Source organism: Streptomyces sp. NPDC048606, from assembly GCF_040650855.1.
Classification (GTDB): Bacteria; Actinomycetota; Actinomycetes; order Streptomycetales; family Streptomycetaceae; genus Streptomyces.
The window spans coordinates 1-111981 of sequence record NZ_JBEZIB010000018.1 but is presented as its reverse complement, the minus strand read 5'-3'; the positions used below and the strand labels follow the sequence as shown (position 1 = coordinate 111981).

111 protein-coding genes and 2 tRNA genes (1 of these 113 only partly in view) are annotated in these 111981 nt (G+C 72.7%); 62 read left to right on the top strand and 51 right to left on the bottom strand.

Annotated features, from left to right (window positions below; translation table 11 throughout):
• The 5 genes from AB0D01_RS20720 to AB0D01_RS20700 all read left to right on the top strand — a co-directional run.
• Positions 1-614 carry the 3' portion of a hypothetical protein gene (locus tag AB0D01_RS20720; RefSeq protein ID WP_363057258.1) on the top strand. Its footprint begins 265 nt before the window's first position, so 614 of the gene's 879 nt are visible here — the last part of the coding sequence; its start codon lies beyond the left edge, outside the window; it ends in the stop codon at positions 612-614.
• Positions 615-773: 159 nt separating this feature from the next.
• Positions 774-2420: a hypothetical protein gene (locus AB0D01_RS20715; protein WP_363057256.1), complete on the top strand. Its 1647-nt coding sequence runs from the start codon at positions 774-776 to the stop codon at positions 2418-2420.
• A 70-nt stretch (positions 2421-2490) separates the two neighbouring features.
• The gene (locus AB0D01_RS20710; RefSeq protein ID WP_363057254.1) at positions 2491-3282 is read left to right on the top strand and encodes a peptidoglycan-binding protein; all 792 of its coding nucleotides are present in this window, start codon (positions 2491-2493) and stop codon (positions 3280-3282) included.
• A 71-nt stretch (positions 3283-3353) separates the two neighbouring features.
• Positions 3354-3611 (top strand): hypothetical protein, encoded by a 258-nt coding sequence (locus AB0D01_RS20705; protein ID WP_363057252.1) that lies wholly within the window; start codon positions 3354-3356, stop codon positions 3609-3611.
• The gene (locus AB0D01_RS20700) at positions 3608-3862 is read left to right on the top strand and encodes a hypothetical protein (protein ID WP_363057250.1); all 255 of its coding nucleotides are present in this window, start codon (positions 3608-3610) and stop codon (positions 3860-3862) included. The genes AB0D01_RS20705 and AB0D01_RS20700 overlap by 4 nt, the downstream gene beginning before the upstream one ends.
• A gap of 57 nt (positions 3863-3919) precedes the next feature.
• Here the strand turns inward: AB0D01_RS20700 and AB0D01_RS20695 are convergent, their stop codons facing one another.
• The gene (locus AB0D01_RS20695; RefSeq protein WP_363057248.1) at positions 3920-5272 is read right to left on the bottom strand and encodes a transcriptional regulator; all 1353 of its coding nucleotides are present in this window, start codon (positions 5270-5272) and stop codon (positions 3920-3922) included.
• A gap of 264 nt (positions 5273-5536) precedes the next feature.
• On the opposite strand from AB0D01_RS20695, the gene AB0D01_RS20690 reads away from it, so the two are divergent.
• From AB0D01_RS20690 to tgmC, 5 genes are all read left to right on the top strand, one after another.
• The gene (locus AB0D01_RS20690; RefSeq protein ID WP_363057246.1) at positions 5537-5962 is read left to right on the top strand and encodes an ATP-binding protein; all 426 of its coding nucleotides are present in this window, start codon (positions 5537-5539) and stop codon (positions 5960-5962) included.
• On the top strand, positions 5959-6477 hold the full coding sequence (locus AB0D01_RS20685; protein ID WP_363057244.1) for a hypothetical protein: 519 nt from the start codon (positions 5959-5961) through the stop codon (positions 6475-6477). Before AB0D01_RS20690 ends, AB0D01_RS20685 begins: the two co-directional genes overlap by 4 nt.
• Before the next feature lie 390 nt (positions 6478-6867).
• Positions 6868-7164: a putative ATP-grasp-modified RiPP gene (gene tgmA / locus AB0D01_RS20680; RefSeq protein ID WP_363057243.1), complete on the top strand. Its 297-nt coding sequence runs from the start codon at positions 6868-6870 to the stop codon at positions 7162-7164.
• A 20-nt stretch (positions 7165-7184) separates the two neighbouring features.
• Positions 7185-8126 (top strand): ATP-grasp ribosomal peptide maturase, encoded by a 942-nt coding sequence (gene tgmB, locus AB0D01_RS20675; protein WP_363057241.1) that lies wholly within the window; start codon positions 7185-7187, stop codon positions 8124-8126.
• On the top strand, positions 8113-9303 hold the full coding sequence (tgmC, locus tag AB0D01_RS20670) for an ATP-grasp peptide maturase system methyltransferase (protein WP_363057239.1): 1191 nt from the start codon (positions 8113-8115) through the stop codon (positions 9301-9303). Before tgmB ends, tgmC begins: the two co-directional genes overlap by 14 nt.
• Positions 9304-9349: 46 nt before the next feature.
• On the opposite strand, the gene AB0D01_RS20665 is transcribed toward tgmC, so the two are convergent.
• Positions 9350-9619 (bottom strand): winged helix-turn-helix domain-containing protein, encoded by a 270-nt coding sequence (locus tag AB0D01_RS20665; protein ID WP_363057237.1) that lies wholly within the window; start codon positions 9617-9619, stop codon positions 9350-9352.
• Between the two features lie 169 nt (positions 9620-9788).
• On the opposite strand from AB0D01_RS20665, the gene AB0D01_RS20660 reads away from it, so the two are divergent.
• A complete protein-coding gene (locus AB0D01_RS20660; protein WP_363057235.1) occupies positions 9789-10172 on the top strand; it encodes a hypothetical protein in 384 nt (127 codons plus the stop codon).
• A gap of 215 nt (positions 10173-10387) precedes the next feature.
• Here AB0D01_RS20660 and AB0D01_RS20655 read toward each other — a convergent pair whose 3' ends face one another.
• Complete coding sequence (locus tag AB0D01_RS20655; protein WP_363057233.1) at positions 10388-10636, bottom strand: integrase; 249 nt, start codon at positions 10634-10636, stop codon at positions 10388-10390.
• A gap of 116 nt (positions 10637-10752) precedes the next feature.
• Between AB0D01_RS20655 and AB0D01_RS20650 the strand changes: the two genes are divergently transcribed.
• The gene (locus tag AB0D01_RS20650; RefSeq protein WP_363057231.1) at positions 10753-11454 is read left to right on the top strand and encodes a hypothetical protein; all 702 of its coding nucleotides are present in this window, start codon (positions 10753-10755) and stop codon (positions 11452-11454) included.
• Complete coding sequence (locus AB0D01_RS20645) at positions 11451-13121, top strand: tyrosine-type recombinase/integrase (RefSeq protein WP_363057229.1); 1671 nt, start codon at positions 11451-11453, stop codon at positions 13119-13121. Before AB0D01_RS20650 ends, AB0D01_RS20645 begins: the two co-directional genes overlap by 4 nt.
• Positions 13122-13161: 40 nt before the next feature.
• Here the strand turns inward: AB0D01_RS20645 and AB0D01_RS20640 are convergent.
• From AB0D01_RS20640 to bldG, 11 genes are all read right to left on the bottom strand, one after another.
• Positions 13162-13238, bottom strand: a tRNA-Thr gene (locus tag AB0D01_RS20640).
• A gap of 100 nt (positions 13239-13338) precedes the next feature.
• A complete protein-coding gene (locus tag AB0D01_RS20635; RefSeq protein WP_363057227.1) occupies positions 13339-14868 on the bottom strand; it encodes an alpha/beta hydrolase in 1530 nt (509 codons plus the stop codon).
• Between the two features lie 178 nt (positions 14869-15046).
• A complete protein-coding gene (locus AB0D01_RS20630) occupies positions 15047-16258 on the bottom strand; it encodes a DNA polymerase III subunit delta' (protein ID WP_363057225.1) in 1212 nt (403 codons plus the stop codon).
• Between the two features lie 114 nt (positions 16259-16372).
• A complete protein-coding gene (gene tmk, locus AB0D01_RS20625; RefSeq protein ID WP_363057223.1) occupies positions 16373-19684 on the bottom strand; it encodes a dTMP kinase in 3312 nt (1103 codons plus the stop codon).
• Positions 19685-19849: 165 nt separating this feature from the next.
• A complete protein-coding gene (topA, locus tag AB0D01_RS20620) occupies positions 19850-22678 on the bottom strand; it encodes a type I DNA topoisomerase (protein WP_363057221.1) in 2829 nt (942 codons plus the stop codon).
• 266 nt (positions 22679-22944) lie between these two features.
• The gene (locus tag AB0D01_RS20615) at positions 22945-23142 is read right to left on the bottom strand and encodes a hypothetical protein (RefSeq protein WP_363057219.1); all 198 of its coding nucleotides are present in this window, start codon (positions 23140-23142) and stop codon (positions 22945-22947) included.
• Between the two features lie 166 nt (positions 23143-23308).
• Positions 23309-24823, bottom strand: coding sequence for a class I SAM-dependent methyltransferase (locus AB0D01_RS20610; RefSeq protein ID WP_363057217.1), 1515 nt, complete (start codon positions 24821-24823; stop codon positions 23309-23311).
• A 148-nt stretch (positions 24824-24971) separates the two neighbouring features.
• Entirely contained in the window at positions 24972-25529 is a 558-nt protein-coding gene (locus tag AB0D01_RS20605) for a small secreted protein (protein WP_363057215.1), read from the bottom strand.
• Positions 25530-25714: 185 nt separating this feature from the next.
• Positions 25715-28117 carry a sodium-translocating pyrophosphatase gene (locus AB0D01_RS20600; protein WP_363057213.1) on the bottom strand — a complete coding sequence of 801 codons (2403 nt, stop codon included), beginning with the start codon at positions 28115-28117 and terminating at the stop codon, positions 25715-25717.
• Between the two features lie 353 nt (positions 28118-28470).
• Positions 28471-28911 (bottom strand): ATP-binding protein, encoded by a 441-nt coding sequence (locus AB0D01_RS20595; RefSeq protein ID WP_363057211.1) that lies wholly within the window; start codon positions 28909-28911, stop codon positions 28471-28473.
• Between the two features lie 116 nt (positions 28912-29027).
• The gene (gene bldG, locus AB0D01_RS20590) at positions 29028-29369 is read right to left on the bottom strand and encodes an anti-sigma factor antagonist BldG (RefSeq protein ID WP_042812494.1); all 342 of its coding nucleotides are present in this window, start codon (positions 29367-29369) and stop codon (positions 29028-29030) included.
• A gap of 82 nt (positions 29370-29451) precedes the next feature.
• On the opposite strand from bldG, the gene AB0D01_RS20585 reads away from it, so the two are divergent.
• Positions 29452-31920 (top strand): DEAD/DEAH box helicase, encoded by a 2469-nt coding sequence (locus AB0D01_RS20585; protein WP_363057209.1) that lies wholly within the window; start codon positions 29452-29454, stop codon positions 31918-31920.
• Positions 31921-31938: 18 nt separating this feature from the next.
• Here the strand turns inward: AB0D01_RS20585 and AB0D01_RS20580 are convergent, their stop codons facing one another.
• From AB0D01_RS20580 to ssd, 7 genes are all read right to left on the bottom strand, one after another.
• Entirely contained in the window at positions 31939-32496 is a 558-nt protein-coding gene (locus AB0D01_RS20580; RefSeq protein WP_363057207.1) for an Rv3654c family TadE-like protein, read from the bottom strand.
• Positions 32493-32885 (bottom strand): TadE family type IV pilus minor pilin, encoded by a 393-nt coding sequence (locus tag AB0D01_RS20575; RefSeq protein ID WP_363057205.1) that lies wholly within the window; start codon positions 32883-32885, stop codon positions 32493-32495. Before AB0D01_RS20575 ends, AB0D01_RS20580 begins: the two co-directional genes overlap by 4 nt.
• A complete protein-coding gene (locus tag AB0D01_RS20570; protein WP_363057203.1) occupies positions 32872-33069 on the bottom strand; it encodes a DUF4244 domain-containing protein in 198 nt (65 codons plus the stop codon). Before AB0D01_RS20570 ends, AB0D01_RS20575 begins: the two co-directional genes overlap by 14 nt.
• 190 nt (positions 33070-33259) lie before the next feature.
• Positions 33260-34027 carry a type II secretion system F family protein gene (locus tag AB0D01_RS20565; RefSeq protein ID WP_363057201.1) on the bottom strand — a complete coding sequence of 256 codons (768 nt, stop codon included), beginning with the start codon at positions 34025-34027 and terminating at the stop codon, positions 33260-33262.
• A 5-nt stretch (positions 34028-34032) separates the two neighbouring features.
• Complete coding sequence (locus AB0D01_RS20560) at positions 34033-34917, bottom strand: type II secretion system F family protein (RefSeq protein WP_363057199.1); 885 nt, start codon at positions 34915-34917, stop codon at positions 34033-34035.
• A complete protein-coding gene (locus AB0D01_RS20555) occupies positions 34914-36062 on the bottom strand; it encodes a TadA family conjugal transfer-associated ATPase (RefSeq protein WP_363057197.1) in 1149 nt (382 codons plus the stop codon). The genes AB0D01_RS20560 and AB0D01_RS20555 overlap by 4 nt, the downstream gene beginning before the upstream one ends.
• Complete coding sequence (ssd, locus tag AB0D01_RS20550; protein WP_363057372.1) at positions 36059-37204, bottom strand: septum site-determining protein Ssd; 1146 nt, start codon at positions 37202-37204, stop codon at positions 36059-36061. Before ssd ends, AB0D01_RS20555 begins: the two co-directional genes overlap by 4 nt.
• Before the next feature lie 491 nt (positions 37205-37695).
• Between ssd and AB0D01_RS20545 the strand changes: the two genes are divergently transcribed.
• Positions 37696-38565 (top strand): HAD-IB family hydrolase, encoded by an 870-nt coding sequence (locus AB0D01_RS20545; protein WP_363057195.1) that lies wholly within the window; start codon positions 37696-37698, stop codon positions 38563-38565.
• Positions 38566-39067: 502 nt separating this feature from the next.
• Here the strand turns inward: AB0D01_RS20545 and AB0D01_RS20540 are convergent.
• Positions 39068-39889: an oxidoreductase gene (locus AB0D01_RS20540; protein ID WP_363057193.1), complete on the bottom strand. Its 822-nt coding sequence runs from the start codon at positions 39887-39889 to the stop codon at positions 39068-39070.
• Between the two features lie 109 nt (positions 39890-39998).
• On the opposite strand from AB0D01_RS20540, the gene AB0D01_RS20535 reads away from it, so the two are divergent.
• Positions 39999-41009: an ATP-binding protein gene (locus tag AB0D01_RS20535; RefSeq protein ID WP_363057191.1), complete on the top strand. Its 1011-nt coding sequence runs from the start codon at positions 39999-40001 to the stop codon at positions 41007-41009.
• On the opposite strand, the gene AB0D01_RS20530 is transcribed toward AB0D01_RS20535, so the two are convergent.
• Complete coding sequence (locus AB0D01_RS20530; protein WP_363057189.1) at positions 40966-42261, bottom strand: hypothetical protein; 1296 nt, start codon at positions 42259-42261, stop codon at positions 40966-40968. The two genes, AB0D01_RS20535 and AB0D01_RS20530, sit on opposite strands and share 44 nt — an antisense overlap.
• Positions 42262-42493: 232 nt before the next feature.
• Here AB0D01_RS20530 and AB0D01_RS20525 point away from each other — a divergent pair, with 232 nt between their 5' ends.
• The 6 genes from AB0D01_RS20525 (at position 42494) to AB0D01_RS20500 (ending at position 50858) form a co-directional block, all read left to right on the top strand.
• Positions 42494-45124, top strand: coding sequence for a SulP family inorganic anion transporter (locus AB0D01_RS20525; protein ID WP_363057187.1), 2631 nt, complete (start codon positions 42494-42496; stop codon positions 45122-45124).
• 280 nt (positions 45125-45404) lie between these two features.
• Complete coding sequence (gene acs, locus AB0D01_RS20520; protein WP_363057185.1) at positions 45405-47360, top strand: acetate--CoA ligase; 1956 nt, start codon at positions 45405-45407, stop codon at positions 47358-47360.
• A gap of 254 nt (positions 47361-47614) precedes the next feature.
• Positions 47615-49042: a Na+/H+ antiporter NhaA gene (nhaA, locus tag AB0D01_RS20515; RefSeq protein WP_363057183.1), complete on the top strand. Its 1428-nt coding sequence runs from the start codon at positions 47615-47617 to the stop codon at positions 49040-49042.
• A 54-nt stretch (positions 49043-49096) separates the two neighbouring features.
• Complete coding sequence (locus tag AB0D01_RS20510) at positions 49097-49555, top strand: phage holin family protein (protein WP_363057181.1); 459 nt, start codon at positions 49097-49099, stop codon at positions 49553-49555.
• Complete coding sequence (locus tag AB0D01_RS20505) at positions 49552-50523, top strand: alpha/beta hydrolase (protein WP_363057179.1); 972 nt, start codon at positions 49552-49554, stop codon at positions 50521-50523. The genes AB0D01_RS20510 and AB0D01_RS20505 overlap by 4 nt, the downstream gene beginning before the upstream one ends.
• Positions 50524-50684: 161 nt before the next feature.
• The gene (locus tag AB0D01_RS20500; protein ID WP_363057177.1) at positions 50685-50858 is read left to right on the top strand and encodes a hypothetical protein; all 174 of its coding nucleotides are present in this window, start codon (positions 50685-50687) and stop codon (positions 50856-50858) included.
• A gap of 69 nt (positions 50859-50927) precedes the next feature.
• On the opposite strand, the gene AB0D01_RS20495 is transcribed toward AB0D01_RS20500, so the two are convergent.
• The 3 genes from AB0D01_RS20495 to nth form a co-directional block, all read right to left on the bottom strand.
• On the bottom strand, positions 50928-52130 hold the full coding sequence (locus AB0D01_RS20495; protein WP_363057175.1) for a MarP family serine protease: 1203 nt from the start codon (positions 52128-52130) through the stop codon (positions 50928-50930).
• A gap of 13 nt (positions 52131-52143) precedes the next feature.
• Positions 52144-52860, bottom strand: coding sequence for a CoA pyrophosphatase (locus AB0D01_RS20490; RefSeq protein WP_363057173.1), 717 nt, complete (start codon positions 52858-52860; stop codon positions 52144-52146).
• A gap of 126 nt (positions 52861-52986) precedes the next feature.
• Positions 52987-53826, bottom strand: coding sequence for an endonuclease III (gene nth / locus AB0D01_RS20485; protein WP_363057370.1), 840 nt, complete (start codon positions 53824-53826; stop codon positions 52987-52989).
• 406 nt (positions 53827-54232) lie between these two features.
• Here nth and AB0D01_RS20480 point away from each other — a divergent pair, with 406 nt between their 5' ends.
• Together AB0D01_RS20480 and AB0D01_RS20475 are read left to right on the top strand one after the other, a co-directional pair.
• Positions 54233-54907 (top strand): Crp/Fnr family transcriptional regulator, encoded by a 675-nt coding sequence (locus tag AB0D01_RS20480; RefSeq protein ID WP_003981529.1) that lies wholly within the window; start codon positions 54233-54235, stop codon positions 54905-54907.
• 115 nt (positions 54908-55022) lie between these two features.
• The gene (locus AB0D01_RS20475) at positions 55023-55841 is read left to right on the top strand and encodes a nucleotidyltransferase domain-containing protein (protein WP_363057171.1); all 819 of its coding nucleotides are present in this window, start codon (positions 55023-55025) and stop codon (positions 55839-55841) included.
• 67 nt (positions 55842-55908) lie between these two features.
• Here the strand turns inward: AB0D01_RS20475 and AB0D01_RS20470 are convergent, their stop codons facing one another.
• The 5 genes from AB0D01_RS20470 to AB0D01_RS20450 all read right to left on the bottom strand — a co-directional run bounded on the left by AB0D01_RS20470 (position 55909) and on the right by AB0D01_RS20450 (position 58752).
• Positions 55909-56217, bottom strand: a complete 309-nt coding sequence (locus AB0D01_RS20470; RefSeq protein ID WP_363057169.1) for a ribosomal protein L7/L12 — start codon at positions 56215-56217, stop codon at positions 55909-55911.
• Entirely contained in the window at positions 56214-57059 is an 846-nt protein-coding gene (locus tag AB0D01_RS20465; protein WP_363057167.1) for an MBL fold metallo-hydrolase, read from the bottom strand. Before AB0D01_RS20465 ends, AB0D01_RS20470 begins: the two co-directional genes overlap by 4 nt.
• A complete protein-coding gene (locus AB0D01_RS20460) occupies positions 57056-57964 on the bottom strand; it encodes an NUDIX hydrolase (RefSeq protein ID WP_363057165.1) in 909 nt (302 codons plus the stop codon). Before AB0D01_RS20460 ends, AB0D01_RS20465 begins: the two co-directional genes overlap by 4 nt.
• A 156-nt stretch (positions 57965-58120) precedes the next feature.
• Positions 58121-58594 (bottom strand): RidA family protein, encoded by a 474-nt coding sequence (locus tag AB0D01_RS20455; RefSeq protein ID WP_363057163.1) that lies wholly within the window; start codon positions 58592-58594, stop codon positions 58121-58123.
• Positions 58591-58752, bottom strand: coding sequence for a DUF4177 domain-containing protein (locus AB0D01_RS20450; RefSeq protein WP_007264966.1), 162 nt, complete (start codon positions 58750-58752; stop codon positions 58591-58593). The genes AB0D01_RS20455 and AB0D01_RS20450 overlap by 4 nt, the downstream gene beginning before the upstream one ends.
• A 118-nt stretch (positions 58753-58870) precedes the next feature.
• Here AB0D01_RS20450 and AB0D01_RS20445 point away from each other — a divergent pair, with 118 nt between their 5' ends.
• Positions 58871-59860, top strand: coding sequence for an ArsA-related P-loop ATPase (locus AB0D01_RS20445; RefSeq protein WP_363057161.1), 990 nt, complete (start codon positions 58871-58873; stop codon positions 59858-59860).
• Entirely contained in the window at positions 59853-61139 is a 1287-nt protein-coding gene (locus tag AB0D01_RS20440) for an ArsA family ATPase (RefSeq protein WP_363057159.1), read from the top strand. The genes AB0D01_RS20445 and AB0D01_RS20440 overlap by 8 nt, the downstream gene beginning before the upstream one ends.
• A 65-nt stretch (positions 61140-61204) precedes the next feature.
• On the opposite strand, the gene AB0D01_RS20435 is transcribed toward AB0D01_RS20440, so the two are convergent.
• Complete coding sequence (locus AB0D01_RS20435) at positions 61205-61555, bottom strand: WhiB family transcriptional regulator (protein WP_030299276.1); 351 nt, start codon at positions 61553-61555, stop codon at positions 61205-61207.
• A gap of 398 nt (positions 61556-61953) precedes the next feature.
• On the opposite strand from AB0D01_RS20435, the gene AB0D01_RS20430 reads away from it, so the two are divergent.
• Positions 61954-64332, top strand: a complete 2379-nt coding sequence (locus AB0D01_RS20430; RefSeq protein ID WP_363057157.1) for a transglycosylase domain-containing protein — start codon at positions 61954-61956, stop codon at positions 64330-64332.
• Between the two features lie 91 nt (positions 64333-64423).
• On the opposite strand, the gene AB0D01_RS20425 is transcribed toward AB0D01_RS20430, so the two are convergent.
• Positions 64424-64885, bottom strand: coding sequence for a GatB/YqeY domain-containing protein (locus AB0D01_RS20425; protein WP_363057155.1), 462 nt, complete (start codon positions 64883-64885; stop codon positions 64424-64426).
• Between the two features lie 68 nt (positions 64886-64953).
• Between AB0D01_RS20425 and AB0D01_RS20420 the strand changes: the two genes are divergently transcribed.
• From AB0D01_RS20420 to AB0D01_RS20405, 4 genes are all read left to right on the top strand, one after another.
• The gene (locus AB0D01_RS20420; RefSeq protein WP_363057153.1) at positions 64954-65892 is read left to right on the top strand and encodes a metallophosphoesterase; all 939 of its coding nucleotides are present in this window, start codon (positions 64954-64956) and stop codon (positions 65890-65892) included.
• Between the two features lie 111 nt (positions 65893-66003).
• Positions 66004-66077 (top strand) — tRNA-Pro (locus AB0D01_RS20415).
• A gap of 178 nt (positions 66078-66255) precedes the next feature.
• Positions 66256-66819: a potassium channel family protein gene (locus tag AB0D01_RS20410; protein WP_363057151.1), complete on the top strand. Its 564-nt coding sequence runs from the start codon at positions 66256-66258 to the stop codon at positions 66817-66819.
• A complete protein-coding gene (locus AB0D01_RS20405) occupies positions 66816-68207 on the top strand; it encodes a chloride channel protein (RefSeq protein ID WP_363057149.1) in 1392 nt (463 codons plus the stop codon). Before AB0D01_RS20410 ends, AB0D01_RS20405 begins: the two co-directional genes overlap by 4 nt.
• Here AB0D01_RS20405 and AB0D01_RS20400 read toward each other — a convergent pair.
• On the bottom strand, positions 68194-68733 hold the full coding sequence (locus AB0D01_RS20400; protein WP_363057147.1) for a DM13 domain-containing protein: 540 nt from the start codon (positions 68731-68733) through the stop codon (positions 68194-68196). The two genes, AB0D01_RS20405 and AB0D01_RS20400, sit on opposite strands and share 14 nt — an antisense overlap.
• Before the next feature lie 256 nt (positions 68734-68989).
• Between AB0D01_RS20400 and AB0D01_RS20395 the strand changes: the two genes are divergently transcribed.
• Both AB0D01_RS20395 and AB0D01_RS20390 read left to right on the top strand, forming a co-directional pair.
• The gene (locus AB0D01_RS20395; protein ID WP_363057145.1) at positions 68990-69235 is read left to right on the top strand and encodes a hypothetical protein; all 246 of its coding nucleotides are present in this window, start codon (positions 68990-68992) and stop codon (positions 69233-69235) included.
• Positions 69236-69243: 8 nt separating this feature from the next.
• Positions 69244-69507 carry a hypothetical protein gene (locus AB0D01_RS20390; protein ID WP_363057143.1) on the top strand — a complete coding sequence of 88 codons (264 nt, stop codon included), beginning with the start codon at positions 69244-69246 and terminating at the stop codon, positions 69505-69507.
• A 25-nt stretch (positions 69508-69532) separates the two neighbouring features.
• Here AB0D01_RS20390 and AB0D01_RS20385 read toward each other — a convergent pair whose 3' ends face one another.
• On the bottom strand, positions 69533-70522 hold the full coding sequence (locus AB0D01_RS20385; RefSeq protein WP_363057141.1) for a helix-turn-helix transcriptional regulator: 990 nt from the start codon (positions 70520-70522) through the stop codon (positions 69533-69535).
• A gap of 161 nt (positions 70523-70683) precedes the next feature.
• On the opposite strand from AB0D01_RS20385, the gene AB0D01_RS20380 reads away from it, so the two are divergent.
• Complete coding sequence (locus AB0D01_RS20380; protein WP_363057139.1) at positions 70684-70965, top strand: LuxR C-terminal-related transcriptional regulator; 282 nt, start codon at positions 70684-70686, stop codon at positions 70963-70965.
• A 142-nt stretch (positions 70966-71107) separates the two neighbouring features.
• Here the strand turns inward: AB0D01_RS20380 and AB0D01_RS20375 are convergent, their stop codons facing one another.
• Complete coding sequence (locus AB0D01_RS20375; protein ID WP_363057137.1) at positions 71108-71626, bottom strand: hypothetical protein; 519 nt, start codon at positions 71624-71626, stop codon at positions 71108-71110.
• 151 nt (positions 71627-71777) lie between these two features.
• The gene (locus AB0D01_RS20370; RefSeq protein ID WP_363057135.1) at positions 71778-73541 is read right to left on the bottom strand and encodes an ABC transporter ATP-binding protein; all 1764 of its coding nucleotides are present in this window, start codon (positions 73539-73541) and stop codon (positions 71778-71780) included.
• A gap of 297 nt (positions 73542-73838) precedes the next feature.
• Here AB0D01_RS20370 and lxmA (AB0D01_RS20365) point away from each other — a divergent pair, with 297 nt between their 5' ends.
• From lxmA (AB0D01_RS20365) to AB0D01_RS20310, 12 genes are all read left to right on the top strand, one after another.
• Entirely contained in the window at positions 73839-74054 is a 216-nt protein-coding gene (lxmA, locus tag AB0D01_RS20365; protein WP_363057133.1) for a lexapeptide family class V lantibiotic, read from the top strand.
• A 124-nt stretch (positions 74055-74178) separates the two neighbouring features.
• A complete protein-coding gene (gene lxmA, locus AB0D01_RS20360; protein WP_363057133.1) occupies positions 74179-74394 on the top strand; it encodes a lexapeptide family class V lantibiotic in 216 nt (71 codons plus the stop codon).
• 126 nt (positions 74395-74520) lie between these two features.
• Positions 74521-75150: a peptide terminal cysteine decarboxylase LxmD gene (lxmD, locus tag AB0D01_RS20355; RefSeq protein WP_363057131.1), complete on the top strand. Its 630-nt coding sequence runs from the start codon at positions 74521-74523 to the stop codon at positions 75148-75150.
• A complete protein-coding gene (locus AB0D01_RS20350) occupies positions 75147-76109 on the top strand; it encodes a hypothetical protein (protein WP_363057129.1) in 963 nt (320 codons plus the stop codon). The genes lxmD and AB0D01_RS20350 overlap by 4 nt, the downstream gene beginning before the upstream one ends.
• Positions 76106-77290 (top strand): class V lanthionine synthetase subunit LxmK, encoded by a 1185-nt coding sequence (gene lxmK, locus AB0D01_RS20345; RefSeq protein WP_363057127.1) that lies wholly within the window; start codon positions 76106-76108, stop codon positions 77288-77290. The genes AB0D01_RS20350 and lxmK overlap by 4 nt, the downstream gene beginning before the upstream one ends.
• A complete protein-coding gene (locus AB0D01_RS20340; RefSeq protein ID WP_363057125.1) occupies positions 77287-78321 on the top strand; it encodes a T3SS effector HopA1 family protein in 1035 nt (344 codons plus the stop codon). Before lxmK ends, AB0D01_RS20340 begins: the two co-directional genes overlap by 4 nt.
• A gap of 2 nt (positions 78322-78323) precedes the next feature.
• A complete protein-coding gene (locus tag AB0D01_RS20335; protein ID WP_363057123.1) occupies positions 78324-79250 on the top strand; it encodes a class I SAM-dependent methyltransferase in 927 nt (308 codons plus the stop codon).
• Positions 79247-80572, top strand: a complete 1326-nt coding sequence (locus AB0D01_RS20330) for an insulinase family protein (RefSeq protein ID WP_363057121.1) — start codon at positions 79247-79249, stop codon at positions 80570-80572. The genes AB0D01_RS20335 and AB0D01_RS20330 overlap by 4 nt, the downstream gene beginning before the upstream one ends.
• Positions 80569-81936, top strand: a complete 1368-nt coding sequence (locus AB0D01_RS20325) for an insulinase family protein (protein WP_363057119.1) — start codon at positions 80569-80571, stop codon at positions 81934-81936. Before AB0D01_RS20330 ends, AB0D01_RS20325 begins: the two co-directional genes overlap by 4 nt.
• Positions 81933-82955, top strand: coding sequence for a F420-dependent peptide dehydroalanine reductase LxmJ (gene lxmJ, locus AB0D01_RS20320; RefSeq protein WP_363057117.1), 1023 nt, complete (start codon positions 81933-81935; stop codon positions 82953-82955). The genes AB0D01_RS20325 and lxmJ overlap by 4 nt, the downstream gene beginning before the upstream one ends.
• Positions 82956-83055: 100 nt before the next feature.
• The gene (locus tag AB0D01_RS20315; protein WP_363057115.1) at positions 83056-83832 is read left to right on the top strand and encodes an ATP-binding cassette domain-containing protein; all 777 of its coding nucleotides are present in this window, start codon (positions 83056-83058) and stop codon (positions 83830-83832) included.
• Complete coding sequence (locus tag AB0D01_RS20310; RefSeq protein ID WP_363057113.1) at positions 83825-84589, top strand: ABC transporter permease; 765 nt, start codon at positions 83825-83827, stop codon at positions 84587-84589. Before AB0D01_RS20315 ends, AB0D01_RS20310 begins: the two co-directional genes overlap by 8 nt.
• Here the strand turns inward: AB0D01_RS20310 and codA are convergent.
• Both codA and AB0D01_RS20300 read right to left on the bottom strand, forming a co-directional pair.
• Complete coding sequence (gene codA / locus AB0D01_RS20305) at positions 84570-85877, bottom strand: cytosine deaminase (RefSeq protein ID WP_363057111.1); 1308 nt, start codon at positions 85875-85877, stop codon at positions 84570-84572. The two genes, AB0D01_RS20310 and codA, sit on opposite strands and share 20 nt — an antisense overlap.
• A gap of 95 nt (positions 85878-85972) precedes the next feature.
• Positions 85973-86140, bottom strand: a complete 168-nt coding sequence (locus AB0D01_RS20300; protein WP_363057109.1) for a hypothetical protein — start codon at positions 86138-86140, stop codon at positions 85973-85975.
• Positions 86141-86241: 101 nt separating this feature from the next.
• Here AB0D01_RS20300 and AB0D01_RS20295 point away from each other — a divergent pair, with 101 nt between their 5' ends.
• Together AB0D01_RS20295 and AB0D01_RS20290 are read left to right on the top strand one after the other, a co-directional pair.
• The gene (locus AB0D01_RS20295; RefSeq protein WP_363057107.1) at positions 86242-88095 is read left to right on the top strand and encodes a prolyl oligopeptidase family serine peptidase; all 1854 of its coding nucleotides are present in this window, start codon (positions 86242-86244) and stop codon (positions 88093-88095) included.
• Between the two features lie 99 nt (positions 88096-88194).
• Positions 88195-89037 carry an SURF1 family protein gene (locus tag AB0D01_RS20290; RefSeq protein WP_363057105.1) on the top strand — a complete coding sequence of 281 codons (843 nt, stop codon included), beginning with the start codon at positions 88195-88197 and terminating at the stop codon, positions 89035-89037.
• On the opposite strand, the gene AB0D01_RS20285 is transcribed toward AB0D01_RS20290, so the two are convergent.
• The 7 genes from AB0D01_RS20285 to AB0D01_RS20255 all read right to left on the bottom strand — a co-directional run bounded on the left by AB0D01_RS20285 (position 89015) and on the right by AB0D01_RS20255 (position 95292).
• Entirely contained in the window at positions 89015-90187 is a 1173-nt protein-coding gene (locus AB0D01_RS20285) for a hypothetical protein (RefSeq protein WP_363057103.1), read from the bottom strand. The genes AB0D01_RS20290 and AB0D01_RS20285 overlap by 23 nt on opposite strands.
• Positions 90184-90885 (bottom strand): SigE family RNA polymerase sigma factor, encoded by a 702-nt coding sequence (locus tag AB0D01_RS20280; RefSeq protein ID WP_363057368.1) that lies wholly within the window; start codon positions 90883-90885, stop codon positions 90184-90186. Before AB0D01_RS20280 ends, AB0D01_RS20285 begins: the two co-directional genes overlap by 4 nt.
• 244 nt (positions 90886-91129) lie before the next feature.
• Positions 91130-92206, bottom strand: a complete 1077-nt coding sequence (locus AB0D01_RS20275) for an aspartate-semialdehyde dehydrogenase (RefSeq protein ID WP_363057101.1) — start codon at positions 92204-92206, stop codon at positions 91130-91132.
• The gene (locus tag AB0D01_RS20270; RefSeq protein WP_363057099.1) at positions 92203-93477 is read right to left on the bottom strand and encodes an aspartate kinase; all 1275 of its coding nucleotides are present in this window, start codon (positions 93475-93477) and stop codon (positions 92203-92205) included. The genes AB0D01_RS20275 and AB0D01_RS20270 overlap by 4 nt, the downstream gene beginning before the upstream one ends.
• A 146-nt stretch (positions 93478-93623) precedes the next feature.
• On the bottom strand, positions 93624-94271 hold the full coding sequence (locus tag AB0D01_RS20265; protein ID WP_363057097.1) for a DUF5063 domain-containing protein: 648 nt from the start codon (positions 94269-94271) through the stop codon (positions 93624-93626).
• Entirely contained in the window at positions 94264-94863 is a 600-nt protein-coding gene (recR, locus tag AB0D01_RS20260; RefSeq protein WP_363057095.1) for a recombination mediator RecR, read from the bottom strand. The genes AB0D01_RS20265 and recR overlap by 8 nt, the downstream gene beginning before the upstream one ends.
• An 84-nt stretch (positions 94864-94947) precedes the next feature.
• Positions 94948-95292 (bottom strand): YbaB/EbfC family nucleoid-associated protein, encoded by a 345-nt coding sequence (locus AB0D01_RS20255; protein ID WP_363057093.1) that lies wholly within the window; start codon positions 95290-95292, stop codon positions 94948-94950.
• Between the two features lie 267 nt (positions 95293-95559).
• Between AB0D01_RS20255 and AB0D01_RS20250 the strand changes: the two genes are divergently transcribed.
• The gene (locus AB0D01_RS20250; protein WP_363057091.1) at positions 95560-96291 is read left to right on the top strand and encodes an SLATT domain-containing protein; all 732 of its coding nucleotides are present in this window, start codon (positions 95560-95562) and stop codon (positions 96289-96291) included.
• 75 nt (positions 96292-96366) lie between these two features.
• On the opposite strand, the gene AB0D01_RS20245 is transcribed toward AB0D01_RS20250, so the two are convergent.
• The 3 genes from AB0D01_RS20245 to AB0D01_RS20235 all read right to left on the bottom strand — a co-directional run bounded on the left by AB0D01_RS20245 (position 96367) and on the right by AB0D01_RS20235 (position 99291).
• The gene (locus tag AB0D01_RS20245; RefSeq protein ID WP_363057089.1) at positions 96367-97017 is read right to left on the bottom strand and encodes a hypothetical protein; all 651 of its coding nucleotides are present in this window, start codon (positions 97015-97017) and stop codon (positions 96367-96369) included.
• A gap of 145 nt (positions 97018-97162) precedes the next feature.
• On the bottom strand, positions 97163-97828 hold the full coding sequence (locus AB0D01_RS20240) for a GntR family transcriptional regulator (protein ID WP_363057087.1): 666 nt from the start codon (positions 97826-97828) through the stop codon (positions 97163-97165).
• 110 nt (positions 97829-97938) lie between these two features.
• Positions 97939-99291 carry an aspartate aminotransferase family protein gene (locus AB0D01_RS20235; protein WP_363057085.1) on the bottom strand — a complete coding sequence of 451 codons (1353 nt, stop codon included), beginning with the start codon at positions 99289-99291 and terminating at the stop codon, positions 97939-97941.
• Positions 99292-99569: 278 nt separating this feature from the next.
• Here AB0D01_RS20235 and AB0D01_RS20230 point away from each other — a divergent pair, with 278 nt between their 5' ends.
• From AB0D01_RS20230 to AB0D01_RS20215, 4 genes are all read left to right on the top strand, one after another.
• Positions 99570-100199 (top strand): DJ-1/PfpI family protein, encoded by a 630-nt coding sequence (locus AB0D01_RS20230; RefSeq protein ID WP_363057083.1) that lies wholly within the window; start codon positions 99570-99572, stop codon positions 100197-100199.
• Complete coding sequence (locus tag AB0D01_RS20225; RefSeq protein WP_363057081.1) at positions 100192-100719, top strand: MarR family transcriptional regulator; 528 nt, start codon at positions 100192-100194, stop codon at positions 100717-100719. The genes AB0D01_RS20230 and AB0D01_RS20225 overlap by 8 nt, the downstream gene beginning before the upstream one ends.
• Positions 100720-100795: 76 nt before the next feature.
• Positions 100796-101314 (top strand): nuclear transport factor 2 family protein, encoded by a 519-nt coding sequence (locus AB0D01_RS20220; RefSeq protein WP_363057079.1) that lies wholly within the window; start codon positions 100796-100798, stop codon positions 101312-101314.
• A gap of 5 nt (positions 101315-101319) precedes the next feature.
• Positions 101320-101949 carry a LysE family translocator gene (locus AB0D01_RS20215; protein WP_363057077.1) on the top strand — a complete coding sequence of 210 codons (630 nt, stop codon included), beginning with the start codon at positions 101320-101322 and terminating at the stop codon, positions 101947-101949.
• On the opposite strand, the gene AB0D01_RS20210 is transcribed toward AB0D01_RS20215, so the two are convergent.
• On the bottom strand, positions 101950-102438 hold the full coding sequence (locus tag AB0D01_RS20210) for a diadenosine tetraphosphate hydrolase (RefSeq protein WP_363057075.1): 489 nt from the start codon (positions 102436-102438) through the stop codon (positions 101950-101952).
• Positions 102439-102635: 197 nt separating this feature from the next.
• Between AB0D01_RS20210 and AB0D01_RS20205 the strand changes: the two genes are divergently transcribed.
• From AB0D01_RS20205 to AB0D01_RS20175, 7 genes are all read left to right on the top strand, one after another.
• A complete protein-coding gene (locus AB0D01_RS20205; RefSeq protein ID WP_363057073.1) occupies positions 102636-103694 on the top strand; it encodes an alpha/beta hydrolase in 1059 nt (352 codons plus the stop codon).
• Positions 103687-104919, top strand: a complete 1233-nt coding sequence (locus AB0D01_RS20200; RefSeq protein WP_363057071.1) for an acyltransferase — start codon at positions 103687-103689, stop codon at positions 104917-104919. The genes AB0D01_RS20205 and AB0D01_RS20200 overlap by 8 nt, the downstream gene beginning before the upstream one ends.
• 10 nt (positions 104920-104929) lie before the next feature.
• Positions 104930-106258 carry a sensor histidine kinase gene (locus AB0D01_RS20195; protein ID WP_363057069.1) on the top strand — a complete coding sequence of 443 codons (1329 nt, stop codon included), beginning with the start codon at positions 104930-104932 and terminating at the stop codon, positions 106256-106258.
• Positions 106255-106926, top strand: coding sequence for a response regulator transcription factor (locus AB0D01_RS20190; protein WP_363057067.1), 672 nt, complete (start codon positions 106255-106257; stop codon positions 106924-106926). The genes AB0D01_RS20195 and AB0D01_RS20190 overlap by 4 nt, the downstream gene beginning before the upstream one ends.
• 86 nt (positions 106927-107012) lie before the next feature.
• The gene (locus AB0D01_RS20185) at positions 107013-108335 is read left to right on the top strand and encodes a histidine kinase (protein WP_363057065.1); all 1323 of its coding nucleotides are present in this window, start codon (positions 107013-107015) and stop codon (positions 108333-108335) included.
• Positions 108332-108991: a response regulator transcription factor gene (locus AB0D01_RS20180; RefSeq protein WP_363057063.1), complete on the top strand. Its 660-nt coding sequence runs from the start codon at positions 108332-108334 to the stop codon at positions 108989-108991. Before AB0D01_RS20185 ends, AB0D01_RS20180 begins: the two co-directional genes overlap by 4 nt.
• A 79-nt stretch (positions 108992-109070) precedes the next feature.
• Positions 109071-110288 (top strand): cytochrome P450, encoded by a 1218-nt coding sequence (locus AB0D01_RS20175; protein ID WP_363057061.1) that lies wholly within the window; start codon positions 109071-109073, stop codon positions 110286-110288.
• Between the two features lie 37 nt (positions 110289-110325).
• Here AB0D01_RS20175 and AB0D01_RS20170 read toward each other — a convergent pair whose 3' ends face one another.
• On the bottom strand, positions 110326-110781 hold the full coding sequence (locus AB0D01_RS20170) for an Mth938-like domain-containing protein (RefSeq protein ID WP_363057059.1): 456 nt from the start codon (positions 110779-110781) through the stop codon (positions 110326-110328).
• Between the two features lie 116 nt (positions 110782-110897).
• Here AB0D01_RS20170 and AB0D01_RS20165 point away from each other — a divergent pair, with 116 nt between their 5' ends.
• Both AB0D01_RS20165 and AB0D01_RS20160 read left to right on the top strand, forming a co-directional pair.
• Complete coding sequence (locus AB0D01_RS20165; protein WP_363057057.1) at positions 110898-111275, top strand: VOC family protein; 378 nt, start codon at positions 110898-110900, stop codon at positions 111273-111275.
• A 149-nt stretch (positions 111276-111424) separates the two neighbouring features.
• Positions 111425-111981 (top strand): alpha/beta hydrolase (locus AB0D01_RS20160; RefSeq protein ID WP_363057055.1); only part of this gene is annotated, 557 nt, incomplete at its 3' end.

Here is a 111981-nt window from a genome sequence, read left to right as displayed (position 1 = left end):
TCGAAGAGGATCAGATGATCCGCATATGGAGCCGCGACAAGGAGCGCCCGACTCCCATCCTGATGGATGACGCGTTCTCCGACCGGTTCCTCGGCCGGCCCATGCTGCCGATTCAGCTTCACCCCACGGAGCGGCAGAACACGGCGCTCACCGCCTATCAGCCGGCGTGGTGGGGCTCGGGGCCGGCGACGCACGCGGTCGCCGAGATCGAGCTGTTCACCTACGCCAACACCGGCGGCGGGCAGGTCAAAGTCAGCATGAAGCCCGAGGGCGGAACCTCGATCACAGTCGCCGAGTACGACTGTCCGGCCGGCCAGTGGACCAACAAGTTCATCCAGCAGCCCATGCACGACATCGAGTTCATGCAGTGGGTCGAGTGGACGGTCGAGCACCGCAACAAGGAAGCCGGCCGCGACGTCGAGACCCGCCTCTACTCGGCGCTTTACCGCCACACCTACACCCCCGATGAGGCGCCCCGCGTGCCGAGCCGAACCCCGACGGCCGCAGCCACCGCGCAGCAGGGAACGGGCCCTGCGGCAAGCGAGACGCCGGCCAAAGACCAGCAGCCCACACCCGCGCGCGCTCCGTCAGGGCTGCGCACCCTCGACGACTAAGGAGGGCGCCCCCTGCTGCCCGCATCCATCCCCACTGTGACCGTCCGGGCGAGGTTCCTCGCTCCCAACGGCACCCCGTTGTCGGGCTCGCTCGTCTTTCGCGCGCCGGCGACGCTCACATTCCCCGCGGCCGACGTCATCCTCGGCGGGCCGGTAACCGTGCAGCTCGACGCGCAGGGCGCGATCGAGGTCACGCTGCCCGCCACCGATGCCCCCGACATGGAACCGTCGGGGTGGGCGTACATCGTGACCGAGCAGCTCTCGGGAATCCCCGTGGGACGCTCGTACAACATCCTGTTGCCCCGGGCGCAGCCCGAGGTCGACCTCGCCGACATCGCCCCCACCGACCCAAGCAAGCCGAACTATGTCGGCGTACCGGGCCCCCGAGGCGAGCAGGGCGAGACCGGTCCCCCGGGATCGCGGATCTACAGCGGCAGCGCCGCCGCGGGCGCCGGCCTCGGCGTCGACGGCGACCTCTACGTGCGGTACGAGACAACCGTGTTCCTCGGCGTCACCTCGACGACCGTCTCGACGTGGCAGCGGACCGCCGGCGCGTGGACGCAGATCGGCGGCGACGTCCGCGGCGCAGCCTGGTACTTGAACAACACGACCACGCCGAGCACCTCGACCCGCCCGGGCGACCTGCTGCTGCGCACCGATACCGGCGACGTCTGGCAGCGGAACGCTAGCGGCTGGGGAACGGCGGTCGGCAACCTGAAGGGACCGAAGGGCGACCGGGGCGACGTCGGACCGACCGGCCCGGGCGGCGTCGTCCAGTCCGTCAACGGCAAGAGCGCCGCCTCGATCACCCTCACCGCCGGCGACGTCGGCGCCCTCGCCACCACCGCGGCCGGCGCCGCGAACGGCGTCGCCACCCTCGGCGCCGACGGAAAGGTGCCCGCCGCGCAGCTCCCGACGAGCTCGGGCGGCGCGGTCGCCTCGGTCAACGGAAAGACCGGCGCGGTCGTCCTCACCGCGGCCGACGTCGGCGCGCTCGATCAGGCCGCCGGCGACGCTCGGTACGTCCAGCCGGCCGGCATCCCCGTGACCTCGGTCGCGGGCAAGACCGGAGCGGTCGCGCTCGTCGCCGCAGACGTCGGCGCCGAGGCCGCCGGTACCGCCGTCCTGCTCACCGGCGCGCAGACTGTCGCCGGCGCCAAGACGTTCAGCAGCGTGCCGTCGAGCTCGGCCGCGCCGACCACCGACAACCACCTCGCACGAAAGTCCTACGTTGACGCCCTCGGCGGGGGCGAATGGCGCGCGTCCGACCTCGGTCTGCTGACGTGGGCGTTCGACCCTGCCCTCGGGCACTCCGCCCCGCTCTACCCGGGATCGGGCCCAATCCGAGTCACCGCGGTATATCTGCGCTCGGCGGCGTCCGTGACCCGCATCGTGTGGCACTTCGGCGGATACGCCGGCGGTCTCACCACGGGATCGTGGGCCGCGCTCTACAACTCGGCCGGAACGCGCGTCGCGCAGACCGCGGACCTGTCAACCGCGGGCGCCGAGCCCGCCGAGGTCCACAACTCCGGCGGAGCGACAGTCTCAAGCCCACTCACCGCCGCCTACTCCGCCGCAGCCGGCCTGTACTACGTCGCGTGGCGATTCCAGTACAACACCAGCACCGGCGACGGCCCGATGATGCTCGTCGCCGAGTCGAGTTTCGGCTCGCCCCCCAACGTGTTCGGGCTGAACAACGTCCGCCGCTTCGGGTCCTACGCGACCGGCGCCGCGACCGCGCCCGCCTCGCTCACCCTCGGCTCGATGGAGAACGGCAGTAACCGCTTCTGGACGGGGCTCGCGTAGATCGCCGCCCCTCTACACCGACGCCCCGCGCCCTTGTGGCCCGGGGCTTTTTCTATGCCCGGAGGGCCCTTTGCAGTTCATCACCCGCGCCCAGTGGGGCGCCCGCCCGTCCCGATACCCGCTCGCCTACATAGGCAGCACCCGGGGCGTGAAGATCCACTATGAGGGCACGTACGTGCCCGAGTCCCTCGGCCGGCCGGACGCGCACGGGCAGTGTGCCGCCCGAGTCCGCTCGATTCAGGCGAGCCACCTCGCCAACAGGGAAGAGGACTATTCCGACGTCGCGTACAACGCGCTCGTCTGCCCGCACGGCTACGTGTTCGAGGGCCGCGGCGCGCACCGCAAGACCGGTGCGAACGGCACGGCCGCGCTGAACGTCGGGCACTACGCGGTGTGTGCGCTGCTCGGCAGCTCGGGACTGACCGAGCCGACCGCCGCGCAGCTCGCCGGCCTCCGCGACGCGATCGAGTGGCTGCGCGAGGACGGCGACGCCGGCGACGAGATCCGCGGACACCGCGACGGGTACGCGACCGCGTGCCCCGGCGGCCCGCTGTACGCATGGGTGCAGCGCGGCGCCCCCCGTCCCGGCGGCGGCACCGGCACGCCGGCGCAAAAGTACGAGCCGTTCCCGGGCGCCGATTGGTTCAAGCGCAACCCGCGCTCGCCGATCGTGACCGCCATGGGTCGCCGGCTCGTCGCCGAGGGCTGCTCGGCGTACCGCGAGGGCCCCGGCCCGCAGTGGACCGAGTCCGACCGGCAGAGCTACGCCCGGTGGCAGCGCCGCCTCGGCTTCTCCGGCGACGACGCCGACGGGTGGCCCGGCCGCACGAGCTGGGACGCGCTCAAGGTCCCGAACGTCTGATCACACCGCCCTCGCCCCGCCCGCACCGACCGCGGGCGGGGCGCCCCCGTTTTTCAAGAGAGGAACCGCTCATGACTGATGCATCCCGCCGTACCCTCCGCACCATCGTGCAGACCGCTCTCGCGCTCGCCGTCCTGCTGCCCGCCATCGTTGACGCGTCCGGGATTCCTGCCACTCTGCCGTGGGTCGCCGCGGCGCTCGCCGTCGCCGGCGGTACCGCGCGGGTCATGGCGCTGCCCGGTGTGCAGGCCCTGCTGCCGTCGTGGCTGCGTACCACGCCGCACCGTGACGACGAGCTGCTCGCCCTCGACCGGGACGGGCGCCAGTGACCGACCCCTCTCCGTCCGACGTCGCCCTCGAACTTGAGCGGCTGCGCGGCGTCGTCGAGGCGGGATTCGCCCGCCTCGACGGGCAGCTCGCCCTCGTAGTGCAGCGCGGCGATCAGGTCGACCGGCAGCTCGCCGATCACGAGCAGCGCCTCGACGCGCTCGAAAAGACACGGTGGCCGCTCCCGAGCGTGCTCGCCCTAGTCGCCGTGATCGGCCTCGCCCTCACTCTCTGGCAGGGCACCGCCCGCTGAACGCAACGCGCCCCCCGCAGACCGGCTTCGGCCGGCCCGCGGGGGGCGCCTTTGTCGTTACGCCGCGGCGACGAGTTCGCGGGCGCGTTCGTTGAAGTCCGCGACGAGCCGATGCGTGCCGAACGGCTGCATACGCCGCTGCAAGTCCTGAACAGCTTCGATGCAGCGCGAGCTCTTGACCTGTCCCGACAGCGACAGCGTTCGCAGGCCGGCCGCGTGCGCTGCTTCCAAGTCGCGCCGCTGCAAGTGCGTGACTGCGAGCGCTGCCTGTGACATCGCGCCGCGCCGGGCACGCCGCTGCTTACGCGCATGGTCGATGGACCTGCGTGCGTGTTCCTCGGCGCTCGCCGGATCGTCGATGTCTCGGAACGTGTTTGCGTGCTCGCCGTGCAGGTATGCGGCGTCGATGAACGTCGCCCACTCCTGTTCAGCCTCCGGTCGTACACGACTGAATGCGGTCTCGGACTGGGTCACGGCGTGCGCGGCCGACGTCTTGTCGCCGAGCTTGGCGAGGGCCCGCGCCTCCAATGCCCAGAGGTCTGCCAGACACGCCGGAGAGGTTCCGTTACCGAGACCGGCGCGGCCCGCCTGAGCCAGACGACGCCCCTCGGCCGGATTGCCGAGCAGGGTCGCTTGATCGGCCATGCCCGCAAGGACGTGGGCCCCGAGCGCAGCGTTCTTCGATTCCTCAGCGAGGCGCAGCGACTGAATCAAGTAGCGCTGCGCCGTGCCGTGCTCGCCGTTGTCGTAGGCCATCCACCCAAGCAAATACGTCTGCTCGGCCGCCGCCTCACACAGAGCCCGCCGCACATCCTCAGTGTTGGTGCGGCGCAGCAACGGATAGACATGCTGGTTCATGTACTCGGCCAGGATGAGGCGGCCGGACCCTCCGCCTTGAAGAACGTCCATCTTCTGGAACTCGCCGAACATGTTCCGCACAGCGCTGACGTCTTCCAGACGCACCCGCGGCCCCGCCTCGGGCTGCTGGTCAAGGGTGTTGAGTAGCCAGTCGCGGGACGGTCCAACAGCCGCCACCGCGGCGAACGGTGCTGCGGCCAAGAAGTTACGACGGTCCACGTCCGCCCTCCCCAAGTCGGTCACTGCTTCCACGGTAACCGCGAAGGACGAGCTGTAAATGAGCGAACGCTCGGCTGTCTGCCCTTCCCCGAGGCCGAGATCGTACGTAGTGACCCGGTATCCGAAGTGCGCCGAGAGGACGTCCGCGAGGATCTCGGGCACTGGGGGGCGCGGCTGATCACCAGCCAACCAGCGCCGTACGGTCGTCGCGTCTGGCGTGATGTGCGGCTGCCCCCACGCTTGAGCTGCGGTTTTCACGCGACGGGCGAGTTCCTTACGGCTCATGCCGGACCGCGCGACCCAACGTTCGAGATCCTCGTTCGGATTCTTCATGGTGAGCCCTTACCCCTCGGACATGGGCGGTAGCGAAGTGACACCTTCCGCCACCCCTGACGACGGTACCGCTCGGCACGCTACCGCGGTTGCCTGGACGACGAACCGAGCAGCAAGCGGCGGGAGTTCAGCAATGGCGCACAACGTCGACGTTGGTACCGCGCAGGACGGCGGCGAGTCTCGCCCCACTCCGCGGGACGCGAGCGGCTTACCCCTGCTGACTGCCGGCAGCACGACGCGTCTACCGGTCCGAGGGGGTGCCGAATGTCTGAGGTGACACGCTGGTTTCCGCGCCATGCCGTCGCCGTACCGGAGACCCGTACGTTCGTGCAGACGTCGCTAATGGCGGGTGGTATCACTGCCCCGGATCGGGTCGACGACGTAGTGCTCTGCGTCTCCGAGCTCGCCACCAATGCTCTGCGGCACGGCACCGTCGGACATGAGCAGTTCCTCATCAAGCTCACCGAGGATGAGACGCGGTTACGTGTTGAGGTGCACGACCCGTCCCGTCGCCGCCCCCGCCTCCAGCAGTCCGCGACGGACGACGTCACCGGTCGTGGCCTGTTTCTGGTGAACGCGCTCGCCGACGGATGGGGAGTCGAGCCGCGGGGGCACGGCAAGCTCGTATGGTGCGAGTTCAGGATCGCGGCGCCGGCGATGCCGACAACTGGCGCGGGGGAGCCGTGTTGACCGCCGCCGAGCCGGCGCTGCCGGCACCCGCCCCCGGACTGCTGGCCTCGGTCATTGTGATGACGTCGCTCGACGACACCCCATTAGGGCACGTGGCATTTCTGCTCATCGCCCACCCGCCGGCTCGACGTGGGGGCGAGACGCCCCTCACCATCGAGACGCAAATGCGGGGGCTCGGCGCCGCACTTGGTCTCGCCACAACCTCCGAGCCGCTGCCAGACATCGGCCGCCGACTTCAGATGCAAGGGCACCAAGCCGCAATTCTCGACGTCGGCCAGTGCGACTACATGCTGCGCGTCCCCGCGGGCTCCGGGGAGTGGGCGCGATTCGTTGCCAAGGGCGGTCCCGTCGTAGTCGCCCTCGGTCTGGACGAGTTATCCCCAGGATCAGACCGCGCCAAGGTCGAGGAGTACCTCGCCGCCTCGGCTGTCGCTGATCGGCTGCTCTTGGGCAAGACCTACGTAGGGGCGCCGTCCGGAAGATGGGTGCGCGACCGGCAGGGCGGCACGGCATGAACGTGAGCACCCTCCGCCCGCGGGATTTCGAGCTTGACGCAGTGTTCCGGCCGTCCCGCCGCGACATCGACCCGGAAACGGGACAGCCAGAGTCGCGCGCCCTATGGGACCGCCACGACTGGCAGCTCGGCACCTGTTGGCTCTGGTGCGGGTTCCTTGAGACCGAGGTGACGTGGCTCGGCCCCGTCCAATCCAGCGGCATACACGCCAACCTGTACGCCTGCCGAGGCTGCCTGTATCGCCTCGATCAACTCGTGCTGCTCACCAACCTTCGAAAGGACAGCACGAGTTCTCAGACTCCCGCCCCCGTCGGGGACGCGTTTAATCCGCCGGCGGGGGCGGGGCGCCATCGCAAGACACAACCCACTCACTGAGCGGAAGGACCGCGCGATGTTCAACTATGCCGACCGATTCCCGACCGGTAGCCCGTTGCCGCAGGGGCACCTCACGCCGGCCCCTTGGGGACTGCGCCGCCTTGCTGCCTACCCGACCGCCGGCACGCCCGAGCACGCCCGCGTCGAGCTCGACCCGGTCACCCAGACCGGCCGCTACTTCGACGCCGCCGGCGTCGTCGTCATGTCCCCCGGGCACGGCACCAGCAGCGGAACCAACCCGTCGACCGGCACCTCGCCCGACGGCACGGCCAGCGGCACCGACCAGGACACCGGGAACGACACCGACCAGTGACACAAGATGTTCGCCCGGTCATGGTCGTCACCAACCTTGAGGACCCGACCGCGGATCTCGTGATCGCCGAGCTGCACGACCGGGATGTCCCGGTCGTGCGGCTCGACTCTGGAGACTTCCCCGCAACCCTGTCGTGCTCCGCCCACATCGGTGGAGAGCTGACACGGTGGGGCGGAAGCGTCGCGACGCAGACACGGGTCGCCGAGCTCGGCGCCGTTCGGTCCCTCTACTACCGGAGACCGTCCGGGTTCGCGTTCCCGCACCTCGACGAGCAAGACGCGCGGTTCGCCGTCGCACAGGCCCGCTACGGGCTCGGCGGAGTGCTCGCGTCCCTGCCCGACTGTCTGTACGTCAACCACCCGAACCGCATCGGCGACGCCGAGTACAAGCCCGCCGGCCTCGCCGCCGCCGCGGCGGCCGGCTTCAAAGTGCCGCCTACCCTGATCACGAACACGCCCGATGAAGCCCGCGCGTTCGTCAAGGAGCACGGGCCTGCCATCTTCAAGCCGCTGTCTGTGCCTCTCTACCTTCGCGAGGGTGTCTCGCAGACAGTGACGGTGGCCGAGGTCAGCGCGGACGAGATCGACGACTCTGTCGCGGGCACCATGCACCTGTTTCAGGCCCGCATCGACAAGACCGCCGACGTTCGGGTGACGGTGGTCGGTGAACGCATCTTCGCTGTCCGCATCGACTGCGATCTGCTCGACTGGCGCACGGACTACAGCACCCACACCTACAGCGTCATCCCGACGCCGCCCGAGGTCGAGCGCGCGATCTTCGCGTACCTTCGGCACTTCGGGCTCGTCTTCGGCGCCTTCGACTTCGCCCTCACGCACGACGAGTGGACTTTCATCGAGTGCAACCCGTCGGGTCAATGGGCGTGGATGGAACCGCCAACGGGCCTGCCCATGACTGCGGCCCTGGCTGATCTTCTGGAACGAGGAACCCATGCCACCCGATGACTCCAACAACACCGCCGCAAAGCTGCGGCAGCAGCTCGCCGGCCAACTCGCCGCCGGCGGATGGTTGCGCACGGCCGAGTGGCGAGCAGCCGTTGAGCACGTGCCGCGGCACGAGTTCCTGCCCCGGTTCTACACCGAGGCACTGAGCCCGGGGGTCACCACCTGGACGCCGATCAGCGCCGATCTTGTCGGGGGTGACGAGTGGTTGACGATCGCCTACAGCGACCAGACGCTCGTTACGCAGTTCGACGAGCACCCCATCGACTGGAGCGAGCCGAGGCCCGTAAGCAACGCGAGCCCGACGTCGTCCTCGACGCTGCCCTCGCTCGTCGTGCGCATGTTGGAAGACCTCGACGTGCACGACGACATGACGGTGCTCGAACTCGGCACGGGCACCGGGTACTCGACCGGCCTCCTGTGCGAGCGCCTCGACGATAAGAACGTGACCTCGGTCGAAACGGATCACGACGTTGCCGATCGGGCCCGTATCGCGCTCGCCGAGTGCGGGTACTACCCGCGACTCGTGACCGGCGACGGACAGCTCGGCCACCCGGGGCCCGCGCCGTACGACCGGACGATCGCAACCTACGGCGTCCGCCACATTCCTTCGGCATGGGTCGAGCAGACTCGGCCCGGCGGTCTGATCGTCACCACGCTGCGCGGGTGGATGCGGTCCCTCGGGCTCGTCCGGCTCACGACAGAGGGGAACGGGAAGGCAGAGGGCCCGTTCATCGCCGCGGACCCGAGCTTCATGATCGCGAGGCAGCAGAGCGCGCCGGCGAGCATGGGAATGATCCCCGCGCCGGACCAGGGCGAGACCCGCGAGACGCCGTTCGGCCGCGAACTGCTGTCCATGCCCGACAGCGGATTCGTGGCACAACTCGCCATGCCGAACGCGCGGTACTTCACCATGCCCGACGAGAGCGGCGTCGAGCACACATACGTGCTCGACGCCGAGAACGACTCGTACGCCGTTCTCACTGAGCGAGGGCCCGGCGAGTGGTCGGTACGACAGGGTGGCCCCTCAGCCCTGTGGGACAACCTCGAACAATCGCTGCACCTGTGGCACGCGGCCGACTCTCCGCCCGCGACAGGGTTCGGCGTGACAGTGACCCCGCGCGAACAGCGGGTGTGGCTCGGTTCCTCCGACGGGCCGAGTTGGAGTCTGCCCGGGTGAGACCCCGCCCGCCCGCTACCTACCCGTGAGGGTGGCGGGCGGGCGGCTACTCGCCGGCGCTGCGATCAAGAACGAATGTGCCGCGCTGCGGCACGGTGTGCACGTACCCCTTGTCGCGCAGGTACTCGACGGCGTGACGCGCGGTATCGCGGGCGACGCCGAACTCAGCCTTCATGGCTGACTCGGACGGGATGCGCCGTCCAACCGGCAGTTTCCCGCTCTCGATGTCCTCGATCACGAATTGCGCAATCTGCACATAGACCGGAGTTGCCGACTCGTGGTCGACCTCGCGCACTGGTCCCTCGCTCACTGCCATGGCTTGAGGGTAGACAACCGGCCACATCCCCAAGCGTCAGCAGTCGTTGCCATACGTAGGTAGACGAGGGTAGACAAGTTGGCTACGGTCAAGAACGAAAGAGCCCCGGCGACCGCGTAGGACCGGTCACCGGGGCGTAGGCGTCACCAGCTATTGAGGAGCTGACGACATGCGCGACCTTATCGCCCACCTGCACCCGCTGCTATGGCTGCTGTGGGCCACCCCCTTACTCTTGCTCGCCTTCCACACCAGGAAGCCGGGCCGGCACTCCGCCGCCCACTTCACGGCGCAACCCACCCCCGTGGAGCTCTCCCCCACGATCTGGCTCAAGCCGTGGACGACTCCGCCCTCGCCGCACATCGCCGAGCGCAACGAACCGTTCGAGGACGAGCTGCCCGACGTGATCCGCCCCTACGTCGCAGGCTTCCCCCCGCCTCGAACCGAGCAGGAATGGCAGCGTGAGCGCTGCCGTGCGGCAGCCTTTGCAGCAGCGGGCAAGGAATACCCGTACAGCTACCCCGGAGCGCCGATCCCCGCGGGCGCCGCCCTGTGACCGCCGTCTGCTGCGACTGCCACCGCGACACTGCCGCCCCGATCCCGGTGAGGTCGATCGAGCGCCAGAGCGGCGCGCCCATCACGGTCTCGGCGTGCCCCGACTGCGCCCCTCGCTACACGCCCGCACCGGTCGCGGGCGAACACGTCAGACGCCAAGGGCTCTGAAACACGAGCAGGCCCCACCGGATCGCTCCGGGCGGGGCCTCGCGCTTGTTACGCCTCTCCCTCAGCACCCGGCGACTCGGGAGCCGCGGCGACGCCGAGGTGCCGGTGCAGGTCATACCGCGACACCTTGTACGCGCGACCATGGCGCAGGACCCGCACCGGATACCGGTTCGTCCGCGCGAGGTGATACCCGGTCGTTCGGCCGAGGTGCAGCGCCCGATTGGCGGTCTCCAGGGGGACCGCGACGGGAAGGGTCATCAGCTCGTCGTGTGTCATTCCCTGCTCTGTACTGCTCATGATCTGCCCCCTGTGACATCAATGCGCACGTCGGCCCGATGGTGCCGAGCAGTGCCTAGATCAGCAACGTACGATCAAGACTGGCGCTTTGCAACCAACAAAGCTAGCTTTGCAATATGCACAATCACCAGACAGCGGGCGACGTCGTCGCCTCGCAGATCCGCCGGCACCGCGAGCGCCTCGGCATGAACAGGCACGAGCTCGCCGCCGAGTGCGCCCGCCTCGGGCGCCCCGACATCACGTACGCCGTGATCGTCAGCATCGAGACCGGCCGATCCGGCGGCGAGGGCAAACAGCGCCGCCGTCCGGTGGACGTCGACGACCTGTTCGTGCTCGGCCTCGCCCTCGCCACTCCTCCACTGCTCCTGATGCTCCCTCTCGGGAGCGAGGACACAGTGCCCACCGTTCCGGCCGCCGACCCGCGCGACCCCTACACGGTGTGGCAGTGGATGACCGGCGAGGCGACGCCGACGCTCGACGGGCCCCTCGACGGGCGGTACGTCCCCGACTCCCGGCAGATCGCCGGCACCGGCCAGACATGGGCCGCCGCATGGGCCACAGCCGCCTATCCGGCCTCGCTGTACCCCGAACTCGCACGGCGCCGCGAAACGGCCCACAAGGCCCGACTACGCGCCGCGCTCGACCCATCCGCACAGACCGAGTACGTCGACCGCCTCGACGAGCTCGCGCAGATCGTCAACGACATGCACCGCGCGAGCCTCACCGTTCCCGCCCTATCCGCCGAGTTGGGCGGGGACTTGAAGCGGCTCGGCCTGCTCGACCATCCCGACCAGATCAACCCGAGAGGTACTGAGTGACCGCGAAAGGCACAACGACGAAACGCTGCTACTGCCGCGACAAGGCCAGTAAGCCGCTGGGCAGTTCCTGCCCCAAGCTCAAGCAGCGCGCACACGGCGTGTGGTCGATCCGGCAGGAACTGCCCCCGACCAAGGACGGCGACCGCCGACTCTTCCGCCGCGCCGGATACGACACGCAGACCGAGGCGCAGGCAGACCTCGACAAGGTTCGCGCCCTGCTGAACATCGCCGACAAGGACGACAAGGACGGCCGCGCCCGCATCGGCGACCTGCTCGAATCCGTCGGCGCGACCAAGGAAGCGATCCCCGACTACGACGAGACCAAGCGCAAGTTCGGCACCGGCCAGTCGCTCACGCAGCACATGACCGTCGCCGAGTGGCTCGACCTGTGGCTCGCCGGCAAAAAGGCGCTGCGCAAGAGCGGACACGACCGGTACGAGCTCGACATCCGGTGCCACTTGCGCCCCCGGATCGGGCACATCCGCCTCGACCGCCTCACCGTGCCGCACCTCGACGCCATGTTCGAGGGCATCGCCGAGACGAACATCGAGATCACCGAGGCGAACACCACGCGTCGCGCCGCGGTCGCCGAGCTCAAGACGATCCCTTGGAAGGGAGGAGAGAACCGCGCCCGCCGTAAGGCCATGCGCGAGGCCATCGACGCCATGCCGCCGTTTCGACGGCTCACCGGGCCCTCGACGCAGCAGCACATCAGGGCAACGCTGCGGGCGGCGCTGAACACGGCGATAGCCCGAGGCTCGATCACGTTCAACGCCGCGCAGCACGTCGAACTCGTCGCGGCCAAGCGCCCGAAAGCGATGGTGTGGACCGACGAGCGCATCGCCGAGTGGCTGCGGACGGGCGAGAAGCCGAGCGCTGTCATGGTGTGGACGCCCGAGCAGGCGGGCGCGTTCCTCGACTTCCTCGCCGACTTCCGGCACCGGCTGCTGCCGTTGTTCCATCTGATCACGTTCCGAGGTCTGCGCCGCGGCGAGGCGTGCGGCGTCCGATGGTCCGACTACAACACCGGTACGGGCGAACTCACGGTCGCGACGCAGCTCGTGCAGGACGGTTGGGAAGTTGTCGAGTCGGCGCCCAAGACGGACAGCGGCGAGCGGATCATCTCGCTCGACGAGTACACCGTCGAGGTGCTCGAAGCGCATCGGACCAAGCAGGGCGCCGAGCGCGTCGAATGGGGCGAGGCATGGCAGGACACGGGCCGGATGTTCACTCAGGAGAACGGCGAGTGGATTCACCCCGGTTGGTTGACCGACCAGTTCGAGCGGCTCGTCGAGCTGTCCGGTCTGCCGCCGATCCGGCTGCACGATCTGCGGCACGTCGCCGCCTCGCTCATGCTCGCGGCCGGCGTCGACGTCAAGATCGTGTCCGAGACGCTCGGCCACAGTGACAGCCGGATCACGCGGGACATCTATCAGTCGGTCATGCCCAAAGCTGCGCGCGACGCCGCCGAGGCTACGGCCGCCATGGTTCCGAGGGGGGCCGTACGACGTCCCGTTGCAGTCGGCGCCGAGGCCGAGGTCGAGGTCGAGTCCGGGCCGGCGAACGTCGAGGTCGCACCGGTTCCTGCTCAGCAGAATGAGCACGCAATGGGCACGCACGAGGGTGCGAAGATCATCGCGTTCCGCCCCCGACTGGTCCGGGCATAAGAAAAAGCCCAGGTCAGCGGGTATCTGACCTGGACTTCTCTGGAGCCGCCTTCGGGATTCGAACCCGAGACCTACGCATTACGAGTGCGTTGCTCTGGCCAACTGAGCTAAGGCGGCACCGCGGAAGATGGGAACTCCCTGGTGGGAGACTCTCATCAGCAGCGGCGCCAAGTCTACAGGGTTAAACCGGGTGCCCCGAACCAAGGTCCGTTCGGGGTCAGCAGCGGGTGCCGTTCGCGGGGGCGCGGCCCTCCAGGAGGTAGCGGTTGACGGCGGTGTCGACGCAGTCGCTGCCCCGCCCGTACGCCGTGTGGCCGTCGCCGTCGTAGGTCAGCAGGGTGCCCGAGTCGAGCTGGCCGGCCAGGGCCTCGGCCCACTTGTACGGGGTCGCCGGGTCGCGGGTCGTGCCGACCACCACGATGGGCGCCGCGCCCTTCGCCGTCAGCGGCTTCGCCGCGCCCGTGGCCTTCACGGGCCAGTAGGCGCAGTTCAGGGAGGCCCACGCCAGCCCGGCCCCGAAGACCGGGGAGGCCTTCCGGAAGGACGGCAGGGCGGCGTCCACCGCGTCGGGGCCGTCGAAGGCCGCCGGCTGGTCAAGGCAGTTCACGGCGGCGTTGGCGTACATGAGGTTCGCGTACGAGCCGTCGCCCTCGCGTTCGTAGTAGCTGTCGGCCAGGGCCAGCATCGGGGCGCCGTCGCCGTCCATGGCCTCCTTGAGGGCCTCGCGCAGCTGCGGCCACGCGCTCTCGTCGTACAGGGCCGCGATCACGCCCGTCGTCGCGAGGGCCTCGCCCAGCGGGCGCGCGGGGTCACCGGACGGCACGGGCTGCTCGTCGACCTTGCGGAAGAACTCCTTCAGCCGCTGCCCCACCGCGTCGGGGTCCCCCTGGCCCAGGGGACAGTCGGGCTGCTTGGCGCAGTCCTTGGCGAAGGAGCGGAAGGCCGTCTCGAAGCCCTCCGTCTGGTCGCGGTTGAGTTCGAGCGCCGGCCGTGAGGGGTCCATCGCCCCGTCCAGCACCAGCCGCCCCACCCGCTTCGGGAAGAGGTCCGCGTACGTCGCCCCGAGCAGGGTGCCGTACGAGGCGCCGACGTAGTTCAGCTTCGGGTCGCCCAGCACCTCCCGGAGCATGTCCATGTCGCGGGCCGCGTCGACGGTGGACACGTGCGGCAGGACCCGCCGGGAGCGCTCCTCGCAGCCCGCCGCGAACTCCTTGAACGCCGCCACCAGCCGGGCCCGCTCCTCCTGGTCGTCCGGGGTCTGGTCGACCTGGGTGAAGCGGTCCATCTGCGGCCCGGTCAGGCACTCGACGGGGCTGCTGCGCGCCACCCCGCGCGGGTCGAAGGACACCATGTCGTAGCGGGCCCGGACGGCGGCCGGATAGCCGATGCCCGCGTACGCCTGGAGGTAGCCGATCCCGGAGCCGCCCGGCCCGCCGGGGTTGACCAGGAGCGACCCGAGGCGCTTGCCCGGCCCGGTCGCCGCCTTGCGGGCCACCGCCAGCTCGACGTCCTGCCCGGAACCGGGGTTCGCGTAGTCCAGCGGCGCCTTCATCGTGGCGCACTGGAACCCGGGGACGCCGCAGTCGCGCCAGTTCAGCTTCTGGTCGTAGTACGTGCGCAGCCCGGCCGGTACGGCGGCCGTCTCCGCCGAGGCCAGGTCCGTACCGCCGGAGGTGCATCCGGAGAGCAGCAGCCCGGCGGCTGCGATCACGGTCCCGGTGGTACGCAGCAGGCTCCTGGTGTCCATGCGGCGAGCCTACGTGCTGCCCGGCGGACCCGTCGGGCGGGCGACGGCCGGGCGGCCCTCCCGCGGGCGGGCGCGGATCGGGGGTCTGCCCGGCCGGACCCCGCGCGGCACACCGCGACCCGGACCGCGGGCGACCCCGGCCACGCGCGGCGCCGCGTCGCTCGGACGGGTGAGGCCGTCAGCCCGCGCGCAGGGCCATCGTCATCGCCTCGACCGCGAGCAGGGGGGCGACGTTGCGGTCGAGGGCGTCGCGGCAGGCGATGATCGCCTCGATGCGGCGCAGGGTCCGCTCGGGGCCGCAGGCACGGGCGACCCGGTCGAGGTCGTGGCGGACCTCCTCGTTGGCGATGGCCACCCGCGAGCCGAGCTGGATGGCCAGCACGTCCCGGTAGAAGCCGGTGAGGTCGGTGAGGGCCAGGTCGAGGGTGTCGCGCTGGGTGCGGGTCCGGCGGCGCTTCTGCCGGTCCTCCAGCTCCTTCATGACGCCGGCCGTGCCGCGCGGCATGCGGCTGCCCGCGCCCGCTCCGGCGCCGAGCGCGGCCCTGAGGTCCTCGGTCTCCTTCGCGTCCACCTCTTCGGCGACCTGCTTGGCGTCCTCGGCGGCGGCGTCCACCAGTTCCTGCGCCGCCTTGAGGCAGGCGCCCACGTCGTCCACGCGCAGCGGCAGCTTCAGCACGGAGGCGCGGCGGGCGCGCGCGGACCCGTCGGTGGCGAGCCGGCGGGCGCGGTCGATGTGGCCCTGGGTGGCCCGCGAGGCGGCGTACGCGGCTTCGGGTTCGACGCCGTCGCGCCGCACCAGCAGGTCGGCGACGGCCTCCACGGACGGGGTGCCGAGGGTCAGGTGCCGGCAGCGGGAGCGGATGGTGGGCAGCACGTCCTCCAGGGAGGGCGCGCACAGCAGCCACACGGTGCGCGGGGCGGGCTCCTCCACGGCCTTCAGGAGGACGTTGCCGGCGCCTTCGGTGAGGCGGTCGGCGTCCTCCAGGACGATGACCTGCCAGCGCCCGACGGCCGGCGACAGCTGGGCGCGGCGGACCAGGTCGCGGGTCTCCTTGACGCCGATCGACAGCAGGTCGGTCCGGACGACCTCCACGTCGGCGTGGGTGCCGACGAGGGTGGTGTGGCAGCCGTCGCAGAACCCGCAGCCGGGTTCCCCGCCGAGCGCCCGGTCGGGGCTGACGCACTGGAGGGCGGCCGCGAAGGCCCGCGCGGCGGTGGCCCTGCCGGAGCCGGGCGGGCCGGTGAACAGCCAGGCGTGGGTCATCTTGGACGCGGCGGGCGGCGGGGCGCCCTCGGCGGCGGCCGTGACGAAGGCGTCGGCGTCACGGGCGGCGGCGGCCAGTTGTGCCTGGACCCGCTCCTGTCCCACCAGGTCGTCCCATACGGGCATCCCGCCCACCGCCTCTCGCTGTCCGTGTCCGTGCCGTGCCGTGCCGTGGCCCGGCTCCCATTGTGGCGCCCGCCACCGACAACCCCCGCCGGTCCGGGCGGGGGTCGGGCCGCGTCAGCGGCGCCCGCGCCGTCCTTCGGTGTCGTCGTCGCCGTCGTGGTCCGGGCGGGGGCCCAGCAGTTCGTCCGCCAGCGTCGGCAGGTCGTCCATCGGGGTGGCCTCCGCCCAGTCGGACGGGGTCCGGCGCGGGTGGCCGTCGTCGCCGAGGACCGGCAGCTCGCGGGTCACGTCGTTGCCGGTGTCGCGGAAGATCCCCGGCGGCACCCGGTCGGTCGGGTTCTCCTCGGGGCGCCGGGCGGTCGGACGGGAGGCGGAGCCGGTCCGTGCGGAGCCGGTCGGACGCGTACGGCGCGCCGACGGCGCCGCGGGGGCCTCGCCGGAGCCTTCGCCGGCGTCCGGGCCGTCGGGCCGGTAGGGCGGCAGCACGGCCGTCTCGTCGACGGCGCGCGCGTCGGGGTCGATGACGGGGACCGGCACGGTCTGCGTCACGTCGTCGGGCCGCACGACCCGCTTGACCACCGGGGTCTCGACGGTGACGGCCTCGTCCGGGTGCGGTTCCTCCCGCGCGGGCACCCTGGGCGCCCGCTCCGTCGGCGACGGCTCCTTGCGCATCTCCACCCTGGGCGCGGGTTCCCGCTCCGGAGCGGCGGCCGGGGCGGCCTGAGCGGCCGGGGACACTGGGGGCGCCGGGGGCGCCGGAGGGGCCGGGGGCACCGCGGGCTTCGAAGCCGCCGCCGCGGCGGCAGCGGCGGCGGCCGAGGCCTCCGCCAGTCGGCGTGCCTCCTCGGCGCGCAGCAGGGCCTCTTCCGCCCGGCGCTGCTTCTCCAGCCGGCGGGCCTCCGCCTCGGCGCGCAGCCGGGCCTCCTCCGCCTCCTGGAGCCGGATCCGCTCGGCCTCGGCGGCGCGGGCCCGCTCCTCGGCCTCGACGCGCAGCCGCTCGGCCTCGGCCTTGACGCGGGCCTCCTCCGCCAGGCGCAGGCGCTCCTCCTCGGCCCTGCGGGCGGCTTCCGCCTCCGCGACGCGGCGGGCCTCGGCGGCCTCCGCCTCGGCCTTGATCCGCGCCTCCTCGGCCTCCCGGGCCAGGCGGGCCTCCTCCTCGGCCTTCAGTCGGGCTTCCTCGGCCTTGCGGGCGGCCTCTTCCTCGGCCCTGCGCCGGGCCTCCTCCTCGGCGAGCCGGCGCGCTTCGAGCTGCGCGGCGACCTCGGCCTCGGAGAGCGGCAGCATCCGGTCCAGGCGGTGGCGTACGACGGTGGTCACCGAGCCGGGGTCCTGGCCCGCGTCGACCACGAGGTAGCGGCCGGGGTCGGCGGCGGCGAGCGTCAGGAAGCCGGCGCGGACCCTCCGGTGGAACTCCGCGGGCTCCGATTCCAGCCGGTCCGGGGCCTCGGTGAAGCGCTCGCGGGCGGTCTCGGGCGACACGTCGAGCAGCACGGTCAGGTTCGGTACGAGGCCGTCGGTGGCCCAGCGGGAGATCCGGGCGATCTCCGTCGGGGACAGGTCGCGGCCGGCGCCCTGGTAGGCGACCGAGGAGTCGATGTAGCGGTCGGAGATGACGACGGCGCCCCGCTCCAGGGCGGGCCGGACCACGGTGTCGACGTGTTCGGCGCGGTCGGCGGCGTACAGCAGCGCCTCGGCGCGGTTCGACAGTCCGGCGGAGGAGACGTCGAGCAGGATGGAGCGCAGCCGCTTGCCGACGGGGGTGGCTCCCGGCTCGCGGGTGACGACGACCTCGTGGCCCTTGCCCCGTATCCAGTCCGCGAGGGCTTCCACCTGGGTGGACTTGCCGGCCCCGTCGCCGCCTTCGAGGGCGATGAAGAAACCGGTGGTGGAGGGGGCCTGTACGGGTTCCCCGCCGCGCAGCGCGTCGCGCAGGTCGCGGCGCAGCGGTACGCCGCCGCGGTCGTCGGCCCGGGCGAGCACGATCCCGGCTGCGGGCAGCAGCAGGAGGCCGACCAGTACGAGGGTGAAGGCGGCTCCGCCGTGCGTGGGGAGGCCGTCCCCGCCGCCGAGCCGGTGCGGGCCGATGCCGGCCGCCACGAGCGGTGCGGCGACGGCGCCGAGGGCCACGGCGACCCGGACCACGGCCTGGAGGTGTTCGGTGACCCGGGCCCGGCGGAACTCCTCGGTCTCCTGGTCGATCAGGGTGTGTCCGGTGTTGGCGGCGACACCGGCGGCGAATCCGGCGAGCAGGGCCAGGAAGACCACGGTCGCGGTGTCCGGGACCAGTCCGGTCAGCAGCAGCGCGAGCCCGGCCACGGCGGTGGCCAGGGCCAGCAGTCGGCGCCGCGAGAGCGCGGGCAGCACCTTGCCGGCCTGGTTGGCGCGGATGCCGAGGGCGGTGCCGCCGACGAGGCCGAGCAGCAGCAGGGCGTACGTGGACGGGCCGCCGCCGAGGTCGAAGGCGTGCAGGACCGAGACGGAGGCGGCGGAGGCGATGGCCCCGGCGACGGCGGCGCAGGTCAGCACCAGCAGCGGGATCGCGCCCGTACGCCCCTTCTCGGGCCGGTCGCCCGTCTTGGGGGCCCGCAGCCCCTCCAGCGGGGAACGCGGCCTCGGGGTCTTCGTCGCCGGCAGGGTCAGCGGGACCAGCAGCGAGACGGAGGCGGCGAAGAGGCCGGCGGCGACGTACGAGCCCAGCGCGGCCTGGTTCGCGGCGAACCAGTCCACCCCGAGCCCGAGCGCGCGCCCGACCAGGGTGGCCACGAGCAGCGAGGCGGCGGCGACGGGCAGCGCCGCGAAGGCGGTGCGCAGGGTCAACCGGCGCAGGGCGTCGAGGTGGTCGGGGAGCGGCCGTACGGTCGCCCCCTCCGGCGGCACGGCCGGCAGCAGCGCGGGCGCGGCGCTCTCCTTGGCCAGGGTCCACACCCGCTCGGCGGCGCCGGAGACGAACACGGTGGCCAGCAGCACGGTCGTCGCGTGGGCCGGGATCCAGTCGAGCCAGAGCGGGGCGACGACGAACAGGGCGATGCGCAGCCCGTCGGCGCCCACCATGGTCCAGCGGCGGTCGAGCGCCCCGCCGGGGGCGGTGAGCCGGGCGAGGGGTCCCAGCAGGACGGCGCCGAAGAGCACGGTGGCGAAGACCCGCACGGCGAAGACCGCGGCGACGGCGAGGGCCGCTCCCCGGTATCCGCCGCCGAACAGGTCGGGACCTGCGGTGACGGCCGCCTGGAGGGTCAACAGCACCAGGACCAGCAGGGCGAGGGCATCACCGATGCCGGTCACCAGCTGGGCGCTCCACAGTCGACGCAGCCCGGGGGTGCGCAGCAGGGCGCGCACCGCCCGCTCGCGGGAGTCCGCGGCGAGGGCTTCGTCGTAGGTGGGGTTCTCGGGGGCGGTCACGACCGTTGGCTGCTCGGCTCGCGTCATCCGCCCAGCCTATCCGCTGCGCAAGGCCGCTGCCGTGGCCTGTGGACAAAGCCGGATGTGACCCGGCACCCACCTTCGCCGGACACGCGCGAGGGCCCCGCGCGATCCGCGCGGGGCCCTCCTGCGTCGGCCGGGCGGCGGTGGTCCGCCGGTCCGCGCCGGTGCCTACTCGTCCGCGGCCGCCGCGGCCTTCGTGGTCGTCTTCTTCGCCGCCGCGGTCTTGGTCGTCGTCTTCTTGGCGGTCGTGGTCTTCTTCGCCGCCGTCTTCTTCGCCGCGGCGGTCGTCTTCTTGGCCGCCGTCGCCTTCTTCGCCGGGGCCTTCTTCGCGGGCGCCTTCTTCGCGGTCTTCTTGGCCGGGCCCTTCGCGCGCTTCTCCGCGAGGAGCTCGTAGCCGCGCTCCGGCGTGATGGTCTCGACGTCGTCGTCGCGGCGCAGGGTCGCGTTCGTCTCGCCGTCCGTCACGTACGGACCGAAGCGGCCGTCCTTGACCACCACCGGCTTCTCGCTGACCGGGTCGGTGCCCAGTTCCTTCAGCGGGGGCTTGGCGGCGGCGCGTCCGCGCTGCTTGGGCTGGGCGTAGATGGCCAGCGCCTCGTCGAGGGTGATCGAGAAGAGCTGGTCCTCGGTCTCCAGCGACCGCGAGTCCGTCCCCTTCTTCAGGTACGGGCCGTAGCGGCCGTTCTGGGCGGTGATCTCGACGCCCTCGGCGTCGAGACCGACCACGCGCGGCAGCGACATGAGGCGCATGGCGTCGTCGAGGGTGACCGTGTCCAGGGACATCGACTTGAAGAGCGAGGCCGTGCGCGCCTTGACGGCGTTCTTGCCGGTCTTGGGCGTGCCCTCGGGGAGGATCTCCGTCACGTACGGGCCGTAGCGGCCGTCCTTGGCGACGATCTGGTTCCCGCTGATCGGGTCGGTGCCCAGCTCGAACTCACCGCTCGGCTTCGCGAACAGTTCCTGTGCGAACTCGACCGTCAGCTCGTCCGGAGCGAGGTCGTCGGGCACGTCGGCCCGCTGGTGGCCCTCCGCGTCCTTCTCGCCGCGCTCCACGTAGGGCCCGTAGCGGCCGACGCGCAGGACGATGCCGTCGCCGACGGGGAAGGAGGAGATCTCCCGGGCGTCGATGGCGCCCAGGTCCGTGACCAGCTCCTTCAGGCCTCCGAGGTGGTCGCCGTCGGCCGGTACGACCTCGGAGGCGTCCTCGGAGCCGAAGTAGAAGCGCTTCAGCCACGGCACGGACTGGGCCTCGCCCCGCGCGATGCGGTCGAGGTCGTCCTCCATCTTCGCGGTGAAGTCGTAGTCGACGAGCCGCCCGAAGTGCGTCTCCAGGAGGTTCACCACGGCGAACGACAGGAAGGACGGGACGAGCGCCGTGCCCTTCTTGAAGACGTAGCCGCGGTCGAGGATCGTGCCGATGATCGACGCGTACGTCGACGGGCGGCCGATCTCCCGCTCCTCCAGCTCCTTGACCAGCGAGGCCTCGGTGTAGCGGGCCGGCGGCTTGGTCGAGTGGCCGTCGGCGGTGATCTCCTCGGCGCTCAGCGCGTCGCCCTCGGCGACCTGCGGCAGCCGCTTCTCGCGGTCGTCGAGCTCGGCGTTCGGGTCGTCGGCGCCTTCGACGTAGGCCTTCATGAAGCCGTGGAAGGTGATCGTCTTGCCGGAGGCGCTGAACTCGGCGTCGCGGCCGTCGCTCGCCCGGCCGCCGATCTTGACGGTCACCGAGTTGCCGGTCGCGTCCTTCATCTGGGAGGCGACGGTCCGCTTCCAGATCAGCTCGTACAGGCGGAACTGGTCGCCGGTGAGACCGGTCTCGGCCGGAGTGCGGAAACGATCACCCGAAGGCCGGATCGCCTCGTGCGCCTCCTGCGCGTTCTTGACCTTGCCCGCGTAGACGCGCGGCTTCTCCGGCAGGTAGTCGGCCCCGTAGAGCTGGGTGACCTGCGCCCGCGCCGCCGAGACGGCGGTGTCCGACAGCGTGGTGGAGTCGGTACGCATGTAGGTGATGAAGCCGTTCTCGTACAGCTTCTGGGCCACCTGCATGGTCGCCTTCGCACCGAAGCCCAGCTTGCGCGAGGCCTCCTGCTGGAGCGTCGTCGTGCGGAAGGGGGCGTACGGGGAGCGGCGGTACGGCTTGGACTCGACCGACCGGACCGCGAAGGAGGCGCCCTCCAGCGCGGCGGCGAGGGCGCGGGCGTTCGCCTCGTCGAGGTGCAGCACCTCGCTCTTGAGCTGCCCGTTCGGGCCGAAGTCACGGCCCTGCGCGACGCGCTTGCCGTCCACCGTGTTCAGGCGGGCGACCAGCGACGACGGGTCGGAGGGGTCACCGGCGCGGCCGGTGGAGAAGGTCCCGGTGAGGTCCCAGTACTCGGCGGAGCGGAAGGCGATGCGCTCGCGCTCGCGCTCGACGACGAGGCGGGTGGCCACCGACTGGACGCGGCCGGCCGACAGGCGCGGCATGACCTTCTTCCACAGGACCGGCGAGACCTCGTAGCCGTAGAGGCGGTCGAGGATGCGGCGGGTCTCCTGGGCGTCGACCATGCGCTGGTTGAGCTCGCGCGGGTTGGCGACGGCGTCGCGGATCGCGTCCTTGGTGATCTCGTGGAAGACCATCCGGTGGACGGGGACCTTGGGCTTGAGGACTTCCTGCAGGTGCCACGCGATGGCTTCGCCCTCGCGGTCCTCATCGGTGGCGAGGAAGAGTTCGTCGGACTCGGCCAGCAGCTCCTTGAGCTTCCTGACCTGGGCCTTCTTGTCGGCGTTGACGACGTAGATCGGCTGGAAGTCGTGCTCGACGTCCACGCCGAGGCGACGGACCTCGCCGGTGTACTTGTCGGGGACCTCGGCCGCGCCGTTGGGGAGGTCGCGGATGTGCCCGACGCTCGCCTCGACGACGTATCCCGGGCCGAGGTAGCCCTTGATCGTCTTCGCCTTGGCAGGGGACTCGACGATGACGAGTCGGCGGCCGCCCTTTGCGGTCTCGCTAGTCGGGGACAACTTGGCTCTTCTCTCCGGTCGGCACTCGGTCGCGGTACGGCGACGCTGCGGAGTGTGACGGTACAACCCGCCCCCGTGTCAAACGGCACAAGCCCGCAACGGCCACTCGAACGGTAACCCGACAAGTGCCATTTCTGCCGCCCGGATGCCGCGCCGGGCCCCTCCCGGTCACCGGGCCGAGTGGCCAAAGGGCCGTCTGGCCCCGCCCCGCACCCGCCTCGACGTCGGGTTTCACACCCCTCGGAGGATCATCGCGGGTACGCGCCTCAGAACCGCTGGAGGCACCAGACCCCGAGGGCCAGCGAGCCCGCGCCGGCCAGCAGCGCCAGCGGTACGGCCACGACGGGGCGCACGCCCTCGGCCACCGGCGCGCGGTGCAGGGCGCGCGCTCCCGTCCAGACCAGCAGCGCAGCTCCGAACAGCAGGAAGACGGTTGCCGCGAAGATCGCCGGACCGCGTTCCATGCCGTTCCCCTTTACCCCTGGGCCGCGCCGGATCCCCCCGGATCCCGCTGTGTCCAGGAGCCTGCCGGCCGCGGGGATACGGCGGACGAACCCCGGGTTACGTCACGGCGAAGGGCCGCCCCCGAACGGGCCGGCGCGGCCCGTCGCGGCGTACGGTCCGACCGGGCTACACCTGCCGGACCGGCTCCAGGAAGCCCTGTTCCACCAGCATCCGGATCGCCTCCGGGGTCCGGTCCCGCAGGGTGACCGGATCCTCCTCCATCAGTTGTGCGATGGCGTCCAGGATCCGCCCCGCGCTCAGTGACCCGTCACACACTCCGGCGAAGCCCGCGCCGACCGTGTCGACCTTGGTCGCCCTGCGCATCCCCCGGTTCTGCCGCAGCACCACGTGTTCCGGATCCTCCGCCCCGGGGGCGCCGACCTGCTCCTGGACGACCTCCGCGGTCAGCCGGAAGTACCCGGCCAGCAGCGCCGCGTCGTCGTTCTCGCGCAGGTAGTCCTGGCGGGCGAAGTGCGCCAGGACCGTTTCGCCGAGCGGCTGTTCGACCGAGTGCGGCCACTCCTCGACGACGATCGAGGGTTCGGCGGCGTCGCTGCGGCGCAGCGTGATCCAGCCGAAACCGACGGCCTTGGTCTTGCGGGCCTCGAACTCGTCCAGCCAGTCCTCGTAGCGCCGCGCGTACTCGGCGGGGTCGGTGCGGTGGTCGCCCGCGTCGCGCAGCCACAGCTCCGCGTACTGCGTCACGTCCTGCACGTCGCGCTGCACGATCCAGGCGTCGCAGCCGCGCGGCACCCAGGAGCGGACCCGCTCGTGCCAGTCCTCCCCCTCGACGTGCTGCCAGTTGCCGAGGAACTGCGCGTAGCCGCCCGGGTTGAGGTGGGCGCCCGCCTCCTGGACGAGGGTCCGGCACAGGTCGTCGCCGCCCATGCCGCCGTCCCGGTACGTGAGCCGCGCGCCGGGCGAGATCACGAAGGGCGGGTTGGACACGATCAGGTCGAACGTCGCCTCGCCGACGGGCTCGAACAGGGATCCGGCCAACAGTTCGGCCTCCGGCGCCCCGGAGAGCGCCAGCGTCAGACGGGTGAATTCCAGGGCGCGGGGGTTGACGTCGGTGGCGGTGACCCGGGTGGCGTGCTGTGCGGCGTGCAGCGCCTGGATGCCGGAGCCGGTGCCGAGGTCGAGAGCCGTCGCGACGGGGATCCGGACGGTGATCCCGGCCAGGGTCGTGGAGGCTCCGCCGACGCCGAGGACCACGCCCTCCTCGCGGCTGCCGATGCCGCCGGCCCCGCCGACGGCGCAGCCGAGGTCCGAGACGATGAACCAGTCCTCGCCGTCCGGGCCGCCGTACGGGCGCACGTCCACGGTGGCGTGCACCTCGTCGCCCTCGCGCCGCAGCCAGCCGTCGGCGAGCGCGTCCTCGACGGGCAGGGCCTGCGCGGCGTGGACGTAGGGCACGGGGTTCTGGAGGAGGAACAGCCGCACCAGGCTCGCGAGCGGGCCGTCCCCGTGGGCGCGCGTGGCGCGCAGGGCGGGCACCGTCTCGCTGCGGGCGAGCGCGGCGTAGGCGGGGGCGCCGAGGAGGTCGAGCAGTCCGTCGGCGGTGAAGCCGGCGGCGAGCAGGGCGGCGCGGAGCGCGGCGGCGCGTTCGGGCTGCGGCTGGGGGAGGCTGGTGGTACTCACGCGTCCATTGTGGCCGCCCGTACCGGCATTGCGTACGACCCCGCGACGCGCGCCAGGGCTGTCGGACCGCCGGGGGGCCGGGGGTCCCCGCGTGGCCGGGGCCCCGGGACCCGCCCGCGCCCCCGGGCGGGGCGCGGGCGCCGAGCGGCTACTGGGGCGTGCTGACCTGGCAGCCCTTCTGGGTGTTGAGCACCTTCAGCCCGGACGACTTGAGCTTCTCCTTGCTCGCCGTCTCGTTGGCCGCGACCGCGTTGAGTCCGCCGGCGACCTGCTGGAGGCCCTCCGCGAACTTCGCCTGGTCCTTGGCGTCCAGGGCGTCGATCTTCGTCTTCAGATCGGTGTAGCCCTTGGAGATCTCGTCGTAGCTCTTGACGACGGCGTCGGCGGCGGACTTGCCGTCCTTGACCGGCGGTTCGCCCTCGGCCGTCAGCGCCCCGCCCATGGTCTTGTAGGCGTCGGACAGCGTCTGGAAGGCGGCCGAGTCGGTCTTCTGGACCTCCTCGGGCTTGCTGCTCTGCGTCGCGACGCGCTTCAGCTCGTCGTTGGTGTCCTTGATCTTGGTGAGCTCTGGCTCCCACTTGTCGCAGACCTTCTTGGCCCAGGCCTCGGCCTTCTTGTCGCCGTTGTCGTCGCCACCACCGCAGCCGGACAGGACGAGCATCAGTACCGCACCGCCGGACACCGCGGCCGCAAGCTTCTTGTTCACCGGATTGGTCCCTTCGAAGGCTCTCGGCCCGGAAGATACACGCCCGCCATCCGGGCACGCACAAAGGCGGACGGACGGCGCGTCGGTCCGCGCCGCCCGTCCGCCGTTCGGGCGCATCCCCGGGCCGACGGGCCCGGTGCGCCCGTCGTCCGGGCTGTCGGGGCCCCGCGATCGGGGCCCCGGTGTCAGGAGACCACGGCCGGACCGGCCGATTGGGCCACCCGCTCCGCGTTCCCGCCGGCGCTCTCGTCCCCGACGGCGATGCCGCGGCGCTTGGAGACGTAGACGGCCCCGACGATGACGAGGATCGCGATGGCCGCGACGATGCCCCGTACGGTCGCGCTCGTGTCCTCGCCGTAGCTGAACTGCACGACGGCGGGGGCGATCAGCAGCGCCACCAGGTTCATCACCTTCAGCAGCGGGTTGATGGCCGGGCCCGCGGTGTCCTTGAACGGGTCGCCGACCGTGTCGCCGATGACGACCGCGGCGTGCGACTCGCTGCCCTTGCCGCCGTGGTGGCCGTCCTCGACGAGCTTCTTCGCGTTGTCCCACGCGCCACCGGAGTTGGCGAGGAAGACGGCCATCAGGGTGCCGGTGCCGATGGCGCCCGCGAGGAAGGAGCCGAGCGCGCCGACGCCGAGCGAGAAGCCGACCGCGATCGGCGTGAGGACGGCGAGCAGGCCGGGCGTGGCGAGTTCGCGCAGCGCGTCCTTGGTGCAGATGTCCACGACGCGCCCGTACTCGGGCTTCTCGGTGTAGTCCATGATCCCGGGGTGCTCGCGGAACTGCCGGCGCACCTCGTAGACGACGGCGCCCGCGGAGCGGGACACGGCGTTGATGGCCAGGCCCGAGAAGAGGAACACGACCGCCGCGCCCAGGATCAGGCCCACGAGGTTGTTGGGCTGGGCGATGTCGAGGCTGAGGTTCATCTCCCCGGCCTTGGCGCCGACTTCCTTCACCGCGCCGACGATGGCGTCGTTGTAGGAGCCGAAGAGCGCCGCGGCGGCCAGGACGGCGGTGGCGATGGCGATGCCCTTGGTGATGGCCTTGGTGGTGTTGCCGACGGCGTCGAGGTCGGTCAGGACCTGCGCGCCGGCGCCCTCGACGTCGCCGGACATCTCGGCGATGCCCTGGGCGTTGTCGGAGACCGGGCCGAAGGTGTCCATGGCGACGATGACGCCGACGGTGGTCAGCAGGCCGGTGCCGGCGAGGGCGACCGCGAACAGCGCGAGCATGATCGAGGTGCCGCCGAGGAGGAACGCCCCGTAGACGCCGAGGCCGATGAGGAGCGCCGTGTAGACGGCGGACTCCAGGCCGACGGAGATGCCGGCGAGCACCACGGTGGCGGGTCCGGTCAGCGAGGACTTGCCGATGTCCTTGACGGGGCGCCGGTTGGTCTCGGTGAAGTAGCCGGTGAGCTGCTGGATCAGGGCGGCGAGCACGATGCCGATGGCGACGGCGACGAGGGCCAGCAGGCGCGGGTCCCCGGAGTGGTTGGCGATCGCGGCGTCCTCGACGCCGACCAGCTCCTTGTAGGTGGCCGGCAGGTAGGCGTAGACGGCGATGGCCACGAGGACGAGCGAGATCACGGCGGAGATGAAGAACCCGCGGTTGATCGCGGTCATCCCGGAGCGGTCGGAGCGGCGGGGCGCGACCGCGAAGATCCCGATCATGGCGGTGATGACGCCGATGGCGGGGACGATCAGCGGGAAGGCCAGGCCGAGGTCGCCGAACGCGGCCTTGCCGAGGATGAGCGCGGCCACGAGGGTGACGGCGTAGGACTCGAAGAGGTCGGCGGCCATTCCCGCGCAGTCGCCGACGTTGTCGCCCACGTTGTCGGCGATGGTCGCGGCATTGCGCGGATCGTCCTCCGGAATGCCCTGTTCGACCTTGCCGACCAGGTCGGCGCCGACGTCGGCGGCCTTGGTGAAGATGCCGCCGCCGACGCGCATGAACATCGCGATCAGCGCGGCGCCGAGGCCGAAGCCCTCCAGGACCTTGGGCGCGTCGGCGGCGTAGACCAGGACGACGCAGGAGGCGCCGAGCAGGCCGAGTCCGACGGTGAACATGCCGACCACGCCACCCGTCCGGAAGGCGATCTTCATGGCCTTGTGGGCCACGTCGGTCAGGTCCTTGGCGGGTTCGCCCTCGGCCGGGGTGGCCTCACGGGCGGCGGCGGCGACGCGGACGTTGGCCCGCACCGCGAGGCGCATGCCGATGTAGCCGGTGGTGGCCGAGAACAGCGCGCCGACGAGGAAGAAGGCGGAACGCCCCGCCCGCTGCGTCCAGTCGTCGGCCGGGAGCAGGAAGAGCAGGAAGAAGACCACGACGGCGAAGATGCCGAGCGTGCGCAACTGGCGTCCGAGATAGGCGTTGGCGCCTTCCTGAACGGCTGCCGCGATCTTCTTCATGCTGTCGGTTCCCTCGTCGGCGGCGAGTACCTGGCGCACCAGGATCTGCGCGACGACGAGGGCGGCGAGAGCGACTCCCGCGATCACGAAAACGATCAGCCGATTGTCTTCGGTGAGCACTGCGGCTGCCAGATCACCGACATGATCGGGCGCGATAGGGGTGAAGAGCCCCGTCATTCGTCCTCCTTGACGTGATGAGCTCAAGATGTGGACGGATTGTAGGGAGCGCGACCTGATCAAAACAGTGGGCGGGAAACGGAATTGGCCCGGTCTCGCTCCTCAGCAATGGCTCACGTCACTCCATTACCCTCAAAAGAAGTAATGGGGCAAAGGCATTGACGATCGATCAGGCTCCGGAGGTTTATCCGGGGAAATGAAAAAGGCCCTGCTCAGCAGGGCCTTGAAAAAGATCGGAAGATACGACGCACCCGTGCGCGGCGGCCCCGGGGGCGGCTCGCTCCGGGCGGGGCGCTCGCCGTCCGTCGCGCGGGGGCGGAGCGACGGCGCGCCGGCCCGTGGGGCCGGAGCGGCTAGGAAAGGTCCACGTGGCCGGAGATCGGCCAGCTCATGCGGATCGTCCCGCCCGCTTCCCCGGTGGTGACGGCGACGTCGTCGACGAGGCCGCTGATGACGGCGAGACCCATCTCGTCCTCGCCGTCGATGTCCGGGTCGAGGACGGCCGCGATGCCGGGCACGGTGGCGGACGCACCGCCGGCCGGTCCGGGCACCTCGTCGCCGACCTCGATGGAGAACGACTTCTCCTCCTCGGTCAGCACGACCCGGACGGGCGCGGTCAGCCCGTTGCTGCGGTGCAGTCCGACGGCACGCGAGCAGGCCTCACCGACGGCGAGGCGGACCTCGTCGAGGACGGCCTCCTCCACACCCGCCCTGCGCGCCACGGCGGCCGCGACGAGGCGGGCCGTCCTGACGTGTTCGGGCTGGGCGCTGAAGCGCAGTTCAACGGTGGCCATGTGCGTCCCCCTCGGACTACGGGCGTGCCTTGACAGGGGTCCGGACCGAACACGGCCCGCGACCCCCGTTCCTCGTCGGCGCCGGCGACCGCCGGGGAGGCGGCCGCCGGAAGCCGTCAGTCGGTGGCGTTGACGGCGTCGTCCACACTCGTGTGGATCGGGAACACCTTGGTCAGACCGGTGATGCGGAAGATCTTCAGGATGCGCTCCTGGTTGCAGACCAGACGCAGCGAGCCCTCGTGCGCGCGAACGCGCTTGAGGCCTCCCACGAGCACACCGAGGCCGGTGGAGTCGAGGAAGTCCACTCGCTCCATGTCGACAACCAGGTGGTAGCTGCCGTCGTTCACCAACTCCACCAACTGCTCGCGCAGCTTGGGCGCGGTATACACATCAATCTCGCCACCGACCTCTACGACCGTGCGGTCGCCGACAGTGCGAGTCGACAGGGACAGGTCCACGGATCCTCCAGCACCTTGCTATCGAGCGGCGCCCCCCAGGGGCCTCCCCACCCGAAGGTAAGGGGAGGGATCGGCTGCCGCGATGGCATTCAATCACTTACCGGCAGGCGCGCACGACGCCTTGGGCCCATTGTCCCGCACGCCGGTGACACACTCGGTTCCAATGGCCAACACTCACGGCCCCGGTCCGGCCACGGCACCGGAGCACCCTCGACCCACCCCCGGCACGGTTCTGGACCGTCTGTCACGGGGGCCTTCCCGGGCTGCGCGCATCACCCATACGGAGCACTTGCCCCCTCGGGCGGGTCGTCATGCAGTGTGGCCGGACCGCATTCGAACGGATGTCGTGGTGGCGATCCAGGCCGCCGGCATCGAACATCCGTGGGAGCACCAGGTCACGGCCGCCGAGCACGCCCTCGACCGCGAATCCGTGGTGATCGCCACGGGAACCGCCTCCGGGAAGTCCCTGGCCTACCTCGCGCCCGTGCTCTCCGCCCTCGTGGACGGGGCGGGGGCGCCCAACGGGCGCGGGGCGACCGCCCTCTACCTGGCCCCCACCAAGGCTCTGGCCGCCGACCAGCGGCGGGCCGTGCGGGAACTGGCCGAGCCCCTGGGGAACGCCGTACGCCCGGCCGTGTACGACGGCGACACCCCCTTCGAGGAGCGGGAATGGGTGCGCCAGTACGCCAACCTGGTGCTGACCAACCCCGACATGCTGCACCGGGGGATCCTGCCCTCCCACCCGCGCTGGGCCTCCTTCCTGAAGGCATTGCGGTACGTCGTCGTGGACGAGTGCCACACCTACCGGGGGGTCTTCGGCTCGCACGTCGCCCAGGTCCTGCGCCGGCTGCGGCGCCTGTGCGCCCGCTACGGCTCCGAACCGGTCTTCCTGCTGGCCTCCGCCACCGCCAGTGACCCGGCGGCCGCCGCGTCCCGGCTGACGGGCGTGCCGGTCGTGGAGGTCGCCGACGACGCCTCCCCGCGCGGCGAGGTGGTCTTCGCCCTCTGGGAGCCGCCGCTGACCGACCTGAAGGGCGAGAAGGGCGCCCCCGTACGCCGCACGGCCACCGCGGAGACCGCCGACCTGCTGACCGACCTGGTCGTCCAGGGCGTCCGCACCGTGGCCTTCGTACGGTCGCGGCGCGGCGCGGAACTGATCGCCGTGATCGCGCAGGAGCGGCTCGCGGAGGTCGACCGGTCCCTGCCCCGGCGGGTCGCCGCCTACCGGGGCGGATACCTGCCCGAGGAGCGGCGCGCCCTGGAGCGGGCCCTGCACTCCGGGGACCTGCTCGGACTCGCCGCCACCACGGCCCTGGAGCTGGGCGTGGACGTCTCCGGGCTGGACGCCGTACTGATCACCGGGTACCCGGGCACGCGGGCCTCCCTGTGGCAGCAGGCGGGCCGCGCCGGCCGCTCGGGGCAGGGCGCCCTCGCGGTGCTGGTGGCCCGTGACGACCCCCTCGACACCTACCTGGTCCACCACCCCGAGGCCCTGTTCCGGCGGCCCGTGGAGGCCACCGTGCTGGACCCGGACAACCCGTACGTCCTGGCCCCGCACCTGTGCGCCGCCGCGGCCGAGCTGCCGCTGACCGAGGCCGACCTGGACCTCTTCGGCCCGGCCGCGCACGGCCTCCTGCCGCAGCTGGAGGCGGCGAAACTGCTGCGCCGGCGGACCGCGGCCTGGCACTGGACCCGCCGCGAGCGGGCCTGCGACCTCGCCGACATCCGGGGCGGCGGGGGCCGCCCCGTGCAGATCGTGGAGGCCGCGACCGGCCGGCTGCTGGGCACGGTCGACGAGGCCGCCTCCCACTCCGCCGTCCACGACGGGGCCGTCCACCTGCACCAGGGCCGCACCTACCTGGTGAAGCACCTGGACCTGGAGGACTCCGTGGCGCTGGTCGAGGAGTCCTCCCCGCCCTTCTCCACCACCGCCCGCGACACCACCTCCATCGCGATCCTGGAGACCGAGACCGAGATCCCCTGGGGCTCGGCCCGGCTCTGCTACGGCTCCGTCGAGGTCACCAACCAGGTCGTCTCCTACCTCCGGCGGAAACTGATCACCGGAGAGGTGCTCGGCGAGGCCAAACTGGACCTCCCCCCGCGCACCCTGCGCACCCGGGCCGTGTGGTGGACGGTCACCGAGGACCAGCTCGACGAGGCCAGGATCACACCGGAGATCCTCGGCGGCGCCCTCCACGCCGCCGAACACGCCTCGATCGGGCTGCTGCCGCTGTTCGCGACCTGCGACCGCTGGGACATCGGCGGGGTCTCCGTCCCCCTGCACCCGGACACCCTCCTGCCGACGGTGTTCGTCTACGACGGCCACCCGGGCGGCGCCGGCTTCGCCGAGCGGGCCTTCCACACGGCCCGGGCCTGGCTGACGGCCACCCGGGACGCCATCGCCGCCTGCGAGTGCGAGGCCGGCTGCCCGTCCTGCATCCAGTCCCCCAAGTGCGGCAACGGCAACGACCCCCTGCACAAACGCGGCGCCGTCCGCCTCCTCACCCGCCTCCTGGCCGACCCGCCGACCACCCCGCCCCCGACCCCCTGACCACCCACCCGGAGCCCGTCAGGGCGGACCCGCCGGACCGGGCACCCCCGAACGGGAACCGACCGAGCCGGCGCCCGGGACGGCGGAACCGACCGGGGCCCGCGGAGACCGACCCGACCGGGACGGGCCCACGGGGGCGGGAGCGACGGGGACCGGGACCGCGGAGGGGGCCGCCCCGGACCGGGCCGGTCGGGTGAGAGTCGGTCGGGTGAGGGTCGGTCGGGTGAGGGCCGGTGGCGGCTCCGGCACGAGGGGCGGGCCCGCCCGGGCCCGGACGGTCGGGGCGAAGGGACCCGCCCGGACCCGGGCCGAGACCTCGACGACCTCGCCCCCGACCCGGCACCCGACCACCACCGCCCCCTGCGCCCCGGCGACCCGCGAGGCCGCCGCACAGGCCGGCTCGGGGCCGCGGGCCCAGGTCAGCGCCGCCGCGAGGGCCGCCAGGTCGGCCGCCGCGCCCGCCCGGTGCCGCGCGACGACGGCCTGCCCCAGCAGCAGCACGCCCCCGAAAACGGCCCCCAGCACGGTCACCGCCACCGTGGCCCACACCGTCGCCGATCCCCGGTCCCGGCTCACGGCGGCGCCCCCGCCCCGTCGGCTCCCACGCTGTCCTCCGCCAGGGCCGCCGCCCCCGCCCCGAGCCGGACGGGCAGTCCCCGCGGCCCCGGCGCCGGCGCGGACACCCGGACCCGCCACAGGTCCCCCGTACGCTCCACCTCCACCTCCGCGCCCGGCGGTGCGGCCGAGGCGGCCACCCGTACCGCCGCCTCCACCGGTTCCGACCGGGCCACGGCCCGCGCGCCCGCCCGGGCCGCGTCCACGCACCGGATCTGCGCGGCGGCGGCCATCAACGCCCACACCAGCAGCGCCGCGAACAACACCAGTGCCGGAATGACCACGGCCGCCTCCGCCGTCACATATCCGCGGTCCCCGGAGATCGGCGACTTCCGCTCAGAAGGGCACATCGAGCGCCTTCCCGATGGTCGACTGGAGCGCCGCCGAAACCACGTCGCTCGTCACCACCTTGTACAGAACGGCGGCGAACGCACAGGCCGCGATCGTGCCCATGGCGTATTCCGAAGTGGACATTCCCGCATCAGCCCGCCGACCGCTCAGCAGGGCGCGCAGCCGATTCCGGACGATCCTCATGACAACCTCCTGTGAGATTACGTTCTTGATGTGATGTCGGTTTGTGATCCCTACCGATCGGCGGATACGTCCGGACGGATCTTCGCCGGCTTCCGCACCCCGTTCCCCCCGCCGTTCCGTTCGCCCTTTCCACCCCTCTCCCCACTCCGATTCGGTCACGTCGCCTTTCCGTCGGCCCGTCAGCCGCCCTTCACTCGCCCTTCAGCAGCCCGGAGGCCATCCCGATCACCACCGGGGCCACTCCCACCGCGAGGAACGCGGGGAGGAAGCACAGCCCGACCGGAGCGGTCACGAGCACCGCCGCCCGCCCCGCGCTCGCGGACGCCTGACGGGCGCGCTCCGCCCGCAGGGCCGCCGCCAGGCGGGACACCGGTTCCGCGGCCGGCGCACCGCTGCGCGCGGCCCGCTCCAGGCACTCCGCCAGCTCCCGGGCACCGGGGAGCCGCGCCAACCTCCCCCAGGCCTCGCCCGGTTCGCCGCCGAGGCGCACCTCGGCGCCGGCGAGCGCCAGGCGCTCCCCCACCGGGCCGCCCAGGGACTCCCCCACGACCTCGGCCGCCTCCACCGGCCCGGCCCCGGCCGCCAGGCAGGCGGCGAGCAGGTCCGCGGCGTAGGGCAACTGCCCCTCCGCCTCGCGGTGGTCGACCGCGGCGGCGGGCCGCGACCGGGCGAGGAAGCGTCGTACGAGGAACGCCGCCCCGCATCCCGCCAGGACCCCCACCACCCCGCCGACCAGCACCCAGCCCGCGATCAGCGCCCCGACCGGCGCGGCCCACCCGCGGAGCGCCGCCCGGTGCCGGAGCCCCGGGGCGGGCCGCTTCGGGACCGGAGCCGAGGGGAACAGGCCCGCGAGCCTGCGCCGCCTCGCCCGGCGCCCCAGCCCGGCCGCCACCGCCCACACCGGGCACCACAACGCCGCCGCGAGGCACAGCGCCGTCCCCACCCTGTGGATCGTCATGGCCGTCACCGCTCCCCCGTCCGGACGATCCGGCGGCACCACAGCAGCCCGAGCGCCTCCAGCACCCCGCCCGCCAGCAGGCAGCCCCACCCGACGGGCGTGTGCAGCAGCACCCGCAGCGGGTCCGCCCCGAGCCCGGTGCCGATCAGCAGGCCCACCAGCGGCAGCAGGGCGAGGACCACCGTCGTGGAGCGGGCTCCGGCCAACTGGGCCCGCAGGGAATCCCGGCGGTCCCGCTCGGCCCGCAGCGCGCCCTCCAGCCGGTCCAGGCCGGCTGCCAGACCCGCGCCCCCGTCCACCGAGACCCGCCAGCAGGCGGCCATCGCGGCCAGCCCCTCGGCCCCCGGCTCCCTGGACGCCTGGCGCAGCGCCTCGGCGACCTCTCCGCCGAAGGCGGCCGCGGCCAGGACTCCCGTCTCGGCCGGGCCGAGGCCGCCGGGCCCGGCGGCGGCGCGCCGCACGGCCACGGTCAGGGCCCGGCCGGGCTGGGCACCCGCCCGCAACTCGCCGACCACCGCCCCGCACAGCGCCACCACCGCGGCGGCCCGCCCGGCGCGCTCCCGCTCCCTGCGCCGGGCGTGGAGCCCGCCCCGGACCAGAGGGACGGCGGCGGCTCCCAGCAGCAACGGGATCGGGGAACCGCCGGCCACGGCGACCACCAACCCGACACCGAGGGCGGCCCACTCCGGCCACCGCGCGGCCCGGACCCGCAGGGCCGCCACGAGCCGCGGCCCGAGCGGGGGAGGGCCGCCCTCCAGGGGCCCGGCGCCCACGAGGACCACCCGGACCCGGCGGGAGGGGCCCCCTCCCCCCGCGAAGGTCCAGGCCGCCGCCCCCGCGCACAGCACCCCGGCGACCACCGGCACCGACCCGAGGGACCCCGCGCTCACCGGACACCGCCCAGCAGCGGCCCGAGCCGGGCCCAGCCCCGCTCGCGCACGAATCCGCGGGCGCCCCAGCACAGCGCGGGTACGGTCACCACCAGCCCGGCCGGGTCCCGGTCCAGGACGTGCACCTCGGCGACCCGGCGCCGGCCGGCCCGGTCCCGGACCAGGTGCACCACCAGGTCCAGCGCGGCCGCCAACTGGCTGTGCAGGGCGGCCCGGTCGAGTCCGGCCGCGGTGCCGAGCGCCTCCAGTCGGGCCGGTACGTGCGCTGCGGCATTGGCGTGCACGGTGCCGCAGCCCCCTTCGTGACCGGTGTTCAGGGCGGCCAGGAGGTCCGCGACTTCGGGCCCGCGCACCTCACCGACCACCAGCCGGTCCGGCCTCATCCGCAGGGCCTGGCGGACCAGGTCGGCCAGGGTGACCAGGCCGGCGCCCTCCTGGTTCGCGGGCCGGGTCTCCAACCGCACCACGTGCGGATGGTCGGGGCGCAGCTCCGCCGAGTCCTCGGCCAGCACGATCCGTTCCCCGGGCCCGACGAGCCCCAACAGCGCGCTGAGGAGGGTGGTCTTGCCCGTCCCGGTGCCGCCGGAGACGAGGAAGGACAGCCGGGCCTCGACCATGTCGCGCAGGAGCCTTTGCCCACCCGGAGGGAGGGTTCCGGCGGCGACCAGCTCGTCCAGGGTGAAGGCCTTGGGCCGCACCACCCGCAGGGACAGGCACGCGGACCCGACGGCGACGGGCGGGAGCACGGCGTGCAGCCGGGTGCCGTCCGGCAGGCGCGCGTCCACCCAGGGCCTGGCGTCGTCCAGGCGCCGCCCGGCGACGGCGGCCAGCCGCTGGGCCAGCCTGCGCACGGCCTCGGCGTCGGCGAAGGTCACGGCGGTGAGTTCCAGTCCCCCGCCCCGGTCCACCCACACCCGGTCGGGGGCGGCCACGAGGACGTCGGTGACCTCGGGGTCGCCGAGCAGCGGTTCCAGCGGGCCCGCGCCGACCAGTTCGGACCGCAGTTGCGCGGCCACCCCGAGGACCTCGGCGTCACCGAGGAGTCGGCCCTGTTCGCGCAGCGCGGCCGCGACCCGGGCCGGGGTCGGCTCGGCTCCGCTCTCGGCGAGCCGCCGACGCACCGCGTCCAGCAGCAGCGCGCTCATGCCGACACCCCCCGGTCGGGGCCGAGGGCCCGCTGCCAGAAGCCGTCACAGAACCGGGCCAGCGCGCCCCGGGCGCCCGGGGGTTCCCCTTCCGCCACCCTCCCGGGCAGCCCCACCTCGACGGGCACCTGACCGGCCAGCGGCGCCCCGAGCAGCCGGGCCACCGCCTCCGGGTCGAGGCCGTCGCGGCAGCGGCCCCGTACGACGACGCGGACGTCGTGGGCCACCGGGCGGACCCCGGCGGCGACCCTGCCCGCGGCGGCCACCGACCGCAGTTCGCCCGGCACCACCATCAGGACGAGGTCCAGCTGGGCCACCATCTCGGCCACGGCCTCGTCGATCCGGCGGGGGAGGTCGACCACGACGACCCCTCCGCGTCGGCGGGCGGCGGCCACGACCGACCTCGTCGCGGCGGGCGGCACCACCACCCGCTCGCCCCGGTCCCAGCTCAGCACGCGCAGCGCGTGCAGTTCGGGCAGGGACTCCTCCAGGGCCCGGGCGGCGACCCTGCCGCGCGAGGCGGCGAAGTCCGGCCAGCGCGAGCCTTCCGCGCCCTCGCCGCCGAGCAGGACATCCACGCCTCCGCCCAGGGGGTCGCCGTCGACGAGGACGGTGCGCCGGCCGGCGCGGGCGGCGCGCAGGGCGAGGGCGCAGGCGAGGGTCGAGGCCCCCGCCCCGCCGCTGCCGCCGATCACCCCGACGGAGAGGGCGGGGCGGCCGGCGCCCTCCACCACGTCGGCGATGCGGTCGACGAGGCGGTTCTCGGCTTCGGGCAGGCGCAGCACCTCCTCGGCGCCGATCTCCACGGCGCGCTGCCAGATCCCGGGGTCGTCGAGGTCCCGGCCGACGAGGAGGACCCCGTCCCTGCGGGGCGCGCCGCCCACCCGGCGGGCGGCGTCGTACCCGACGAGGACGAGGGGAGCCGACTCCCAGCCGACGCCCCCGATGCCACCGACGCCCCCGATGCCCCCGGCTCCGCTTTGCTCGGGCACCGCGTGGTGCACATGCGCTTCGGCGCCCGCCGCGGCGCACAGGCGCAACAGGTCGTCCAACAGCAGCGGGTCCTCGGTGATGATCAGCGGCCGCCCGCCGGCGGGGGCGATCCCGCCCGTACGGCCCGCCACCCCGCTCGCGCCCTCCACCACGGGCGCCGGCGCTTCACACGACTTCGATCCGGTCACGGTCTCCGCCCCCTTCTCACAACAAATCCACGAACCGCGGACTTCGCGGCCGGAATCACCGTGGACCGTTCCGGAAAAAGAAGTGGATCTTGCTCCAAAACTGTGGACGGGAACGTCGTTGTGAATAACTCCGCCACCCCATCAGGTGAGTTCCGGAGCGCTCCGGAACAACTACGCAGAGTGACGAGTTTGGGAAGTGAAGGCCTACGCCGGGTGGGCCGAACGAGAGTGGAGGGCCGCAGGAATGATCACTGAAGGCCGGGCATCGAGGACGCGAACCGCGTCCGGACATGCGACGACCCCCGCCGGGGGGGAGAGCGGGGGTCGTCCCCACGGTCCGACTCGGGGGGGGAGGAGCCAGACCGGGTTAGCACGGTCGCGAACGATCCGTGACTTCCATGGTGTACCCGAGAGCCTTCTCAGGCAAACCCACGCGCCACACCTTACGCCGAATGGTGGGCGCATATGCTCGGGTCGTGGAAAATCAGCCCTTGCCGCACTCCTTGCCTCGGACCGCAGCCTTCTTCGACCTGGACAAGACGGTCATTGCGAAGTCCAGCACTCTGACGTTCAGCAAGTCCTTCTACCAGGGTGGCCTGATCAACCGGCGGGCCGTGCTGCGCACCGCCTACACGCAGTTCATCTTCCTGGCCGGCGGCGCCGACCACGACCAGATGGAGCGGATGCGGGAGTACCTGTCCGCCCTCTGCAAGGGGTGGAACGTGCAGCAGGTCCGGGAGATCGTCGCGGAAGCCCTGCACGACCTGATCGACCCGATCATCTACGACGAGGCCGCGTCGCTCATCGAGGCCCACCACACCGCCGGGCGTGACGTGGTCATCGTGTCGACCTCCGGCGCCGAAGTCGTCGAGCCCATCGGCGAGATGCTCGGCGCGGACCGGGTCGTCGCCACCCGCATGGTGGTCGGCGACGACGGCTGCTTCACCGGCGAGATCGAGTACTACGCCTACGGACCCACGAAGGCGGAGGCCGTGCGCGAACTGGCCCGCTCCGAGGGGTACGACCTCGCGCGGTGCTACGCGTACAGCGACTCGATCACCGACGTGCCGATGCTGGAGGCGGTCGGACATCCGCACGCGGTCAACCCCGACCGGGCGCTGCGCCGCGAGGCCGTCGCCCGCGAGTGGCCGGTGCTGGTGTTCGACAAGCCGGTGCGACTGAAGCAGCGGCTGCCCGGCCTGTCCATGACGGCGCGCCCCGCGCTGGTCGCCGCCGTCGCGGTCGGCGCGGCCGCCGCCACCGCAGGACTGGTCTGGTACGCCAGCCGCCGCCGGTCCGGCCTCGCCGGCGTCTCCGCCTGACCCGCCCCGACCCCGTAGCCCACCCCCGCGGTCGGGTGCCCCGCGTCGCCCGGGAGCACCCGGCCCCCGTCGGCGGCATGCCCGATCTGGGCAGATATGGGCTGTCCGGATCGCCCCGTCTCGTCCGGGAAAGTAAAGATCTACGGCCAGGGGTTTCGCTCCACCCGGAAGCGGAGTACAAAGGAGTCAACGGCCCGCGAGACCAAAGAACATCCGAGAGGATCATCTTTAAAACGCAGTAAGGCCCACGGACCGAAGCATGAACGCCGAGCACCCACGCGACGTCGACCCGTCGATTACGGGCCAGCCGCACCAGGTAACCGGGCAAAGCTCCCGACCTGATGGGCAACTATCGAGGACGCTTGGTAACTGGGCGCGAATGCCAGCGGCGACACCAGAGCGGTACGGGTGTCGCCGCAACCCGTGTCCGGGACCCGCGGCTCGCCGGCCGAGGCCGACGTGCGACGCACGGCACCCGGCGCACGCCCCGCCGACCGCCCCCCTACGCCGCGCCGCGCTGGAGCGCCTCGCAGACCGCGGTCGACTCCCGCACCCCCAGCTCGATGGCCCGACCGCAGTGCGCGATCCACGCCGCCATGCCCTCCGGGGTGCCGGAGACGTATCCCTCGAAGGCCTCCAGGTAGGCCCGCTCCCCCTGCTCCGCGTGACCCACCTCCGCCGGGCAGATCGCCTTCGGGTCGAGACCGCTGTTGATGAGCACGATCCGCTCGGCGGCCCGCGCGACCAGGCCGTTGTACGAGCCGAACGGCCGCAACGCCAGCAGCTCCCCGTGCACCACCGCTCCCGTGATCAGGGCCGGACCGGATCCGCCCGCGATGATCAGCCGGGACAGGCCGTCGAGCCGACCCGCGACCTCGTCGGCACTCGGCAACGGCAGCCCGACCAGGGGCTCGTCCACCGGCTCGCCCGCCAGGCGCGGCCGGCCCACCACGTCACCGGCCTCCGTCGAACCGCACGCCACCAGGTGCAGCCGCGCGAGGACCCGCAGCGGCGACTGGCGCCAGATGCTCAGCAGCTGACCGGCCTCCGCCGTCAGCCGCAGCGCGGCGCCCACCGTGCGGGCCTCGACCTCCGCGCCGAAGTCGGTGCGGCGCCGCACCTCTTCGAGCGCCCAGTCGGCCCCCGACAGGGCCGCGCTCCCGCGGGCACCGCGCAGCGCGGCCTCTGAGGCGATCTCCCCGCTGCGTCGGCGCATGACGCGGTGCCCGTAGACCCGGTCCACCGCCTTGCGTACGGAATCCACGGACTCGGCGACGCCCGGGAGTGCGCCCAGGGGCGCCAGGGGGTCAGAAGCGCTACTCATAGGTAGGGAGCCTAATCACTGCCCACCCATAGCACCGACCCCTCCTTGGAGTGGTCTTCTTCACTCACCCCGGCGACTCCCCGCTGTCATGCGGCTACGCTTGGTGAACATGAAGATCGCTTTCGTGGGAAAGGGCGGCAGCGGCAAGACGACCCTGTCCTCCCTCTTCATCCGCCACCTCGCAGCCAATGAAGCCCCCGTCGTCGCGGTGGACGCCGACATCAACCAGCACCTCGGGGCCGCCCTCGGGCTCGGCGAGGACGAGGCCGCCGCGCTGCCCGCCCTCGGTGCGCACCTGCCCCTGATCAAGGACTACCTGCGCGGGTCCAACCCGCGCATCGAGTCCGGCGACGCCATGATCAAGACCACCCCGCCCGGCGCCGGCTCGCGCCTGTTGCGGGTCACCGAGGACAACCCGGTCTACGAGGCGTGCGCGCGCACCCTGCTCCTCGACGGGGACCCGGTGCGCCTCATGGCGACCGGCCCCTTCACGGAGGCCGACCTGGGCGTGGCCTGCTACCACTCGAAGGTCGGCGCGGTGGAGCTGTGCCTGAACCACCTGGTCGACGGTCCCGACGAGTACGTCGTCGTCGACATGACGGCCGGGTCCGACTCCTTCGCCTCGGGCATGTTCACCCGCTTCGACATGACCTTCCTGGTGGCCGAGCCGACCCGCAAGGGCGTGTCCGTCTACCGCCAGTACAAGGAGTACGCCCGGGACTTCGGGGTGGCGCTCCGCGTGGTCGGGAACAAGGTGCAGGGCCCGGAGGACATCGAGTTCCTCCAGGACGAGGTGGGCGACGACCTGCTGGTCACGTTCGGCCATTCGGACTGGGTGCGGGCCATGGAGAAGGGGCGGCCCGCGGCCTTCGAGCTGCTGGAGGCGACCAACCGGCTCGCGCTCCAGGCCCTCCAGGACGCCGCCGAGGACTCCTACGCCGACCGCGACTGGGCCCGGTACACGCGGCAGATGGTCCACTTCCACCTGCGCAACGCCGAGAGCTGGGGCAACGCCAAGACCGGGGTCGACCTGGCGGCGCAGGTCGACCCCGATTTCGTCCTCGACGAGGCCCTGGTCAGCCCTCGTCGCTCTGAGCGCCCGACTCCTCAGCCGGCTTGACCGCCTCACCCGAGGGGGCGGCCGGCGGCGCCGGCGGCCCCGCGGTGAGGAACTTCGACCAGCCCTGCTGCGGCGCCTGGCCGACGTCGAGGGTGCGCATCCACTCCAGGACCTTCGGGTCCTGCGCGTCCAGCCAGTCCGCCAGCTCGCGGAAGGGCACGCAGCGGACCTCGGGCTTGGTGCACATGGCCTCGATGGACTCCTCGACGGCGCGCATGTAGGTGCCGCCGTTCCAGGACTCGAAGTGGTTGCCGATGATCAGCGGGGCCCGGTTGCCCTGGTAGGCGCGGTCGAAGGCCTGGCGCAGTCCGTCGCGCATCTGGTCGCCCCAGTACTCGTGCTGGGAGGGGTCGCCCTGGGTGGTCGTCCCGGACTGGTTGACCAGGTAGTTGTAGTCCATGCTCAGCGTCTCGAAGGCGCGGCCCGGCAGGGGGACGAGCTGGAGCGGGATGTCCCACAGGCCGTCCGTCTTCTTGGGCCAGATCTGCTTGCTGATGCCGCTGGAGTCGTAGCGGAAGCCCATGTCCTTGGCCGCGAGCATGAAGTTCTTCTGCCCTTCGAGGCAGGGGGTGCGGGCTCCGATGAGCTCCTTGTCGTAGTCGAAGGGGAGCGCTTCCAGGCCCTTCAGGGCCGGGGTGTTCGTCTTCCAGTTCTTGACGAACGACTTGGCCTGGTTGATCTCGCTCTTCCACTCCTCCACCGACCAGGTGCCGACGCCGCCCTCGGGGCCGCAGAAGTGGCCGTTGAAGTGCGTGCCGATCTCGTTGCCCTCCAGCCAGGCCGCGCGGACCTGGGTGGCGGTGTCCTTGATGCCCTGGAGGTCCCCGAAGCCGATGTCGGAGCGGCCGGGCGAGTGCTGCGGCGCGGTGTAGAGGGAACGCTTCTCCTCCGGCAGCATGTAGACGCCGCTGAGGAAGTAGGTCATCCGGGCGTTGTACTTCTTGCCGACCTCGCGGAAGTGCGAGAAGAGCTTCTGGCTGTCCTCGCCCGCCCCGTCCCAGGAGAAGACGACGAACTGGGGCGGCTTTTCGCCGGGTGCCAGCTTCTTCGGCTTCACCACGTGGGGCTGCGGCCCGGTGTACGCGGTCGAGCCGTCGCCGATGGGTCTGTTGACGCTGCCGGGTGCCTCGGGGGCGGCGGCGCCCTTGCGTACGGGCGGCTTGGCGGGCCCCGAGGCGCTGCACCCGGCCATGCCCAGCGCCAGGGTCGTGGCGACCAGGCCGCCGGCGATCTTCTTCGTGGCGGCGATCATCCGCACACCTCTCCCTCGCAGTTCCGTGGCAGGACTTCCGGAACGCAACGTCCCACGCGGTCTGCTTTGAAGAAGGTGTGACAAGCCAGAAAAAATACCTAATCACCCACTAGCGGGATCTTCTAGGCCATTTGCCCGTATTACCTTTCATCGCCCTTTACTCTCCATTACCGTTCGTTTACTGAGTGTTGACTCCCGCCCCTTCACCCTTCCCCAGAGGAGCCGGGAAACGATGAAAGCCACACCCCCCTCCATCGCCGACGACAGCGACAACGGCGCCGACAGGCGCGGCGACAGCGCGGACGGGAAGGACGGTTCGACCCGGCGCCGGGACTTCCACGCGGACCTGTCCGCCTCCATCGCCGTCTTCCTGATCGCGCTGCCGCTCTCCCTCGGCATCGCCCTGGCCACCGGAGCCCCCCTCCAGGCCGGCCTCGTGGCCGCCGCCGTGGGCGGCATCGTCGCGGGCCGGTTCGGCGGCGCCCCCCTCCAGGTGAGCGGACCCGCCGCCGGACTGACCGTGGTGACCGCCGAGTTGATCCAGCACTACGGATGGCGCACCACCTGCGCCATCACCGTGCTGGCCGGCTGCTGCCAGCTCGGACTGGCCGCCCTGCGCACGGCCCGGTCGGCGCTCATGGTGAGCCCCGCCATCGTGCACGGCATGCTCGCGGGCATCGGCGTGACCATCGCGCTGGCCCAACTGCACATCGTGCTGGGCGGCACCCCGCAGAGTTCCGCCATCGCCAACGTCGCCGGACTGCCCGCGCAGCTGGCCGATCCGCATCCGGTGGCCCTCGGGGTCAGCGCGCTGACGCTGTTCCTCCTGCTGGGCTGGACCCGGGTGCCCGGTCGGGTCGGCCGGGCGCTGCGCAAGGTCCCGGCCGCGCTGGCCGCCGTGGCCGGCGCCACCGCGTTCGCGGCCCTGGCGGGGCTCAGCCTGCCGCGGGTGGACCTGCCGTCCTGGCGCAACCACGCGCTGCCCGAGCTCCCCGAGGGCCCGGTGCTCGGACTGATCGCCGCCGTCCTGACGATCACCCTGGTGGGCAGCGTGGAGTCCCTGCTGTCCTCGGTGGCCACCGACAAGCTGATCGCCTCCGAGCGCCCGACGGACCGCCGTCCTCCGCGCGCCGACCTCGACCGCGAACTGCGCGGGCAGGGCGCGGCGAACATCACCTCCGGGCTGCTGGGCGGACTGCCCATCACGGGCGTGGCCGTCCGCAGCGTGGCCAACGTGAAGTCCGGTGCGGCCAGTCGGAATTCGGCCATGATGCACGGATTCTGGGTGGTGCTCGCGGCCGGGCTGCTGGTCCCCCTCCTCGACCTCATCCCGCTCGCGGCCCTGGCCGCGCTGGTGATGGCCGTGGGCATCCAGATGGTCAGCATCACGCACCTGCGGACGGTCACCCGGCACCGCGAGATCCTCGTCTACGCGACGACCATCGTGGCCGTGGTGCTCGGCGGCGTCCTGGAGGGCGTGGCGATCGGCGTGGCGGTGGCCGTCGCCGTGGCCCTGCACCGGCTGGCCCGGACCCGCATCACGCTGGACGTGGTCGACGGGGTCCACCAGGTGCGGGCCCGCGGGCAGTTGACCTTCCTCGCGGTCCCCCGGCTGAGCCGGGTGCTGACCCAGATCCCGCACAAGGGACACGCGGTGGTCGAGCTGGACGGCTCCTTCATGGACCACGCCGCCTACGAGACCCTCCACGACTGGCAGGAGTCCCATCTGGCGCACGGCGGCACGCTGGAGCTCACCGGCCGCTCGGGCGCCGCGATCTCGGGGCACGCCCCGGACCGGGACCCCGGCGCACCGCACGACACCGACGCCGCCCCCGGAGCCGGCGGGGACGTGGACGCGTACGCCGCCCCGTCCGGCGGTACGGGAACCCGGCCGGACGCCACCGGACCGGACGCCGGGGCGCACCTGTGCTGCCGCCCCTGGACCCCCTGGCAGAACCACTGCGACCACCGGATCGGCGGCGGCTCGGGCCTCCCGGGCAGCCGCGGCGAGACGGAGGGCGGCAGCGCCTCGGGCGGCTCCGGCTCAGGCTCCCGTACCGGATCCACCGGAGCGGGATCCGGGTCCGGGTCCGGGTCCGGCTCCGGCTCCGGCGAGGCCGGGGGCGCCGACCCGCCGACCATCCCCGGCGCGGCCGGCGAGGGCGGCGCTCCGGCCGCGGCCCGGCGGCGGCGCGGCGCGGGCCAACTGGCGAACGGCATCAGCGTCTTCCAGCGCGACACCGCCCCGCACGTGCGCGAGGAGCTGGCCCGCCTGGCGCGCGAGGGCCAGAGCCCCTCGCAGCTCTTCCTCACCTGCGCGGACTCCCGCCTGGTGACCAGCATGATCACGGCCAGCGGCCCCGGCGACCTCTTCACCGTCCGCAACGTGGGCAACCTCGTCCCGCTGCCGGGCGCCGAGTCCACCGACGACTCGGTCGCGGCGGCCATCGAGTACGCCGTGGACGTCCTGAAGGTGGACAGCATCACGGTCTGCGGGCACTCGGGCTGCGGCGCCATGCAGGCCCTGCTGAACTCCCACCCGGGCGCCCCGATGACCCCGCTGCGCCGCTGGCTGCGCCACGGCCTGCCCAGCCTGGAGCGGATGGCCAGCCGGCACCACGCGTGGGCCCGCATCTCCGGTCGGCTGCCCGCCGACGCGGTGGAGCAGCTGTGCCTGACCAACGTGGTGCAGCAACTGGAGCACCTGCGGGCCCACGAGTCGGTGGCCCGCCGACTCGCCGAGGGCACGCTGGAACTGCACGGGATGTACTTCCACGTGGGTGAGGCCCAGGCGTATCTGCTGTCCGAGGGAGAGGACTTCTTCGACTGTCGCGTTTTCGACAGCGTCGGCCAGAGCGTCTGACCTTCGGGGGGCGTGAACCGATACCCTCCCGTATCCGTGCAAGCCGTCGGCCCCTTCTCGCACCCTGCGGCGGGAAGGGGCCGCTCGTGCGTCGACCCGCCGCGCCACCCGCCGGCGGGTCGCGCGTACGGGCGGTCGAGCACGGACCCAGGGGCACTATAGGTCTAAACCAATTTTCGGCTACCCCTTGTCACCTGGGCGTCTGAACTGATGAGCTATGCCCGGGACACGCAGCTATGCCCCGGGGGACACAACGGACACCCTGGGAAAGGGAGATGTCGTGAGCAATGACAGCCTGGCCAATCTGCTCAAGGAGGAGCGGCGGTTCGCACCGCCCGCCGATCTGGCCGCCGCCGCCAACGTGACCGAGGCGGCGTACGCACGGGCCGACGCGGACCGGCTGGGCTTCTGGGCCGAGCAGGCCCGGCGGCTGACCTGGGAAACGGAGCCGACGGAGACCCTCGACTGGAGCAACCCGCCCTTCGCGAAGTGGTTCGCGGACGGCCGGCTCAACGTCGCCTACAACTGCGTGGACCGCCACGTCGAGGCCGGCAACGGCGACCGCGTCGCCATCCACTTCGAGGGCGAGCCCGGCGACAGCCGCTCGATCACGTACGCGCAGCTCAAGGACGAGGTCTCGCAGGCCGCCAACGCCCTCGCCGAACTGGGCGTGCGCGCCGGCGACCGGGTCGCGGTCTACCTGCCGATGATCCCCGAGGCCGTCGTGGCGATGCTCGCCTGCGCCCGGGTCGGCGCCGCGCACTCCGTGGTCTTCGGCGGCTTCTCCGCCGACGCCGTCGCCTCCCGCATCCAGGACGCCGACGCCAAGCTGGTGATCACCGCCGACGGCGGCTACCGCCGCGGCAAGCCCAGCGCGCTCAAGCCTGCCATCGACGAGGCCGTCGGCAAGTGCCCGCAGGTCGAGCACGTGCTCGTCGTCCGCCGCACCGGCCAGGACACCGCCTTCACCGAGGGCCGGGACGTGTGGTGGCACGACGTGGTCGGCCGCCAGTCCACCGAGCACACCCCGCAGGCCTTCGACGCCGAGCACCCGCTGTTCATCCTCTACACCTCGGGGACCACGGGTAAGCCGAAGGGCATCCTGCACACCTCGGGCGGCTACCTCACGCAGGCCGCCTACACCCACCACGCGGTCTTCGACCTCAAGCCGGAGAGCGACGTCTACTGGTGCACCGCCGACATCGGCTGGGTGACCGGGCACTCGTACATCGTCTACGGGCCCCTCGCCAACGGCGCCACCCAGGTGATGTACGAGGGCACCCCGGACACCCCGCACCAGGGCCGGTTCTGGGAGGTCGTCCAGAAGTACGGCGTCACCATCCTGTACACCGCGCCCACGGCCATCCGGACGTTCATGAAGTGGGGCGACGACATCCCCGCGAAGTTCGACCTGTCGAGCCTGCGGGTGCTGGGCTCGGTCGGCGAGCCGATCAACCCCGAGGCCTGGATCTGGTACCGCAAGCACATCGGCGGTGACCGCTGCCCGATCGTCGACACCTGGTGGCAGACCGAGACCGGCGCGATGATGATCTCCCCGCTGCCGGGCGTGACCGAGACCAAGCCGGGCTCCGCCCAGCGCCCGCTGCCGGGCATCTCCGCCACCGTCGTGGACGACGAGGCGAACGAGGTCCCCGACGGCGGTGGCGGCTACCTCGTCCTGACCGAGCCGTGGCCCTCGATGCTCCGCACGATCTGGGGCGACGACCAGCGGTTCATCGACACCTACTGGTCCCGCTTCGAGGGCAAGTACTTCGCCGGCGACGGGGCGAAGAAGGACGACGACGGGGACATCTGGCTGCTCGGCCGGGTCGACGACGTCATGCTGGTGTCGGGCCACAACATCTCCACCACCGAGGTCGAGTCGGCCCTGGTCTCGCACCCCTCCGTCGCCGAGGCGGCCGTGGTGGGCGCGGCCGACGAGACCACCGGTCAGGCGATCGTGGCCTTCGTCATCCTGCGCGGCAGCGCCTCCGAGACCGAGGGCCTGGTCGGCGAGCTGCGCAACCACGTGGGCGCCACGCTCGGCCCGATCGCGAAGCCGAAGCGGATCCTGCCGGTGCAGGAGCTGCCGAAGACCCGTTCGGGCAAGATCATGCGCCGCCTGCTGCGCGACGTGGCCGAGAACCGCGCGGTCGGTGACGTCACCACCCTGGCCGACTCCTCGGTCATGGACCTGATCCAGAACAAGCTCCCCAGCGCCTCCGACGAGGACTGACGGACCACGGCCGAGACCCACGGCCAGGACCGACGGCTGACGGCTGACGGCTGACGAAGGAGGGCGTCCGGTGCGCAACGCGCCGGACGCCCTCCTCGCATTTAAGCTGAAGATCACCTGATGTGACCGTGCGCACCTCGCCCTGTAACCTATACAAAGCGTCAATATTTGATGTTCTTCATTACTCAGGGTGCGCCGGGAAGTCTGGTCGGCAACTGCGTTTGCCGTGCCGTCGACCATCCGGAGGTCCCCCCGTGAGCACGCCCCCGTCCCGCCCCGGCCGTAAACTGCTCGGCCGGCTCTCCCTCCCGGAGCGCCGCTTCGTCGCGGACGCCCTGCGCACCGAGACCGTGGGCGGCGTCCTGCTCCTGCTGGCCGCGATAGCCGCCCTGCTGTGGGCGAACGTCCCCGCCCTCGCGGCCGGCTACGAGAGCGTGCGGAACTTCCACATCGGCCCCTCCGCCCTCGGTCTGGACCTCTCGCTCCAGCACTGGGCGGCCGACGGCCTCCTCGCCGTCTTCTTCTTCGTCGCCGGCATCGAGCTCAAGCGCGAGCTCGTGGCGGGCGACCTGCGCGACCCGAAGGCCGCCGCCCTCCCGGTGATCGCCGCCGTCTGCGGCATGGCCGTACCCGCCCTCGTGTACACCCTGGTCAACGTCCTCGGCGACGGCTCCACGGCCGGCTGGGCCGTCCCGACGGCCACCGACATCGCCTTCGCGCTGGCCGTCCTGGCGGTGATCGGGACCTCCCTGCCCTCCGCGCTGCGCGCCTTCCTGCTGACCCTCGCCGTCGTCGACGACCTCTTCGCCATCCTGATCATCGCGGTGTTCTTCACCAGCGACCTCGACTTCGCGGCCCTCGGCGGCGCGGTCGCCGGCCTCGTCCTCTTCTGGTTCCTGCTGCGCTCGGGGGTCCGCGGCTGGTACGTCTACGTCCCGCTCGCCCTGGTCATCTGGGGCCTGATGTACAACAGCGGCGTCCACGCCACCATCGCCGGCGTCGCCATGGGCCTGATGCTGCGCTGCACCCGGGCCGAGGGCGAGGCGCACTCCCCCGGCGAGCACATCGAGCACCTGGTCCGGCCCCTGTCCGCCGGGCTGGCGGTCCCCCTCTTCGCCCTCTTCTCCGCCGGCGTCTCGCTCTCCGGCGGGGCGATCGGCCAGGTCTTCACCCGGCCCGAGACCCTGGGCGTGGTCCTCGGCCTGGTCGTCGGCAAGACGGTGGGCATCTTCGGCGGCACCTGGCTCGCCGCCCGCTTCACCCGGGCCGAACTGAACGAGGACCTCGCCTGGCCCGACGTACTGGCCGTGGCCTCCCTCGCGGGCATCGGCTTCACCGTCTCGCTGCTGATCGGCGAACTCGCCTTCGCGGGCGACGCCGTCCTCACCGACGAGGTCAAGGCCGCCGTCCTGTTCGGCTCCCTGATGGCGGCACTGGTCGCCTGCGTCCTGCTGAAGCTGCGCGACCGCCGGTACCGGTCGCTGATCGACGCGGAGGAGCGCGACGACGACCTCGACGGCATCCCCGACATCTACGAGCAGGACAATCCGGAGTTCCACCTCCGGATGGCTCGCATCCACGAGGAGAAGGCGGCGGAACACCGCGCCAGGGCCGAGGCCATGGCCTCGGGGGAGGAATCTTCGGCGGGCGGGTCCAGCGCGGGGGCCGGCCGTCCGGCATGATCTGAGGGACGACGGAGGACAGCCGCCGACAGAAGACGACAGAGGGAGTCAGAGATGAGCGCAGTGGACCAAGGGGCTCCGGGAGCCGAGCGCACACTCGGCCAGCTGGTCGCCTCGGCCACCGCCGAGATGTCCGCCCTGGTGCACGACGAGATCGCGCTCGCCAAGGTGGAGCTCAAGCAGGACGTCAAGCGCGCGGGCATCGGCAGCGGTGCGGCGATCGTCGCGGGCGTGCTGCTGCTGTTCTCCCTCCCCGTACTGAGTTTCGCCGCGGCCTACGGGATCCACAATCTCGGCCTCGGCCTCGCCTGGTCGTTCCTCATCGTCGGTGGCGCGTTCTGGCTGCTGGCGGGTCTGATCGGGCTGCTGGCGATGGCCAAGTTCAAGAAGGTCAAGCCGCCGGTGAAGACGATCGAGTCCGTCAAGCAGACCGCGGCCCTGGTCGGGACCGTCAAGCCGCACCCGCGGCCGTTGAGTGACCAGGCCGTGGGTGTGGCACGCTCGTCCTCATGACAGCCCCCTCAGCGGATTCCGGCACACCTCCCACGGCCGCCTCGGCGGTCCGGCTCGACCTGCCCGGCGGGCGGAAGGTGACCCATCGGGACGTCGCGGCCAACGGAGCGCGCTTCCACGTCGCGGAACTCGGTGACGGACCGCTGGTCCTGCTGCTGCACGGCTTCCCGCAGTTCTGGTGGACCTGGCGCCACCAGCTGGTGGCCCTCGCGGACGCCGGATACCGCGCGGTGGCGATGGACCTGCGCGGGGTGGGCGGCAGCGACCGCACCCCGCGCGGTTACGACCCCGCGAACCTCGCGCTCGACATCACCGGGGTCGTACGTTCCCTCGGCGAGCCGGACGCCGCCCTCGTCGGTCACGACCTGGGCGGTTACCTGGCCTGGACGGCGGCCGTGATGCGGCCGAAGCTGGTGCGCCGGCTGGTCGTCTCCTCCATGCCGCACCCGCGGCGCTGGCGTTCGGCGATGCTGGGCGACTTCGGGCAGACCCGGGCCGGCTCCCACATCTGGGGGTTCCAGAGGCCGTTCATCCCCGAGCGCCGGCTCGTCGCCGACGACGGGGCGCTCGTGGAGGAGCTGATCCGGGAGTGGTCCGGGCCGCTGCTGCCCGTGGACGGCTCGGAGGAGGAGTCCCTCGCCGTGTACCGGCGGGCGATGTGCATCCCGTCCACGGCGCACTGCTCGATCGAGCCCTACCGGTGGATGATGCGCTCGATGGCCCGCCCGGACGGATTGCAGTTCTACCGGCGGATGAAGCGGCCCGTACGGGTGCCCACCCTGCACCTGCACGGTTCCCTCGACCCCGTGATGCGCACGCGCAGCGCGGCCGGCTCCGGGCAGTACGTCGAAGCCCCGTACCGGTGGCGGCTGTTCGACGGCCTCGGGCACTTCCCGCACGAGGAGGACCCGGCGGCCTTCTCCACCGAGCTGGTCAACTGGCTGAAGGATCCGGAACCCGACCGCTGACGCTCCGTCGCGCCGCGGACACCTCGCGGACATCCCGCGCACACCTCACGAACACCCCGAACGCAACAGCGGTATGACAAGCATTCAATTGCCTGGCGCATAGGCCAATTGGCCGCCCCGGACGGGATTACGGACCTTGGGGCCCGGGCACAGCTCGTTGTATGGGCTGGACGCACGACCACGGTGACACCACACGCGAACGCCGCTCCGCCACGACGGCGGGCGACCACGACCGGGAGGGCCGCGACGGCCACGACCCCCGGCTCGGAATCCCACGCATCCTGCGCCGCCGGGCCCGCTGGGTCTCGGCGCGGCTGCGCCATCCACGCATGTAGCCGCCGCCCGGCGGGTGTCGCCCCGCCGACGGCGGAGCGACACCCGTCAGGGCACGGCGACCGGAGCGATCAGAGCGCGCAGCCCTGGCTGTCGACGCGGGCCTGGGCCGTCTTCCCGATGCGGATGTCGTCGCGGATCTCGTCCGCCGTCAGGGCGTAGCCGGTGTTCGGGTCGTCGAGCGACTTCGCGAAGACGACCCCGTACACCCGCCCGTCGGGGGTGAGCAGCGGGCCGCCCGAGTTGCCCTGGCGGACGGTCGCGTAGAGCGAGTACACGTCACGGCGGACGGTGCCCCGGTGGTAGATGTCCGGGCCGTTGGCGTTGATCCGGCCGCGTACGCGGGCCGGGCGGACGTCGTAGGCGCCGTTCTCGGGGAAGCCGGCGACGATGGCGTCGCTGCCGCTCGTCGCGTCCTTGTCGGTGAATTCGAGCGCGGGGGCCTTCAGTTTGGGCACGTCCAGGACGGCGATGTCGCGCTCCCAGTCGTAGAGGACGACCTTGCCGTCGTAGAGCTTGCCCTCGCCGCCGACCTGCACGGTCGGCTCGCCGACCCCGCCGACGACGTGGGCGTTGGTCATCACCTTGCCCGGCGCGAAGACGAAGCCCGTGCCCTCCAGCACCTTGCTGCAACTCGGGGCGGTGCCGACGACCTTCACGATGGAGAGCTTGGCCCGCTCGGCCACCCCGCTGCGGGCGAGCGCCGGGTCGGGGGCCTTGACCTCGGTGATCGGCTCGTTCGAGAACGGGCTGAAGACCTGCGGGAAGCCGTTGCGGGCGAGGGTGGAACTGAGATCGGAGAACCAGGTCTCGGCCTGCGCGGGCAGCACCCGCGAAACCCCCAGGAGCACCCTGGAGTTGCGGACCTCCCTGCCCACGGTGGGCAGCGCGGTCTGGGCCACCAGCAGGCCGATCAGCCAGGCCACCAGCAGCATCGCCGCCACGTTGACCAGGGCCCCGCCGGTCGCGTCGAGCGCGCGCGCCGGCGACCAGGTGATGTGGCGGCGGAGCCGGCTGCCGAGGTGGGTGGTGAGGGCCTGGCCGATCGAGGCGCAGATGATGATGACGACGACGGTGATCACCACCACGGTGGTGGACACCTGGGTGCCGTTGTCGGTCACCCGGTCCCAGATCAGGGGCAGCAGGGACACGGCGACGAGACCACCGCCGAGGAAGCCGATCACCGACAGGATGCCGACGACGAACCCCTGGCGGTAGCCGACGATCGCGAACCACACGGCGGCGACCAGCAACAGGATGTCCAGCACGTTCACGTGGGCCACCGTCTCATGCGCGCCAGTCGAGCGGGACGTGACGTGAGCGGTCCCACGGTCGTTCCCACCCCGCGAAGTGCAGGATCCGGTCGATCACCCCGGCCGTGAACCCCCACACCAGGGCCGATTCGACGGTGAATCCGGGGCCCTGGTGCCCGCTCGGGTGGACCACGGTGACCCGGTGCGCGGGATCCGTGAGGTCCGCCACGGGCACCGTGAACACCCGGGCCGTCTCGGCCGGGTCCACCACGCCGACCGGGGAGGGGACCCGCCACCAGCCCAGCACCGGGGTCACGACGAACTCGCTGACCGGGATGTAGAGCCGGGGCAGCACCCCGAACAGCTGGACGCCCGCCGGATCGAGCCCGGTCTCCTCCTCGGCCTCGCGCAGCGCGGCGCGCAGCGGGCCGGTGGTGTGCGGGTCGCCGTCCTGCGGGTCGAGGGCGCCGCCGGGGAAGGAGGGCTGGCCCGCGTGCGAGCGCAGGGTGCCGGCGCGCTCCTGGAGCAGGATCTCGGGGCCGCGCGGGCCCTCCCCGAAGAGGATCAGGACCGCCGACTGGCGGCCCCGACCGTCCTCGGGCGGCAGGAAGCGGCTGAGCTGGGTCGGCCGGACGGTGCGGGAGGCCTCCACGACGGGGTCCAGCCAGGGGGGCAGGCCGGTGGCGGCGAGGTCCAGTCCGTCGCGCTCCCGGGCGGCGGCCGTGGTCTCGTCCTGTGTACCGCGCGTCATAGGCACCCCTGTCCATGTTTGCGTCCAGCGCCGGCTCCCACACCGCTGAACGCGGTGCGGGTAGAGATTCGTTCCACTGCGCCGCCGTCGGGACCGGCGCGGGCGGCCGGTCCCGTGGTGCCGCGCTCAGGGCCCCGTACGGGCCCCCAGGGGCGGCGCGGGCAGGCCCGGGTAGTCCGGGGGCGGGGTCAGCCGTTGGCCCGGCTGTCCGCCCTTCTCGTACTTCAGCAGCTTCCGCGCCTTCTCCGGGTCGGTTTCGCCTTCCCCGTACGCCGGGCAGAGCGGGGCGATGGGGCAGGCGCCGCAGGCGGGCTTGCGGGAGTGGCAGATCCGACGGCCGTGGAAGACGACGCGGTGCGAGAGCATCGTCCACTCGCTCTTGGGGAAGATCGCGCAGATCTCCGCCTCGACCTTCTCCGGGTCCTCCTGCTCGGTCCACTTGAAGCGGCGCACCAGCCGGCCGAAGTGGGTGTCGACGGTGATCCCGGGGACGCCGAAGGCGTTGCCGAGGACCACGTTCGCCGTCTTGCGGCCCACGCCGGGCAGGGTGACCAGGTCCTCGATCCGGCCCGGCACCTCGCCGTCGAAGCGGTCGCGCAGCGCCTGGGACAGCCCGAGGAGGGCCTTGGCCTTCGCCCGGAAGAACCCGGTCGGCCGGATGATCTCCTCCAGCTTCTCCGGATCGGCCCCGGCCATGTCCTCCGGGGTCGGATAGGCGGCGAAGAGGGCGGGGGTCGTCTGGTTGACCCGCAGGTCGGTGGTCTGGGCGGACAGGACCGTGGCGACGAGGAGCTCGAAGGGATTGCGGAAGTCCAGCTCCGGATGGGCGTACGGGTACACCTCGGCCAGCTCGCGGTTGATGCGGCGGGCCCGGCGGATCATGGCGAGGCGGGACTCGGGCCGGCCGGCGGACCGGGCCGGCCGGGTCGCGGGCCCCTCTCCCCCGGCCTGCGGGGCCTTCGCCACCTTCACCGCCTTCGCCACCGGCGCCGTCTTCGCCGTCTTCGACGCCTGGGTCGCCTGCGCGCCCTTCCGCGCGGCGGGCGCTTTCTTGGCCGAAACTTTGCCCGACGCGGCGGGAGCGGCCTTCCCCGGCGACGCCACGGGGGCTTGTTCGCCCACAGCTGAATTTTGGGCCCCGGTCACTCCCGTGGACCCCTTGGCCTGTGCTCTCACCGGCTTATTGGACACCCGGCCAGCCTAAGGCCGGGCGCCGACACCCGCCCGGACCTCAGGTAACACCACCCCGATTGGCCTCTCGCCACACAGCACGGCCGTCCGTCCGGCATCCTTGTGATTGATCGCACTGTTTGAGCCGTCCGGCAAAATGGGGAGCGGTCCCCACTAACTGGTCGACATAGGAGAGAGACTCGTGGACGACGTTCTGCGGCGTGCCCCGCTTTTCGCGGCGCTCGATGACGAGCAGGCCGCGGAGCTCCGCGCCTCCATGGGCGAGGTGACCCTCGCGCGCGGTGACGCCCTGTTCCACGAGGGCGACCCCGGCGACCGGCTGTACGTCGTGACCGAGGGCAAGGTGAAGCTCCACCGCACCTCCCCCGACGGCCGCGAGAACATGCTGGCCGTCCTCGGCCCCGGCGAGCTGATCGGCGAGCTGTCGCTCTTCGACCCCGGCCCGCGCACCGCCACCGCCACCGCGCTGACCGAGGTCAAGCTCCTCGGCCTGGGCCACGGCGACCTCCAGCCCTGGCTCAACGCCCGGCCCGAGGTCGCGACGGCCCTGCTGCGCGCCGTCGCCCGGCGCCTGCGCAAGACCAACGACCAGATGTCCGACCTGGTCTTCTCCGACGTCCCCGGCCGCGTGGCCCGCGCGCTCCTCGACCTGTCGCGCCGCTTCGGCGTCCAGTCGGAGGAGGGCATCCACGTCGTCCACGACCTGACGCAGGAGGAGCTGGCCCAGCTCGTCGGCGCCTCCCGCGAGACCGTGAACAAGGCCCTGGCCGACTTCGCCGGTCGCGGCTGGCTCCGCCTGGAGGCCCGCGCCGTGATCCTGCTGGACGTGGAGCGCCTCGCGAAGCGCTCGCGCTGACGCCTTCCGCCGAAGGGGTCCCGCCCGTACCGGGTGGGGCCCCTTCGGCGCGTCCCGGCCGGGCTCGACCGAAATTGCCGGCCGCCCCGGAGACCGGGAGGGCACAGTAGTGCCCATGGAACACAGAGGGTTGGACGCGTACGGGTACTTCGAACGGGAGGGGTCGCTCGGGCAGGTCCAGGCGGAGTTCGCCCCCGTCGTCGCGGCGGCCCGCGCCCGGATCGCCGAGGCCTACGGCCGCCGGCTGCACAGCGCCTACCTCTACGGTTCGATCCCGCGCGGCACCGCCCGCCCCGGGCGCTCCGACCTCGACCTCCTGCTGGCCCTGCACCGCGAACCCACCGACGAGGACCGCGACACCACCGAGGTGCTCGGACGGGGGCTCGACCAGGACTTCCCGCAGATCGACGGGGTCGGCGTCCTGCTCTACGGCAAGGACACCCTGATCGGCGAGCAGGAACGTTACGACCTGGGCTGGTTCCTGGCCTGCCTGTCCACGCCCCTGCTCGGCTCCGACCTGGCCGAGCACCTGCCCCGGTACCGGCCCGACAGCCTGCTCGCCCGCGAGACCAACGGCGACCTGGCCCTGGTGCTGCCGCGCTGGCGCGCCCGCTTCGAGGCCGCCTCGGACCCCTCCGAGTACCGCAGGATGAGCCGGTTCTTCGCCCGGCACCTGGTGCGCACCGGATTCACGCTGGTCATGCCCCGTTGGGTCGGCTGGACCAGCGACCTCACCGAGTCGGCGGAGATCTTCGGCCGCTACTACCCGCTTCGGGCGGAGCAGATGCGCGCCGCGGCCGCGGTGGCCCTGGCCCCGGTCGAGGACCCGGAGGTGATCCGGTCCTACGTCGAGGACCTCGGCCCCTGGCTCGCCGACGAGTACACGCTCCGGCACGGCACGAAGGCGCCGCGGCCGACCCACCAGCCCGCCTGAGGGCCGCCTGAGGCCCACCGGACCCCCACTGGGCTCGCGGCGGATCCGGCGGGGGGCTCCGTACGCCCTACGCGGTCCCGGCGGGCCGCGTCGGCTCCATCGCCTCGACGGCCTGCTTGGCCTCCACCAGGCCCGCGCCGGTGATCTCCCGGTAGACCTTGATCGCGGAGACGGCGCGGCCCTCGCGCGCCAGGGCGCGCACCCGGTCCATCCCGGCCGGCTCGGGCTCCTCGATGCCGAAGTGGTCCAGCACCAGCCCCAGACGGCGCTCCAGCCGGTCCGCGCGGTCCTGGAGGGCGCGCATCCGCAGGGTCACGGTCGAGGTGACCCAGCCGGCGGCGGCGAGCGTCGCGAGGAGCAGGTAGAGCGTGTTCATTCGGGTCCCCCGGGGATCAGTCCGTGATCGCGAAGGTACTCCAGCTGCGCCTGCACGGACCACGTCGCGGCGGGCCACAGCGAGCGGTCCACGTCCGCGTAGACGTGCGCGACGACGGCCTCGGGGGTGAGCAGTCCGTTCTCGACGGCCGTCTCGACCTGCGCGAGGCGGTGGGCGCGGTGGGCGAGGTAGAACTCGACGGCCCCCTGGGCGTCGTCCAGGACCGGCCCGTGCCCCGGCAGCACCGTGTGGACGCCGTCGTCGACGGTCAGCGAACGCAACCGGCGCAGCGAGTCCAGGTAGTCGCCGAGGCGGCCGTCGGGGTGCGCGACGACCGTGGTGCCGCGACCGAGGATGGTGTCGCCCGTCAGGACGGCCCGGTCGGCCGGCAGGTGGAAGCAGAGCGAGTCGGCGGTGTGCCCCGGCGTGGGGACCACCCGCATCTCCAGGCCTCCGACGCGGATCACGTCCCCGGCGGCCAGGCCCTCGTCACCGAGCCGCAGGGCGGGGTCGAGCGCGCGGACCTTCGTACCGGTCAGCTCGGCGAAGCGGCCCGCGCCCTCCGCGTGGTCGGGGTGGCCGTGGGTGAGCAGGGTCAGCGCGATCCGCTTGCCGGCCCGCTCGGCGGTGGCGACGACGGCCCGCAGGTGCGACTCGTCCAACGGGCCGGGGTCGATGACGACGGCCAGGTCGGAATCGGGCTCGGAGACGAGCCAGGTGTTGGTGCCGTCCAGGGTCATGGCCGACGGGTTGGGGGCCAGGACGTTGACGGCGCGGGCGGTGGCGGGGCCCGAGGAGACCATCCCGCGGGGCTGGCCGGGCAGGGCTGCGGCGTCGGTCATGCGGTGCCTCCCGGGCGGACGCGCTTGGTGAACTCGTCGTGCCCGGGCCAGCTCAGCACGAGCTCGCCGTCGACCAGCTCGGCCCGCGCCAGGACGGGAGCCAGGTCCTGCCCGGCCGCCGCCGACAGCGCGGCGGCGGCGCTCGCGTGGGGCTCCAGGGAGCGCAGGGTGGAGATGGTGGGCGGCATCATCAGCAGCTCGCCCTTGTCGTAGCCGGCGGCGGCGTCGGCGGGGCGGATCCACACGGTGCGGTCGGCCTCGGTGGAGGCGTTGCGGGTGCGCTGTCCCTCGGGCAGGGCGGCGACGAAGAACCACGTGTCGTAGCGGCGGGGCTCGAACTCGGGCGTGATCCAGCGGGCCCACGCGCCGAGCAGGTCGGAGCGCAGCAGCAGGCCGCGCCGGTCGAGGAACTCCGCGAAGGACAGCTCCCGCCCCACGAGGGCCTGCCGGTCGGCCTCCCAGTCGTCCCCGGTGGTGTCCCCGACGACGGTCCCGGGGGTGTGCCCCGCGAGCAGGACACCGGCCTCCTCGAAGGTCTCCCGGACGGCCCCGCACACGATGGCCTGGGCAGTACGGACGTCCGTGCCCAGGCGGGCGGCCCAGGCCTCCTGGTCGGGCCCGGCCCAGCCGATGCGGTGGTCCTCGTCGCGGGGGTCGACCCCGCCGCCGGGGTAGGCGTAGGCGCCCCCGGCGAAGGCCATGGAGGAGCGGCGGCGCAGCATGTGCACGACCGGGCCCGTCGGGGTGTCGCGCAGCAGCATCACGGTGGCGGCGCGCTTGGGTTCCACCGGGGTGAGCGCGCCGTCCGCGAGCGCGCGGATGCGGTCGGGCCACTCCGGTGGGTACCACTGGCCTCCGGCGGGCTGGGCGGACGACGACGGCTGACCGTGCTGACCATTCGGCATGGCCGGATGCTACGACCATCCGCCCCGATGTTCGAGGGCCCCCCGGCCGGCACCGCGGCCCCGGACCGCCACCCGGACACGACGGCGGCCCCGTCCCCGCCGGGGCGGGAAGGGGGCCGACCGTGCCGCGCACGGGTGCGGGGCGGGCGTCCGGGGTCAGGCGTCCGGGGTCAGCTCGACCTGGATCTCGACCTCGACGGGGGCGTCCAGCGGCAGGACCGCCACGCCGACGGCGCTGCGGGCGTGGACGCCCTTCTCGCCGAGGACCGCGCCCAGCAGCTCGCTCGCGCCGTTCAGCACGCCCGGCTGGGCGGTGAAGTCGGGGGCCGAGGCGACGAAGCCGACGACCTTCACGACGCGGGCGATCCGGTCCAGGTCACCGACGAGCGACTTGACGGCGGCCAGGGCGTTCAGCGCGCAGGTGGCGGCCAGCTCCTTGGCCTGCTCCGCCGAGACCTCCGCGCCGACCTTGCCGGTCAGCGGGAGCTTGCCCTGCACCATCGGGAGCTGCCCGGCGGTGTACACGTAGGCGCCCGAGCGCACGGCCGGCTGGTACGTGGCCAGCGGCGGGACGACCTCGGGCAGGGTCAGGCCCAGTTCGGCGAGCCTCGCCTCGACGACGCCGCTCATGCCTTCTCCCGCTTGAGGTAGGCCACGAGCTGCTCGGGGTTGTTCGGGCCGGGCACGACCTGGACGAGCTCCCAGCCGTCCTCGCCCCAGGTGTCCAGGATCTGCTTGGTGGCGTGCACGAGCAGCGGGACGGTCGCGTATTCGAACTTCTTGGTCATGGGAGCGAGCGTAGTACCTGGGGCGGCGGTCCTCGGACAGCCCCCGCGCGCTCGCCCGGGCGCCACACGGCCACCCGGCCCCACCGCGCCGCACGGGGAGGAATTAGGCTCGGGCGCTGTGAGCAGGCTCCAGGTGGTCAGCGGCAAGGGCGGCACCGGCAAGACCACGGTCGCCGCGGCACTCGCGCTGGCCCTCGCGCGCGAGGGCAGGCGGACTCTTCTCGTGGAGGTCGAGGGCAGGCAGGGCATCGCACAGCTTTTCGGCACGGAAGCGCTCCCCTACGAGGAGCGGAAGATCGCCGTCGCGCCGGGCGCGGGTGGGGGTGAGGTGTACGCGCTCGCCATCGACGCCGAACGGGCGCTGCTGGACTACCTCCAGATGTTCTACAAGCTCGGCTCGGCGGGCCGCGCGCTCAAGAAGCTCGGCGCGATCGACTTCGCGACGACCATCGCCCCCGGTCTGCGGGACGTGCTGCTGACGGGCAAGGCGTGCGAGGCGGTGCGGCGCAAGGACAAGGCCGGGCGGTTCGTCTACGACCACGTGATCATGGACGCGCCGCCGACCGGGCGGATCACCCGCTTCCTGAACGTCAACGACGAGGTGGCGGGCCTGGCCCGGTTCGGGCCGATCCACAACCAGGCGCAGGCCGTCATGAAGGTGCTCAAGTCCCCCGACACGGCGGTGCACCTGGTGACGCTGCTGGAGGAGATGCCCGTCCAGGAGACCGCGGACGGGATCGCGGAACTGGAGGCGGCGGGACTGCCCTTCGGCCGGGTCGTGGTCAACATGGTCCGCCCGCACCACCTGGACGAGGACACCCTGCGCGCCGCCTCCGACGAGCACCGGGCGGGGATCGCCCGCGCCCTGTCCCGGGCCGGGCTCGGCGGGTCCCGTCGGGGCGGTCCGGCGGAGCGGCTGGTGGAGCCCCTGCTGACGCAGGCGGCGGAGCACGCGAGCCGGGTGGAGCTGGAGCGGGAGCAGCGCGCGGTGCTGGCGGGGCTGCGCGTGCCGACGTACGAACTCCCCCTGCTCGGCTCGGGGATGGAACTGGCCGGGCTGTACGAGTTGGCCGCCGAGCTCCGCAAGCAGGCGGACGCCGATGAGTGAGGGTGTGGACATCGTGGGCCTGGACACGCCGCCGCGGCTGGCGGTCGACGCGCTGCTGGACGACCCGAAGACCCGGATCATCGTGTGCTGCGGGGCGGGCGGGGTCGGCAAGACCACGACGGCCGCCGCGCTCGGCCTCCGGGCGGCCGAGCGGGGCCGCAGGGTGGTGGTGCTGACCATCGACCCGGCGCGCAGGCTGGCCCAGTCGATGGGGATCGACTCGCTGGACAACGTGCCGCGTCGGGTGGCGGGCGTGAGCGGCGACGGCGAACTGCACGCCATGATGCTGGACATGAAGCGGACGTTCGACGAGATCGTCGAGTCCCACGCGGACGGCGAGCGGGCGCAGGCCATCCTCGACAACCCCTTCTACCAGTCCCTGTCGGCCGGCTTCGCGGGCACGCAGGAGTACATGGCGATGGAGAAGCTCGGGCAGCTGCGGGCCGGGGACGACTGGGACCTGATCGTCGTGGACACCCCGCCGAGCCGGTCCGCGTTGGACTTCCTCGACGCGCCGAAGCGGCTGGGGTCCTTCCTGGACGGGAAGTTCATCCGGGTGCTGATGGCACCGGCCAAGGTCGGCGGGCGGGCCGGGATGAAGTTCCTGAACGTCGGCATGTCGATGATGACGGGCACCCTGAGCAAGCTGATGGGCGCCTCGCTGCTGAAGGACGTACAGACGTTCGTGGCCGCGATGGACACGATGTTCGGTGGTTTCCGCACCCGCGCGGACGCCACGTTCCGGCTGCTCCAGGCACCGGGTACGGCCTTCCTCGTGGTCGCGGCCCCGGAGCCGGACGCCGTGCGCGAGGCGGCGTACTTCGTCGAACGGCTGGCCGCGGAGCGGATGCCGCTGGCCGGCCTGGTGTTGAACCGGGTGCACGGAAGTGACGCCGGTCAACTCTCGGCGGAGCGGGCCTTGGCCGCCGCCGAGAATCTTGAAGAGGGCGGCATTGTCGATCAGGAGTCCGGGAAAGCTGGACTTCGTGACACGGCGGACCCCACCGACGAGGCACCCCACGAGACCCCTGGAACCCCCGAAGAGGCACCCGAGGACGACGCGGTGACGATCGACGAGATCACCGCCGGCCTGTTGCGCCTGCATGCCGAACGGATGCAGGTGATCGCACGTGAACGACGCACGCGCGATCGGTTCACCTCGCTCCACCCCGAGGTGGCGGTGGCCCAAGTGGCCGCCCTGCCCGGCGACGTGCACGACCTCGCCGGGCTGCGGGCCATCGGAGAGCGACTCGCGGCCGGGGTACCGGCCGGAGCGTAGGAGTTCGTACGACGTGCGACGTGGCGGCGGTGTGCCGTCGCGTCGCGGCGCGTGGCGTCCGGGGGTTACCCGGCCGCCGCGTAGGTCTCGTACGGAACGTCAATCTCCGCGTCGACATCCACGGTGAGGATGCCCGTACTGCGTTCGTACTCCGTGCGGGCGGTTTCGAGCAGCCGTCGCCACGAGGTGACGGTGGGACGCCTGCGCAACAAGGCGCGACGTTCCCGCTCGGTCATTCCGCCCCATACTCCGAACTCGACACGATTGTCGAGCGCGTCGGCCAGGCACTCGGTCCGCACCGGACATCCGGTGCACACCGCCTTGGCCCTGTTCTGTGCCGCTCCTTGAACGAACAGTTCATCCGGATCGGTAGTGCGGCAGGCTGCCTGCGCACTCCAGTCGGTTACCCAGCCCATCCCGGCGCCGTCCTCTCCCGAATCGAGGCTCCCCCACGGCGGCATGCGGCATATTCACCGCTGCCAGTTGAGGACGTTACGGAAGGTGGGCACGGCGCAACACCCCCGACGGGCCCAATCTTGAATGGTCCGAACGGACTATGGGTAAGCGGCAGATCACCCGACGGAGTGATGCGACGACATGCCCGACCATTCCGGCGATTTGGGTGAAATCGGAAAGGCGCCGGTGGGAGGCCGTCAGAGTGACCGACGGGATTCGGACATGTGTCCACCCGATTCGGGAAGGGTGAAAATCAAGCCGAGGGGTTGATGCGGGGCCGCGCTGCTGTGACAGTTGGGGACAGCTTAGGCCAAGGCATTCGCGTGTGTCCGGCGAATGAGAACGTAGGCTGCCCTCCATGGGAAAGAAGCGCTCGGGCGGCGGGCTCACGGGGCCACAGCAGGCCGCCAAGTTCCTCGGGGTGTCCGTTCTCTCCGGAGTCGTACTCGCCGGCATCGCGATCCCGGGCGCAGGCGCGCTGGGGCTCGCGGCCAAGGGGACCGTCGAGGGTTTCGACGAGATCCCGGCCAATCTGAAGACTCCTCCGTTGAGCCAGCGCACCACGATCCTGGACGCGGAGGGTGGCCTGATCGCCACCGTCTATTCACGGGACCGCCAGGTGGTCCCGCTGACGGCGATCTCGCCGTACATGCAGAAGGCCATCGTCGCGATCGAGGACTCACGGTTCTACGAGCACGGCGCGGTCGACCTCAAGGGCATCCTGCGCGCGGTGAACCGCAACGCGCAGGAGGGCGGCGCGGCCCAGGGCGCGTCCACCCTCACGCAGCAGTACGTGAAGAACGTCTTCGTCGAGGAAGCGGGCGACGACGAGACGAAGGTGCGCGAGGCGCAGGAGAAGAGCCTCGGTCGCAAGATCCGCGAGCTGAAGTACTCGATCCAGGTCGAGGAAGAGCTCGGAAAGAAGAAGATCCTAGAGAACTACCTCAACATCACCTACTTCGGGCAGGCGGCGTACGGGATCGAATCCGCGTCCCAGCGCTACTTCAGCAAGCCCGCGAAGGACCTGACCCTGGAGGAGTCGGCGCTGCTCGCCGGCCTCGTGCAGTCGCCGAGCCGGTACGACCCGGTGAACGACGCGACCGAGGCGATGAAGCGGCGCAACATCGTCCTTCAGCGCATGGCCGACGTGAAGGACATCTCCCAGGCCGAGGCCGACGAGGCGAAGGCCAAGCCGGTCACGCTGAAGGTGACGCGGCCGAAGAACGGCTGCATCACCGCGGTCAAGGGCGCGGGCTTCTTCTGCGACTACGTCCGCGCCACCTTCCTCTCGGACCCGGTCTTCGGCAAGACCCGCGAGGAGCGGGCGAAGATCTGGAACCAGGGCGGCCTGACGGTCCGCACGACGCTGGACCCGCAGTCGCAGGACGCGGCCAACGCCTCGATCAAGGACCACGTGAACGAGGACGACTCGATCGCGACCGCCGTGACCATGGTCCAGCCGGGCACCGGCAGGGTCCTGGCGATGGGCCAGTCGAAGCCGTACGGCTTCGGCAAGAACGAGACGCAGATCAACTACTCCGTCGACAAGCGGATGGGCGGCTCCAACTTCGGCTTCCAGGTCGGCTCGACGTTCAAGCCGTTCATCGCGGCGGCGGCCATAGAGCAGGGCATGTCGCCGACGAAGGTGTACTCGGCGCCGAACAAGATGGAGTACCCGAGCCCGGTCTCGCGGTGCGACGGCACCAAGTGGCAGAACCTGGCCCTGGGCAACGGCAAGCTCCAGACCGCCGAGAACGAGACCGAGGACGAGGTCGGTCCGTACGCGCTGAAGACGGCGATGGAGAAGTCCATCAACACGTACTTCGTGCAGATGATCTCGGAGATCGGCCTCTGCCCGGTCACGGAGATGACGCAGAAGCTCGGCGTCGTCCCGGCCAGCGGCGTGAAGCTGCCGGAGGAGCCCTCGATCGCGCTCGGTTCCGCCGAACTGTCCCCGCTGACGATGGCCAACGCCTACGCCACCTTCGCCAACCGGGGCGTCTACTGCACCCCGATCGCCCTGGAGTCGATCACCGACGCCCACGGCAAGGCGCTCGCCGTGCCGAAGACGAAGTGCGACCGCGCGATGTCCCAGGACACCGCCGACACCGTCAACACCCTGCTGCGCGGGGTCGTCGACTCCGGTACGGGTGAGCGGGCCGGCCTGACCGACCGCGACAACGCGGGCAAGACCGGTACCACCGACAGCCGTTACAACGCCTGGTTCGTCGGCTACACGCCGAACATGTCCGGCGCGGTGTGGGTCGGCTCCGGCGGCGCGAAGAAGATCACGATGGAGAACATCACCATCGGCGGGGAGTACTACCCGAAGGTCTTCGGCGGTGGCCTGCCCGGCCCGATCTGGAAGGACGCCGTCTCGGGCGCCCTGTCCGGACGCGAGGCCCCGTCCTTCCACTCGGTCAGCATCCCGGAGCCCTCCGTTCCGGGCGGTGGCGGCGGAAACAACGGCGGCGGCAACGCCACCGGCGGGAACGGCAACGGCGGCAACAACGGCGGTCGGGGCAACACCCCCAACCCGCCGAACGTCCCGCACAAGCCCCAGAAGCCCGGCAAGCCCGGCGGGGACAACAAGCCCGGCGGTACGACCGGCGGCGCGGCCGGCGGCGGAACCCCGGGCGGAAGCACGGGCGGCAACACGGGCGGCGGCACGCCGACCAAGCCCATCCCGGAGATCCCGACGGACCCGGGCGGCATCGGCGGCGTCACGACGCCGTAGCGCGCGGCGCACGCGGAACGGGGGAGGCCCCGGCCGGATCACTCCGGCCGGGGCCTCCCCCGTTCTCGTTCCGTTCCCGTTCCCGCTCCCGTTAGGACAGTCGGCGCTTCACGGCGGCGGCGACCCGGCCGCCGTCCGCCAGACCCGCCACCTTCGGGTTCACGATCTTCATGACGGCGCCCATGGCGCGCGGCCCCTCGGCACCGGCGGCGCGGGCCTCCTCCACCGCCTGCGCGACGATCGCGTCGAGCTCGTCGTCACCGAGCTGCTTGGGGAGGTAGGCGTCGAGGAACTCGCCCTCCGCGGTCTCGCGGGCCGACTGCTCGGCGCGGCCGCCCTGGGCGAAGGCCTCGGCGGCCTCGCGGCGCTTCTTCGCCTCCTTGGCGATCACCTTGAGGACTTCCTCGTCGGACAGGACGCGCGCCTCCTTGCCCGCGACCTCCTCCTTGGTGATGGCGGAGAGGGTCAGGCGCAGCGTGGACGAGGCGAGTTCGTCGCGTGCCCTGATGGCGGTGGTGAGGTCGTCCTGGAGCTTGGCCTTGAGCGTGGTCATGCCCTTGAGTGTGCCAGGTGCGCGGCGGTCGGCGCCTTCCGGTTTTCCGGGTCTGCGACGATGGGGGCATGCGCGCGCGTTACGGAGTTCCCCTGAAGGTCACCGCTTCCCTCGCGGCCGTGGGGGCCGCCGGAGTGGCCTATGCCGCCGGCTTCGAGGCACGGTCGTTCCGACTGCGCCGGATCACGGTGCCCGTCCTGCCGGCGGGAGCGCGACCGCTGCGCGTGCTCCAGGTGTCGGACATCCACATGGTCGGCGGGCAGCGCAAGAAGCGCGCCTGGCTCCAGTCCCTGGCGGGCCTGCGCCCCGACTTCGTCGTCAACACCGGCGACAACCTCTCCGACACGGACGGCGTTCCGGAACTCCTCGACGCGCTGGGCCCGCTGATGGAGTTTCCCGGCGTGTACGTCTTCGGCTCCAACGACTACTACGGGCCCCGACTGCGCAACCCCGGCCGGTACCTGATCGAGAAGGCGCAGGGCCGGCACGGGCTCAACGGCAACAAGCCGGTCGTCGGCGCGGTCCACAACCCGTGGGAGGGCATGCGGGATGCCTTCGACGCCGCGGGCTGGCTGGACCTCACCAACACCCGGGCCCGGATGAAGGTGAACGGCATGGAGCTGGCGTTCACCGGACTGGACGACCCGCACATCAAGCGGGACCGCTACGAGCGCGTCGCGGGCGGTCCGGAGACGGACGCCGACCTCTCGCTGGCCGTCGTGCACGCCCCGTACCTGCGCGTGCTGGAGGCCTTCACCGCGGACCGGTACCCGCTGATCCTCGCCGGGCACACGCACGGCGGGCAGCTGTGCGTCCCCTTCTACGGGGCCCTGGTCACCAACTGCGACCTCGACACCAAGCGGGTGAAGGGGCTGTCCACCTACGAGGCCCAGGGGCACCGCTCCTACCTGCACGTCTCCGCCGGCTGCGGGACGAACCGCTTCACCCCGGTCCGCTTCGCCTGCCCGCCGGAGGCGACGCTCCTGACGCTGGCCCCCAAGGCCTGACCCCCTCCCGCCGGCCCCGCCGGGGCCCCCGCGAAAACCGGATTTCGTCTCCGGGCGCGGGTCGGCTAAAGTAATCGATGTCGCCAGGCAGCACGGCTGCGGGGCGGCGATCGGGGTGTAGCGCAGCTTGGCAGCGCGCTTCGTTCGGGACGAAGAGGTCGTGGGTTCAAATCCCGCCACCCCGACTTCGTAAGACCAGGTCAAGGGCTTGATCCGCATCGCGGGTCAGGCCCTTGAGTGGTTTCCGGGGGCTTTTTCGGGGGTTCTCGGGGGTGTGCTCCGGGTGCTTCGCTCGACGTGCGGAGCGGGGCGGGCGGTGCTGGAATGCCTGGGAGGGGCCGCCGGTCCTGGGCGAGGTGTGGCATGGGCGACGACGGCTCCCGTGAGCGGCGCGGCCGGTGGGGGCGCGCGCTTCCGCTCGTGGGCCACCTGCTGCGGAGCCTCGGTGCGGTCGTCCTGCTCACCGCGCTGTACTACCTGGCCCCGCTGGACTACGGGTTCGGGGTCGCCACCGTCGCCGGGTTGTTGGGCGGGCTCCTCGTCTTCGGATGGGTGGTCGTCCTCCAGGTGAACGCCATCGCCCGTTCGCGGTATCCGCGGCTGCGGGCCGTGGAGGCGCTGGCCACGGCCGTGCCGCTGTTCCTGCTGCTGTTCTCCGCGACGTACTTCCTGCTCTCCAGGAGCGCGCCCGAGGCGTTCACCGAGCCGCTCAGTCGCACCGACGCCCTGTACTTCACGATGACGGTGTTCGCGACGGTGGGCTTCGGCGACATCGTGCCGACGACCGGGGGCGGGCGGGTCCTGACCACCGTTCAGATGGCGGCGGACCTGATCGTCGTCGGGCTGGTCGCCAAACTCCTCTTCGGCGCGGTACGGATCGGCCTGTCCCGGCACACGCCCGGCGGGCCGGGAAGGAGCGACCCATGACCGCGGACCAGGGCGCGGAGGCGGGTGCGGGTGCGGTGGAGGGGCGGCCGGCGCAGCCCGTGCAGTCCGCCGAGGCCGATCGGCTGGGGGACATCCTGCGCTCCCCCGGCTATCTGAAGACCCTGGTCATCTGCGGTCTCGTCGGCATCCCGGTGTCGCTCGCGGCCTTCTGGTTCCTCGCCGGGATGCACTGGCTGGAGCACGCCCTGTGGGACGACCTGCCGCGCTCCCTCGGCTGGGACACCGCGCCCTGGTGGTGGCCGCTGGTGCTGCTCCCCCTCGCCGGCGTGCTCGTCGCCCTGGTCGCGCTCCGCCTGCCCGGCGGGGGCGGTCACATCCCGGCGGCCGGGATGGGCGGGGGCGCCACCCTGCCCATCGCGCTGCCGGGCGTGCTGCTCGCGGCGGCGGCGAGCCTGCCGCTCGGCGCGACGCTGGGGCCGGAGGCCCCGCTGATCGCCCTCGGCGGCGGGCTCGCGCTGATGTTCCGGGACCTGACGCGCTCCCCGGCGCCCAAGAGGACGGCCGTGCTGTTGGGCGCGGCGGGTGCCGGTGCGGCGGTTTCGGCCATTTTCGGCAGCCCGCTGATCGGCGCGGTGCTGCTCATCGAGATGGCCGGCATCGGTGGGCCGCAACTGTTCGCCGTGATGCTGCCCGCGCTGCTCTCCAGTGGCATCGGGGCGCTGGTCTTCACCGGGTTCGGGCACTGGACGGGGCTCCAGACACCCGGCCTGGCCATGAAGGTGACGGAGCCGTTCCAGCGGTTGGACGCGCTTGACGTGCTGTGGGCGCTGCCGATCTCCGTGGCGGTGGCGTTCGCGCTGCACGCGGTGATCGGAGGGGCCCGGCAGGTCGCGGTGTTCGTGTCCACGCGGACGGTCGAGCGGAGCCTGTTGTGCGCGCTGGGGGCCGGCGTGTGCGCGGCGCTCTACACGCTGCTCACCGACCGCAGCCCCGTCGACGTGGCCTCGTCCGGGCAGACGCTGATGTCCGGGCTGGTCACCGACCCGCGGGCCTGGGGGATCGGGGCGCTGGTCGGCGTACTGGTGTTCAAGGGGCTCGCGTACGGGCTCTGCCTGGGCACCCTTCGCGGTGGGCCGATCTTCCCCGCGCTGTTCCTCGGGGCGGCGGCGGGGCTGCTGTGCGCGCCGCTGCCGGGGTTGGGGATCGTGCCCGGGTTGGCGGTGGGGCTGGGCGCGGCGGCGGCCGGGGTGCTGCGGCTGCCGGTGAGCAGTGTGGTGCTCGTGGTGTTGCTGCTGGGCAGCACGGCCGCGGCGCCGTTGGTGATCCTGTCGGCCGTGGTCGCGTTCGTCACGACGGAGCTGCTGCCGGCGCACGGTCCGGTGCCGGCGCCGAAGCGGCGGGTGCGCGGGGCGGTCACGCGGCCTTGAGGGAGGCGGCGCCGAAGGAGACGTCGAAGCGGTCGCACCAGATGGTGACGCTGCCGTAGTCGGTCGGGTTCACGCCGGCGGGGAGGGCGTAGTTCTGGTCGCCCTTGTTGCCCTTGAGGCGGCCGAGGCTGACGTGGCGGCCGTCGTCGAACACGCGCCAGCCCGCCACGCCCTCCTTGACGGGGGCGTCGCTGAGCAGGACCCGTAGGTCGGGGCCGTTGCTGGTGTCCAGGCCCTCCAGGCGCAGGGTGTGCGAGCCGTCGGGGAGGCGGACGAGCCTCGCGGTGCCGGTGGTGGCGTGCTCGTGGCTGATGAAGGTGCCCTCGGCGACGGTCAGGGGGGCCGCGGGCGGTGCGGAGCCCGGCCCGGAGGGGCGTGCGGCGGGGGCGGTGGGCAGGGCCTCGGCGATGGTCGCGTCCTGCCAGAGCTTCCACGGCTGGAACCAGTACAGGCCGACCGCCAGTACGGCCACGGCGGCGAGGGCCGCGCCCGTCAGAATCGCGCCACGTCGCCTCGTCATCGCCATCGGGGGTTCCCCTTCTTCCGTTTCCCGCGTCAAGATCCTCACGGGAGATTCAAGCGCGGCGCGCGGCCCGGGGCCATGGCCGGCACGGTGACGGAATCCTTACGGCGGCCGCGGCGGGGTCGTGGCACGAAGTTGATGTCACGGGTGCAACAAGCTGACACCGATCTCCGTGGATGGGGCCGCGGGCCGCTGACAAGGTTGTTCCCACGGGCCAACAGCCCGGGAACCCACCGCTCTTCCACCCACGGAGACCACGATGAGCGTCAAGAAGATCAGCGCCGCCCTGCTGCCCGCCGCCGCCTTCCTCGTCCTGCTGGCCCCGGCCCAGGCCTCGGCGGCGCCCGCCTCGCAGCCGGCCGCCGCCTCGCAGCCGGCCGCCGCCGCGCAGAAGCCCTGTCCGACGACCACCCCGATCCCGCTCCCCGACCTGCTGCCCGACACCCTGAAGCGGGCGCTCCCGCAGCTGCCGGTGAAGCCGCGCTGCGTCAACGGCTGGCAGTGAGGGCCTCGATGAACGAACGGCTACCGGGCGAGGTCGTCCTGGTCCGGGCCGGGCCCGAGGGGGCGGCGGCGGAGAGCACCGTGATGCGGCTCGTGGCCCTGCTGCCCGCGCGGTGGACGTTCTCCCAGCGGGTGACCGACGACCGGATCACGATGCTGATCGACACCTCCGCGGACACCCCGGCGGCGGCGCGGACCGAGGCGGTCCGGGACTGGCTGGCCCGGACGCTCGCGGACGGGTCCCTGCGCGGGTGGCGCGCGGAGGATCCGTAGGGGCTCCCGAGCCCGTCGGGTCCCCTCAGATCCAGCCGCGTTCGCGTGCGAGCAGCGCGGCGTGCGGCCGGCTGCCGGCGCCGAGGATGCGCAGCACGTCGGCGACGTGGCGGCGGTAGGTCCGCACGGAGATGTCGAGGTTGCGGGCGCCCGTCTCGTCCTTGCCCACGCGGCACATCTCTTCCATCACCCGGCGTTCGATCTCCGACAGCACCTGCGCGGAGTCCGAACCGTCGTCGGTGAGCACGGCCAGGTCGACGGCCTGGTCCCAGATCTTCTGGAAGAGGGCGAGGATGTTCGACACCAGACCGGCCTGCTGCGTGAGCAGTGCGCCGCGGGAGGTGTCGGCCGGGTCGACGGGAACCAGCGCGGTCTGCCGGTCGTAGACGAGGATCCGCTCGGAGAAGCTCTCGGCGACCCTGATCGAGGCCCCCTGCGCGGTGAGTTCGCGCAGGTAGGCGACGGTCGGCGGGTGGTCCAGCGCCTCCTGGAGGACCACGCTGCGGATCCGGACGCCGCGGCGCAGGCAGCGGGCGTCGAGGGGGCGCGCGTGGACGATGTTGTCGGGGGTGAGCGCCGAGTAGGGCTCCACCGACAGGATCTCCTCGCGGGCGAAGAAGGCGAGGTCGTCGATCCGGTCACGGATCTGGGGCAGCGATTCCAGCCGCTCCACGCCCTGGGGGGCGAGGGACCGGGCGCCCTGTTCGGCCTTGAGTTCCGCGATCAGGTGGCGGGTCCGGGTGACCTGTTGGAGTTGCTCGTGCAGGACGCGGAGCCGGTGGTCGGTCAGCCGGCCGACGGCCGTCTCGGGGTCGGCGGCGTAGATCCCGGCGCGGTCGCCGTGCAGCAGGCCCAGGTGGACCAGCCGCTCCTGGCCGGTTTCGACCTCCTCCCGGGGCGCGTGGAGGAGGACGTGGATGTCCTCACCGAGCGTGCCCGGGTTGCGGAGGAAGTGGCGGTATATCCGCTCCTCCGTCGCCGATAGTCCGAGTATGTGCAGGCTGGTGCCGTCCACTATTGCCCCCGCAGGCCGTGCCGATGTTCGCCGCTCGGCATGGGTCATATGCCGTGCGATCTCGCGTACTGAGAGGAACAGTAATGCCAAGGTAAAAAGCGGAGTCCGGCGTAGTGGCCGAAAGTGACCTGAATCATGAACCTTCCACGGGGGAAGCTACTTTGAAGCCATTGACTGAGAACCACCTTTTGGACTTTTCCTCCCTCACGGGGCGTGAGGTGGAAGTGCTCCTGCTGTTGGCGTCCGGGGAACAGAACCGCCGGCTCGCGCGCCACCTCGGCATCGCGGAGCGCACCATCCGGGCCCACACGGCCAGCATCGTGCGCAAGCTGCGCCTGAAGTCGCGGTTCGAGGCAGCGCTCGTCGCCCACCTCTACGCCGACGACATCAGGGACGCGATGGCCTCGGCGGATCGCGGCGCGGCCACTGCCGCCGCCGCCTGATCCTCCGAAGCGCGCCGTCGACGCCGTCGACGCCGTCGACGCCGTCGATACCGCTGACACCGCTGATACCGCCCGGCGAAAGCCGAGAGGCCCCGACCGGTCCACCCGGTCGGGGCCTCTCGCGTCCTCCGTGCCCGTCGGGCTACGGCAGCGCGCTGGTCACGCCGTCGACGATCATCATCCACATCGGCTGGCCGCCCGTCCCGAAGGCCGAGGCCAGCGCGTACCCGATCGCCGCGTCCGCGGGCCGCAGTTCCACGCCCTCCTGCCACTCGGCGAGCACCAACTCGTCGCCGTCGGAGGAGAAGTCGCCGAGGTGGACCCCGTCGCGGGTGAGTCGGCTGCTCGGCACCGAGTCCGGGACCAGCCGGTAGTCCGCGCCGCCGTACGCCACGTCCACCCGGTACGAGCGCCGGCTCAGGGACCCCTTGGCGGGCTTCAGCGCGACCCGCTCGCCGTCGACGCGCAGGGTGAGGAAGGCCGGGTCGCGGGTGCCGATGGCCGTCTGCGGGTCCACCTCCGACGCGGGGTCGCGCTCCAGGGTCACCCGGGGGATCTGCTCGCCCTCGACCAGGAGGAACTCCTGGCCGTCCTGGCGGACCGTGATCGCGCCGAAGCGGGTGTCCTCGATGGGGGTCGGGTTCCGGTCTGCGTCGTTCATGCGTCAAGTCCTTCGGTGCGGGTGGGACGGGTGGTACGGGTGGTACGGGTGGTACGAGCGGCACGGATGGCGCCCATCAGGAGGCCACCGGGCCGGCGGAGCGGGTACGGGGCCGCGCGCGGGCGGCCCCGTACCCCTCGCGCGGCCCGGGTCAGCGGGCCCCGGCCAGCTGCGTCGCGGCCAGCTCGCGGTAGGCGTCGTTGCGCTCCAGCAGCTCCCCGTGCGGGCCGTGGTCACCGACCCGGCCGTCGTCGAAGAGGATCAGCTGGTCGGCGGAGGTCACCGTGGACAGCCGGTGCGCGATGAGGAGCACCGTGCAGTTCTCGGCGGCCTGCTCCACGGTCTTGCGCAGGGCGATCTCGCTGAGCCCGTCGAGGTGGGCGGTGACCTCGTCCAGCAGCAGCACCTGGGGCTTGCGGAGCAGGGCCCGCGCGATGGCGAGGCGTTGCCGCTCGCCTCCGGAGAGGGCGAGGCCGCGCGCGCCGACCGCGGTGTCGAGTCCGTCCGGGAGCCCGGCGACGAACTCGTCGAGGAGGGTCTTGCGCAGCACCTCGGCGATGTCCTCCGCGGAGGCGTCGGGGGCCGAGTAGAGGAGGTTCTCGCGCAGGGTTCCCGCGAGCATCGGGGAGTCCTGTTCGACGTAGGCGATGCGGCGGCGCAGGTCGGCCCGGCTGAGGGTGCGGATGTCCGTACCGTCGAGGCGGATGCTGCCGGCGTCCGTGTCGTAGAAGCGCTGGATCAGAGAGAACACCGTGGTCTTTCCCGATCCGGAGGAGCCGACGATCGCGGTGACCGCGCCGGCGGGCGCGGTGAAACTGGTCCCCTTCAGGGTAGGCGTACGCCCCTCGTAGGCGAACTCCAGCCCCTCCACGACCACTTCCGGAGGCGGGCCGGAGGGCCGCGCCGGGGTCAGGTCCACGTCGTCCTCGGTCTCCATCTCCCGGACCTCCTCGATGCGCGCGAGCGCGCCGAGGCCCTGCTGGAGGGCGGTGGTGCCGGAGACCAGCGACAGGATGGGCCCGCCGAGGTTGAACAGGTAGAGCAGGAAGCCGATCAGGGCGGCCAGGTCGAGCGTGCCGGTGGCGACGAGCGCCCCGCCGAAGCCGATGACCGCGAGGAAGGAGGCCTGGACGACGAGGCCGGCCAGGACGGCGATCATCGCCTGGTAGCGGGCGCCCACCAGGCCGGCCCGGTACGCCCGCTCGGCGGCGGCCTCGGCGCGTTCGGTCTCCTTGGCCTCGCCGCCGTTCGCCTTGACGGTGCGGGCGGCGCCGAGCGCCCGGTCCAGCGCGGCGCCGATCGCGCCGACGGACTCCTGGGCCTCGGTGGTGACGCGCCGGATGCGCGGCATGACCACACCCATCGCGACGCCGACCACCAGCAGCACCACCGAGGTGATGCCCAGCAGCGGCAGGCTCATGACACCCATCAGCACGATGGTGGCGACGAGGTGGATCGACCCGTCGACGAGCTGGATCATCCCGCCGGTGGCGGCGTGCTGGACCAGGGTGCTGTCGGAGGTCACGCGGGTGGTGAGGCCGCCCGGTTCGGTGCGGTCGAGCTCGCTGGTGCGCAGGCGGATCAGGCGGGCGATGAGGCCGCGCCGTACGTGAAGGACCACGCGCTCGGCGGTGCGCTCGCTCAGCCACGCCTGCCCCCACATGAGGGCGATGGACAGCACGAGCAGGCCGACCAGGAGCAGGATCTCGTCGCGCAGCCCGGCGCCCGTCATCAGGTTCCCGAGGACCTTCTGGATGACCATCGGTTGGGCCAGGCCGGCGGCGCTGGCCAGCAGGGTGAGGAGCAGCACCACCAGTAGAACACCGCGGTGCGGTCGCGCGTACGAGAGCAGCGCGCGCAGCGCGGGCCGCTCAGCCTTTTCGGCCTTGGGCCGATCCGATTCAGAAGTGTTCACACACGTATTTCTAATGCTCCGCGCGGGCGGGCGGAATTGACACTTGCGGCAATGCCGCAAGTGCCGGTGCCCGCCCCGCGGCGCCCGCCGGACCCCCCGGGAAAGCGGGCGCGGCCGGCGCGGCCGGCGCATCGAACCGGCATTGCCGCCTGCGGAGTTGACGGTGTGGTCAATGCCGCAAGTGGCAATGGCGCGCGACTTCTCCACCGGGTCAATATCGATGTGTCCCCAGCGGACACCGGCCGCCGGTCAGGCGGATCCGGCACATTCCCCGCGATTTCTTCGAGGAGCCTCACCATGCAGAACGTCAGCGAGAAGGACCTGTTCGACGGCTACACCGCCTACACCTCCGCCGAGGAGCTGGGCCTGCACGACGGCAACACCGCCGGCCCGGCCTTCAGCCCCACCGTGCCGTGGGCGATCCAGGCCACCGTCATCACCGCCCGCTCCTCGCAGGCCTGCGCCTCCGCCCTCGGCTCGCTCGCCGCGAAGACCGTCGAGAAGAAGTGCTGATCCGAGCCACTCGGCAGTACCCCCGGTCATCCCGGTAGTTCCGGGAATCCCGGTAATCCCGGCGATCCCGCGCACCGCGGTCATCCCGGTACGACCAACACACCACGAGAACAAGGGAATCACCATGCAGAACGTCAGCGAGAAGGACCTGTTCGACGGCTACACCGCCTACACCTCCGCCGAGGAGCTGGGCCTGCACGACGGCAACACCGCCGGCCCGGCCTTCAGCCCGACCGTGCCGTGGGCGATCCAGGCCACCGTCATCACCGCCCGCTCCTCGCAGGCCTGCGCCTCCGCCCTCGGCTCGCTCGCCGCGAAGACCGTCGAGAAGAAGTGCTGATCGAAGCGTGACTTCCGGGGACCGGCCGGTTCCCGCACGACGCACCGTCGTCGTCGCGGGCGGCCGGCCGGTCCCGGCGCGGCGTGAACCCCACGCCCGCGCACGTCCCGTGAGGAGGAGTGAGTGATGGACGGTACGGACGCCGGATTCCGGCGCGTGCTCGTCGTGGGAACCGGGGCCCTCGGGGTGGCCTTCCTCCCCTTCTGGATCAACTGGATCAAGAACGCGCACCCGGAGGTCGAGCTGCGCGTCGCGCTGACCCGCTCGGCCCTGCGCTTCGTCTCCGCCGACGCGATCTCCGTGCTCAACGGCGAGGAGGTCTTCGTCGACGACTGGAACGGCGTCCGCGGCACCGCGGTCCCGCACGTCGAACTCGCCCGCTGGGCCGATCTCGTCCTCGTACACCCCGCCACCCTGCACTTCGTCGGCCGCTACGCCCTCGGCATCACCGACACCCCGCTGCTGCTCGCCCTCCAGTGCACCGACGCGCTGGTGGGCGTCGCCCCCTCCCTGCCCCCCGCCGCCCACCGCAACCCCGTGGTACGCGGCCACCTGGACGCCCTGCGCACCCGCCCCGGCGTGGTGCTCGCCCCGACGATCCCGGCGGTCAGCGCGAGCACCGGGGAACTGGAGGACGGCGGCTCCGCGCCCCTCAACGAGCTCTACGACCTCTGCGTGGCCCACGCCCACGCCCACACCCACGCCTTTGGCGCCACCGCCGCCGCCCCCGCCAACGGGAAGGAACCGACGCCATGACCACGGTCGCACCGCGCGCCGCCCGGACCGCGGGCGTACCGGCCGGCTGCGAGACGGTCGCCGAGTACGGGACGGACCTCCAGGTCACGCGCGTGCTCCGGACGCCCGACGGCGCCCACCTGTGGTGGCAGGGTCCCGGCGCGCAGGTCGCGGGGCCGCTGCGCGCGCCCGCCGCCGCCCTCGTCGCCGACCTGCCCGAACCGCCCCCGGGCGCCGCGCTGCTGACCGTCCCGGAGCCCTGGGGCGACGGCCTGCTGCACCGGGTCGCGGGACCTTCGTCCGCCGCCGCCTGGCTGCGGGACTTCCGCCCCCAGGCCCGGGCGCTCGTCGCGCACGCGCTTGCCTCGGTCGGCCCCGCCCTGCGGACGCTGCACGAGGCGCCCGTCCCCGCGCACCGCGCGCCGCCGCTCGCCGCCCCGCCCGGGGTGCGCAGGCTGCGCGACCGGTGCCGCTCGGACGGTGAGCTGCGCCGCCGCACCCTGGCCGTCTGGGGTACCCGGCGGATGGCGCGGCTGCTCGACTGGGCCGACGTCCTGGCCCCGGAGCCGCGGGCCCGGCAGGACGGCGTACGCCCCCTGTCGCCGGTGCACGGCTGGGCCTCGCTCGGGGCCCTCGTACCGCCCCTGAGCCGCGGCAGGGCCGCCCTGCTCACGGGGGAGGACCTGGGCCTCGGCCGGCCCGAACTGGACCTGGGCTGGCTGCTGGGGGAACTCGCGGAGCTGGACTGGACGACCGCCCACCAGGACACGGCGGACCTGCGACGGCTCCTGGTGCGGGCCTACGGCCCCGGCCCCGATCCGGTGCTCGTGGGGCGCGCCGCCGTCCTGCGGGTCGTCACACACATGCAGGACTTCGCGACCTACCGGGGGTGGGACGACGAACTCCTGGACTACATCGCCTTTACCGCCGAGCTGATCGACGAGGAGGGCCGCAGAGCGGTCCCCCAGGGAGTGTCATGACTACTGCGACCCCGACGACCGACGGGACGACGACCGGCGGGCCCGCCGACGAGAAGCGGCCCGCGCTGCTGCGCTTCCGGCCCACCGAGCTGGACACCGTCCCCGAGGTGGCCGAACTGCTCGACCGCCTCGGCCTCGGCGGCTTCGTACCGGACGGCCTGACCTCCTTCGGCGGCCGCAACGACAACTGGGCCGGTACGACGACCAGCGGCGAGGAGGTCTTCGTGAAGACCGTCTCGCGCGGCCCCGACGGCGACAGCCCCGAACTCGACCGGACCCTCGCCTACGAGGCCCTCGCCGGCCGGCTCCCCGCCGACTCCCCGCTGCGCTCCCCCGTCCACCTCGGCGCCCACCGCCCGGCCGCCCTCAACGCCTACCGGCTGCTGTCCGGCTCCCGCTCCGGCTCGGAGATCGCCCTCGACGGCGGCTTCGACGAGGACATGTGCCGCGAGGCGGGCCGCGCCGTCGCCACCCTGCACGCACTGGACCCGGACGGCGCCGACATCGACACCGGCGAGGCCCCGCTGCCGCCGCTGGGCTGGCTGGAGGCCTTCCCGTGGAGCGCGCTCCACGACCGCAGCATGGCGCAGATCGCCGCCTGGAAGCTCGTCCAGGACGACGTCGAGGTCGTGGACGCGCTGCGTGGCCTGCGTGCCCGCGAGGAGTCCGCCCCGCGCACCCCCGCCCACTGCGACCTGCGCTTCGACCAGTTCCTGCTGCACGAGGGAAACCTCTACCTGTGCGACTGGGAGGAGTTCCGGATCGCCGACCCGGCGCGTGACGTCGGCGCCTTCATCGGCGAGTGGCTCTTCCAGTCCACCTACTCGGTCTTCGCCCCGACCGGCGACCCCGGCGCGGACGCCCCCGTCCTCGGCTTCGACCTCACCCACGAGGAGATCGTCGAGCGCGGTTCGGCGAGCCTGCGCCGGCACGTCCCCCGGATCGCGGCGTTCTGGGAGGGCTACGTCGAGTGCCGCACCCCGGATGCCGAACTGGCCGAACGGGCCGTCGGGTTCGCCGGCTGGCACATGTACGACCGGCTGATCGCCACGGCCCAGGCCCACGCCATCCTCAACCCCGTCGCCCGCGCGGCGGCCGGGATCGGGCGCGTCCTGCTGCTCAATCCGTCCGGAGCCGTCGCCACGCTGCGGCTCGAAGCGCCCTCCGGGAGCTCCCGATGACCCTGACCCTGCCCCTTCCCGCGCCCGTGCCCCTCGCGGACGTCCTCGCGCCGCGGCTGTCCGCCGCCCTCGACCTCGTCACCGTACGGGCCGACGGCCTGCGGGCCACCGTCTCCGGGCGGGAGATCACCACGGAGAGCCCCCGCGACCTGCGCGGACGCCTGGCCCACGCGTTGTACGAGGAGTTCCACGCGGGCAACGGCGCGCAGCGCGGCGAGCCCGGCGGGGCGCCCCGGCGCAACCTGCGCGACGCCGACCTGGAGCGTCGGTTCGCGGCCGGGGTGCCGCACGCCTGGACGCCCGCGCGGGCCCGGCTGATCGAGGTGCTCGACCGTCCCGGCGGCGCCCAGCTCGTCGTGCGCATGCCGGACATCACCGCCCGGGTGCCCGCCGACCGGCTCGTCGGCGACCTCGACGCGGTCCGGCCCGGGGACGTCGTCGAACTGGCGCTGGAGGCGGCCCGTCCCGCGCTGTCGCCCGGCTTCTTCTACGTGATGGGCTCGCGGGCGCTGCCCCGCCCCGCCGGACCCATTCGCAGGGTCTTCCTGCACGCCGTCGACGGCGACGCCGCGGCGGGCCTGTGGGAGGCGGCGCTCCACGCCCTGGAGGGGGTCGGCGCGCTCTACCACGCCAAGGCCCTGTCCGACCCGGACGACTTCCCGCGCCGCGACGGCCTGGTCGTGTACCTGCACGGCGCGCACGAGGCGGCCGAGCGCGCCGTCGTCGAGGCCGTACGGGACCTGCCCGGCCGGGGCGCGGACACCTCGCTGTTCACCGAGCGGCTCGCCCCGGGCGTGGCCGCGGCCTGGGACCCGCGGGACCCGCGTCCGGGCCAGAGCAGCATGAGCTTCGGCCAGCACCGCAGCTTCGCCCTGGCCACCGCCCTGGTCGACCACGCGACGGCGGCGGGCGGGTGGGCGGCCGGCGCGGCGCGCGGGCCGCTGGAGGAGCGCGTCGCGCGGGAGTTCCGCAAGGCGGGGATCGACCCGCTGCGGCCCGAGAACAACATCGCCACGACGGAGGGGAACTGATCATGAGCGCCACGACGAAGACGACGGACACGACGCCCACGGACACGACGGCGGCCGAGACGCCGGCGACCGAGACGACGGCCGGCGCGACGGCGGCCGGCGCGACGGCGGCCGGCGCGACGGCGGAGGCGATGGAGGCCACGGAGGCGACCGACGCCGCGACCGAGGCCCCCGCCGACGCGAGCGGGCTCGGCACGGCCATCACCACCGCCTACAGCGACGCCCTCGCCTCCGTCTACGACGACATCTACCCCGGCACCGACGAGATCGCCGAGTACCTGACCACCATCGCCGAGCCGGGCGCGAGCGTCCTCGAACTCGGCGTCGGCACCGGCCGCGTGGCCCTGCCGCTGGTCGAGCACGGCTTCCGCGTCCACGGCGTCGAGACCTCCGAGGGCATGCTCGCCAAGCTCGCGGAGAAGGACCCGCAGGGCCGCGTCACCCCCGTGCTCGGGGACCTCGTCCAGCTGGACCTGGGGCGGACCTTCGACGTGGTGCTGGCGCCGTTCAACGTGATGTGCTGCGCGATGACCATCGACGAGCAGATCGCGATGATGCACGCCATCGCCCGGAACACGGCCCCCGACGGCCGCGTGGTGATCGAGACCTTCGACCCGAGCGACTACCACGTCCAGCGCAAGGCCGACATCACCACCCGCCCCGCCGGCACCCGCGGCGTGGTCATCGAATCGCTGGAGGTGCTCCCCGCCTCGCAGAACATGCTGCTGAACAGCACCCTCTTCCTGGACGGCGAGGCCCCCAAGTCCTCCTCCACGGTGATGCGCTACCTGTGGCCGAGCGAGCTGGACCTGTTGGCGGCCATCGCCCGCCTGGAGCTGGTCGGCCGGTACGCCGGCTGGCAGGAGCAGCCCTTCGACGGCGGCGACAGCCGCAAGATGTGCGTCTCCGTCTTCCGGCCGCTGGCATGAGCCCCCACGACAGCCGGTTGCGAAACGGCCTCGGGCTGTCGGTCGAACCCCTCCCCGGCCACGGCGGCGGCCTCGTATCGGTCGCGCTGACCGTGGCGGTCGGCGGGGACGCGGATCCGGTGGGCCGGCACGGCATGGCCCACCTGGTCGAGCACCTGATGTTCCCGCGCGCGGCGGCCCCCGAGGGCCACGGCCCCGACGGCTCCGACGGCGCACCGGACGGCCACGTCGCCCGCGTCGAGGGCGCCGGCGGGGTCTGCAACGCCGAGACCCACCGCGACCACACCGTCTTCCACACCACCGTGCCCGCCGGGATGCTCACCGAGGTCCTGGCGTGGGAGGCACGCCGCCTGCTGGACTTCGCCCCCGCGCCGGACGTGATCCGTACGGAGGTGTCCGTCATCGCGGAGGAGATCCGCGGTGCGGCGCCCGGCGGGCGGGTCTGGGAAGCGGCCCTCGGCGCGCTCCACCCCGGCGCCCGGGACTGCTTCGGCACGGCCGGGGAACTGGCGGGGGTCACCACCACCGAGGTGGAGGCGTTCTTCCGCCGCCACTACCGGCCGGAGGCGATGGTGCTCTCCGTGGTGGGCGACGTGGACGCACGACGGGTCGCGAGCACGGTCGGCGCGCTCTTCTCGGACCTCCCGGCGGCGCCTCGCGCGCCCGCCCCCGCGCCCGCCGCGACTCCCTCTCCCGCGCCCGGCGCCCCGGTCCGCGCCGGCGCGTCGGCCACGATCCGGACGGCACCGCTCGTCTCCCCCGTCGGCGGTGCCGCCCTGGGCCATCCCCTGCCCGACCCCGTCCGTGACCGCGCCGGCTACCTCGCCCAGGTGGTCCTGGCCGAGGTCGTCGGTCGCGTCCGGCTGCCGCGCCTGGTGCGCCGCGACCCCCGGATCGCGGCGGCCGGCGTCACCTGCGGCCTCCACGGGCAGTGGCTCGGTTCGGCGGCGCCGGACCTGACCCTCGCGCGGTTCGCCGTGCCCCGCCCCGAGGCCCCCGCGTCCGGCAGCGCGAGCGACCCGACCGCCGTGGCCCTCGACGCCTGGCGGGAGCTCCTGACGGAACTGGCCGCGCACCCCACCGACGCGACCGAACACCGGCGCGCCCTGAACGGGCTGCTGCTGGCCTGCCACCGCCGGGCGGACTCCCTGACCGCCCGCAGCGTCTCCCTCGGACGCACGGCCCTGATCTTCCCCGGCAGCGGCGGGCTGGACGCCCTGCCCCACGACCTGGCCCGCGTCACGCCCGCCGAGGTGTCCGCCGCCGCCCGCACCCTGCTGACCGGCCCCTGCTCGGTGACCGAACTCGGAGACGCCCGGTGAACCGCACGACCAGCGACACCCTCCTCGGCAACGGCCTGCGGGTCCTCGCCGTCCGGGCCCCCGGCGCCCCCCTGGCCGAGGTCCGGTTGGTGCTGCCCTACGCGCGCACCGCGCCGGACCGTCTCGCCGGGGCGCGGGAACTGCTGGCCGCCTGCCTCGGGACCGGCACCACGGCCAGCGCGTCCGGCGCGTCCGGCGGCACCCGGCAGGACATCGCCGACCGCGCCGCCGATCTGGGCGCCGAGCTGAGCACCGTCGTCACCGCCGAGTCCCTGGTCATCGCGACGAGCGTGCTCCGCCCCGGGTTGCCCGGAGCCCTCGCGCTCCTGTCCGACCTGCTGCTGCGCCCGGCGTACCGGGAGGAGGAACTCGCCCTCGCGCTGCGCCGCGCGGGCGCCGCCCCCCGTACCCCGGGCCCCCGGTCGCGGCTCCACCGCGCGCTGCTGGGCCACGCCTTCGGGGAGCACCCGCTGCTGTCCCCGCCGCCCGTGCCGCGGGCCTCCACCGACGACCTGTACGCCCTGCACGCGCGGGCCGTGGTGCCCGCCGGCGCGGTGCTGCTGGTGATGTCCGCCGACGAACCCGACGCGGTGTGCGCCCTGGTGCGGGAGCGGCTGGAGGGGTGGTCGGGCGGCCCGTCCGGGCTGGTCGCGCCGCCCTTCGCCCGCAGCACCCCGCGCCCGGGCCGGCTCGCTGCGTCGGCCGTCCCGGCGGGCTCGGACGACCCCGGGCAGGCCCTCGTGCTGTGCGCGGGCCCCGCCGTCGCGGCCGACGACCCCGCGCACGTCCCGCTGCACCTGGCCCACACGGTGCTGGGCGCCGCCGCCTCCTCGCGGCTGGTCCGGCGGATCCGGGACCGGCACGGGCTCGCGTACGCGGTGTCGGCGGAGCCGCGCGGCAACCGGGCGGGCGACTGGCTGGAGATCGAGGCCGCCGGCGCCCCGGGCACGGCCGACCGGATCGCCGGGGAGATCGTCGGCGTCCTGCGCGAACTCGCCGATCGGGGTCCCTCCCCCGAGGAGGTGGAGCGGGCCCGCGCCCACGCGATCGGCTTCACCCGCTTCGCCCTCGCCACCCGGACCGAGGAGGCGAGCGCGCTGGCCGGTTTCGCGGCCGCCGGGCTCCCCCTGGACTGGCTGGCCACCCATCGGGAGCGGCTCGCCGAGGTGACGCCCGACCAGGTGGCCAAGGCCGCCGCCCGCCACCTGGACCCCGACCTCTTCCTCGTGGCCACCCTCGACACCGGCGCCAACACCGACACCGGCGCCGCCGCCGCTGCCGCCGCCGACTCCGACGAATCACCTGCCGAAGCCCCCGACGAAATCCCCTCCCCCGCACAGGAAAGCGACCGGTGGACCCCGTGAACGCACCGCACCCGAGCCCGGCCCCCCACCGCCCCGCCGTCCTCTACCCCCTCCAGCCCGACCACCCCGAACTCGTCGCCCCCTTCGCCTCCCTCGTCCGGCGCACGGGCGCCCGCCGGCTGTGGATGTGCCAGTCCTTCAAGGCCGAACCGCACCAGGTCCTCGCCCACCTCGCGGGACAGGGCCTCGACACCCCGGTCGGCACGAGCGTGACGCTGATGCCGCTGCGCCACCCCTACGAGGCCGCCCTCCAGGCCCGCTCCCTCGCCCTGATCACCGGGCGCCCGGTCGTCGCGGGCTTCGGCATCGGCAATCCGGGCTTCGTCTCCGGGCTGACCGGCAGCCCGTACGCGAGCCCGCGCACGGCCGTGCGGGACTACCTCTCCAGCGTCCGCGCCCTCCTGGACGGCGAGACCGTCGCGCACGACGGCCCGTACCACCAGATGCACGGGGCGCTCACGCCCCTGGACCACGCCCCGGTCGAGGTCGGGGCCGGGGTGCTGCGTCCGGGCATGGCGCGCACGGCCGGGGAGGTCGCCGACGTGGCCATCACCTGGATGACCCCGCCGTCCTACGTGGAGGGGACCCTGGTGCCGGCCCTGGAGGAGGGGGCGCGCGAGCGGCCCGCGCGCCCGCGGATCGCCACCGCCGTCCACGTGGCCCTGACACGCCCCGGCCGCGACCCGCGCCGGGTGGCCCTGGCCGCGGCCGGCTCCCACCTGGAGGTCCCGCACTACGCCGACATGCTGCGCCGCGCCGGGGTGTCCGTGGACCCGCACGACCCGACGGCGACCGCCGACGCCCTCCTGGGCGGGCAGGTCGTGCTGACCGGCACCGCCCGTGAGATCGCGGAGGGCCTCGACGCCTACCGTCGCGCCGGCGTGGACGAACCGATGCTCAACCCCTCGGGCGTGATGCTGACGGAGGGCGTCCCCGCGGCGGTCGCCGACCTGGAGGAGATCCTCGCGGCCTGCGACAACTTCCTGCCGGGCGCCCGGCAGGAAGCTGCGGCCCGATAGCGGCCGAAGGGCCCGCCCCCGCTGCTTTGCTGGGAAGCCCGGAAGACGCGAACAGCGCGTTCCGCTTCCTCCCGTCCACCCCCCAGCAGGAAGAAGACTCGTGAGCAGGGAACACCCGGACCGGCCGGGCGGCGCCAGCGTCGCCCTGTCGGGCATCAGCAAAAGGTTCGGCGACCACCAGGCGCTCCAGGACGTCTCGTTCGAGCTGAGGCCCGGCAAGGTCACCGGCCTGCTCGGCCCCAACGGCGCCGGCAAGAGCACCCTCCTGCGGATCATGCTGGGTCTGGCCCGCCCCGACGCCGGCACGGCCCGCGTCCTGGGCGCGGAGCCCGGTACGGCGCCGCACAGCGCCCGTCGGATCGGTGTCGTCGCCGACTCGATCGGTTTCCCGCCGCGCCTGACGGTCCGGCGGCAGCTGGAGATATCGGCGCGCTCGCTGGGCCTGCCCGCCTCCCGCGTCGACGAGGTCCTCGCACAGGTCGGTCTGGAGGGCGACGCGACCCGTCGGCGGATCCGCGCCTGCTCCACCGGCATGCGCCAGCGCCTGGCGCTGGCCGTGGCCCTGCTCCCGGATCCGGAACTGCTGATCCTCGACGAGCCGTTGAACGGCCTCGACCCGGACGGCATCCGCTGGATGCGCCGGCTCGTCGAACGGTCCGCCGCCGAGGGCCGCACGGTCCTGATGGCGAGCCACATGCTCTCCGAGGTCGAGCAGAGCGTGGACGACATCGTGGTCCTGCGCCGCTCGGTCCTGTTCACCGGCACCCTCCAGGACCTGGTCCGTCAGGGCCGGGGCCGGCTGGAGGACGCCTACTTCGGCCTCGTCGAGGGCTCCGGCCCCGGCGCCCCTTCCCACCTGGAGGCCTCCCGTGCCTGACGCGACCCCGACGGGCAACCCCCTGCGCGACCAGATCTCCGCGGAGATCCTGCGGGCCCGCTCCGGCGCCGCCCTGCCCGGGCTGCTGCTGACCGCCCTGGCCTTCGGCGCGCTCGGCCAGCTCGGCTCGATCTACGCCGAGGCCGACCTCGCCGCGAACGCCGTGGCCTCCTCGCACCAGGTCGTGAACCTCGCAGCCGCCGCGACCCTGTTCGCCTCGCTGTTCGGCGCGCTCCTGGTCACCTCCGAGTTCAAGTCCGGCTCCATCGGCCGCAGCGTGCTCTACGCCCCCGGGCGCGGGGCCGTCGTCGGCGCGAAGCTGCTGGTGGCCGGAGGGGTGGGACTGGTCTACGGGCTGGTCTCGGTGCTGTGCGCCCTCGGTGTCGGGGCGGCCGCGTTCGCCTCGAAGGACGTCTCGCTGGTGCTGGACGGCCGGACGTGGCAGCTCGCGGCGGTCGTGGTCGGCGTGTGCGCCCTGGCCGGTTCCTGGGGTGCGGCGATCGGTTTCGTCGTGCGCAACCAGCTGGTGGCGGTCATCGGACTGCTGATGTGGGGGACGGTCGGTCAGCTGCTGGTGCTGACCCAGTTCCCGAAGGTGGGCCGCTTCCTGCCCGACGGCGCCCAACTGGCCGCGCTCGGCGACAAGCTGACCTTCCCGAACGCCCTGGACGCCCCCTACGGGGCCCTGGTGCTGGTCGCCTGGGGCGCCGCGGCGGCCCTCCTGGCCCGCGGCCTCTTCACGCGCCGGGACGTCTGAAGTCCACCTCCGACGGTGCCTCCCCCGGCCAGGACAGCCGGGTGGGTGCCGGCGGCGTCTGCGCGAGGACCGTGCCGCGCGAGACCACGTACCGGGGGCGGACCTGCCGGCGCAGCGCCTCCTGCGGGGTCGGCGCGGGCAGGAGGACGAAGGAGGCGGGGGCGCCCTCGGTGATCCCGTACTCCCGGGGCGTCAGGCCGAGCACCCGCGCCGCGCGGTCGGTCACCATCGAGAAGGCGAGCGGGATCTCCTCGCCCCCGGTCAGCTGGGCGGCGTAGAGGCCGACGAGGGCGGTCTGGAGGGGGTTGGCGGTGCCCAGCGCGTTCCAGGGGTCCATCACGTCGTCGTGCCCGAAGGCCACGTTGACCCCGGCGGCGAGCATCTCCTTGACCTGGGTGAGGCCGCGGCGCTTGGGGTAGGCGTCGAAGCGGCCCTGGAGGTTGAGGTTCGCGAACGGGTTGGCGACGAGGTTGATGCCCGAGCGGGTCAGCAGCCGCTGGAGCTTGTAGGCGTAGGCGCCGTTGTAGGACCCCATGGCGGTGGTGTGGGAGGCGGTGGCCCTCTCCCGCAGCCCCGACCGCAGGGCGAGGGTGGCCACCACCTCCACGAAGCGGGACTGTTCGTCGTCGATCTCGTCGCAGTGGGCGTCGACGCGCAGCCCGTGTTCCTCGGCCAGCTCGAACGCGATCCCGAGCGAGGCGACCCCGTCCTCGCGGGTGTCCTCGAAGTGCGGGATCGCCCCGACGACGTCCGCGCCGCGCGTGACGGCCTCACGCAGCAGGGCCTCGCCGTCGGGGAAGGAGACGATGCCCTCCTGCGGGAAGGCCACGATCTGAAGGGTCATGACGTCGCGCACCCGGTCGCGGACCTCCAGCAGCGCGTCGAGCGCGGTGAGGGCGGGGTCGGTGACGTCGCAGTGCGTCCGGACGTGCAGCACGCCGTGGGCGGCCTGCCAGCGCAGCACCTCCGTGGCCCGGGCGACGACGTCCTCGCGGGTCAGGGTCGCCTTGCGTTCGCTCCAGCGGGCGATGCCCTCCCACAGGGTGCCGGAGGCGTTGGGCCGGGGTTCACCGGCGGTCAGCGCGGTGTCGAGGTGGATGTGGGGCTCGACGAAGGGGGCGGTGAGCAGGTCTCCGCGTGCCTCGATCAGCACGCCGGTCGCGGGCGGTTCCTTCTGGTCGTCGTGGGGCACCACGCGCGCGATCCGACCGTCCTCGGCGACCTCCACGTCGAACAGACCGTGTGCCGACGGGGGAAGCAGCCGGGCGCCCCGGACGATCATCCGCATGTCCTCAGCGTACGCGGACGGCATCGTGTTTCACGTGAAACACGATGCCGTCCGAGCGGGCGCGGGCGCGGGCGCGAACGTGGTCGTGGTCGCGGTCAGCCCCGCTTGGCCTGTGCCTTCTGCTGCATGCCCCGCGTCTTCGCGGCGACGGACTGGACGTCCCTGACGGCGGCCTTGGCGCGTGCCTCGGCCGCCGTGTTCTTCGCCATCGCGCGCTCGGAATCCTGATGGCCGTGGTGACCGGTACGAGCCTTCTTGGCCATGATCAACACCCTCTCCGGAAACGGTCGGCGTACGCACACCACCTTGCGCCCGTTCGGCCCCGTCGGCATCTCGGCGCGTCGGCGCCGCCCGTCCGGCAAGAATGGAGGGCATGACCAGCGACAGCGATCTGACCCCCGGCGCGACCAACGGCGAGACGGACGGCGCGGCCGGCCCGGGAATGCCCGACTGGGAGAAGCGGTTCAGGGCGCCGCGCGTCAGCCTGCCCGACTGGGCGGAGGACGCCCCGGACCGCTCGCTCTTCGTCTCGAACGCGACCGGCACCTACGAGCTCTACGCCTGGGACCGCGCCACCGGATCCCAGCGGCAGGCCACCGACCGCCCCAACGGCACCACCGACGGCGCCCTCTCCCCCGACGGCGAGTGGATCTGGTGGTTCTCCGACACCGACGGCGACGAGTTCGGTACCTGGGTCCGCCAGCCCTTCGCGGGCGGCCCCGACGAGCCCGCCACCCCCGGCCTGGAGCCCTCCTACTCCGCCGGTCTGGCCATCGGCCGCGACGGCACGGCGGTCGTGGGCCGCTCCACGGACGACGACGGCTCCACCATCCACGTCGTACGCCCCGACGGCAGCGCCCCCTCGGTCGTCTACCGCCACCGCGAGTCGGCCGGCGTCGGGGACCTCTCCCACGACGGGACCCTGCTCGCCATCGAGCACACCGAGCACGGCGACGCCATGCACTCGGCGCTGCGCGTGATCACCCTCGACGGCGCCACCGTCGCCGAGCTGGACGACTCCCGCGGCGGCACCGAGGAACTGGGACTGGAGGTCCTCGGCTTCGCCCCGGTCGCCGGCGACACCCGGCTGCTCATCGGACACCAGCGGCGGGGCCGCTGGGAGCCGCTGGTGTGGGACGTGGCCACCGGCACCCAGGAGGACCTGGCGATCGACCTGCCCGGCGACGTGAGCGCCGAGTGGTACCCGGACGGGTCCGCGCTGCTCATCGCGCACAGCTTCGAGGCCCGCGGCGAGCTGTGGCGCTACGACCTGAGCGCGCGGGAGCTCGTGCGCGTGGACACGCCGCCGGGGACGGTGTCGGGCGCGACGGCCCGCCCCGACGGGACGGTGGAGTACCAGTGGTCCTCGGCGGCCGAGCCGGCCACCGTACGCTCCACCGCGGGCGGTGTGGTCCTGGACCCGCCCGGCTTCCGGCCGCCGGGCTCGGTGCCGGTGGAGGACGTGTGGGTGGAGGGCCCCGGCGGGCGCGTCCACGCGCTGGCGCAGCGCCCGGTCGGGCACGGCGACGGCCCCTTCCCCACGATCTTCGAGATCCACGGCGGCCCCACCTGGCACGACAGCGACTCCTTCCTCGCCACCCCGGCGGCCTGGCTGGACCACGGCTTCGCCGTGGTGCGGGTCAACTACCGGGGCTCGACGGGCTACGGCCGCGCCTGGACGGACGCCCTCAAGCACCGGGTGGGGCTGATCGAGCTGGAGGACATCGCCGCCGTCCGGGAGTGGGCGGTCGCCGAGGGGCTCGCGGACCCGGCGCGCCTGGTGCTGTCGGGCGGCTCCTGGGGCGGCTACCTGACGCTGCTGGGCCTCGGCACGCAGCCCGACGCGTGGGCCGTGGGGCTGGCCGCCGTACCGGTCGCGGACTACGTGACGGCGTACCACGACGAGATGGAGGCGCTGAAGGCCCTCGACCGGACCCTGTTCGGCGGGACGCCCGAGGAGGTCCCCGACCGCTTCGAGGCCTCCTCGCCGCTGACGTACGTCGACGCGGTGAAGGCGCCCCTGCACATCGCGGCGGGCGTCAACGACCCTCGCTGCCCGATCCGCCAGATCGACAACTACGTGGACCGGCTCGCGGCGCGCGGCGCGGTCCACGAGGTGTACCGCTACGACGCCGGGCACGGTTCGCTCGTCGTGGAGGAGCGCATCAAGCAGGTCCGCATGGACCTGGAGTTCGCCCTGAAGCACCTGCCGCGCTGACCTCGGGCCGCTCCACCCCCTCCGGGCGCACGCCGCCCGGAGGGGTTCGGGTCCGCCCCGGAGCGGGGTCCGGTCGGGGTCCCCCGTACCGTTGGTGGCGTGCACCGGTTTCTCCTGACCCCGCGCTGGTGGGGGATCAACGTCTTCGTCGCGCTCTCCATCCCCTTCTGCCTGTTCATGGGGACCTGGCAGCTCGGCCGGTTCGAGGACCGCGTCGGCAGCCACCGGGAGGCGACCGCGGAGCGGCCCGCCGACCGGGCGGCCGAGCCGCTGGACTCGCTGCTCCCGGTGGACACCGAGACCTCGGGCCGCCTGGCCTCGACGGCCGGTGAGTACGGCCGGCAGCTGCTGGTGCCCGAACGGACCCTCGACGGCGCCCCCGGCTTCTACGTCCTGACCCTGTTGCGCACCGATTCCGGGAAGACCGTTCCCGTGGTCCGGGGCTGGCTGCCCGGTCAGGCCGATCCGGCGAAGGCCCCGGCCCCGCCGACCGGCCGGGTCGAGGTGACGGGCGCCCTCCAGGCCTCGGAGAACTCGGGCACCAAGGGCGTGCACGCGCAGGGCGGGCTGCCCGAGGGGCAGCTCGGGGTGATCGGGGCGGCCACGCTGGTCAACCTGGTGCAGGACCCGCTCTACGACGCGTGGCTGACGGTGCAGAGCCCGGCCGACGGGATGACCCCGGTGCCGGCGAAGGCCCCGAACAACACCGGGCTGGACCTGAAGGCCTTCCAGAACCTCGGCTACACCGGCGAGTGGTTCGTCTTCGTCGTCTTCGTGCTCTTCATGTGGTTCCGGCTCTACCGCCGCGAGGTGGAGACCCTGCGGGACGCGGAGGCCGGGCTGCTGGCCACCACCGACGCCGCGGGTGCCGACGCCGGTACCGCCGGGAGCGACCCCGACGGCGCCGCTCCCGCCCCCGCTACGGCACCGCCGGCGCGATGAGCCCCGTCCGGTAGAGGGTGCCGCCGCAGGCCGCCGGGATGGTGGCCTGCGTGACGGGGGCGCCCGCCACCGGCGTACCGGGGGTGTGGGACACCTCCACCGCGGCGACCGGCTCGGGCGACTTGGCCGCGCCCTCGTCCTTCGCCGGGACCCCCGCCTGCCCGTCCTCCGTCGCGCCCGTCGCGGGAGGCTGGGCCGGCGCCTGCTCCGTACGCCCCGTCTCGCCCTGCTGGGGCTTGGCGGAGGGCTGCGCGGACGCCCCCGTCGCGCAGGACTGCGCGGGCGGCACCCAGGCGAAGCGCACCTCGTAGCCGGTGTTCGGCTGGAGGAAGAGGGTCGGGGCCTCGGACGACGGGTCGGGCAGCAGCCCGGTCGCCGGATCGCCGGCCGTGTGACCCGCCACGGTGATCCCGGAGGCCGCCGGCGCGGGGGGCGGACCGGCGGGCACCGAGACGGCCGTCACGGTGTCCGGGCCCGTGACCCTGCACCCCTTGGCGGAGACGTTGGTGACCTTGAAGCTGCCGTAGACCCTGCCGTCGGCCTCGGGCGCGCGGGTGCTGCCCGCCACCCCCAGCTGGCCGGCGGTGCACTCGGGCAGTCCCGGCGCGGCCGCGAACGGCGGCCGGGGTCCCGACCCGGCGCCCCCCGTTCCGCCCGTGGCGCCCGCGGTGGCCGTGCCGTCGGCGGGGCCGGCCGAGGCAGCGCCGGAGGGGGAGCCGCTCGCGCCGGGGGTCGGCCGGCCGGTCGTGCCGCCGACCTCCTGCACCGGCTGCGCGGAGGGGGTGGGACCCGGCTGCGCCGCGCCGCCGGCGCCGTACTGCTGCGGGTCGGAGGGGCCGCCGGTCCGGCCGCCCTGGGCGGTGCCGTGTCCGGCCATCGTGGAGTGGTCGGCGGTGGCTCCGTGCTCGGCGCTCAGGTGCAGCGCCGTGGGGATCCCCGTACCGACCAGCAGGGCCGCCGCGGTCGCTCCGACGAGGGCCCGGCGCTTGCGGGCCCGGCGGGCGGGCACCGCGTGGCGCAGCCGTTCCAGGGCGCCGTCGGCGGGTCGCAGGCCCTCCACGGCCCCGGTCAGCAGGCTGCGCAGCGCCTGCTCGTCGCCGGGGGTGGGGGCCGGGATGCCGGCGGGCGGGGTGGTGTGGTCGTCCCTCATGACTGTGCGGCCTCCATCGCGACCCGCAGGGCGGCGATGCCCCGCGAACCGTACGCCTTGACCGAACCGAGCGAGATGCCGAGCGTCTCGGCCACCTGGGCCTCCGTCATGTCGGCGAAGTAGCGCAGCACCAGCACCTCGCGCTGGCGCCGCTGGAGTCCGCGCATCGCCTTGATCAGGTCGTCGCGTTCCAGTTGGTCGTACGCGCCCTCCTCCGCGCTGGCCATGTCCGGCATCGGCTTCGACAGCAGCTTGAGGCCGAGGATGCGGCGGCGCAGCGCGGAACGGGAGAGGTTGACGACGGTCTGGCGCAGGTACGCCAGGGTCTTGTCGCGGTCGCGGACCCGGTTGCGGGCCGAGTGGACGCGGATGAAGGCCTCCTGGACCACGTCCTCGCAGGAGGCCGTGTCGTCGAGGAGGAGCGCGGCCAGACCGAGCAGGGACCGGTAGTGGGCCCGGTAGGTCTCGGTCAGGTGGTCGACGGTGGTCCCGGCGACGACGGCCCTGTCGGCCCCGCCGGCCTCGACGTCCACCGCGGTCGAGGGGTCCGCGGCGGGGGCCGCCACGGCCTCCGGTATCGCGGCGTCGGCCCCGTCGCGCGGAGAGGGCACCCGGCCGACCGGGAGGGGGGCGACGGGCGGCGCCATGTGGGCGGTCGGCGGAACGGGAACGATCACAGGGAAGCCGCCGCCGGGCAGAAGGGGTCGGCGGCGCGGGGGAAGGATCCCGACGCGCGCCGACGGTACGACTTGGTCCAACAGTGCCTCTGCCACGCCCGTTGGACACGCGTCCCCCGGTCAGGGTTGTACGCGCGGGGCAGAGTAACCAGCAATTTCCCCATTGCCTTCATGCGTACCCGCTCTTCCCGATTGCCCCATTTATCCAGGCGGCAGTCGGGCCATCACCTTGATCAAGGGATCAGGAGAGATCCTACAAAGCGAATTAAGCGAATTCACCCGCGATCAGTTCCGAGATCTGCGAGGCATTCAAAGCGGCACCCTTGCGTAGATTGTCCGCGCACACGAAGAATTCCAGGGCCCGCGCGTCGTCCAGCGATCCCCGCAGCCGCCCCACCCACGCCGGGTCCGTGCCGGCCGCGTCCACGGGCGTGGGGAACTCCCCGGCCGCCGGATCGTCCACGAGGACCACGCCGGGCGCCGCCTCCAGGACCTCCCGGGCGTGCCCCGCGTCCACGTCCCGCCCGAAACGGGCCCGCACGGTCAGGGAATGCCCGATCACCACGGGCACCTGTACGCAGGTCACGGAGACGGGCAGCGAGGGAAGGTCCAGGATCCGCCGCGTCTGCGCCCGTACGGCCAGCTCGTGCGAGGACCATCCGCCCTCGCGCAGCTCACCGGACCAGGGCACCACGTTCAGCGCGAGCGGAGCCGCGAACGGCCCGGTGTCCTCGCCCACGGCCCGGCGCACGTCGCCCGGCTGCTCCCCGAGCGCGCTCCCGGCGACCAGCGACAGCTGCCGGCGCAGCGCCTCGGAGCCGGCCCGGCCCGCGGCGCCCGCGGCCTGGTACGAGGAGACGACCAGCTCGGTCAGCCCGTACTCCGCGTGCAGCGCGCCCACGGCGGCGATCATCGCGGCGGTCACGCAGTCCGGCCCGGCGACGATCCCGCGCGGCCGCTCCCGTACGGCGCCGGCGTTCACCTCGGGCACCACCAGGGGCACCTCGGGGTCCTCCCGGAAGGCGGCGGACTGGTCCACGACGACGGCCCCGCGCGCGGTGACGGCGGGGGCCCAGTGCGCCGACACCTCGGCAGGGGTCAGGAAGACGACCACGTCGCCCGCCCCGAGGCCGTCGAAGGCGTCCTCGGTGAGGGCGAGCACCTCGGTCTCCTCGCCGCGCACGGCCAGCACGCGGCCGGCCGAGCGCGGGGAGGCGATCAGGCGTATGTCGCCCCAGACGTCCGCCCGCTGGGACAGGATCTGGAGCAGTACGGACCCGACGGCCCCGGTCGCCCCGACCACGGCGAGCGCCGGAGCCGGGGCGGACCGGTCGGCGGTCATCGTCCGGTGCCTCCGTAGACGACGGCCTCGTCGCTGTCGGAGTCCAGGCCGAAGGCCGTGTGCACGGCGCGGACGGCCTCGTTGACGTCGTCCTGGCGGGTGACGACCGAGATGCGGATCTCCGAGGTGGAGATCAGCTCGATGTTCACGCCCGCGTCGGACAGCGCCTGGAAGAAGGAGGCGGTGACGCCCGGGTTCGTCTTCATGCCCGCGCCGACCAGGGAGATCTTGCCGATCTGGTCGTCGTAGCGCAGCGACTCGAAGCCGATCTGCGCCTTGGCCTTCTCCAGGGCGTCGATGGCCTTGTGGCCCTCGGCCTTGGGGAGGGTGAAGGAGATGTCCGTCAGACCCGTGGAGGCCGCCGAGACGTTCTGGACGATCATGTCGATGTTGATCTCGGCGTCCGCGATGGCGCGGAAGATCGCCGCGGCCTCGCCCGGCTTGTCCGGGACACCGACGACCGTGATCTTGGCTTCGGAGACGTCGTGAGCGACTCCGGAGATGATGGCGTGCTCCACCTGCGCGTCCCCTTGCGGATTCTCGTTGCTGACCCAGGTGCCCGGCAGTCCGGAGAAGGACGAACGGACGTGGATCGGGATGTTGTAGCGGCGCGCGTACTCGACGCAGCGGTGCAGCAGCACCTTGGAGCCGGAGGCCGCGAGCTCCAGCATGTCCTCGGAGGAGATCCAGTCGATCTTCTTGGCCTTCTTCACGACGCGGGGGTCCGCGGTGAAGACGCCGTCGACGTCGGTGTAGATCTCGCAGACCTCGGCGTCCAGCGCCGCGGCCAGCGCCACGGCGGTGGTGTCCGAGCCGCCGCGGCCGAGGGTGGTGATGTCCTTGGAATCCGCGGACACGCCCTGGAAGCCGGCGACGATGGCGATGTTGCCCTCGTCCAGCGCGGTGCGGATACGGCCCGGCGTCACATCGATGATGCGCGCTTTGTTGTGGACCGAGTCGGTGATCACACCCGCCTGGCTACCGGTGAACGACTGGGCCTCGTGGCCCAGGTTTTTGATCGCCATGGCCAACAGGGCCATGGAGATCCGCTCTCCGGCGGTCAGCAGCATGTCGAATTCGCGCCCGGCAGGCATCGGGGATACCTGCTCGGCGAGATCGATCAACTCGTCCGTCGTGTCGCCCATCGCGGAAACCACGACGACCACCTGGTGGCCGTTCTTCTTGGCATCCACGATCCGCTTGGCGACGCGCTTGATGCCCTCGGCATCGGCTACGGAGGAGCCTCCGTACTTCTGCACGACAAGGCCCACGTGCGCTCCTCGCTCGGTCCGTCTCAATTTGCTGGTGCAGTCTAACGAGCGGTCGCGATCCGACCGCTTCGTACCACATCATGAGACGAAATGATCAGGGAATCGGTTGCCGCGCCCGGGGGTCCCCCGGGCACCGCACCCGCCCCTCACCTGCGTCCGAGGCCGCCAAGCTCCTGCGCCATGACCTGCCCGGCCTGCTCGGCGAGGTCGTCCTCGGTCATGTCCTCGTCCGTGTCCAGGCCGTCCAGGGCCGCCAACGGCTGGTCCAGCCGGACGTGCGCGATCAGCGACTGGAGGGCGCGCAGCGTCGCGGAGGCCGTCGGACCCCAGTTCGTGAAGTAGGAGAACTGCCACCACCACAGCGCCTCGGTGATCCGGCCCGCCTGGTGGTGGATGAGGCCGTGCCGCAGGTCCGCGACGATGTCGGCCAGGTCGTCGGAGATCCGGTGCGCCACCGGCGCCTTGCGCGGCTCGTAGGGGTCGAAGACCTCGGAGTAGACGTCGACCGGCTCCAGCATGATCGCGAACCGCTCGCGCAGGTCGTCCACGTCCGGCTCCGGACCGAGGTCGGGCTCGTAGCGCTCCTCGGGCAGGACGTCCTGGTACGCGCCCAGCCGGCCACCAGCCAGCAACAGCTGGGAGACCTCCAGCAGGAGGAAGGGCACGGAACTGTCCGGGTCCTCGCCCTTGGCCACCTCGGTGACGGCCACGATGAACGACTCGATCTGGTCCGCGATCGAGGCGGCGAAGTCGTCCGGGTCGAGGCCGAGGGCGTGCAGCTGTGCGTCAGACATCGAGAAGTCGCCTTCCTTCAAAGGCCCGCCCGAGCGTGACCTCGTCCGCGTACTCCAGATCTCCCCCGACGGGGAGCCCGCTGGCCAGGCGGGTGACCTTGAGGCCCATGGGCTTGATCATGCGGGCGAGGTAGGTGGCGGTCGCCTCGCCCTCCAGGTTCGGGTCGGTCGCCAGGATCAGCTCGGTGACCGTACCGTCCGCGAGGCGCGCCAGCAGCTCGCGGATGCGCAGGTCGTCCGGCCCGACGCCCTCGATCGGGCTGATCGCGCCGCCGAGGACGTGGTACTTGCCCCGGAACTCGCGCGTCCGCTCGATCGCGACGACGTCCTTGGGCTCCTCCACCACGCAGATGACGGTGGTGTCGCGGCGCGGATCACGGCAGATGCCGCACCGCTCCTCCTGCGCCACGTTCCCGCAGACCGCGCAGAACCGGACCTTGTCCTTGACCTCCAGCAGCGCGTGCGCGAGGCGACGGACGTCCGTGGGCTCGGCCTGCAGGATGTGGAAGGCGATCCGCTGCGCGCTCTTGGGCCCGACGCCGGGCAGCCTGCCCAGTTCGTCGATCAGGTCCTGGACCACGCCTTCGTACAACGGACTGCCTTCTTTCGGGTTCGGGTTCGGGGTCTGGGTCGGGTTCTGCGGGGCCGGGAAACGGAACGGAACGGAAGGGTACGGCTAGAACGGCAGGCCGGGAATGCCGCTGCCGCCGCCCAGCGCCTGGGCCAGGGGGCCCATCTTCTGCTCCTGGAGCGCCTGGGCGTTCTCGTTGGCCGCCTGGACCGCCGCGACGATCAGGTCGGCCAGGGTCTCGGTGTCCTCCGGGTCCACGGCCTTCGGGTCGATGACCAGGGCCCGCAGCTCGCCGGAACCGGTCACCGTCGCCTTGACCAGACCGCCGCCGGACTGGCCCTCGACCTCGGTCCTCGCCAGCTCCTCCTGAGCCGTCGCGAGGTCCTGCTGCATCTTCTGGGCCTGCTGGAGCAGCTGCTGCATGTTGGGCTGGCCACCACCGGAAATCACAGGTACTCACTCCATGCTTCGAAACGACCTTCGGGAACGCTTGGTCAATCCGAGCCTACGTGCTCCCCGGGCGCCGCGCCCTACGCCGGGAGGACCAACTCTTTCGAGTGAGTGCCAGGGCGTGCGCGGGCCTGATGGAGACCTCCTTGCGGGCGGAAAACACGGGATTCGTTGTCCATCGCGTGTCATTCGAAGGTAGGAAGAGCATGCGCACCATTGCGCACACGCGCACCACCACACGTCAGCGCAGGCAATAGGGAGTGCCGGGTGAGTCAGCCGGAGATGCAGCCCGAGGGGCCACCCCGGGACCCCGCGGAGGACGGCGCCGGCGACCTGACCGGCCGGCCGTTCCCCCTCGGGGACTGGGGCGAGCCCGCGGAGCGGCTCGACGAGCTCTACCGGCGGGTGGAGGCCGATGCGCTGCGCACCGCCGAGTGGTACCTGTCCGACCGGGCGTGGAAGCGTCGGGGCGCGCGGGCGCTGCGCGCGGGCGCGGCCGTGGGGGCCGTCACGGGCGCCGCGATGCCGCTGCTGGAGCTGACCGGGTCGGCCCCGGGCGCGGCCTCGTACGGGTACCTGTCGCTGCTGCTGGCGGCGGCCTGCCTGGCCTGCGACCGGTTCTTCGGCCTGACCTCGGGCTGGATGCGGGACGTCGCCACCGCCCAGGCGGTGCAGCGCCGGCTCCAGACGCTCCAGTTCGACTGGGCCTCGGAGAACGTCCGTGAGGTGCTCGGCCCCACCGAGGGCACCGCGAGCGAGGCCGCCGAGCGCTGCCTGACGGTGCTGCGCCGGTTCTCGGAGGACGTCACGGAGCTGGTGCGCTCCGAGACGGCCGACTGGATGGTCGAGTTCCGCGCGGGTCCGGCGCCGCTCGTGATGCAGTCCCTGACCGCCGCCCCGGCCCGGCCGGACGCCCACGTCCCGCCGGCCCGGTTCCCGCTGCCGCCCGGCACCCGCCCGAACATGCCCCGCCAGCGTCCCCCGGAACAGCCCCGCTGAGGCGGGGGCGGCCGGCGCCCGCGCCGCGCCGGCACCGCCCCCGACCGGAACGCCGTACGCGGACCCGCGCACCGGTCAGCTGAAGATGATCATCGACCCCTGGCCGAGGCACCGGGTCGCCGCCGCGTGCAGCCCGAGCCACACGTGCCGCTCCCGCGCGAAGGGGCTCTCGTCGTACGGGATCGGCCCCGCGGGCTCCTCCAGCGACGTCGGCCCGCCCGGCGGCGCGGGCGCGGCCGGCGGGTTCCCGGGGTCTATCCCGATCGCCGGAGCCACCACGGCCAACTCCCGCAGCAGCCCCTGGGCCGACCCCAGCGGGCCGCCGCCGGCGAGGAGCTCCTCGTTCGCCAGGGGCACGGGGAAGTCCACGGGCACGTACGCCCCCGCGTGGTCGTAGTGCCACACCAGGTGCGACTGCTGCGCCGTCGACTCGAACATCTCCAGCAGCTGCTCGTAGTCCCCGCCCAGCTCGTCCACCGGTGTCACCGGCAGCCCGCAGATCTGGAGGAGGTAGGCCCTGCGCAGGAAGTGCAGGGCGTCGTAGTCGAATCCGGCCACCGGGGCCACGTCCCCGCTCAGGCCCGGCATGTAGGCGAACACGGGCACCGACGGCAGACCCGCCTCGCCCAGTGCCTTGTCGTACGAGGCGATCTCTTCCGCGAAGGGGTTGTCGGGGCTGTGGCACAGCACGTCGACAAGGGGGACCAGCCACAGGTCACAGGCCACGCGGGCTCCGATCAGTCGTTGCCGCCGATTCCGCCAGCGTAGTGTGCCGGACACGCTCCGCGAAGGGGTGCGCAGAACCCCGGCCGGGACCGGCACGCGGTGTGACGCGCGGGGTGACCCGCGGGGCGCCGGGCGCGACGCCCGTTCAGAGGCCTTCGGCCCAGTCCAGCCCGTGCTGGTTGTAGGCGCGCACGATGCGCCGCACCTCGTCGGCGTCGGCCCGCGTCACGGCGTCCACCAGCTCGTTGTGTCCGTCCCACAGGGCCTCGCGCAGCTCGCCGGCCCCCTGCAGGTGCGGCACGGAGAACACCCAGCACTGCACCCGGATCCGGTGGAGGAACTCCGATATGTACGTGTTCCCGACCAGCCCGCTCAGTTCCCGCCAGAACCTCAGGTCGTAGCCGATCAGCACTTCGAGCGAACCGCTGCTCGCCGCCCGCCGCGCCTCCTCCGCGCGACGGCGTACGGACACCAGCCGCTCGCCGGCCTCGGGCGAGACCCCGCGCTCGACGAGCCGGCGGAAGATCCCGTCGAGGATCAGCGTGCGCGCCTCGATCATGCTCCGGAAGTCGTCGACGGAGTAGACGCGGACCCGGAAGCCCCGGTGCTGCACCGACTCCAGCAACCCCTGTGCGGAGAGGTCGACCAGCGCCTCGCGCACCGGGGTCGCGGAGACCTCGTACTGCTCGGCGATCTGCTTGACCGTGAACTCGGTCCCCGGCGGCAGACGGCCCGCGAGCACCTCGTCGCGCAGCGCGTCCGCGATCTGCTGGCGCAGCGTGTTGCGCGTGACACCTCCGCTGCCTGGCATAGGGGTCCGTCTCTCCTCCGTAGATCTTCGGACACCTTAGGCCAGGCAACGCGGCCGAAACCGATCGGTTCGTGGTCGTTATGCGGATGTACCAACCGTTATACGGACGATCAGCCGCCGGTGGTGTGGCGGTCGGCGACCGTGAGCGCCTCGTCGAGGAGCGCGAGGCCCTCCTTGGCCTCCGTGTCGGTGGTCGTGCAGGCGGGGACGACGTGGGTCCGGTTCATGTTGACGAACGGCCACAGCCCGGAGGCCTTGCAGGCGGCGGCGAACTCGGCCATCGGCGCGTTGTCCGCGCCGGCGGCGTTGTACGGCACGAGCGGCTCGCGCGTCGCCTTGTCGCGTACGAGTTCCACGGCCCAGAAGGCGCCGAGGCCGCGCACCTCGCCGACGGACGGGTGGCGCTCGGCCATCGCGCGCAGCTCGGGGCCGATCACGTCCCGCCCGAGGCGGTCGGCGTTCTCGACGACGCCCTCCTCCTCCATCGCGTCGATCGTGGCGACGGCGGCGGCGCAGGCCAGGGGGTGCCCGGAGTAGGTGAGGCCGCCCGGGTAGGGGCGGCGGGCGAAGGTCTCGGCGATGGCGCCGGAGATCGCCACGCCGCCGAGCGGCACGTAGCCGCTGTTGACGCCCTTGGCGAAGGTGAGCAGGTCGGGGGTGACGTCCCAGTGCTCGGCGGCGAACCACCGGCCGGTGCGGCCGAAGCCCGACATGACCTCGTCCAGGATGAAGACGATGCCGTGGCGGTCGCACAGCTCGCGCACGCCCGCCAGGTAGCCGGCCGGCGGGACCATGATCCCGGCGGTGCCGGGGACGGTCTCCAGGATGATCGCGGCGATGGACTGCGGGCCCTCGAAGGCGATGGTGTCGGCGAGGTGCGCCAGCGCGCGCTCGCACTCCTCGGCCTCGGTCGTCGCGTGGAACGGCGAGCGGTACAGGAACGGGCCCCAGAAGTGCACGACGCCGGCGGAGGCGGTGTCCGAGGGCCAGCGGCGCGGGTCGCCGGTCAGGTTGATCGCGGCGGCGGTGGCCCCGTGGTAGGAGCGGTAGGTGGAGAGGACCTTCTGGCGGCCCGTGTGCAGACGGGCCATCCGGACGGCGTTCTCCACGGCCTCGGCGCCGCCGTTGGTGAAGAAGATCTTGTCGAGGTTCCCGGGGGTGCGCTCCGCGATGAGGCGTGCGGCCTCGGAGCGGACGTCCACGGCGAAGCCGGGCGCGAGCGTGCAGAGCCTGCCGGCCTGCTCCTGGATCGCGGCGACGACCTTGGGGTGCTGGTGACCGATGTTGGTGTTGACCAGCTGGGAGGAGAAGTCGAGGAAGCGGTTCCCGTCGTAGTCCCAGAAGTACGAGCCCTCGGCCCCGGCGACGGCCAGGGGGTCGATCAGGGCCTGGGCGGACCACGAGTGGAAGACGTGAGCGCGGTCGGCGGCCTTGACGGTCGCGCCGGTGACATGAGGGGTCATGCGGCCACGCTAGAAGTGCGCAGGTGGGGAGGGGTATCGGCGGACTGTATGGGGGTGGGGGGCCACCCTCGGCAGTCTGTCGCGCGAGGAAGGTGGTTGACAGCATGCTGCCGTAATGACAGGCTACTGTCATGAACAGGGGGCGGGTACGAAGCCCCGCCGGCTCGCAGGAACACCGTTCGACCGTTCCACCGTCGGTCCCACCGGACCCACGGGACCCATCGGGACCCATCAGCACCTCGACACCTCGACATCTCGGCTTCACGGAGGCGATCTTCATGAGCGCGACCCCGCACCGGCCCGTCCACCTCGCCGTCTACGACACCTACGCGGACTGGGAGACCGGCCACACCACCGCCCACCTCACCCAGCGCGGCTACGAGGTCCGCACGGTCGCCGGCGACGCCGACCGGCCGGTCACCACCATGGGCGGCGTCCGCGTCCTGCCCGACCTGGCGCTCGCCGACCTGCGCCCCGAGGACTCCTCGCTGCTGATCCTGACCGGCGCCGCGCTCTGGGACACCGGCGACGACCTCGCCCCCTTCGCGGAGAAGGCCCGCGAGTTCCTGGCGGCCGGAGTGCCGGTGGCGGCGATCTGCGGAGCCACCGCCGGACTCGCCCGCGCCGGCCTGCTCGACGACCGCCCGCACACCAGCGGAGCCTCCTTCTACCTCGCCGGCCAGCCCGGATACGGGGGCGCCGAGCGGTACGTGGAGGCCGACGCGGTCACCGCGGGCGACCTGATCACGGCGGGCCCGACCGAGCCGGTGGCCTTCGCCCGGGAGGTCTTCGCCCGACTCGGCGTCTACAAGCCGGACGTGCTGGACGCCTGGTACCGGCTGTTCCACGACTCGGACGCGAGCGCGTTCCCGGTGCTGATGGCGGCGGCGGAGGCCGGCGATGCCTGACCCGCTCCCGGCGGGGGAAGGGCTTTCCGGGGAAGGGCTCACCGGGGAAGGGCTCTCCGTACGGGCCCGGCAGGACCTCCTCAGCCGTACCGCGCTCGGGGTGTTCCACCTCAACGGCCGGTTCCTCGCGATCTCGGAGGAACTGGCCCGGCCGGCCGGCCTGACGGCGGCCTGGTGGCAGGTGCTCGGCGCCGTACTGCGCGAACCGCTGCCGGTGGCGGGCATCGCCCGCTCGATGGGCATCACCCGCCAGAGCGTGCAGCGCGTCGCGGACCTGCTGGCGGCCAAGGGGCTCGCCGAGTACGTCCCGAACCCGGCCCACCGGCGCGCGAAGCTCCTGCGCCCGACGGAGGCGGGCCGGGCGGCCATCGCCCGCGTGCACCCGGGCCACGCGGCGCTGGCCGCGCGCCTGGCGGAGGAGCTCGGCGAGGCGGCGTTCGCGCAGACCGTCCACACTCTGGAACGGTTGTCGGCGGCCCTCGACGCCATCGAGGCCCCCGGTGGGGAACCGACGCCCTGAACCGGAATGTGTCGAAGTCAATAAGCCTGCAAGCAAAGCTTGTTGCGCGAAACGGCCCCGTCGCACACTGCGGCACATGGAGCCGTTGAAGGTAGTGGCACAACTGTGGGAGCGGATCGAGGCACGCGACTGGGACGGCGTGGCCGGGCTCGTCGCCGAGGACGCGGTCATCGAATGGCCGGTCAGCGGTGAACGCATCGTCGGCAGGGCCAATTTCATCGCCGTCCTGAGCGACGAGGGCGAGGCCCGCGCCCCGGGCACGGGTCCGGGGCCCGGTCCGGGCGCGGGGCCGGGGCCGGGGCCGGGCGCGGGGCCGGGGCCGGGCGCGGGCGCGGGGCCGGGGCCGGGCGCGGGGCCCGGCCCCGAGGATCGGACGGCCGGAGGATCGGTCGAGGTCCTGCGGATCCTCGCCGACGGCGACCTCGTCGTCTCCGAGGTGGAGATACCCGAGGAACACGTCGTCTACCGGGGTCTTTCCCTGTGGACCGTGCGCGACGGCGAGATAGTCGGCGGCCGGGAGTACTGGACCAGCCCCGGCCAGGACCCCGCCCCGCGCTGGCGGGCGGGCTACGTCGAACCCCTGGTGGCAGACTGAGCCGCGTGCTCACCCAACTCCTCGCGGCGACCGGTGTCCTGGCCCTCCTGACCCTCGTACCCGGGCCCGACATGGCCGTCGTGACCCGCCGCGCCGTCTCGCGCGGACGCGGCGACGGGCTGCGCACCGTCGCCGGCATCGCGGGCGGCCTGCTGCTCTGGGGCGCCCTGACCGTGGCCGGGCTCGCGGCCCTGCTCGCCGCCTCCGCCGAGGTGTACACGGCGGTGAAGCTGGCCGGCGCGGCGTACCTGTGCTTCCTCGGGATCCAGTCCCTGCGCCGACCGGGCGCGCCGGCGGAGCCCTCCGCGCGGAGCCGCTCCGGGGACGGGGACGGGGGCGGGGGCAGCGGATGGCGGACCGGTCTGGTCAGCAACGCCCTCAACCCGAAGATCGCCGTGTTCTACACCGGCCTGCTGCCGACCCTCGCGCCGCCGGGACTGTCCCCGGCGGCGGGCATGGCCGTGCTCGTCCTGGTCCACGTCCTGCTGACACTGGCCTGGCTGGGCACGTACGTCTACGTCCTGACGCGCGCCCGGCGGTTCTTCGCGCGGCCGCGCGTCCGCCGGGCGATGGACCGGGTGACGGGCGTCGTGCTGATCGGCTTCGGGGTGCGCGTGGCCTCGTCCACGGCCTAGCTAGGTCCGGTCGGCGAGGAGCCGGTCCAACTCCTCCGCGATGGCCGCGCGCAGGCCGTCGTGGCGGGGGGCGAGCGCGTGCCGTTCGCCGCGCCAGCACTCCTCGTCCTCGTAGAGCCAGACCGGCATCCGGACGAGGTCGGCGGGCTCCCAGTCGTAGCGGGGCCAGATGTGGGCGTGGAGGTACGGGTCGGTGTTGCCGAGGATCTCGATGTTGACGCGGCGGAAGGCCGGGTCGAGGCGCGCGCAGGCCCGCTCGACGGCCTCGGCGAGGCGCTCCAGGTCGGTGAGGTAGGCGATCCGACGGGCCGGCGGGAGGTCCGAGAGCCGGGTCACGGCCGGGTCGTCGGTCAGCAGGACGGTGTAGCCGGGCAGGAACTGGCGGTCCCCGATGGCGGCGAATCCCGCGTCGAGGCGGCGCAGGACGGTGGGGTTGAGCCCGCGGTGCGCGCTGCCTATGCGGTCGTTTCTCCAGTCGGTCGCGTTCATCCCGGGACCCTAACGGACCGACGGAGTGTGGCGGGGGGTTGGTCGGCCGGCTCTCAGGTAGCGGGTGTCATACCTGAGAGCCATTCACGAAGGCCGCTCCGCAGCGGGACGCCGACGAGGGGGGCCACTTCCTAACTTCGTTGTCGGATCGGGTGCTCGACCGCCCGGGACCGAGGACGAGGGAGAGGGACCCGGCCATGACCAGCACGAGCAGCCCCATCGACACCGGCACCGGCGCGGTCGCCGACACAGGCGCCGGCACGGGCACGACCACCGGGCGGAGCACCACCCGCATCGGCACGGGGCGTCACGGGCGCACGGTCCGGGGTCTGTTGGCCGCTCTGGTGGCGGCGGCCGTCGTCGTTCCCGTCTCGGCCGCCGCGTCCCCCCGGGTGCCCGCGCCCGCGCCGGCCGTCCTCGCCGCATCCGCCGACGCGCCGAGCCGTTACGCGGCCAACCTGGCCAACCTCGGCGAGGCGGAACGGATGGCGCGCGACGCGGGCCGCGCCGGCCGCGCCGAGAGGCTCAGGGAGATGGCCCGCGCCGGGCAGGGGCCGGGCGGGGCGCCCGCGCGGTTCCTTGCCTTCGACGGGCGGGGCGGGGGCCGGGCCGTCGAGGTGTTCGGCGATCTGGACACCGCCGACCGGATCGCGGTGCTGATACCCGGCTCGGACACCTCGCTGGACACCTACGGGCGCTTCCGCGCCGGCGCGGCCTCCCTCCAGGAGCGGCTGCGGGCCGAGCACCCGCGCTCCGCCGTCGTCGCCTGGCTGGGGTACGACACGCCCGGCACCGTCAGCACCACCGTCCTGACGGCGGCCCGCGCCGACCGCGCGGCCCGCGAACTGGGCCCGTTCCTGACCGGTCTCCAGGGGTTGACCCGTGCCGACGCCCGGTTGTCGCTGCTGTGCCACTCGTACGGATCCGTGGTCTGCGCCCGTACGCCGACGCCCGAGCGGGTCAGCGACATGGCCCTGTTCGGCAGCCCGGGCACGGGCGCCGAGCGGGTCTCCGAGCTGGCGACCCGGGCCCGGGTGTGGGCCGGCCGGGGCGGCGGCGACTGGATCGGCGGCGTCCCGCACCTGCGGCTCGGCGGGATCGGCTTCGCCACCGATCCCGTGGACCCGGCCTTCGGGGCCCGCGTGTTCGACGCCGCCGACGCCGGCCACAGCGACTACCTGAAGCCGGGCACCACGTCCCTCGACAGCCTGGCCCGCATCGTCCTCGGCACCACCCCGGAGGCCTCCCGTGCGTGAGCTCCGCGCCTGCTGGTCCGCCCTCGCCGACCGCGTCGAGAGTGCCACCCCCGCACACCGGGACCGCACCCTGGACGCCCTGCGGGCCCTCGCGATCCTCGGGGTGGTGTTGGGCCACTGGCTGGTGACCGCGCTCACCGAGGTCGACGGCGCCCTCCAGGGGGCGAGCCCGCTGGCCCGGATGCCCTGGTTGGCCCCGGTCTCCTGGGTGTTCCAGACCCTCGCCGTGTTCTTCCTGGTCGGCGGGTACGTCGCCACCCGCGGGTACGGGGCGGCGCGGGCGCGCGGGGTCTCGTACGGGGCGTGGGTGGGGCAGCGGCTCGGGCGGCTGTTCCGCCCGGTCGCGGCCGTGGTCGCGCTGTGGGCGGTCGTGGCGGGGGGCCTGCTGCTCGGCGGTGCCTCGTTCGACACCGTCCGGACCCTGCTCAGGCTGGTGTGGTCTCCGTTGTGGTTCCTGCTGGTGTTCGCGGCGCTCACGGCCGCGACCCCGCTCGTCGCCCGGCTGAACCCGCTGTGGGCGGTGGCCGTGGTCGCCGGGGTCGATGTGTGGCGCTTCGGCTTCGCGGGCCCCGAGTGGATCGGCTGGGTCAACGTCGCCGCCGGTTGGCTCGTCCCCTACGCGCTGGGCGCCGCCTGGTCCCGGGGCGCCTTCGGGAGCCGCCGGCCGGTGCTGCTCCTGCTCGTCGGCGGGGTGGTCGCGACCGCCGCGCTGATCGTGTGGGGCGGGTACCCGGCGTCGATGGTCGGTGTTCCCGGCGCGGCGGTCTCCAATCTCAACCCGCCGACCCTGGCCGCCGTCTGCTTCGGTCTGGCCCAGTGCGCGCTGGCCCTGGCGGTCCGCGCACCGCTGGCCCGGGCGATGCGCCGGCCCCGCACCTGGGCGAAGGTGGCCCTGTTGAACCTGTCCGCGATGACCGTCTTCCTCTGGCACCAGACCGCGATGATGGCCGTCACCGCCGTGGGACTGCTGTTCGGCGGGGGCCTGCCCGGACTGCACACCGCACCGGACTCGGCGGGCTGGATCCTGTCCCGGCTGCTGTGGCTGCCCGTGTTCGCCGCGGCCCTCGCCGTCTGCTGGTCCGCCTTCCACACCCAGGAGAATCCCCGTGCCCGTGGCCGTCGTTCCTCGCGGATCGTGGTGGGCGCGCAGGTCCCGGCCCCGCGTGGGCCGCATGCTTCCCTCCCCGTCCCCACGGCCGGAAAGCCAGAGGTGAGCCGTGCTTAGGCTGACCCGTGTGACCGAGCCGCGCCCGCCCCTGACCGAAGCGAACCCGAACCCGATCGCCTCCGGCGCCGGCGCCGTGCTGCGCGAACTGCTCACGCTGCGACGGGACCCGCTCCCCCGCATGTCGCGGCCCCGCCGGCTGGCCCGCCTGCCCCACGTCCTGGTGGTCTACGCGGCCGTCTTCTTCGGCTTCATGACCAACCTGCAGTTCAGCGAGCACTACGACGTGGGCGGTGAGGTCCCGCTGGTGATCGCGGTCCTCACCGGTGCCTCGATCGTGCTGGCCATGTTCCGACCGGTGGCCGCCTGGTGGCTGGGCCTGCTGGGGGCGGCCGTCACCGCCGCGGTGATCCACGAGAACGTGGGTCCGGGACAGACCTGGCCGTGGATGCCCGGCGGTTTCGTCGCCTTCGCCCCTCTGATCCTGCTGCTGGCCCTGCGGGTGCCGGCCCGGGTGACCATCACGGCCGTGGGGATCACCATGGGCCTGACCGGCCTGGCCGAGATCCTCGCCCGACCGGAGCGGAGCGCCACCTCGTTCTTCACCGCCGGCCTCCTCTTCGGCTTCACCGGACTCCTCGGGTACGCGCTGCGCGCGGTGCGCCTCACCCGCGGCCAACTCGTCGTCCAGGAGACCCTGACCGAGGAGGAGCGGGCCCGGCGCACCCTGCTGGAGGAGCGCAGCCGCATCGCCCGCGAGCTGCACGACATCGTCGCCCACCACATGTCGGTGATCTCCATCCAGGCGCAGGTGGCCCCGCACCTGGTGGAGAACCCCTCCGAGGAGCTGAAGGAGAACCTGGCGGGCATCCGGGAGAACGCCCTGGAGGCGTTGACGGAGCTGCGGCGGGTGTTGGGGGTGCTGCGTTCCGAGCACTCCGCGGGGGCGGCCGGACCGGACCATCCCCACCATCCACAGCCCACGCTCGCCGAGCTGGAGGGGCTCGTGGACAACGTGCGCGGTGCGGGACTGTCGGTGACCACCGAGATCTCGGGCGACCGCCGGCCCCTGGCCCCGGGTACCGAGCTGACCGCCTACCGGATCGTGCAGGAGGCGCTGAGCAACTGCCTGCGGCACGCGCCGGGGTCGCGGGTGGAGGTGGGCATCGCGTACGGGCCGCGCGAGCTGCACCTGTGCGTCGCCAACACCGCCCCGACGCTGCCGGTGCCCCCCACGCCCGGAGCGGGGCACGGGCTGCTCGGCATGCGCGAGCGTGCGGGCATGCTGGGGGGCGAACTGGCGACCGGTCACCGCCCCGGTGGCGGGTACGAGGTGAGCGCCGTACTGCCGATGGACCCGCCCGACGGTTCCCGTACCGAGACGAAGAAGGACGTATGAGTGCTCCGATCAAGGTGATGATCGCCGACGACCAGATGATGGTCCGGCAGGGATTCACCGTCCTGCTGAACGCCCAGCCCGACATCGAGGTGGTCGGGCAGGCCGTGGACGGGGCGGACGCGGTGGAGAAGGTCTCCGTCCTCGCGCCGGACGTGGTCCTGATGGACATCCGCATGCCCGGCATGGGCGGCATCGAGGCGACCTCCCACATCACCGCCCTCCCCGGGTCGGAGGTGAAGGTGCTGGTGCTGACCACCTTCGACCTGGACGAGTACGTGTACGAGGCGCTGCGGGCCGGTGCCTCGGGCTTCCTGCTGAAGGACGCCTCCGCGGACCAGCTGGCGGAGGCGGTACGCGTCGTGGCCGCCGGTGAGGCCCTGCTGTCGCCGAACATCACGAAGCGGCTGATCACCGAGTTCTCGCGGATGGGGGCGCCGCGCGCGCCCTCGAAGGCGCGGATCGACGAGCTGACGGAGCGGGAGACGGAGGTGCTGTCGTTGATCGCCCAGGGGTTGTCCAACATGGAGATCGCCCGGCACCTGATCGTGGCCGAGCAGACCGTGAAGACGCACGTGGGGCGGATCCTGGTGAAGTTGGGGCTGCGGGACCGCACCCAGGCGGCGGTGTTCGCCTACGAGACGGGGCTGGTCCGTCCCACGGGCTACTGATCACCCGCGTAGTCCTTGAGGGGGACCTCGAAATCTCCCCAATACCGCCGACGCGGACGACGAGGGCCTCGACCTACGGTTTGGGTATGAACCAGACGACCACCGGGGCGAGCCCCCGACCACCGGAATTGCGGCTGGCGTCGGGCCTGATGCAGCGCCTGCGGGCCGACCTCGTCGACGACGCCTTCGCCTACCGCCCGTTGGCCCCGTTGCGCGTGGACGGGCCGCTGATCCGCAGGCTGCCCCGGTGGATACGGCCCAAGGCCGTCTACCTTCCGCACGCGTTCGTCGCCGTGACGGCCTTCCTGGTGGCCTGTCTCGCCACCGCGCAGAGCACCTTCTCCGGGCCGCCCCTGGAATACGCGATCATGGGGGTGCTCGCGGCGGCTCCGGTGCTGATGACCCTGGTGCGGCCCGTGGGGGCGTTCTGGTCGATGCTGGCCGTGACCACGGTGCTGTCGCTGTTCGTGGACCGCAGTCTGATCTGGCCCTGGTCGCCCAGCACGTTCCTCGGCCACCTGGCCGTCGTGACCTTCGTGGCCCTGCGGCTGCGGCCGCGGGCGGCGGGCTGGATGTGGCTCATCACGGTGTTGTACGGGGTCACGCTGCCGCTGATGCTCGGCCAGGGGCTCGGGTCGGCCACGATGGCCTTCTTCTCCGGTGTGTCCCTGCTGGTGGTGACGGTGCGCAACACCCGTCGGGAGGCGCGGGCGGAGGTGAGTGCCCAGCAGGTGGTGACGGCCTTCGAGCGGGACCGGCGGACGCTGCTGGAGGAGCGGACGACGATCGCGCGGGAGTTGCACGACGTGGTCGCGCACCACATGTCGGTGGTGGCGATCCAGGCCGAGGCGGCTCCGTATCGGGTGAAGAACCCGCCGCCGGAGCTGGAGGCGGCGTTCCTGACCATCCGGGAGAACGCGGTGGCGGCGCTGACGGAGCTGCGGCGGGTGCTGGGTGTGGTCCGCTCGGCGGACTACGAGGCGCCCGACGCCCCACAGCCGACGCTGGCCTCGTTGGACGGGCTGCTGACCAATGTGCGGGAGGCCGGCCTGAGCGTGGACAAGACGGTCACGGGCGCGGTGCGGGAGCTGCCGCAGGGCGTGGAGCTGTCGGCGTACCGGATCATCCAGGAGGCGCTGAGCAACAGCCTGCGGCACGCGCCGGGCGCGCCGGCCGGGGTCGAGGTGTCGTACGTGCTGGGTGGTCTGGGGATACGGGTCGTCAACGGTCCGGCGGTCGGTGACGTGCCGCCCTCGCCGGGCGCGGGACACGGGATCACGGGGATGCGGGAGCGGGTGGCGATGCTGGAGGGCGAGATGACGGCCGAGGCGACGGACGCCGGCGGCTACGAGGTGTCCGTGTTCCTCCCGGTGAGGGGCCTTGTGAAGGGGGACGAGGGGTCGGTATGACGATCAGGGTGTTGATCGTCGACGATCAGATGATGGTCCGTGAGGGCTTCTCGGTCCTGCTGAACGCGATGGAGGGGATCGAGGTCGTCGGCGAGGCCGTCGACGGCCGGCAGGCCCTCGACCGGGTCGCCGCCCTCCGGCCGGACGTGGTGCTGATGGACATCCGGATGCCGGAGATGAACGGCCTGGAGGCGACCCGGCAGATCGTGGCGGGTGACTCGGACGCGAAGGTGCTGGTCCTGACGACCTTCGACCTCGACGAGTACGTGTACCAGGCCCTGCGGGCGGGGGCGTCGGGGTTCCTGTTGAAGGACGCCTCGGCCCGTCAGTTGGCCGACGGGGTGCGGGTGGTGGCGTCCGGGGAGGCATTGTTGGCCCCTTCGGTGACGAAGCGTCTGATCGTCGAGTTCTCGAAGCTGTCGCAGGCCCCGAGACTCGCGGATCCGGCGGGGGTGACCGAGTTGACGGAGCGGGAGACGGAGGTGCTGGTCCTGATCGCGCAGGGCCTGTCGAACGCGGAGATAGCGGACCGGCTGGTGGTCGCCGAGTCCACGATCAAGACCCATGTGAGCCGGATCCTGGTCAAGCTGGGCCTGCGGGACCGTACGCAGGCGGCCGTGTACGCCTACGAGACGCGGTTGGTGATCCCGCAGTAGGCCCTGCCATCCGCCGCCACCCGCCGGCGTCCACCGCCGCTCCACGGGATGCCACCGGGACGCGGCCTAAGGTCGGGGGATGCGCTTTGATCCTTGGGACGCGGCGTTCGTCGCCGATCCGTATCCGGCCTATCGGGAGTTGCGGGAGCGGGGGCGGGTGGTGTGGGCGGAGGCGACAGGGCAGTGGTTGGTTCCGCACCACGCCGATGTCAGCGCCCTGCTGCGGGACCGTCGGCTGGGGCGGACCTATCTGCACCGCTTCACGCACGAGGAGTTCGGGCGGCAGGCCCCGCCGCCGGAGCACGAGCCCTTCCACGTGCTCAACGACAACGGTCTGTTGGACCTGGAGGATCCCGCGCACGCGCGGGTGCGTCGGCTGGTGTCGAAGGCCTTCACCCCGCGGATGGTGGAGCGGCTCGCGCCGGCCGTGGACCGGCTCGCGCGCGAACTCGCGGCCGGTCTGCGGGCGGAGGGCGGCGGCGACCTGCTGACGGCGGTGGCCGAGCCGCTGCCGGTGGCGGTCATCGCGGAGTTGCTGGGCGTGCCGGAATCGGACCGACCGTTGTTGCGGCCCTGGTCGGCGGACATCTGCGGGATGTTCGAGTTGCGTCCGAACCCGGAGACGGCCCGGCGGGCGGTGGTGGCGAGCGTGGAGTTCAGCGCGTACCTGCGGGCCCTGATCGAGGAGCGTCGGGCGCACCCCGGGTCCGATTTGATCTCCGGCTTGATCGCCGCCCACGATGAGGAGGGCCGGCTCAGCGAGCAGGAAATGATCTCCACCTGCGTCCTGCTGTTGAACGCCGGGCACGAGGCGACCGTCAACACGACGGTGAACGGCTGGTGGGCCCTGTTCCGCAATCCGGAGCAGCTCGCGGCCCTGCGCGCGCACCCGGGGGTGCGGGAACCCGAAAAGTTGTCCACAGCTGTGGATGAACTTCTGCGTTACGACACTCCGCTCCAGATGTTCGAGCGCTGGGTGCTCGACGACGTCCGCATCGGCGACACGGTCATCCCGCGCGGAGCCGAACTCGCACTCTTGTTCGGTTCCGCGAACAGGGACCCGGCCCGTTTCACGAACCCGGACGTCCTGAACCTCACGCGCGCCGACAACCCGCACGTCGGCTTCGGCGCCGGGATCCACTACTGCCTGGGCGCCCCGCTGGCCCGCCTGGAGCTGGCCTCCTCCTTCGCCGCCCTCCTCGATCCCGACCTCCCGCCCCTGCGGCTGGTGCGGGAACCGCGGTGGCAGGAGGGGTACGTCATCCGGGGGCTGCGCGAGCTGCTGGTGGAGTGTTGAGCCTGCCGGGGCGGACGCGCCGGTCGGGGCGGTCCCGTCAGCAGGTGGAGTGGAACAGCCCGCCGACCCGGCGGGCGCCGGCCAGTTCGTTGTAGAGCGCGACGGCCTCCCGCGTCCCCTCCACGTGGAACTCCACCCCGGCCGCCCGGAGGAGCTCCAGGGTCTCCGGGGCCACGCCGAGGCGCAGGTCCATGCCGCGGCTGAGGACGATCACCTCGGCGCCCCGCTCCAGCAGGTCGCGTACGTCGCCCGGTCGGATCCCGGGCGCGTGCCGGGTGCCGTGCTCGGCCCAGTCCCACGGCCGGCCGCCGCCCGGGTACAGCGCGAAGTCCTTGGCCGGGGCGAGCCCCTCGACCTCCATCAGGCCCCACTCCAGCGCGGTGACACGGGGCGAGCGGAGCCCGGGGCCGAGGCCGGGGTCCACGCCGGGGCCGAGGCCGGAACCGAGGCCGGCGTCCGCGCCCGGGCCGGGGGAAGCTTCATGATCGGTCATGGCCCCAGCGTGCCGGCCGCCCCGCCCCCGGTCGACGCCCTTCCCACACGGCGGGACGATGGACGAAGGGGTCACGGGGCGGGGGGAACGCGGCACGTCACGCCGAAGGACTGATCATGTTCCAGGACAGCAAGGCTTTCAGCGGCTTCTCGGTCGACGACCTCGACGCGGCACGGGCGTTCTACGGCGACACCCTGGGCCTGCGGGTCTCCGCCGACGACGGCATGCTCTTCCTGCACCTCGCCGGCGACACCACGGTCCTCGTGTACCCGAAGGAGGACCACGTGCCGGCGAGCTTCACGATCCTCAACTTCCCCGTGCCCGACGTCGAGCGGGCGGTGGACGCCCTGACCGCGGCCGGTGTCCGCTTCGAGCGCTACCCGGGCTTCGACACCGACGACAAGGGCATCGTGCGCGGCGGCGAGGAGGGCCCGACCATCGCCTGGTTCAAGGACCCCGCGGGCAACGTGCTGTCCGTCCTCGAACCGATGTGAGCCGGCCCCGGCCCCGCGCGGACCCGCGTGAGCCCATGTGAGGGGCGCACCGGCGAGTGCGGTCGCGGGGGCGCGGGAGCCCTGCCTACGTGGGCGGAGCAGTCCTGAGCAGTCGGACGCCACCTCCCCCCACGCAGGAAGGCCCTCCCATGGCCGACAGGTCCACCAAGCCCGCCATCGTCCTGGTCCACGGTTTCTGGGGCGGCGCCGCCCACTGGTCCAAGGTCGTCACCGAGCTCCACCGCCGCGGCTTCGGCGACCTCCACGCCGTAGAGAACCCGCTGACCTCGCTCGCCGACGACGCCGAACGCACCCGCAAGATGGTCCGCCAGATCGACGGCCCCGTCGTGCTCGTCGGCCACTCCTACGGCGGCGCGGTGATCACCGAGGCCGGCGACCTGCCCAACGTCGAGGCCCTCGTCTACGTCGCGGCCTTCGCCCCCGACGCCGACGAAAGCCCGGGGGGGCATCACCCAGAAGCTGCCCCCCGCCGCGTTCGCGAACATCGCGCCCGACTCCGACGGCTACCGCGCCGGCTTGGCGCGCGAAGCCTCACAGCCGGGCCAGGTCACCGACCTGATCGAGGCCGCCGCGAACGAGACCTCCGGCCGCTAGGGCCTGTCGTCAAACTCCTGCCTGCCCCGCGACGCCTGGCACGCGCTCTCGCCGCACCGGGCGAAAGACCGAGTACGACCGGTACACGTGC

Bases quoted from the DNA above. Each gene is read 5' to 3' on its own strand.
- AB0D01_RS20570 (WP_363057203.1), bottom strand. From the start codon at position 33,069: ATGAGGATCGTCCGGAATCGGCTGCGCGCCCTGCTGAGCGGTCGGCGG.
- lxmA (WP_363057133.1), top strand. From the start codon at position 74,179: ATGCAGAACGTCAGCGAGAAGGACCTGTTCGACGGCTACACCGCCTAC.
- AB0D01_RS20525 (WP_363057187.1), top strand. From the start codon at position 42,494: ATGAAAGCCACACCCCCCTCCATCGCCGACGACAGCGACAACGGCGCC.
- AB0D01_RS20190 (WP_363057067.1), top strand. From the start codon at position 106,255: ATGAGTGCTCCGATCAAGGTGATGATCGCCGACGACCAGATGATGGTC.
- AB0D01_RS20465 (WP_363057167.1), bottom strand. From the start codon at position 57,059: ATGACCGACGCCGCAGCCCTGCCCGGCCAGCCCCGCGGGATGGTCTCC.
- AB0D01_RS20180 (WP_363057063.1), top strand. From the start codon at position 108,332: ATGACGATCAGGGTGTTGATCGTCGACGATCAGATGATGGTCCGTGAG.
- AB0D01_RS20220 (WP_363057079.1), top strand. From the start codon at position 100,796: ATGGAGCCGTTGAAGGTAGTGGCACAACTGTGGGAGCGGATCGAGGCA.
- AB0D01_RS20420 (WP_363057153.1), top strand. From the start codon at position 64,954: ATGCGCGCGCGTTACGGAGTTCCCCTGAAGGTCACCGCTTCCCTCGCG.
- AB0D01_RS20585 (WP_363057209.1), top strand. From the start codon at position 29,452: ATGGCATTCAATCACTTACCGGCAGGCGCGCACGACGCCTTGGGCCCA.
- AB0D01_RS20690 (WP_363057246.1), top strand. From the start codon at position 5,537: ATGTCTGAGGTGACACGCTGGTTTCCGCGCCATGCCGTCGCCGTACCG.
- AB0D01_RS20210 (WP_363057075.1), bottom strand. From the start codon at position 102,438: ATGAACGCGACCGACTGGAGAAACGACCGCATAGGCAGCGCGCACCGC.
- AB0D01_RS20530 (WP_363057189.1), bottom strand. From the start codon at position 42,261: ATGATCGCCGCCACGAAGAAGATCGCCGGCGGCCTGGTCGCCACGACC.
- AB0D01_RS20275 (WP_363057101.1), bottom strand. From the start codon at position 92,206: ATGACCGCCGACCGGTCCGCCCCGGCTCCGGCGCTCGCCGTGGTCGGG.
- AB0D01_RS20615 (WP_363057219.1), bottom strand. From the start codon at position 23,142: ATGGAACGCGGTCCGGCGATCTTCGCGGCAACCGTCTTCCTGCTGTTC.
- AB0D01_RS20505 (WP_363057179.1), top strand. From the start codon at position 49,552: ATGACAGCCCCCTCAGCGGATTCCGGCACACCTCCCACGGCCGCCTCG.
- AB0D01_RS20660 (WP_363057235.1), top strand. From the start codon at position 9,789: ATGCGCGACCTTATCGCCCACCTGCACCCGCTGCTATGGCTGCTGTGG.
- AB0D01_RS20205 (WP_363057073.1), top strand. From the start codon at position 102,636: ATGACCAGCACGAGCAGCCCCATCGACACCGGCACCGGCGCGGTCGCC.
- AB0D01_RS20455 (WP_363057163.1), bottom strand. From the start codon at position 58,594: ATGAGCGGCGTCGTCGAGGCGAGGCTCGCCGAACTGGGCCTGACCCTG.
- AB0D01_RS20295 (WP_363057107.1), top strand. From the start codon at position 86,242: ATGGAGGGCATGACCAGCGACAGCGATCTGACCCCCGGCGCGACCAAC.
- AB0D01_RS20600 (WP_363057213.1), bottom strand. From the start codon at position 28,117: ATGACGGGGCTCTTCACCCCTATCGCGCCCGATCATGTCGGTGATCTG.
- AB0D01_RS20470 (WP_363057169.1), bottom strand. From the start codon at position 56,217: ATGAACACGCTCTACCTGCTCCTCGCGACGCTCGCCGCCGCCGGCTGG.
- AB0D01_RS20555 (WP_363057197.1), bottom strand. From the start codon at position 36,062: ATGAGCGCGCTGCTGCTGGACGCGGTGCGTCGGCGGCTCGCCGAGAGC.
- AB0D01_RS20575 (WP_363057205.1), bottom strand. From the start codon at position 32,885: ATGTGCCCTTCTGAGCGGAAGTCGCCGATCTCCGGGGACCGCGGATAT.
- tgmA (WP_363057243.1), top strand. From the start codon at position 6,868: ATGTTCAACTATGCCGACCGATTCCCGACCGGTAGCCCGTTGCCGCAG.
- lxmA (WP_363057133.1), top strand. From the start codon at position 73,839: ATGCAGAACGTCAGCGAGAAGGACCTGTTCGACGGCTACACCGCCTAC.
- tmk (WP_363057223.1), bottom strand. From the start codon at position 19,684: ATGACGCGAGCCGAGCAGCCAACGGTCGTGACCGCCCCCGAGAACCCC.
- AB0D01_RS20545 (WP_363057195.1), top strand. From the start codon at position 37,696: ATGGTGGGCGCATATGCTCGGGTCGTGGAAAATCAGCCCTTGCCGCAC.
- AB0D01_RS20595 (WP_363057211.1), bottom strand. From the start codon at position 28,911: ATGGCCACCGTTGAACTGCGCTTCAGCGCCCAGCCCGAACACGTCAGG.
- codA (WP_363057111.1), bottom strand. From the start codon at position 85,877: ATGCGGATGATCGTCCGGGGCGCCCGGCTGCTTCCCCCGTCGGCACAC.
- AB0D01_RS20335 (WP_363057123.1), top strand. From the start codon at position 78,324: ATGAGCGCCACGACGAAGACGACGGACACGACGCCCACGGACACGACG.
- AB0D01_RS20175 (WP_363057061.1), top strand. From the start codon at position 109,071: ATGCGCTTTGATCCTTGGGACGCGGCGTTCGTCGCCGATCCGTATCCG.
- AB0D01_RS20265 (WP_363057097.1), bottom strand. From the start codon at position 94,271: ATGTCTGACGCACAGCTGCACGCCCTCGGCCTCGACCCGGACGACTTC.
- AB0D01_RS20650 (WP_363057231.1), top strand. From the start codon at position 10,753: ATGCACAATCACCAGACAGCGGGCGACGTCGTCGCCTCGCAGATCCGC.
- AB0D01_RS20540 (WP_363057193.1), bottom strand. From the start codon at position 39,889: ATGAGTAGCGCTTCTGACCCCCTGGCGCCCCTGGGCGCACTCCCGGGC.
- AB0D01_RS20635 (WP_363057227.1), bottom strand. From the start codon at position 14,868: ATGGACACCAGGAGCCTGCTGCGTACCACCGGGACCGTGATCGCAGCC.
- tgmC (WP_363057239.1), top strand. From the start codon at position 8,113: ATGCCACCCGATGACTCCAACAACACCGCCGCAAAGCTGCGGCAGCAG.
- AB0D01_RS20630 (WP_363057225.1), bottom strand. From the start codon at position 16,258: ATGCCCGTATGGGACGACCTGGTGGGACAGGAGCGGGTCCAGGCACAA.
- AB0D01_RS20500 (WP_363057177.1), top strand. From the start codon at position 50,685: ATGGGCTGGACGCACGACCACGGTGACACCACACGCGAACGCCGCTCC.
- AB0D01_RS20450 (WP_007264966.1), bottom strand. From the start codon at position 58,752: ATGACCAAGAAGTTCGAATACGCGACCGTCCCGCTGCTCGTGCACGCC.
- AB0D01_RS20510 (WP_363057181.1), top strand. From the start codon at position 49,097: ATGAGCGCAGTGGACCAAGGGGCTCCGGGAGCCGAGCGCACACTCGGC.
- tgmB (WP_363057241.1), top strand. From the start codon at position 7,185: ATGGTCGTCACCAACCTTGAGGACCCGACCGCGGATCTCGTGATCGCC.
- AB0D01_RS20490 (WP_363057173.1), bottom strand. From the start codon at position 52,860: ATGACGCGCGGTACACAGGACGAGACCACGGCCGCCGCCCGGGAGCGC.
- AB0D01_RS20705 (WP_363057252.1), top strand. From the start codon at position 3,354: ATGACTGATGCATCCCGCCGTACCCTCCGCACCATCGTGCAGACCGCT.
- AB0D01_RS20665 (WP_363057237.1), bottom strand. From the start codon at position 9,619: ATGGCAGTGAGCGAGGGACCAGTGCGCGAGGTCGACCACGAGTCGGCA.
- AB0D01_RS20430 (WP_363057157.1), top strand. From the start codon at position 61,954: ATGGGAAAGAAGCGCTCGGGCGGCGGGCTCACGGGGCCACAGCAGGCC.
- AB0D01_RS20475 (WP_363057171.1), top strand. From the start codon at position 55,023: ATGGAACACAGAGGGTTGGACGCGTACGGGTACTTCGAACGGGAGGGG.
- AB0D01_RS20165 (WP_363057057.1), top strand. From the start codon at position 110,898: ATGTTCCAGGACAGCAAGGCTTTCAGCGGCTTCTCGGTCGACGACCTC.
- AB0D01_RS20240 (WP_363057087.1), bottom strand. From the start codon at position 97,828: ATGCCAGGCAGCGGAGGTGTCACGCGCAACACGCTGCGCCAGCAGATC.
- AB0D01_RS20695 (WP_363057248.1), bottom strand. From the start codon at position 5,272: ATGAAGAATCCGAACGAGGATCTCGAACGTTGGGTCGCGCGGTCCGGC.
- AB0D01_RS20655 (WP_363057233.1), bottom strand. From the start codon at position 10,636: ATGAGCAGTACAGAGCAGGGAATGACACACGACGAGCTGATGACCCTT.
- AB0D01_RS20565 (WP_363057201.1), bottom strand. From the start codon at position 34,027: ATGACGATCCACAGGGTGGGGACGGCGCTGTGCCTCGCGGCGGCGTTG.
- AB0D01_RS20185 (WP_363057065.1), top strand. From the start codon at position 107,013: ATGAACCAGACGACCACCGGGGCGAGCCCCCGACCACCGGAATTGCGG.
- AB0D01_RS20300 (WP_363057109.1), bottom strand. From the start codon at position 86,140: ATGGCCAAGAAGGCTCGTACCGGTCACCACGGCCATCAGGATTCCGAG.
- AB0D01_RS20375 (WP_363057137.1), bottom strand. From the start codon at position 71,626: ATGAACGACGCAGACCGGAACCCGACCCCCATCGAGGACACCCGCTTC.
- AB0D01_RS20435 (WP_030299276.1), bottom strand. From the start codon at position 61,555: ATGGGCTGGGTAACCGACTGGAGTGCGCAGGCAGCCTGCCGCACTACC.
- AB0D01_RS20285 (WP_363057103.1), bottom strand. From the start codon at position 90,187: ATGAGGGACGACCACACCACCCCGCCCGCCGGCATCCCGGCCCCCACC.
- AB0D01_RS20410 (WP_363057151.1), top strand. From the start codon at position 66,256: ATGGGCGACGACGGCTCCCGTGAGCGGCGCGGCCGGTGGGGGCGCGCG.
- AB0D01_RS20170 (WP_363057059.1), bottom strand. From the start codon at position 110,781: ATGACCGATCATGAAGCTTCCCCCGGCCCGGGCGCGGACGCCGGCCTC.
- AB0D01_RS20460 (WP_363057165.1), bottom strand. From the start codon at position 57,964: ATGCCGAATGGTCAGCACGGTCAGCCGTCGTCGTCCGCCCAGCCCGCC.
- AB0D01_RS20225 (WP_363057081.1), top strand. From the start codon at position 100,192: ATGCCTGACCCGCTCCCGGCGGGGGAAGGGCTTTCCGGGGAAGGGCTC.
- AB0D01_RS20440 (WP_363057159.1), top strand. From the start codon at position 59,853: ATGAGTGAGGGTGTGGACATCGTGGGCCTGGACACGCCGCCGCGGCTG.
- AB0D01_RS20340 (WP_363057125.1), top strand. From the start codon at position 77,287: ATGACCCTGACCCTGCCCCTTCCCGCGCCCGTGCCCCTCGCGGACGTC.
- AB0D01_RS20330 (WP_363057121.1), top strand. From the start codon at position 79,247: ATGAGCCCCCACGACAGCCGGTTGCGAAACGGCCTCGGGCTGTCGGTC.
- lxmD (WP_363057131.1), top strand. From the start codon at position 74,521: ATGGACGGTACGGACGCCGGATTCCGGCGCGTGCTCGTCGTGGGAACC.
- AB0D01_RS20350 (WP_363057129.1), top strand. From the start codon at position 75,147: ATGACCACGGTCGCACCGCGCGCCGCCCGGACCGCGGGCGTACCGGCC.
- AB0D01_RS20395 (WP_363057145.1), top strand. From the start codon at position 68,990: ATGAGCGTCAAGAAGATCAGCGCCGCCCTGCTGCCCGCCGCCGCCTTC.
- AB0D01_RS20535 (WP_363057191.1), top strand. From the start codon at position 39,999: ATGAAGATCGCTTTCGTGGGAAAGGGCGGCAGCGGCAAGACGACCCTG.
- lxmK (WP_363057127.1), top strand. From the start codon at position 76,106: ATGACTACTGCGACCCCGACGACCGACGGGACGACGACCGGCGGGCCC.
- AB0D01_RS20400 (WP_363057147.1), bottom strand. From the start codon at position 68,733: ATGGCGATGACGAGGCGACGTGGCGCGATTCTGACGGGCGCGGCCCTC.
- AB0D01_RS20405 (WP_363057149.1), top strand. From the start codon at position 66,816: ATGACCGCGGACCAGGGCGCGGAGGCGGGTGCGGGTGCGGTGGAGGGG.
- AB0D01_RS20230 (WP_363057083.1), top strand. From the start codon at position 99,570: ATGAGCGCGACCCCGCACCGGCCCGTCCACCTCGCCGTCTACGACACC.
- AB0D01_RS20425 (WP_363057155.1), bottom strand. From the start codon at position 64,885: ATGACCACGCTCAAGGCCAAGCTCCAGGACGACCTCACCACCGCCATC.
- AB0D01_RS20390 (WP_363057143.1), top strand. From the start codon at position 69,244: ATGAACGAACGGCTACCGGGCGAGGTCGTCCTGGTCCGGGCCGGGCCC.
- AB0D01_RS20235 (WP_363057085.1), bottom strand. From the start codon at position 99,291: ATGACCCCTCATGTCACCGGCGCGACCGTCAAGGCCGCCGACCGCGCT.